Genomic DNA, 114,339 nt, shown 5'->3' on the forward strand with positions numbered 1-114,339 from the left:
TGGTGGCGCGCCCGTCGGTACGACAGTCGGTATCGTCGCCAATACTGCGTCTAGCGAGATCTTCAAGCGAGTGGGTGATTACGCTGAGGCGCAATCCCTGAACCCGAAATCGGACGCGGCCACCCGAGCCGCATGGGCAGAAGGTGGAGCAGCACGCGTCATGTTGCACGCGTTGGCAGGTGCCGCCATGGGGTTGTCCAGCGGCAGCGTGGAAAGTGGCGCGTTGGGGGCCGGTGCTTCCGCCGCCTTGATGCCCTCGATTGCAAAGGCGCTGGAAAACAGCAAATTATCTAAGGTCAGCCAGGAAAACATCACTGCGTTGGTTGCGACCGGGATCGGCGCTGGAGCAGGCGCCGGGAATGGCACCGGCGGCGCTGTTGTCGGGGCCGGGACCGGTTACGGCGTCGAAGTATTCAATCGACAACTTCACCTGACCCAAGAGGTGCCATTACTCAAGAAGAAAGCAGAAGAGTTAGAGAAAATTTGGCGCAAGCCGAAATCGGATGCCTCGTGGGAAGACTTGCTGCGTATGGCAGCAGGATCAAAGGTCGATGTCGTCGAAAACGCCCGTTTAGATGCGCTTGAAAAGAACTGGGGCAATGACCCGACGCGAGATTGGCTGGATCCTGATTTGGCGATTGCCAGAGGTGCGATTCAAGAATTGGCTGAACAGAAGATTCCATTAACGTGGAAAGACGGCACCGCAATTATTGCCAATGGTTCTGCAGTTTATGCGTTCAACTCCACCAAAGAGCAGTTTGTAGACACGAGCCTTTTTAATGGCTTGGGCGACGGCCTTTATGGCGAATTGAGCTCATTTGACAAATGGGTTCAATACGGTCGGGAGCAGGCAGATGCTCATGCGACAGAAATCATTAACGTCTCGACCAACGAAATGGCTTCAAAAGACGCGATGTCGAGGCTGTTGTTATTAGCTAGGAAATCGGCTGAACCGGTCACGGCGGTGGATGAGGCGGCCCTTTCGCTCACAGGTGTAGGCCTGGGAGCGAGGATTTCGGCGGCGATTGCCGCTGCCTTTGCGAAAAGGAAATTGGCGACGGAGGCGTCAGGTGAGCTTTTCGTCCTAGGGGCAAACGGCACAAAAACGACTGGGACGATTGCAGAGGGGGAACGCCTAGTCTACCTATCTAACTCCACCGCGCCGAGAATCAGGGATAGGCTTTCGGCGGCGGTTAGTGATGTTCGGACAGGGTTACCTCGAGAAGGAAACGTCGCATTTGCTGAAGTGGATGTTGGTGCGCTGTCATCAGAGACTATGGTGATGAAAGCTTATAGTCAGTTTGATAATAGGGTCGAGGAGTTTTTGCCGAAGCCTGGTGGTGATCTGAATTCGTGGATATTAAAACCTCAAGTTTCTACGTCTAAATATGTTGGAACGACTGAGGGGTATCTGCGAGACATGGATACAGAATTTAAAATTTTGGAAACTTTAGCTCAGCGTCTAGGTCCGAACTCACAAACTTCTGGGCGTATAAATTTGATTTCAGAGAAAATGGTTTGCCCAAGTTGTACTAATATTGTCAATCAGTTTTGCGAGCGGTATCCTAACATCCAGTTAAATATATTTACTGTGGAGAAGTAATTATGGCGATCGATTTGGCTGTGGAAGAAATTTATCCGATAGTATCTAGGCTTTATGAAAAGGCTATATCACAGATTCGTCTTCGGCCAGAACAAGCCTTTGCTTATGTTCAAGATGAAGCGGGCTCTCTTTGCACGTCTGCTGATGTAGGTTTATTTGCAGTGTTGCAAACTGCAATATTTAGCGAGGGTATGAAGTATGGGTTAGAGTTATCTAGAGAAAGTCCTTATGCGGAGGATATGTTAGAGGGTTTGGCTAGGGCTTATGAAAAATGCTGCGCCGATGATTTAGCAGACGTGGGGCTAAAAGGGGAGAAACTGGCAGAAATGATCGATTGTATGGCACAGGTTAGGGAGAAATATCTTCTTCCTAGATAAGTTGGTGCAAAAGAACCTGCGAGCGGCTTGCCGTCTGGTGAAGCAAAGTTAGTCGGTAACGGTACACCAGCGGCTAATGATGCGAATTTACAGCAACATCCACATCAGAGGAAATCGGGGGCAGATCACATTTTTATAAAGTCCCCAAATAAGCGGGGCAAATTTCTCTTGGTGGTGTGGCGCACGTAATGGTTTCGGTTGGCAATGAAAAGAAATGAGTCTTGGTGGATCGCCATCTATCTTCCTTGTGCCTGTGCGTTTGGCCTGTTGTCTATGTGTGTGTTCTTTCAGGTTGCCGGGTATTGATTGAGTGGTGGTGAAGACGTTGCCGGGCTTATAAAAGAGTATATGGCGCTCTATCTAGAAATAGCTGGGGCTGGCTTTATTCTAGGTCTCGTTCTTTGGTTTTTTAGTGTTCGTTGATCCGCTAAAAATTGGTGTCATACCGCGATTAGTGCACCAATGTATATTGGTGGTCTGACCCCTATTTCTCGAATTCCCGACTCTGATCCTGCTTTACGCGATGCTTTGCAAGCGGCGTTGGATTCAGGAAAAGCCAAGGTTCAAGGTGTAACAGTCAAAGTCGGTGTTCCCGCCCCCAGTAAAACTGGTGTAGCAGAATTTAAGGTGGAAATATGGACCAAGAAGTAATTCAGTGCGAGCGCTCGGGCGTAAACCCGAAATGGCCCTCCTACAAAAGTGTGCTGGGTCGCATAGCCAAGGGGCCACACGTCTCAGATGAATACGAGTTGAATGGCATCCGTGAATATGTTGAGCGCGGCGATGCATTTGCGAAGCCATCAATGCCTGTACCGAATAGTGACAACGTTACGCGTAGTAGCTCCGAATGGATAGCCGTCACACGAGCCCACAAGGTATTGGCGACCGCACCAGATAATCCGCGATGGCTTCTGGAGTTGGCCCATTGGCTGCGCTATTACCAAGTAGGAATTTGGCAGTTGTTCTTCTGGGCGGGTCAGTTCGACATTATTGCCAAAGCGGCAGGCAATGATCGACGCCGCCAAAACTACAGCATCCAAACCGCCACCAATATGATGGCCGCCATGGCGATCCTAGGCTGGAAGGATGCCGTCATCCATCAGGGCTATCTCACCCATGCGGCTCTCAATCGTGGGCATCAATTAGTGATTGAGTACGAAGAGCAACACCGCCGCGCCCAAGCCTTTATGCTGCGTGTGTTTGCCGATTGGGTGGGCGATGTCTCGCATCAATGGCCTGCTTATGCTTACGACGAACCCATCTACGAAGCCTTGTTGGCCAAGTGGCGCACTCCCAGCCCCGACGACCTGATGCCCTGTCTGTTGGCCGCGTGTGACCGCCACACTTGGCAAACCGGCAAAGAGAGCCAGAAGAATTCTTACGACTTCAATCAGGACTGGCACTTGGAGCGCGTGCCGGTGGAAATTCTCTATATCCTGCGCCTGCGCCAGTGGGAAGGTTTAGCCAATCCGCAGAAGATTGATCATCCGCTGCTGGCCGCGCCCTTTGACCAATTGCCGCCCGAGCAACCAGTGCCTGAGTTGGACGAGTTGATGCAAGGTGTGCTCAAACGCGCAAGGGAAGACTGGCCACAGTACGATGAAGTGCTGTCTTTGCCAGCATTGAAGGGTTGAACAGGTGCAAAAGGACCTCCGAGCGATTTGCCCTCTGGGACAACGAAAGCCGTGGGTGACGGTGCTCCAGCGGCGAATGGCGCGAGCTTCCAGGATGAAAAGCCGGCAGCGGAAGCACCTAAGCCGACGAGACTTACCACGGTTACGGACGAGATGAAGGCCAATCCTTACCATCCGGATTGGCGGCGGTATGCAGGTAGTGAGCCCCGAGCGGTTGGGGCGGATGTTGTTAGCGGCGTTCCACAGGTGGTAGATCCGAAGTCCTTAATTGGAAGGCAGGGCCGAGATGAAATATCCGAGTCACAGGTGAGGCGAATGACAAAGGACATGAATTGTTTCTGCTGGGCTTGATTGCATTGTTGATCCTGAATTCAATCGGGCTTGATAAATGGCCACTTTACTGTCGTTTTGAATAGTAGATGCAAAAGAAGTAGCCGGAACCAGTAAGAATAATTTGCCTGTTCTTTTTGATGGGAAGTTCGCTACTAAGCAGTTGCTTGGTGCGGCTAAGACACCCAGGGAAATAGGGGGCAGACCACGATTAGTGCACCAATGTATATTGGTGGTCTGACCCCTATTTCTCTTGAGGTAAAAAGCGGGTCGGCTAGTAAGACCAGCTATCAAGAATTTACCGATTACTTTGTTAATGAGTTTGGGGCGCAAGGGAAAGGACGGCTAAATGGACAAGTCATCGAAAGCGCTACAACAGTCTATGTGCCATAAAGGTGGGAAATATGAAGCTCGAAGCCGAAAATAGTCCTGTAGTAGTAGGTGTAAATCAAGCGCAGATTATAAAAACGCTAAAAAAATTAAAAAGCTACGGCCCTAGCTCATTCGCATGTATAACTGATGATGAGGGTAACTATGTGCAAGTGGCTGGAGGCAGATTCACTTGTTTTATTGAAAGATATGACGCTAAAAGTAAAAAACTGTTCAGAGGTTATCATTCAAATTCTAGTACAAACTTTGAAGATGGAAGCTTACTGTCGTTTGGTGCGGGCCGTGTACCATTAAAAAAGGATGAGTGGTTTAATATTGATGATGTAATCGAGGTTTTTTCCTTGTTTAATCAGAATCAGTCTCTACCAGCGACTGTCTACTGGCGTGAGATAAATATTTTGAGTCAAAGCGACGGCTGAATAAGTGAAAAAAAGGGGGCAGACCCTGAGGAGTCCCCACAAATCTACTCTAGCCTCTGAGCTTGCCGGTGTACTTCATCGCGCACCAATAGCTCCATATCCGCCAATCTCGAGCGGGACAATCCGGTGGGGATTCCTCAGGGTCAGGCCCCTCTTTCCTCTGAGTGTCGGAGGATACTAAGCGGTATGACAAATCGTCGCATGTATGTTCCCATCGAGATAATTGGAAATCGCAACAGGAGTGTTTGGTGATGACTGAATGGGCACTGTTACGCGAGCTTAAAAAGGGTGATGCGCTTGCTGTGCCCGAAGCAGGACTTTTACTCATCGATGAGGGAGTGTACAAGATGTCGGTCACTCAGTACTGCTTGGCAGATGCGATTAAAGAGGATGGGCAGGATAAGCTGAAAGTATTGTCATTTTACTGGGCGGCCAGTGACGCAGCATTTCAGCGAGCCTATTACAGAGACGTCGAAAGTGATGATGGGGCTGTTTGCCCTCCGCCCTTTGAGTTGATGCCAGAGGAGGCTGGGGCGGCCTATATTGAAATAAAGCGAGCGTTGGAGACTGCCGGTAATATTCGAGAGTATGCCTCTTATCGTGTGATGTCTGATGGCGCTTTTGTTCATAAGAGTTTGGAAGGTCCGTCAGCGGTCTATTATTTTCGCTCATTGGGGTCATTGAATGATGAGGTGCCTTACGCAATTTTGTGGAAGTGTCAGGGAGTTTGATAGAAGTGAGCTTAATTGTTTTCTGTGTTTGAGCTAAAAAGGATCGGGTTCTATGAGTTACTCGGAAAGTCTGTCTGTTTTAGAGGGGCAAGTGTGGGTTAAAAGAGCGGCTATTTTTCTTTTGATTCTCGATCAAACTTTAGATAATCTATCGTCAGCTCCCGCTACCTATACTAAATGTAGTGAGGCTATTGAGTTGTGCTGGTCATGGTTAACCGATAGAAGTTTAAGCCCTGAGCAGTTGGCCTACTATTTAGACTCGGATGAAATGCAAAATGGTCCTTTGGGAGAGCATAATTTCATTACGGAAAGCTTAGAGCAAGACAGCTTGATTCTGATACTTCTGGTCATTGGCTTTTTTGCACATCAGGCTTATAAGGTTTCAGGTCGGCAAGAAAGAATGTCCGCCTCAGTCAACGAGGCAGGTGAGCAGGCTGTTGAATACATAGTCGAATATATCTATAAGGTCGGGGCGGGTGGCGTGTTAGACGTTTATCTACCTAAAAAGTGTTAATGTTCAGATGCAAGGAGTGGCGATGAAAGGCGCGTCGGAAGTTGGTGTTCTTATAAGAGAAATAGTGTCCAGTGCGTTGTATGAAGGTGATTATGGAAGCTGCTTAAGTAACCGTGAATTAGTCTTGAGAGGTGTTGAGGTTCTCGACCGCGTAGGTGTGCCGCTCGACTATCTTGAATTCCTTGAACAGTTTGGATTTGGTGAGCTGGATAGCGCTCTTTACATCGAGGATGGTCCAACGAAGTATTCAGTTGTCACCGGATGTGATGTAGTTGCTTATCGTAATATGTATGTGTTTGCCAGTACCGGGAGCGGTGTCTTTTATGCATTCGATGCTGCGAATGATTGGTCAATTGTCGAAATTGATCCTGAATTGAGTGATGCGGAAGTCTTATATGAGGATTTTTCCAGCTTCATCCTTAGCCAGTTAACAGCGATTAAAGGTTATGTGGATTGGCGAGCCCAGCAGTAATATGCGCGGCGCCAGCATTTGCATTATTAAGGATGATCAATGAAACCTGCAAAATTCTCCCTCCAGGCCTTCCTGATGGCCTGCCTCATACCCGGCTGGGGCCTGGTGTATGTAGGCCGTACACAGTGGGGTATCCGGGTCGCAGCGTTGTTGCTCGGCGGGGTCGCGCTGATGGGTGCCTTGGGGTTGGTCACTACACCCCTTGGGTTGTATGCATTCTTCGCTTTCGTCATCACGGTCAAACTGACCTCTGCCATCGTGTCCGCCGTGTTGGCCCGTCGCTACAGCGGTCCGCCCAATGTGCCGCGTAAACGCTTCCATGCTCTTTACGTCGGCGTGGTGGTGGTCCTGGTGCTGACGCTGGACGTCTTTCGGGTGCCGTTGTTGGGCTTCAAAAACTATTACATTCCGTCGGGGTCGATGGTCCCGACGTTGTCGATTGGCGACTACATCATGTCGGACCTGCGGGCTGGCGTGCCCAACGTGGGGGATATCGTGGTGTATCGCTGGAATGGCACCGAGGCGGTCAAACGGGTAGCGGGAATCGGTGGTGACACTCTGGCCATCGTCCATGGCGAGGTGATCCGCAACGGTGAGAACCTGGGTTTGTTTCACGCACCGGCTGAGCGCGTCAAAAAGGACTACTCCCTTGAGTTGGCGCCGCTCCAGGTAGCGCCGGGGCATGTGTACCTGTTGGGTGACAACCGTGATGTCAGCAACGACAGCCGCTTCATGGGCCAGGTCGCGCTTGAGGATGTGGTGGGCAAGGTCACCGGCATCTGGTTCTCGAATGAACGAGCGCGTATCGGGACGACGTTTCCATGAGCCTTTCGAGCATCGCTGGCGCAGGTACTCCCGGCCGGCGGGCAGCACAGCAATACCATTGAAAGGCTGGGAGCCGATTTGCGCCCAGTCAAAACACACCAACGCCATGAATCTGGAGTAATACCGCATGGACGCAAACCACACCGCCAAACGCCCGACGATCCTGGCCAGCATCGGCCGGCGCCTGGCCGCGCGCCTTATCGACTGCGCCATCGCAGTCCTGATCTTTTTCATCGTCAAATTCTGCGCCGGTGCATTGTCTGCCTACGTGCCGGCCGTGACGCCCAAGGCTGGTTTTCTCTCGGCGTTTTTTGCAGCCTTCGCCTACTTCCTGCTGGCCGACGCGTTGCCCAACGGCCAGAGCCTGGGCAAGCGTTTGTTGAGCATCGCCGTCGTCGACCGTAAAACTCGCAAAAGCTGCACGGTTTCCCAGGCGTTAACCCGCAATTCCGGAGCGCTGGTGGTGATCGATTGGGTGTGGATATTCATGGAGTCCAGAACGCGCCTGGGCGATATGTTCGCCAAGACCATCGTGGTTCAGACCGGCAACCTGACGAGCGTTCGCAGCCTTGCGGATATTTATGACAACGGTAGGGGATAAATACGTCATGAACGATTCGGTATCGGCCACGCAAACCTGGGACATCGCCAGCCCGTTCAGACGGTTGCTCGGCTATCTGATCGATATGGCCGTGGTGTTTTTCCTGCTGTTTTTGAACCGGAACCTGGACTATGCCTATTTCTATCTGAGCTCTGCAGGAGGCCCGGCATTGTTTGATGGCCTCCACTATGTGCTGCTGTTTTCAGCCTTCGGGTACTACCTGTTTTGCGATGCCTTGCCCAATGGCCAGAGCCTGGGCAAGCGGGTGTGCCGCACGGCCGTGGTGGGTTACCCGTACCCCACGAACTGCACGCTGTTCCAGTCGTTCCTGCGCAATGTTCCGAAGATGGTGTTCAGTGTGCTGGACGGTCTTTTTGTACTGTTCGGCCTGCGTCGTCGCTTGGGCGATATGTTGGCCAAGACGATTGTCATCAATACCTGAGCAGGGCGGCCTGGCCGGGCCGCCCGGTATAACTCAGGACGGGTTGGCGTTCAGCCTGCGACTGATCGCATCCAACAAATCACAGCCGTCACGCAGCGGAATCGCCAGCAGATGGGCAAAGTCCTGCAGCACCACGGCATCGCTGCTGAGCTGATCGCGGAAGGCCAGGTTTTCCAGGAGTTGGGTGACGGCTTGGATGCGGTGCACGGCGGCGTCGTGGAGGACGTCGAGGGGGGCTTGGGTGTCGATGAGCAGGGCGGGGACGGTGCAGTCGTGGCCGGTCAGGGGCATGTAACGGTTCATAATTGGCACTCTGTTAAGTGGTTGAGACCACCACTCAATCGTCGCCAAACGAATGGGTGGCAGCTGTACGCAGGTTGGCGAACCGGCAACAGAGTAAACCGGCAGACCCGAAGGTCTCCCGCGCACAGCCGCCATAAAAGGCACGGCTTTGCGGGTGCAAAAACACCTGCATGAAAGCGGATTGCTTTTGCACTCTGTTGTCAGGTCGCCAAACCTGATCGCCATTTGGACGACGGCCGGACTATAAGCCCCTCACCCAAAACCGCGCAAGGCGTCAGAGTAGTGGCACAATGCCTCATGCAATGCCACCCACTGCCGACACACTGGCGATGCCCAGACGCATCAAAGATCTGAACCGGCCTTCGCCAGCGTTTTCGAAACCGCCCCACCGCTACCCACAAGGAAGAAATACATGATCAAGTTGTTCTGCAAAGCCGCTGTCCTTCTGTCCCTGGCCACGCTGTTTGGCTGTTCTTCGACGCCGTCGGTAGAGAAGATGCAGGCTGACGTGGCGAGCTATGCGCTGCCCAAGGCTGCCGTGGCCGATAAAGGCCTGGTGTATGTCGTACGCCCTAGCAACGTCGGGATGCTGGTACGGTTCAACGTGTTCCTGGATGACAAGGAAGCCGACTCGGAGATGGGTTACAACCGCGGTAACCAATACATCTATTTTTTCGTGACGCCGGGCAAGCACGTGATCAGCTCCAAGGCTGAAAACTGGGCGGACATGCCAATCGACGTCAAGGCGGGTGAGGTGGTTTACCTCAAGCAGGAAGTCGAAATGGGCTTCGCCGTGGCGCGCAACAGTCTCAAAGTGCTGAGCGATCTGGAAGGCCGTTATCTGGTCAAGGATGCGTCCTTGGGCACCGTGGCAAAAGAAAGCAAGTAACTAAAAACGCTTAAGACGGCCGGGCCCGAGCTCGGCCGTTGTCGCTGTTCATCCGCCCTGCACACTTAGCTTGGCAAGGGGCTGACACGCGATTCTTCAACTCTCGTTGATTGACCACGACATAAGCCGGAGTGGCACCGTATGGACGCAAATCCCCCGCTATGCGCCTGACCTTTCCGGCCCGCAATTATTTAGACCCAAGGAAGCTGTCAATGAAACTGCATCGTCTGTTTATCTCACTCACTGCACTGGCGACCTGCACCAGCAGCTTCGCCGCGGCGCCTGCCCTGCAAAGTTTTCTCGCCTGCGACCAGAATTCCCTGGCGGTGGTAAGCCAGGCAGGGCTCAAGGAGCGTGTTGCCCATAAGCTGGAGAACGGCAAGATCACGCTCAGCGGCGGCACAAAGTCCGATATGGGCCAGCGCTGGATGTTCGACACGCCACTGACGCTTGACGGTATGACCTTGACCGGCTTTTTCGCCGAAGACCAGGACCTGATGGGCTCGCGCATCATCAACTGGGGTTTCTACACCGAACAGGCACCCGACGCGCTTTACGCTCAGCTGAGTAAAGTACCGGGTACGGCGTTGGAGAAAGCCAACGGTATCTACGCGCGTGCGCAGATCTGGTCGCACAAGCAATCAGCCTGGGTGCCGGAAGGCGGCGATGACAACGCGGGCAAGCTGGTCACCGATACGGCCGAACGCATCTTGATGGTCGAGCCCGCACCCGGTGACCTGGCCAAGACCAGCAATGGCATGATCACCTGCTCGGTTCAGGGCGCGGTGAGCGCAGCGATGCTCAAGACCACTCGACCTGACCTGATCAAGTGAGCTGAGGCTGGCAGCGATACCGCAGGCATGCTGAATGCCTGCGGTGTTCTCCGGTTTTTCGCGAGCAAGCTCGCTCCTACAGAGGGCGGGGTTACAGCAACTTGCGCTGCACCGCTTCATCCAGCGTACTGCGCGTCAACGCCTCGACCACTTCCCGCGTGTCTGCCTGGAACGGGATGCCCACGATCAGTACCAAGTGCATCCAGGTGCGTCAGCGTCGGTAGCGCGCGATGGCCCTTGAGGGCGGTCATGTTGAATTTGAGCGTGACGTCCTGCTCGCCCATAACTTGAGGGAATGTGCGCCACCGCACGGCAACCGACGAAACACCTTGAGAACCGCTCTCAACCCCGTAAAATGCCGCGATTGTTTAAAGCACGATACTTTTCAGGGACGAATCCAGACATGCGCATGTTTGCCGTATTCCTCGTCGCCTGCCTGATGGCGGGCTGCGCCTCCAAGCCGGAGTACTACATCTCGCCGGCACCGGTCACGATTTCGAAGACTGCTACTTACTGGCTCGACACCTTCAACGTTGAGGTGAAGGGCAAGAGTAAGCACTTCATGTCGGATGACAAAGTTCGCCAGGAACTCGGCGTCGATCTGGTAAACCGCTTGCTCAAAGCCAAGCGTTACGCAACCAGTAAAGACAGCGCCGATTATTTGCTGGATGTCGACGTCGTCTATGTGCGCCATATCATCGACTCCAATGGTGGGTTTTCGAACCTGTTGATTGACGACGGTACCATCCTGCAAAGCATCGATTTTGGCTACAAGGTCAAGGTCAAGAAAGCCGGTGCCGAGGTGCTGCACTTCGCCCAGAACCGCCCCAGCCTGGAGCCCAGCAACTGGCGAGGCCAGCCGCAACAATGGAGGACCCTTGCCGGCGTTGTAACCAACAGCGGTAACTCCAGTGTCGAGCGGTATTTCACTAGTGGGCTAAGCGACTACATCGTCGACGACCTGCGCGATATTCCGTCTCGCTAGCGTCAGCTGCCATACCCGATTCCCCCCATTTAGGAGCACCCCGTGAACACACTGTCCAAAATCCTGCTGTCCGGCCTCACCGCCGCAGCGCTGTTGACCGTGGCCGGTTGCGCCACGGAGAGCAACCGCGCCATGCCGGTGGAACAGGTCGCCAGTGCCAACGTCGCCTATTCCGGCGTACGCGTGCCCATCGCCGTGGGCAAATTCGACAACCGCTCCAGCTACATGCGCGGCATTTTCTCCGATGGCGTCGACCGCCTCGGTGGCCAGGCCAAGACCATCCTGATTACCCACCTGCAGCAGACCAACCGCTTCAGCGTGCTGGACCGCGACAACATGGGCGAAATCTCCCAGGAAGCCGCGATCAAGGGCACCGCGCAGAAGCTCAAGGGCGCTGACTACGTCGTGACCGGCGACGTGACCGAGTTCGGCCGCAAAGAGACCGGCGACCGCCAGCTGTTCGGCATCCTCGGCCGTGGCAAGACCCAAGTGGCCTACGCCAAGGTCGCACTGAACATCGTCAACATCAGCACCTCCGAAGTGGTCTATTCCACCCAGGGCGCCGGTGAGTATGCGCTGTCCAACCGTGAAGTGGTCGGCTTCGGCGGCACCGCCAGCTACGACTCCACCCTCAATGGCAAGGTCCTCGACCTGGCCATGCGCGAAGCCATCAACCGCCTGGTCGACGGCATCAACGCCGGCGCCTGGAACCCGCGCAACTGATCAGCAACCCCTCAAGGAGCAGTACACGGATGAGCAAGGCAGTGAAGTTGGCGCTGATGCTGACAGCAATCGCGGCGGTCGCCGGGTGCCACACGGCGCCCCAGCCCCTGTATCAATGGGAAAGCTACCAGCCGCAGGTTTACGAGTACTTCAAGGGCGAGCCCAAGGAAGCGCAGGTCGAGGCGTTGGAGCGTGATCTGCAAAAGATCAACGCCAGCGGCCGCAAGGCGCCGCCGGGTTACCACGCGCACCTGGGCATGCTGTACCTGAGCATGGGCAAGGATGACCAGATGGTGCAGGAGTTCCGCACTGAGAAGGCGCTGTTCCCCGAGTCTGCCTCGTACATGGACTTCCTGTTGAAAAACGCCAAGACCGGAGTGGCCACTAAATGAGCCTGTTAAAACTCACCGGTGCCTTGCTGGCCCTGGCCTTGCTCGGCGGTTGCGCAGCCCCCAAGACCATTGACTACACCGCGTACAAACAGGCGCGGCCCAAGTCGATCCTGGTACTGCCGCCGATCAACGAGTCGCCGGAAGTGCAGGCCTCGTACAGCCTGGTCTCGCAAGTGACCTACCCGCTGGCCGAAGCCGGCTACTACGTACTGCCGATTGCCCTGGTGGACGAAACCTTCCGCCAGAACGGCCTGACCACCGCCAACGATATCCAGGGCGTGCCACCGGCCAAGCTGCATGACATCTTCGGCGCGGACGCGGCGCTGTACATCACCGTCAGCGAGTACGGCACCAAGTACATGCTGATCTCCAGCGACACCGCCGTGACGGCCTCGGCCAAACTGGTGGACCTGCGCACCGGCACCACCCTGTGGACCGGTTCGGCGCGGGCGTCCAGTGAAGAAGGCAACAACAACGGCGGCGGACTGGTGGGCATGCTGATCACCGCGGCGGTCAAGCAAGTGATCAACAGCTCCACCGATGCGGCGCACCCGATTGCCGGCATCACCAGTGCACGCCTGCTGTCGCCGGGCCAACGCGCGGGGATCCTGTACGGCCCGCGCAACCCGAAGTACGGCACGGACTGATATCCGGATTCTGAGAACACCACAGACCAACTGTGGTGTTATTTGAATCAGGGTTAACCCGAACATCCCGCACCTTGCGTCTGACCTTGTGAACGGATCATTCATTCACGAGGTTCAGCCCATGTCCCGTCCTCTGCTCTTCCTGCGTCCTGCTGCCCAAGGCTTTGCCGTCACCCTGGTGGTGGCGCTGGCCGGGTGTGGGCTGTCTTCATCCCCTGAGTTGGCCAAACCGGCCGAGCCCGTAGCCGAGCTGCAACGCGCGTCGCCCCAGGGCGCCTTGGTCAAGCGCATGGCAATGCCCGCTCCAATGCGCATGCAGGAATCAGCGGCGATGGACTACCGCAGCGAACCCCGCGAGCAATACGCCAACCTGCCGGACAACCCGGTGCATCGCGTGGCCGAAACGCCGGTGTCCACCTTCAGCGTGGATGTCGACACAGGCAGCTACGCCAACGTCAGACGCTTCCTCAACCAAGGCAGCCTGCCGCCCGAAGGCGCTGTGCGACTGGAGGAAATGGTCAACTACTTCCCCTACAACTACGCCTTGCCCACCGACGGCTCACCGTTTGGCGTGACCACCGAAGTCGCCGCCACACCCTGGAACCCGCGCACGAAACTGCTGCGCATCGGCATCAAGGCGTCCGACCGCGCCGTGGCGGACCTGGCGCCGGCCAACCTGGTGTTCCTGGTGGATGTGTCCGGCTCCATGGACCGCCGCGAAGGCTTGCCGCTGGTGCAAAGCACCCTGAAATTGCTGGTGGATCAGTTGCGTGATCAGGACCGGGTTGCGTTGGTGGTCTACGCCGGTGAGTCCCGCGTAGTGCTCAAGCCCACATCGGGGCGCGACAAGGCCAGGATCCGCAATGCCATCGATCAACTCACCGCCGGCGGTTCCACGGCAGGCGCATCCGGCATCGAACTGGCCTACCAGATGGCCCGCGAAGGCTTTATCGACAAGGGCATCAACCGCATCCTGCTGGCCACCGACGGTGACTTCAATGTGGGCGTCAGCGACTTCGACAGCCTCAAGCAAATGGCCGCCCGCCAGCGTAAAAGCGGCGTGTCCCTCACCACCCTCGGCTTCGGTGTGGATAACTACAACGAACACCTGATGGAACAACTGGCCGATGCCGGCGATGGCAATTACGCCTATATCGACAACCTGCGCGAAGCCCGCAAGGTGCTGGTGGACCAGCTCAGTTCAACCCTGGCGGTGGTCGCGCGGGATGTGAAAGTGCAGGTGGAATTCAACCCGGCACAGGTCAGCGAGTATCGACTGCTGGGCTATGAAAATCGCGCGCTCAAGCGTGAGGATTTCAACAACGACAAAGTCGATGCCGGTGAGATCGGCGCAGGGCATACCGTGACCGCGCTGTATGAAATTGTGCCGAAGGGCCAGAGGGGCTGGTTGGAGCCCTTGCGCTACGCCACTGCGCCTGCGGCCGAAGGTAAATCCGATGAACTGGCGATGCTGCGCGTGCGCTACAAGCCCGCCACGGGCGGTGACAGCCGCTTGATCGAACGGCCCATCCGCCACGAAACCACCCAGGCCAGCGACGACCTGCGCTTCTCGGCGGCGGTGGCCGCCTTCGCCCAACAGCTCAAGGGCGATGGCCGCTACACTGGCAGCATGAGTTTGAAGGACACCGCCGCATTGGCCCGCTCGGCCCGGGGCGATGACCCCTTTGGTCTGCGCAACGAGTTCGTGCAAATGGTGGAACTGGCCCAAAGCCTGAAACCCTGATCTTGAACGCAACAGCGTTAACTTTACAAAAGGAGTTCGCCCCCTGCATGGCTGTTCCAGATGATCCATCCAGCGACGAATCGCTGCTGGCCCGCTACCGAACCGGTGACGCCGCCGCGTTCGAAGCCTTGTACGCGCGGCATCGCCAAGGCCTCTACCGCTTCCTCGTGTCCCTGAGCAACAAGGCCGAACTGGCCGAGGAAATCTACCAGGAGACCTGGCTCAGCCTGATCCGCAGCAACACCCAGCCACAAGGCCGCGCGAGTTTTCGTACATGGCTGTTCCAGATCGCCCGCAACCGCCTGATCGACCACTGGCGCAAGCACGGCATCCACAACCCGCTGCACGACAGCTACGATGAGCAACTGCACGCCCAGGCCGACGACAGCGCCGGCCCTGAGCAACAGCTGAGCCTGAGCCGCGACCAGGCGCGCCTGGACGCCGCCCTGCAAGCCTTGCCCGAAGACCAGCGCGAAGTCTTCCTGCTACGCCTGCACGGCGACCTCGAAGTGCCGCAAATCGCCGCCCTCACCGGCGCCCCGCTGGAAACCGTAAAAAGCCGCCTGCGTTACGCCCAGCAGAAACTGCGCCGCCTGCTGGCCGAGGAGATACTCGCATGACCGACTCCCGACACACTCCCGACACCGACGACGTGCTGACCCAGCATTACCGTCAACACAGCACCGGCGAGCCGCCCGCGTCCCTTGACGCCCTCATCCTCAACGCCGCCCGCCGCGAGGCCCCGGCGCCGCAACCGAGCCTGTGGCAACGCTGGCTGCACGCCTGCCAACGCCCGCGCTGGCAAATGGCATTCGCCACCGTGGCCGGCTTGGCGCTGATGATCGGCGTGGTCACGCGCTCGCCAGTGCCACAACCCGAAATCTCCACGGCGACCTTCTCCGCCCTGCACGAGGAAGCCGCCCGCCCGGCGCCGCAAGCGTTGTCCGCACCGGCGCCGATGGCGCGCATCGCCGCCGCGCCCAAGGCTGAACGTGCGCCGGTTCAGGCTGAGATGGCAGGTGCGCTGGCAGATGAATCGAGCGCCAGACTCAGCAAGCGCGCACCGTCAGCGTTGCCGTCGCTGGAGCAAGAGTTACAGGCGATCGTGCGCTTGCGGGAAGCGGGTGAAAGCAAAGCCGCGGATGAAAAATTGCTGGCGTTGCACGCGCGCTTCCCCGAGGAAGACCTGCCCGCACGGCTGGAGGCGCTGCGCACGCATTGACTACAAAAAAAGAACAGGCCACCGGTAACCTGTGGCTTGCGGGGCAAGCCCGCTCGCCACAGTGCCCTCAAGCCCCGTCTTCAACGCCGCGCATCAAAAACCATGCGCACCGCCAGGCCAGCCAGCACCGTCCCCATCAACCAGCGCTGCACCAACTGCCAAACCGGCTTGGCCGCCAGGAAGGTCGCGATGGAACCGGCCATGATGGCGATCACCGCATTCACGCTCACACTGATCATGATCTGGGTAAACCCCAGCACGATGGATTGTGTCAGCACGCTGCCGTGGCCAGTGGGGGAGATGAACTGGGGCAGCAATGACAGATACATCACCGCGACTTTCGGATTCAACAGGTTGGTCACAAAGCCCATCATGAACAGCTTGCGTGGGCCGTCCCTGGGCAAGTCGCGCACATGAAACGCCGAGCGCCCGCCGGGCTTGACCGCTTGCCAGGCCAGGTACAACAGGTAAAGCGCACCGCCGAGCCGGAGTGCGTCATACGCATACGGCACCGCCATCAGCAGCGCGGTAATCCCCAGCGCCGCGCAAAGCATATACACGACGAAACCCAGCGCCACGCCGCCCAGTGAAATCAACCCGGCCAGCGGCCCCTGGCAGATCGAGCGCGAAATCAGGTAGATCATGTTCGGGCCGGGCGTCAGCACCATGCCAAGGGAAATCAGACCATACGCCAGCAGGCTCGACAGTTCGGGCATGGGTTCACTCCTGTAGGTTGAGCGCGTCGTTGCGCAGGTTGGATGCGCCTGATGGTAGGGCGGGAGCAGGGCGCGCGTTAGATACAGATCGGCTGACAAAACGTCATACAGGGGGCTTGGGCCGCTTGAGCACCCTTGGTTGGCGCCGGTCCGTCAGTTAAGGGCGAACACCCTACTTGTGGTGAGCGGGCTTGCTGTGGTGAGCGGGCTTGCCCCGCGCTGGGCTGCGAAGCAGCCCCAATCAGGATCCCTGTGTTCTGTCAGGTAAACCGCAGCGCCTGGTTTTGGGTCTGCTCCGCAGCCCAGCGCGGGCGGTGCGACGATTCGACAAGCCCGCTCACCACAAGTTACGAATAGTCCTCGATCACGTGGGGCGTGGAGGTGCAATCTCGAATGCGTTATCGGGTGAGCCTGCGCAAGCTTATTGTGGTGAGCGGGCTTGCTGTGGTGAGCGGGCTTGCTGTGGTGAGCGGGCTTGCCCCGCGCTGGGGTGCGAAGCGCCCCTATTGAAGACGACTGAGGTGGATCAGGCACGCCCCTGGCATCAACGCTTGCAGTGAGACGCAACGTCTCACGGTCTCGTCGCTACCGTGCGCGATCTGGCATGGCGCGTCTCGTTTGACCTCGATGCCGGCCACCCTTGGGTGTTCATTCGGCGGCTCTAGGAGAGGGGCGTCCAGGCGTTTTTGCACAGCTGGCACCGGCCTTGCTCTGGCCACTGGCAACCCACCCGGCGCGCCAGTGCCAACCGTTTCAAGGAGACTTCGCTATGAGCCTTTCGAGCAACTCGCAACGCAGCATGCGTGCCGCTGTCTGGCACGGTCGTAACGACATCCGCGTCGAAGACGTGCCGCTGCCCGTTTCGCCGCCTGCCGGTTGGGTGCAGATCCGCGTGCAATGGTGCGGCATTTGCGGCTCCGATCTGCATGAGTACGTGGCCGGCCCGGTGTTCATTCCGGTCGACGCCCCGCACCCGCTGACCGGGATCAAGGGCCAGTGCATTCTCGGTCATGAGTTTTGTGGCGAGATCGTCGAACTCGGTGCCGGCGTACAGGGCTTCAGCGTCGGCGAGCCGGTGGCGGCCGATGCCTGTCAGCATTGCGGCACCTGCTACTACTGCACCCACGGGCTGTACAACATTTGCGAGAACCTGGCCTTTACCGGCTTGATGAACAACGGTGCGTTCGCCGAACTGGTCAACGTGCCCGCCAACCTGCTGTACAAGCTACCGGCGAACTTCCCCGCTGAAGCCGGGGCGCTGATCGAGCCTCTGGCCGTCGGCATGCACGCGGTGAAAAAAGCCGGAAGCCTGCTCGGGCAAAACGTCGTGGTGGTCGGCGCCGGCACCATCGGTCTGTGCACCATCATGTGCGCCAAGGCGGCGGGCGCGGCCCAGGTGATCGCGCTGGAAATGTCCGGCGCGCGCAAGGCCAAGGCCCGGGAAGTGGGGGCGACCCATGTGCTCGATCCGAATGAATGCGACGCCCTGGCCGAGGTCCGCCGCCTGACCGGCGGGCTCGGCGCGGACGTCAGTTTCGAATGCATCGGCAACAAACACACGGCCAAACTCGCCATCGACCTGATCCGCAAGGCCGGCAAGTGCGTACTGGTGGGCATCTTCGAAGAACCCAGTGAATTCAACTTTTTCGAGTTGGTGGCCACTGAGAAACAGGTACTCGGCGCGCTGGCCTATAACGGTGAGTTCGCCGACGTGATCGCGTTTATCGCGGATGGGCGGCTGGACATCTCGCCACTGGTGACGGGGCGCATTCAGTTGGAGCAGATCGTGGGCCAGGGCTTCGAGGAACTGGTTAAAAACAAGGAACACAATGTGAAGATCATTGTGTCGCCTGCCAGGGTCTGACGCGCACGCTGACCGCCGCAGTCTTTGCCCCGCTCCTGATTCCCCAAGCAAAACAGGGGAGAGGAGCGGAGGCAACACGGCGCTAAAAATCTTCGCAGCCAGCGTCCTTCACTCACGCATCCACAGGCCAGGTACCGCGACGCACCATCTCCCGGACACGATCAGCCCCGTTGGCCCGAACCAGCAACTCCATGCGTGCTTTCTCGATGTCCTCGGCACTCCATTGGTCGGTCGCCATCGTGGCTTTTTCATGGGACCAACCGTTGTCGTAGTGACGTACCACATACTGCTGCTGGTATTCCCACATCGACGTCCCGGGAATCGGCGTGACGATAAACGGGTTGGCGTACGCCATGCCGGCACCCATGAGGTTGACCGCGTAATCGATGGTGCGGTCGATCAGCTCCAGGCTCTCTACAAAAGGCTTTTGCCCAGGTCCGCCGGGGGGGTTGACGAACCCCAGCATGAACCCGCCGGTAACCTGAATGCCGTGCTCGGTAAAAATCTCGATGAGCTCGAACGTCGAGTGCTGAATTGCGTTAAGTCGGGATTTGTTGGAATTGACCAGGCTGTCTTCGTTCGCGCTCTCCACCGCGAGGTAGATGTTGTAGCAGCCATTTTCGGCAATCGACCGAATGAACTTCCTGGCCGTGAGCCCGCCTTTTACCGCCTCGATCACATTGCGATATTGCGGGTTCTTGCGCTCCTTCTCATCCATCTGGTCGATGAAGCGTTCGCCCAAATGCAGCAGGATCAGGTTGAAAAGGCTCAACCCGCCTTCTTCGACCCAGGGCAAGTCATGTTTTTTCAGGAGCTTGCCAACCTCCATCGCATACAACGGGTCATGCATCAGGTGATCGTCCTCGATCAGCACTTCAGTGACTCCCTGTTTCACCAGATCGGCCAGGTGCAGGTCAAACCAGTCCAGGCCAAGTGCACGCCAAGGACCGTTGATTTTCGGGATGTAGCAGAAGTTACAGTTCACGTTGCAGCCAATCGTGGAGAATATCTGCGCCCAGGCGCCATGCTTGCGTACGCGTGCTCCTGAGGAGTGATAAGGCTGCAGGTAATGCTTCATGTCCAGAAAGCTGAAGTCCGGCAAGGGCATGACGCCGAGCCGCTCCTCGAGGTCCTGCCGCTTGGGGATGATGCTCAGGTAGCTGGACTTCTGGGTGGGCCGGATCAGTTGCGCCCGGCTGTCGCGGTACGCCACCCCAGGTACGGCATTGATGTCTGTGCCTTCGTGAGTCAAGGCATCGAGCAGCAGGGTAAAGGCGCGGTCAGCTTCATTGATCAGCGCGAAGTCGAAGGCCGAATCCAGCAGTGCGTTCTTCCAGTCACCACTGGAGTGAGCGCCGCCAGTGACCAGCACCAGGTTGGGATCGAGGGTTTTCACCAGCTCGGCCAACGCCCGTGCATTGCCCCATTGCACGGTGTAGTTGCACTGGATCCCGACAATATCGGGCTGCGCGGTTTCGATGATCTCGCGTATCTGCGTATCGGTCAGGCCGTAGCGGATCAGATGCCCTTGGTCGACCTTGACCAGGCTGTGCTCCTGGGACCAGCCGGCAAAGGGCGAATCGACAATCTGCACGTCATAACCGGCCCGCCGGGCCACCGTGGCGATGCGCAACAGGCCGATAGGCGTACCGGCACGCTTCATCACTTCGAACGTATCAATGCCGATGCGGGCAAATGCGCTGTCGTGCGACGTGGGCTCGATCAGACGTGTGTAGGGCGGCACAAACAGCAGCACACGAGGTGCCTCGCCATGGGCGCGACGACGGATGCCGGTTCGGCTGTTCAGCAACGATGGCTTTCCCAGATGACTGAGTAAGGGCCGCGTGGGCGCGACTGAAAAACTCGGCCCGTCGCTCTCGATCCTCAGGGTTCCCTGCGAAGCTATCAAGTTCATTTCCCTGTCTCCTTACCCGTCGAGATCAACGCGAGGTCGTGCGTGAGCGTGAAGTGGCGATGACCGCCCCCGTAATGATCAACACCGCGGGAATCATCAAGATCGGCTTGGCATCGCTTTGCCCCACGGCAATCAGCAGCAGTGTGGAGAACAGCGGCGCCAGGTAAGACAGGGCGCCCAGCATCGATAGGTTTCCGTGCTTGGTCGCGTGGTCCCAGGCGAAAAAAGCCAGTCCTACCGGGCCCAAACCCAGGGCAATGATCGCCGCCCACTGGCCCGGCTCAGGCCGCACCGTGGTTTCGAACGCCAGGTGGCAGAGCCCCCCGGCCACAGCCACCAGCCCGCAAATACCCCCGACTATGCTGCTCGGAACATGGCTGAACCGCCGGTTGAACACCGAATAAATCGCCCAGACCCAGGCACACGCAAAGGCGGCGGCGTAACCGATAACCGGCATCGACGCACTGTCACTCCGGGCCCGCAGTTGCATGATGAAGGCCGTCCCCGCCAGGCCGAGCAAGGCGCCCAACAGCTGGCGCTTGCGCAGCGACTCGCCGGTGGCAAAGCTCGACAGCAGCACGATCAGCAGCGGCCACAGATAGGCAATCAGGCTGGCTTCAGCCGCAGGCGCGGCCTTCAGGGCAAAGAAATACAACGCGTGATAGACGAAGATCCCGGTAAACCCCGTCGCCCACACAGACCAGGGCTGGCGCCAACTGCTGAACCCTGCTGCGCCACGCAGCCCCAGCACGCACAGGCTGGCCACGAAGGCGACCGCGAAGCTCAAAGCCAGCAACTGAAAGGCCGGGATCCCGGCGGTCAAGGTGGTCAGAAGCGCCAGGCACGCCCACAAAAACACGGCAATCACCCCGATCAGCGTCGCACTGGCGGTGCCCTTGGCAAGGGTGATGGATGGGTTGGAAGTGCTCATGCAAGCCCCGTCTGCGGATAATCCTCAAGCGGGAACAATAGAAAGGTCGAGAGAGCGAGTATTGATCAGGCCCGCCGAAGAATTGTTCGGGACTGCTGTTTTTTCAGTGATCTCGCCCTTGTTTACGCACCACAGCCGGCGTCAGATGGCGGGCTTTCTTCAGGGCATGGGTTAACGCACTCTGGTCGGCGTACCCGGCGCGATGCGCAATATCAATGATCGACATAGACGTTTGGCGCAGCAGGTCAATGGCCAGATTCAGGCGCAAGTTCGCGATATGCGAGAACGGCGTTGTATTCAGGTGCTGCCCAAACAGCACATACAAACGCCGCTCACTGGTGCCCGCATAACGCGCAATATCATGCGCCGTCAGGGCCGTGCCCAAGTGCTGCTCGATGTAGGCCAGCGCGCGAGCAAGAATGAACTGACCGGGATCGCTCCGCGCAACCTCGGGCTGCAATAACGAACACAACAGCAACCGACTCCAGGACTCGGCCATCGCGAGCGAGCCGACCAACTGTGGCCCGTTGCAACTGGCGTAATCGAGCAAATGCCGTATATCGGGCCTGACCGCAAAAAAGCGCTTGTCGTTGAGTGGGTCAAATGACGCAACCGTACCCTTCTGCGCCTCGCCACGCCCGGTCGAGACGTCCAGCACCAGGAAACGGTTATGGGTGTTGGCCAGGAAGGTATGCCGGGCCCCAGCAGAAATCACCACCCCCTGACTCGCATCGACCTTGCCACCTCGACCGTCGACCTCAATCTCCATCGACCCGGATTGAGGGAGCACGATTTGATGAAAGTCGTGCTGGTGAAGCTCGACCTGACCGGAGTAGGAGCGCAATGAGAGAGAGAACGATTGGGGGGTGGGGGTGCTCATCCGTGAGTCTCCGGGGGTGAGGGGCTTAGCGTACGTTACTGTTGTGTTTGGATGCCAGATTGTATTTAGGGGGGAGTTTGACTGGGGGGGTGTTGCTGGGCTTGGGGGTTGTGTTTATGAGGACGTTAAGGCGTGTGATTAAAAGGCGCGACAGGGGGGGCACGGACCGTCAGAAACAAGAAAGCCCGCACAGGGCGGGCTTCTTGGGGTGTTTCGCAGACTGTCTGAGACAGCCTGAGACTGCTATATGGTGCCCCGGCGTCGTTTGAACTGGAAGCTTTTAGTGCCGGTTTATAAGGGTCTGGCTGGTAGTGTTTCGGTTAGGCATACACGTGGGCATACATGGTGCAGCGTACTGCTTCCTCTCACACTCGTTTAGGGCGCTCGATTTAGCCACTATGACGAACGACTGCGGGCGCACCTTGGTAATTCCCCGCACTACCCATCCAACGCTGTTCGTCACAAAAGAAATGGGCTGTGAAGATCGCTTCACCGGGGCTCGCAGGATTAAGTGTGCGAGCCTCAACGACCCTCGACCCACTTCCCGTAAGCGCTCGTCCCCATCTTCTCAAAATCTGGAAAAACGCCTGTCTCGACAGCTTGGAAAAAGGCGAGGCAATGACTCCAATCAGAGTTGCTGGGCTCATCCACTACCCAGCAGTCATAACCCAATGACTTCCAGTAAAGGGAAGGGTCCGAGTTGGATGCCCGCAGGAGTTCCTCAGCAATGCGTTCTGTCCACGCTATTGCCTCCCCCAACGTAGGGGCCGTGACGTAAACGCCGGTGGATGACTCGCAGTCTTCAATGATGCCTTTTTGAAACAACTCCCACCGTTCGGGCTCGTGGTAAGTGAAGCCTATTAGGAATTTATTCATGTTGAATCCTTGTGGTTCCATCGCCACTAGCATCGCTACCGTGCTTTCGCGGACCTTAGTAATTGGGTGAACCTGGAAATCGCAAGATGTATGTCATCTTGGGTATCTCCGTCCCACTCCTCAACCGTTTCCAACTCGGCTCGTAACCTGGCAATACGCTGTTCGATCTCTGCAATTTCAGGGGCTCCGCATTGCTTAGCGATTGCTTGCCAATCCTCAGCAGAGATTTTTTCCTGAACAGACAAGCCCGACTTGGCATTTTCTATCAGCTTCTGAAGGTTACTCATCTGTGGTCTCGGGCAGGTTGTGAAAAAAGTCGCTGGGGACCCTGAGGATATCTTGAGGACACGGGGCATGAAACCCGCGGGATCGAGTTAGTGGGAGGCATTGGAAGTTACTGAAATTTCAATCGTTGAAATTGAAAGGATCTTGAAGAAAAAAGGCCATCGTTACAGCTTCTGTAAAGGTGGCTGTATCTGTTGCTGATAGTGAACACATGCATAGCGTCAACCACGGTAATGGGTGTCAACCACGTCAACCGGTCAACCAACTAAAAAAATCCAGCCGCTAACGCGAACGCGCGGGTTTTATGCCCCGTACCTAGAAGAACTCTCCAGGGGCCCCACCATCGAACCAAAGCCAAGACCATGACCCACCTCGCTCGCTGAAGGTGCAATACCATAGGGGCTAGGGGGCTACCCTAATAAAACCGTGTTACTGGTGTTACGCGTGTTACATAAGTGTATAACTATATGATTTTAATGGATTTATATCGCGTTACACAGCTGGGGCTGGTTTGCCGATATGCGTGTTACATGGCGAAGAGGTGTTACATCAATTAATGCCTTGGCAGGAGCTGTTTGTGATTGCAGCGGATGCCGTCGACCTAAGGGCTTCGTTTAGAAGGGCCGCTACCGGTCAAATGCATTCATTCAGCCATATAGTGAGTAGCGGATCTGAGATTGTGCGAAACCTCTGCCCCCCGAAGGCGCCCGCGCAGAAATGCCGTTACGAGCTAGGTTCACAGGCAATCGTGAGCTGGTATAACTGTTTGGTATACAGGCTGCGAAGGTAGGGAAGCCATGGCTCTCATTGATGACGTTGAAGGCTTGCAATCGATCTACATCAATCGTGCAACGGGGAATGGAAACGACGATGATGAGCGGGATTACCCTCTTTACCGTCAGAGCGTGCTTGATGACCCTCGTGTGGCCTCGCTGGTACCCGCGTGGGTGCGTCGTTACAGGAACTTGGATCAGTTTTGGGGGTTCATCCAGCCGAAATTCCCAAGCTACGCAGAGCGCAGGAAGTTCATCTGGGATGATTTTAGGGCGCTCGTCGATTTCGCTGAATCGGGTGCGGAGCACCCTTCGGATATCGCTGTCTCGGAGGCGCTGGACCGCATTGACGCTGAGCACGTTCGGATCGCTTGGACAAAAGCGCTTGAAAGGCGCTCAACTGACCCCGAGGGAGCTATCACCATGGCTCGTACGCTCCTAGAATCGGTATGCAAACACATTCTTGACGAAGCCGGAACGAGCGACCATGAGTCGACTCCTGATCTGAACAAGCTCTACAAACAAACAGCCACGCTTTTAAATCTGACGAAGGCACAGCATGAAGAGGTCGTGTTCAAGCAAATCCTTGGAGGGTGTACAGCAGTTATAGAAGGCTTAGGAGCGCTTCGGAATCGTCTAAGCGATGCTCACGGAAAAGGAAAAGGCGGGGTGAAGGCTGCTCCACGGCATGCAGAACTAGCAGTGAATCTGGCGGGCTCAACTGCGCTTTTCCTGCTTGCCACATGGGAGGCGAAGAACGGGGATTGAGTGTGGTACCGCTCAATAAGTAGTGAATCGAATTCAGTACCGATGCATGGTCAACTCAATCTAGTACCGACAACTCAAAGCGTCCGCTCCTGGCCGGTAGCGGCCCTTCGTGGCCGGGAGTTCCCGATCGACTGCTGCCGTCGGCGACCGGCGGCTTTCGGCCAAAAGCGGCCTTCGGGTGTCTACGGAACTAGGTGCGCAAGCCAATAAAAACCCAGTAAGCTTTAATCTATGGGGTTAACAAGCCCTCCTACTTGATGCAAGCCTTCAACTTTTTTGATCGAGAGCGTGCGTACTCAGCGATATCTCAAGATCGTCTGCTACTATTTTGCCATCCATCGAACACCCGTAAACTCACCTCTAACAAATGGACTTGTCTGAATGAGCGAATTGAGTTTTAGAAACGATCTCAGCAACCTCATGCGTGATTGTGACCTGCAGCAGCTTCTGGATTTCATTGGGCATGACTATGACTTTGAAGCTGATCCCCACAGCGTGCTCGACAAAGCCGCCTATTACGGCAGGGAGGAAATACTCCTGCATGCGCTCGACCATGGAGGAAACCCCAATGGTACGGGTGAACTCTCAACGCCGTTGGCGTCGGTCTGCGGAAGGGGCGACTTAAAGCTTGCGAAGTTGCTGCTCAAACGCGGAGCAGAGGTCGACCTGAAAGATAAGTTCGGCCGTACAGCAATGATATCGGCGGTGTACAACGGGACGATTGCTGCAGCCAAGTTGCTAGCGGATGCAGGCGCAAGTCTGGACGGCGCTATGGAGGCGGCAGTGGACAAGCTTCGTATTGCCTTCGTGAAATTTCTTATCGAGGTCGGCGCACCCATTGACCAGGTCGATCGCTACGGGCTGACGCCCTTGCTCCACGCGTGCAGTGCCGGAAAGAAAAAGGGAAGTGAGATCGCTATGTTGCTTCTGCAAGCAGGAGCGGACGCTACCTACGTTCGGGAGGAAGATGGTATGTCTGCTATCAAACTCGGCTATTCGGGTTACGGTGAGTGTTCTGCGCAAGTCTTCGCTGAATTGAGGGCACGAGGGGCTCCAGAGCCTGAGTGGGGTTCTCAAATTGTGCAGTTGAGGTGACTTTCTAGCGTCATGGGAGACGAAAGCTGAGTGGTAGTCGGGCAAAAGCTAAATTGCTAGTCAGCACCGTCGGTCTGCAGTGCGGTGAGATCACTCACTCTTAAGCGGGGCGGATAACAGCCTCACGCGAGCGCCCGCTTTCGGCCAAAAGCTGTCGTTCATTTGGCGCACGAGGAAGAAAGGATAAAAGCTGAGCTTTAATTAGACTGCGATGCTCCATTAAATTATTTACCTAGCATGTAGAATTATATTTTGAAATGTAATAAATTCGATAATTAACGATTATAAATGTGCTTCTTGGCTTACTAATAATTAAAGGTAATATATTTTATGATAGCAACAAGCTCGATCCTAAATGGCATAAGGGATTCCATAAGCAAAGGCGAGCTTGTAGTCGTCGTGGGTACAGGCTGTAGCATATCCCTAACTAATAATGGGTACAGGTCTTTATCATGGACCGGATTAGTCGAAAGTGGATTTTCATTTGCTGGCCAAAAAGGGAAAGTTACTTCAGAGCAGATAGGCTTTTGGAGCAATCAACTGAGCTCATCAGATCTAGATGATATTTTATGCGCTGCAGAGTTTGTAGGGAGAAAGTTGGGCGCTCCAAACGGAGATCTTTATGCGCGCTGGCTTAATGAGTCATTTGAAGGAGTGAAGCCTGAAAATAAGGAAATGCTAGAAGCTCTTAAACATATCACGAGTTTGGGGATTCCAATTTGCACATTAAACTACGATTCATTATTAGAGGCTGCAACTGGGCTTCCCTCGATTGTTTTAAATGATGCGCGCAAGGCGTCGGCATGGATTCGTGGAGAAGAGAAGGGGATACTGCACTTGCATGGTCATTGGCAAAAGCCCGATACATGTGTATTAGGTGTTCGGGATTATGCAAAAACAATTGATGATAGTACTCGTGATTTGTTTCAACGGCATTTGAGCGCGTTCAAACGTTTGTTGTTCATAGGTTGCGGAGACACATTTGCTGATCCAAATTTTTCTACTCTCATAGGTTGGCTAAGAGGTACTATGGGTGGGGCAACCCTACAGCATTATGCATTGGTTGGAGAGGGGCAAGTATCTGCTCGACACTCAGACCCCACTTGGCAAGGTTTTGTCGATCCTTTGAGTTATGGTACATCTTATACAGACCTTCCCAAGTTTATCCAGGGCAATTTATATCTGGATCCCGCTTTAAAAGCTCCAAGGGGAGCTGCGCTGTCGAAAGCAACTCGCAAAGATAAAAACTCGAAGCTCCTAGATAATTACAGAGAGTTTTTAATTAGAGATTGCGGGCAAATGACCATTGAAGGAGTTCGCGCCGACATGGACACTGCGCAGCGCCGGTTCGATTTGGAGCGTTTGTTTGTACCTTTAGATTTGCTGCCTTGTCCCCCCGACATATCAGTCGACGATCCAGATCGACTTAAAAAGTTGACCATTTGGAAGCGAAAAAATAAAGATGCTCAAGCATTCGGGAAAATTTTTGCTAAAACGAAAGGACTAGCTCTTTTAGCCCTGCCAGGTGGTGGCAAGAGCTTGTTGCTAAAAAGGTTAGCAGTTGCGTATTGTAGTCCGGAACGCCGTTTAAATAGCGATGATAGTTTGCCAGACCTCGATCTGATGCCTGTATTGATTCGCTGTCGCGAGTGGCGTGAACATATAACTCTACCAATTGCAACGCTTCTCAAGAGTTTGCCGGATATTACCGGCCAGCCTAATTTGGAGGGGGTTAATGTCGCATTGTCTTCGCTCTTCAAACAAGGAAAGGTTTTACTACTTGTCGATGGTCTTGATGAAATTCATGATGACGCAGATCGCACGGTTTTTGTAGAAAATCTAAGAAACTTCCTCGACCAGTTCCCGAAGACAAAACTTGTGGTAACAAGTCGCGAAGCAGGCTTCAACCTCGTAGCACCTTATCTCGCAAATTTTTGTGAACAATGGAGGGTCGCATCCCTAAGTACGTCTGCGATTCATTTGCTTTGCAGTCATTGGCATAAGCTGATGGTCGGCAGTGCTCCTGAAGCAGTACAAGAGGCAGACGCTCTTGGTAAGTTGCTGACAACAAATGTTGCTTTAAAACGCCTTGCTGAAAACCCTCTTTTGCTCACTATGCTACTTGTCGTGAAACATGGCGCAGGCCGTTTGCCGCCTGATAGAGTTAGTCTCTACAGTAGAGCGGTTGAGGTCCTGCTTGATACGTGGAATATAAAAGGACATGATGCGCTCAATACCAAAGAAGCGATTCCTCAGCTGTCTTACATAGCATATGAACTAATGCAGGCGGGGCAACAAACGGCTACTGAAAGAGAACTGCTGAATCTTCTTGAGAAAGCTCGGAAAGATGTTCCTCAGATATCGCGCTACGCGAAAGACACCCCGTATGAGTTTCTGAAGCGAGTTGAGCTAAGGTCAAGTCTGCTTCTTGAGGCAGGACATCAAGTAGAGGGAGGAAGAGCAGTTCCGTTTTATCAGTTTCGGCATTTGACATTTCAAGAATATCTTGCCGCCCTTGCAATTATTGAAGGGAACTATTCGGCTTATGATATTAAAGCCTCCATTGTTAAGCCGCTGAACAATAAGCTCGGCTCTGATGAATGGAAAGAAGTCGTTCCAATGGCTGCCGTTTTAGCTGGAAAGCAAGGTGAACTAATTATAAAAGCTTTAGTAAAAAAAGGATTGGCATTAAAGAAGAAGAATGATGAGGGAAAAGCCTTCGAGGGACAACAGGAATGGCTATCCCATCCATTCGTTTTGCCTGGTGTAATTGCGCGACTAGTACAAAGTCTCATTGAGGAGGCTCAGGCGGAGCCAAGAACTCTTTCTGAAGCTCTCAAGCTGGTAGCATATTTCGCCCGAGGCGGGCAATCAAATATTGACTGGAAGACGCTATGTCGAGGCCCCTATGCAAGTGAGCTTATTAGTCAAGCATGGATGCTTTATGAGCCTATGAGCTTGCCGGAGAATACGTGGATAAGAAACAGTTATGCCTGCTTTTCCGCTTACAGAAAAACAACAAGCTATTGGATTAGCGATACGGGTCAAGAGGAAATATTGGGTTTGCTCGAGGATGTTGCACACGAAAATATCTGTCTAGGTTTGATGACTTGCGTCGGTATTTTATGGAATGGAAAATCTAACGAAGGTGATTTTTCCATAGTTAATACAATTTTATTCCGAAAAATAGAGTCCTTATTGTTTTCGGAATGTCGCGCAATCGCTCATGTCGCCCTCTGGGTATGGAGTTTGGATCGCCATAAAAATGGAGCGGTTCAAGTACCGTCGATTGATATTTTAAATCTCCTTCTAGCTGGATTTTTATGTCGAAAAAATGAAGATGAAAGTGATCTTTCTGCATTTGCCCTAGATACTTGCTTTGGTCTGCGGAGAGATTATTGGCAACCGCTGCTCTCTGATGATCAAATAGCAACGTTCAATACGGTTCCAAAAATCAAGTCAAACGAGCGACTTGTAAAAATTTCCAGTGCAGTAGTTGTTATAGCGTTTCACGTCAAGGGTATTATGCCAGATAGTGAAATTTCTGCTCAGATTGCACTTCTCCGCGAGCGGCATAAGCGGCTCGGCGTGGATAGAAATCTTGATGCACTAGATAGATCGTTATCTCAAATCCAGCCATATGGAGTTGATTATCTTGCGAAAATAGCTGCAGGGAACGAATCAGATGATGAGGAAAACGAAGGGTTGTCGGCTGAATTGTACATAGATGAGTCAGATAGCTCAGAGCATGTTGTTGATGTCGATTAATCGCACCAGGATCGGATTATCATTTGATAAGCGTTTTCCTTGATGGTTGTTGTACCTTTAAACTACAGTGAAACGGCGTATTTCCAAGGCATTGACTTCGACTTAAAAAGTTACTGTCGCTCGATTTTTAAAAAATCAATGTTGATTTGGCCGAAACTGTAGGTAGTGATGGGCTGTAAATGGTCGGAAGCGGCACTGGTTGTACCCCCGTTTCTGGCCGTTCTCTGTCCGTCGCGAGAGTCAGAAATGACTATAGCCGCCGGTGATGAGCGGCAGTTGCTTGGTGACGTCCGCTTTTGGCCGTTAGCTGCCCCCAGCCGAGGGCCGCTATGGGTCGATAGCAGCGCTTCATTACAGGCTACTACCGACCCAAAGCGGACGTTTTCACTGGACCCCGCGTCTAGTAAAAAGGTCATCTCCAGTTCTAGGCACTGAAACGAATTTATGACTACTGACTATGGTCAACGTGTTTGTAATCGATGCGGCGAATCAATTACTGCTTACTGTCCATCAATTGAGACGCTAGCGATCATCGGGGTTTTCCACGAGAAGGGTGATCAGGCAGTAGTAGATGAGATAGTCCGCCGAGAAAATATTGATCCTGATGTTGTCTGGGAATATTTCCGCCATCGAATGAGGCCTCTATGCGAGCAAAAAATTGCCCGCTGCTCATTCTGCGGAGGGCAGTTGAGGACTTGGCGTGCGCGTCAATGCATGCACTGTTTTAGGGAGTGGCACTGACGCACAGTGATTATCGAGCTGAATTTTTAGATTCTGAACTGCATTCTTACGACTTCTGACTTACCGCTATTGGTCGATAACAGCCTGTCAGGACAATCAACTTTCCTCCCAATGCAGTCATTGATACCCCGTTGATTGACGTGCACGAGCACTTAGACATTGAAAGCAAGTGCCAGGATCGGGCTGCCGCCCGAAACGATGACTCGCCAGTTCACAAAAGCAGCGCATTCCACCAGAGCTTCAAATTGTTCAGGACAGCGATGCTTAAAACTCTGGGCATTGTCGATGACCAATGAGAGTGTTTGTCCGCTCTGAACGTGGACAGACGACATTTCTGCGCTGGGGTCATCGAGGTATGAAAGGCAGTCAACCCAAGCGTCCATATTGCGGCCGTAGAAACCAGGGAAACCGAATTTTTCTGCGAATACGCTGTGGAATGTGTGCCAGTCAGTTATCAGGTTTGCATCCACTCGCACCATTGTCAGATCAACCTCTGTCGAATTGGAAAAAACATGTATGGCGGTCTCGCGAGGTGAAGTCAATTGCTGACAGCGTATTCGCGCAACCTTGGGCTCGATCCGCGACAAACGACGCTCCAGCGGCCGTTGCTGGACATAACAGCCTCTCACGAAGGTCTGTTTTCGACCCAACGCGGACCTTGACCATCGGCAAGTAGGTCTTACAATTTTCGACCCGAGTAAAACGGCACTTGACCGATACCGGTAGACCATTAAATCAGGTGATGTCGTATGCGTGATCTACCATGCCCTTGCTGCGGTTTCGTAACCTTGGAATGCGAGTACGGCTCGTACGATATCTGCCCCCTTTGTGGCTGGGAAGATGACGCCGTCCAGTTAGCCAATCCAACGTCAGAGGGAGGCGCAAATTCCATTTCCCTCGCTGACGCTCAGATGAGCCTCTTAAACGAATACCCAATAACTGTTCGGCTTGCGGGGGGATTTCGACGAGGGCTCGGATGGCGACCGTTAGACGCCAATGATCTTGAGGCTGCTAACGTACTTAAGACCGTCAAGCACTGGCACACCATCGCCGTTCGCTTTGAGTCAGAAGCCTATTGGTTAGTGAATGGAACGAACGACGTTAAGGTCTGAATTTACGAGACCCAACAGAATTTTCCGCTTGTGGCCGGAAGCGGGTCTAATCCGAAGGTCCGCTTTTGGCCGATTCTGTTGAAAAAGTCGATCATGGTTTCCACGGCAGAGAAGTACGCGTCCGAGATTGAAATCTTTACTTTTGGCAGAGGTTTCCAGACGCAGATTTCACGCAGCAGCGTGCAAAAATTGCGTTCTCACTAGGCAATGGCCAGGCAGTTTTGGATAACCGACTTTTTCAACAGAATCGGCCGGAAGCGGTCATAAGCTCGCAGCCGCCACAGACTGAAAGCCGAAAAATCTGGGTATGTTTGTAATGCAAGGATATAGCGAGGCGGAAGCTTCTTAGTCTTCCGCTTCTTCATCACCCTCCCTTTCTTTTGAGTTGGACGTCAATGAAATCAAGCTCTGCCTTGATTGCATCAATCGTGAGCGTCTCAACCTTGGTGATTTTGTTTGCTCTTGCGTTGAGCTTTTTCATGCCAGCGATGCCGACAATTATCCCGTTCAAATGCAGCTTTCGGGCCTTTAGGGAATCCGGCATCTGAGCACTATTCTGTGGTGGTTTATTCATGGTTAGACCGATGGTAGGCCCGAAGCAACATGCCCTCGCCGGTTGCTTCGGGGGAAGGTTTGGGTTAGGCGGCTAATAGGTCAAGCAGGCTGTGTTGGCGCGAGCGATCTGCGAGTTCGTGCCAGGTCCAGCTTCCAAAGCGCTCGCCCTGTTCAGGGATATCCAGCTTCATCAATGCAACCGGGTCTCGATTGATCAGGTCGCGTGCGGCCCACAACTTACCGCCTGTTTCCAGCAGCGCTTTCGCGGCCTCATTCCACTTTTCTTCTAGTACCGTGTTTGCCAGATGTGCTGCTCCTTTTTCAATCTTGGCATGTTCTTTTTGTGCCTCCGTAATGTGCTGATCAATCGTCACCAGTTCCTGCTCCAGGGCGGTGATGAGCAGTTGTTGACGGCGATGATGCTCAACCGCAGCCATGAGGTTTTTTGCTGCCTTTTGAGCTTCTGCATTAGCGGCTTTCTCGCCCTCCACATCACCCCAGGCCACGGCCTGGGCATAAGCGGTAGCTGCGTCCGTTTCTGCTTGTCGAGCCTTTGCCATGTCTTCATGAGCGCTCTGGCGGACCTGCTGTAACCGGGTCTCGATGCTGGTGCGCTTCTCGTTGAGTTCCATCTCGTCGGCTTTCCAGTTCGCCATATCGCTGAGATAGCCTGCAGCCAAGCTCTCACGGTTTGCCAATGTCTCAAGGCGATCAATCTTCTGGTTCAGTGTGCTGATCTCCAGATTTCGCGAGTCGATGCGTCTTTTGTGATCGTTGATTTCATCCTGCACGGCTCGTTGACGGCCCTGCTGGATGACCTCCGGGCTTTCCAGCGCCTCTTCGAAGGGAGCCAGGTCACCCTGAATGCTCTCCACTTCGAGGGTCAGTTGGTCGCGGCGGTCTTTCAGTTCTTGGATAGTGTTCATATGTATTTTCTCTGGGGTAATGCGGTTGATAGGGATGGTTGTCGAACGGCTGGCGAGGCCGGGAATGAGCCGGCGCTACCTCGATCAGCAGGCATGCCGTCAGGCGACCTTGGCCTCGCCTTCATCCGTTCCTGAAACCGTCTTCACCACGTAGCAGCGCTGAGGCCCTAACCCGGGCAGGCGAATCAAGCTGTAGGCCTTGCCGTCACTACCCGGCTCAAGCACGCCGCGTTGCAGCAGCTCTTTGTTCACCGCACTGATGTTCATGCCCTTGAAGATTTCAGCCCTCCAGGCTTCAGGCAGCACGTAGTAGGTGTTGGTGGTGTGCAGGGCATCGCCCATGCCGTGTTCCATCGTCTTGCGAAAACCCAGCCGATCAATCGTGCGTGGGCCGTGTTCATCGATCTTGGCGGCGGCAGATTCCCAGCGGGTAAAGCGGCTTTCTCCAAAGCGCTCGATGACCTGGCGCAGCCGCGCCAAAATCGCATCACCCTCGAAGTTACCGGCGCCGCCACGTTCGGCCAGCCACGCATGCAGACACACCCGAGCGGCGGTCGTGGCTGTGCCATCCGGCCAGCCGGTAACACCAAAGGCGGTAGCCAACTCTCCGGCGGCGGCGGCGAGGCCGAAGCGAAGGGCGGCACGCTGCGCCTGACCACTGGCCGAGGCGGGTAGGTTTTGGGTGATGAACTGCTCCACCGTGCGGCGAATGATCACCGACCACCTCAGCATTTCTCCTGGCGCGCACAGTGCGTTCAGGAAGGCGGTGAGGGGTGTACCGTAGTATTTCGCTACACGGGCCTTGAGCGCGTCGGAAAGGGCGGCTGCGTCCTCAAAACCGTTCAGCACATCAAACATGCCGAGCCCTTTGCTGGCATCCGCAGGCACGGCCAGCATGCGCACCTCCATACCGGCTTTTAGCTCCTTGTTGGCATCCGCCATGTGCTGCGCCAACGTCTTCTCGCCGGTCGAGAGAAAAAGCAAGCGCCACTCCTGCACCTGTCGGCCCGCTTGTCCTCGATCATTCGCCCGAGCCTTACCGGTACCGTTGCCGAGCATGTACACCGTCTCGCCAATAATGCGCGGGTCACACATGCCAATTTCATCCAGTACCAGGAGGCCGTCTGAGTGTGCGGCGGCGATGGACTCGAGGGCGTTATCCGTGGAGCGCCATGAACGTACCAGGCGCGGCCCGCCATAGACTGAGGCGGCGACTTGCAAGTGTGTGGTCTTGCCTCCAGAGCTGTCGCCGTAGAGGTGGAAGCCGCCCGACTCATGTCCCAGCAGGTTCAACAGAGGCCCTGCGAAGGCCACAGAGACGACAAACGCCAAGCGGTGATTGCCGACGCACAGCGCGCCGATTTGCTGCTGCCACTGCTCCAGAGAGCCCGCATCGCTGATCGGTGGCAGCTGGGCACCGGCCTCATAAAAATGCAAATGCTCGGCGTGCGAGCCGATCTGTTGTTCGGGCAGAAGGAATGCCTTGTCGTGCCAACCCAAGCGCGTCACCAAACGTGCGCGCTGGGCGCTATCGAAGCCGCCGAGGTAACTCTGCAGGTCATTGCGTGCGTTGCGCCCTGATCGACTTCCTGCAAGGCGCAGACCCATGTCTACCAAGGGGCCGAGTACGTCTTTGCCGAAGTCGCCGGTCATGGTTCGTGCCGGAATGTTCCAGCGTTTTTTGGCGCCATCTGGGTCGTCAAATTCGACCAGCAAGCCCCAGTTGTGACCCTTGTCGTCGCGAGTGCGAGCGATGATTTCCAGAGGCGAACACACTGGGCGCGCCTCACCATCATCGGCGGAATAAAAAACTCCGTCAGGCGTCAGGCGAAAGCCGCCCGGCAAAAGGTCATTCTTCGATTTCGCAGGGCGTTTGGCGGGCGCCTTAGCCTTCTGTTCTTGAGGTTCAGTTGGATCAGCGGCACTGCCGAAAAACTCACCGCGGCGCACCAGCTCGGCGACGTGGTCTGCGGTCCAGCCTTTGGCTAATGCATCCGCTGCATCATCGCCTTCCGCCCATTTTCCACCCTTGATGAGCGTCGGTTTGCCGCCTTTGCTGCTTGGCTTGAGCTTGAACACGTCGAGCGAGATTCGTTGCACTGAAGCGGCGCCTAGCTCAATCAGCTTGAGCTCTATGGAGTCCATGCACGCTTTGCCGCTGGCATCGTTATCCGGCCACAGCACCACCGTGCGACCTTTGAGCGGCGTTAAGTCGGCCTTGTGCCAAGAGTTGGAGCCGTTCGGCCAGCAGGTAGCGACGTAGTCGGGCATCAATTTAGCGGCAGCGTCGGCGGCCTTTTCGCCTTCACACAACACCAAAGGCGCATCGGCACGCTGTGCCATCTCATCCAGGCGCAGCAGTGGCCGAGGCTCCGGCAACCCTTGCCAGCGCCATTGCGTGGTTTGCCCATTGGAACGCTTGCACCAGGTCAACGGCGCAAAGACCTTTCGCGGCTTGCCGTCTTCATCGGGGCACAGGTCGAAGCGATATAGCGCCATGACCGGCTGGCCCTGAGCATTCCGATAGATCCACACCTTGGACGGGACACCATGCTGTCGGTGTTTGGTTGGGCACTTGTTCATGGCCTCGGCCGGGATCGGCTGAATTGCGATCCACTCCGGCGTTGCGCTCTTGGCCGGTGCGCTTTTGGCGGTCGCGGAACCAGCGGAAACACTGAGCAGATCCGCTAGTTTTTTGCAGGCCTCAACGTCCGTGCCGCCGTCGATGTAGCGCACCAGGTCGATCAGGTCGCCGCCCTTATCGCCGGTGGCAAAATCCGCCCAGGTGCCTTTGCTCAAATTGACCTTGAGTGAGCCTGCGCGTTTGTCTGTGCGTGTAGGGTTCGGTGCGGTGTATTCCTTTCCGGCGTCGACGCGTTTGCCGTTCGGCAGCCAGTGAGTAAGGACGCGGTCGATGTTCTTCAGGGCGGCATTTTTTACGTCGGCAAAGGTGGGACGTTTTGAAGTGTTGCCAGTGCGCTGAGTCATGGTGTGGTCCTCGACTCAAGCAACGCCTCGTTCACGTCGTCGATCAGCGCCTTAGCCATCTCTCCGAGGTAGAACGCGGGCCAACTAAAACGCTCGCCCGCATCGCTGATGGCGGCGTCGAGGATCAGTTGATTGGCGTGGTGCAGAATTTGGGAGACAGCTTCAAGTGCGTCTTCCAGCGGGATACCGGCATTCACCCGAAACAGGTTTTGGCCGTTACCGTTGGCAGAGGAGAACTCGGAGCGTCCACGCGTGCTGGAGTGGGTCACTGCGCACCGCCTTTCTGGCCCATCGGCACAGAGGAGGCATCACCGTACATGGTGAGTGTTTTGATCAAGCCCAATGTGCCGCGCACGTCCCAAATAACAGACGACAGCACGCGGTTGGAAAGCAGGGGTTTATCGCCGTCTAAGTGATCTTCCAACAGCATGAGAACTGAATCGGCACGGTCGAGCGCACAGGTGATGGCGTCGATAGGCAGACCGGCTTCGGCGTCTTGGCTGACGCAGAGTAGATCCTCGGGCAGTGCAAAGCCTGGGAGCATGCTCATTTGGCACCCCCTGCGGTTTCCAACGCTCGCGCTTTGGACATATGGGCGTTGTAACGGGAAAGGCGTGTAGCGAGGCTGGAGTTGGCATGTAAAGCGGCGAGAGCCATTGCTCGATGAGCAGCGGCGCGAATTTTGGACGGATTGAGGGCGTGCATGGGGCGAAACTCCTATTGTTGAGGAGCTGCCACACTTCGTCGCCAAACGAATTAGGGTGGCAGCTGTGCGCAGGTTGGCGAACCGGGACAATAGGAACCCGGCAGACCCGAAGGTCTCCCACGCACAGCCGCCATAACACGTGAATGCGGGCACAAAAAAAGCGCCTGCAATCGTAATGGGGGCGCCTGTGCGCCTATTGTAGATCGGGTCGCCAAACCCGGTCGCTGAATTTGCAGCGACAGCCAGAGAGTAACGTCCGTTTTTTGAAAGTGCAACTGTCCGGAACGCTTGCGGATTTTTTCGATGCGGCATAAATTGATCAGGCATATAGATTTACCTCAACGCCTCCGGTTGCCGCCGGGGGCGTTTTCGTTTCAGGCATGGACTTCCCAGCGCAGGGAGACAAAGGGCAACCGGTCGCCTTCGAGGCAGGCGCGCGCATCCTCGTAGGCGTCGATTTGTTGGCCTTCGTCGACGATGATTGCTTGAGGGGATTGGCAGGGAACTGACAATGCGCACCAGATGCCATCTCTCCATCGCATCACCATCACGTCCCGGTTCAGGCGTTTTTGCTCTGTGCGGTAACGTTCAAAACGCTGCATACCGCGTGATGAGAATCCGACTGTTCTGAGTACAGAAAAGGGCTGCAAGATGGCCCTGTTGGCGGCACGATTTCTCATGCCGCCACCTGATCGCGGGCAGCGATGCGTGCCCGCGTCCATGCCTGAACTTCCCCCAATACCCACGCAACCGGAGCGCTTCTGGCATTGCTGTTACTCAGCTTTACCGGCAACGGGAATCCGCTTTCAGGTTGGCGCATCAGCTTGTAGATAGTCGGGCGTGCGAGTCCTACGATTGAAATGACCTCGGGCATCCGGATGAGGGTCATGGAGGGGTCATGCGAGGGAATTGCTTTTAAAACGGTAGTCATAGCGAGCTAACCCTTTGTTAATTGAGACAACGGGTCATACGCTACGCAGGGGAGGGAGAGTGGACTGTGTCCGCTCCCTTTTTTATTTCAGAGGTCTAAGGCCCAGAGCGGTCAAATGCTCTCGAATGGTTTTTTTTGTGCCGTGGCCCTTCCGTTCGGAAAGAATATTGGTCAGTTCAGCATCGGACAGACTTCGCATTTCAATTTTCCGGCCGTTAATGATTTGCTCTGCAGCCGCTTTGATTTTTGCCCGCCTATCCATAGCCAAGGTCTGTATTGCAGAGCTGGGGTTTCGGTTCCCATTACCTGCTTCCTGGCCCCTTCTCGTCGCCTTTGTCGACAAGGCATCGTCGAGAATTCGATGCATCAGGCTTGATGTGTTGAAGCCTTTCTTAAACACATCCATCTGCTCCACCTGGCGATAAAGACTCGCCATCAGCAGTGCCTGATTCGCCTCGCCTAGCAACGTCGCGAATTCTTCTCGTGCCCTGATCTCGTTTCCGCTGCTGCGGTCCCGCTCTTTTTCGATCAGGACAAGGTACTGGCGGGGTGAGTCATGTTTCAGCTGCTCTATCAGGTCTGCATCAATGCCGTAAGTGGTGAGCTCAAGGTCGAACAGCCAATTTGCAAGCGTCTCCACAGCCTGCGTTCCCAGTACCAGGGCAAAGGTCGCGGCAAGCTGTGAGTCTGCTGCGGAATGACTCACCCCAAGAAACCGTCGAATGACACTGGGCAATGAGCCTGCCTCTGCATAACTGGCATGCTCGCTAACGGGATCGCGAAGTCGATAAAGGGTTCTTGTTACTGACTCTGCACACGGAGCGTAGGAGCCCTCCTCGAGCCAGAACGAGGTGGCTGTGTTGATCAAATCGAAGGCATCGTTGAAGTGGTTGTTGAATTGCGGAAACAGCGCAAGACTGCGAACGGCTGCCTCGACGTCGTCCTGATCCCACACCAAGCACGTTACATCGAAGCCTGCGATTTCGAGTTCAAGCTCTTCTGCATCGATGCCCCGCTCAAAGTCCATTTAGATCTCCCCGCCGCCCCGAAGCCGATAGGCTGTTACAGCGATTTGCGACTGGAAGCGCCAACGCCAGCAGGGTGGCGGGCGTGGCCTTTCCGTAACACGACTGCTCGATGTAACACGTCGTGCTTTGAAGTTTCTTCGTACGTGTAACGCGTAATATATTTAATAAAAACAGTGGGTTAAGTGGTTTCGTAACACGCGTAACACGCGTAACACCATTTTTGAAGGGGTATAGGGTTAACTGCTTCACACGGCCTTCCCAAATTGACCTTGCACTACATTTCCGGCCACTAGGGCATCAAGGTAATCGGCGTACCACTGCATCATCACTCTGCGCTGAGGTAGGTACACCGCTTTGTTATAGACTCCGGCAATACCCTCCTTTGCATGAGAGAGCTGGGCCTCAATGTGATTCTCATCGAAACCCTGCTCATTGAGTATGGTGCTGGCTATGTGACGAAAGCCGTGGCCTGTTTGCCGACCGGCATATCCCAGTCTGCGGAGCGCCATTAGAAAGACTGTGTTGCTACGGGGGATTGTCCTGTCTTTCCTACCTGGAAATAGGAGAGGGTACGCACCTGTCAGTGTCCGTAACTCAGTTAGCGCTTCGATTGCCTGTTGAGAGAGAGGCACAACATGTTCGCGTCGACGCTTCATTCGTTCGGCAGGGATCGTCCATAACTTTTTGGAGAGATCGATTTCTGACCAGCGTGCTTCTCGAATCTCGCTCGGGCGCGATGCTAATAAGGAAAGTAAGCGAAGCCCTATACGAACGTCCTTTGCGTGAGGGTAGGAGTTGATCGCTCGAAGTAGTGCAGGTAGTTCTTCAATCGAAACGTGTGCGTAGTTTTCAGCACTGCGCGACTGAAGGAATTTGCTGAGGCCTTCAAGGGGGTTATGGACGGCTCGCCCTGTTACGCGGGCCAGGTCATAAATCTCTTTGCAAAAGGCACGAACTCGGCCCATTTGTTCAATGATCCCCTTCTGCTCCATGCCGCGCAGAAACTCCATCCATTCCAGGGGCAATATTTCTGTGTACACGCGCTTGCCGAAGACAGGGAACACGTGAAGCTCCAATGCGCCCAGTACTCGTCGGGACGTACCTGCTTCCCAGCTTGTGCGTCTGGCTTCAAACCACTCACGGCCTAACGCCTCAAAAGTGTTGTTGGCAGCAACCTGGTTGGCAACCTTGCGAGCGTGCTTGCTCACCAGTGGATTTTTGCCGGTCGATGCGTCTTCCCGCAGTTGAGCTGCTTTCTGTCTCGCCAATGAGCCACTGATATCGGGGTATCCGCCGAGGCCCAGCCACGACCATTTCCCGTCTGGCTTTTTGTAGCGCAGCTCCCAGGATTTTTGCCCGTTAGGTTTCACCCGGAAGTACAGGCCATTCCCGTCCTGCTCACGATACGTAGCTTTCTCCGGCTCCAGACCTGCAAGGGTGGTGTCTGCTAAGGGGCGGCGTTTGATTTCACTGCGCTTCACTTCCTGTATGCCTCCAGTTATAGGAATCCCAAAGCATACACGTGGGCATACACGGCGGGAAGTTATAGGGGTAGACAGGGATGGATAGCCAGAAACAAGAAAGCCCGCACGGGGCGGGCTTCTTGGGGCGTTTCGTAGACTGTCTGAGACAGCCCGAGACTGCTATATGGTGCACCCGGCGGGATTCGAACCCACGACCCCTGCCTTCGGAGGGCAGTACTCTATCCAGCTGAGCTACGGATGCTTGTGCGGGCGACATCATACCCATGTCGACCTTGGGCGTCCATGCCGGTCTTTGGCCGTTCAAACGTAGGCATTTGCCGCGCGGAGGCCCTGCGCCGGGCGCCGTTGGTCAACACGGCGGAACGCGCTCGAATCACGCTGATCAGAAAAGTCCGGCAAATGCGCCGTTTTCGTTCTTTTTTTCGAACAGACTATTGCCCTGTACCCCCATTGATCCTAGGATTCGTTTGAGATTTCAAACGCTCTGTCTCTCGTGCGCCATTCACTGATCGCGCGCGCGGGGGCTGATTTCCCTGACGGCAGCCCACAAGGCGCCTTTCAACAACTCTAATTCGCTCCGCGTGCGCGCGGTGCTGTTAAGGAAAGCCGACATGCAGCTCAAAGATTCCCAGTTGTTCCGCCAGCAGGCCTTTATCGATGGCGCTTGGGTGGATGCGGACAACGGATCGACCATCAAGGTCAACAACCCGGCCACGGGCGAGATTATCGGCACCGTGCCAAAGATGGGCGCCGCGGAAACCCGCCGTGCTATCGAAGCCGCCGACAAGGCGCTGCCGGCCTGGCGTGCGCTGACCGCCAAGGAGCGCGCCAACAAGCTGCGCCGTTGGTTCGAGCTGTTGATCGAAAACCAGGACGACCTCGGTCGCCTGATGACCCTGGAACAAGGCAAGCCATTGGCCGAAGCCAAGGGCGAAATCGTCTACGCCGCGTCCTTTATCGAGTGGTTCGCCGAAGAAGCCAAGCGCATCTATGGCGACGTGATCCCCGGCCACCAGCCCGACAAGCGCCTGATCGTGATCAAGCAGCCTATCGGCGTGACCGCCGCCATCACCCCGTGGAACTTCCCGGCCGCGATGATCACCCGTAAAGCTGGCCCGGCCCTGGCCGCCGGTTGCACCATGGTGATCAAGCCGGCTTCGCAAACGCCGTTCTCGGCCCTGGCCCTGGTTGAGCTGGCGCACCGTGCCGGTATCCCGAAAGGCGTGCTGAGCGTGGTCACCGGCAGCGCTGGCGACATCGGCGGCGAGCTGACCAGCAACCCGATCGTGCGCAAATTGTCCTTCACCGGCTCGACCGAAATCGGTCGCCAGTTGATGGCCGAATGCGCCAAGGACATCAAGAAAGTTTCCCTGGAGCTGGGCGGCAACGCGCCGTTTATCGTGTTCGACGACGCGGACCTGGATAAGGCCGTCGAAGGCGCGATCATCTCCAAGTACCGCAACAACGGCCAGACCTGCGTCTGCGCCAACCGCCTGTACATCCAGGATTCGGTGTACGACGCGTTCGCCGAAAAACTCAAAGTCGCGGTGGCCAAATTGAAGATCGGCAACGGTCTGGAAGAAGGCACCACCACCGGCCCGCTGATCGACGAAAAAGCCGTGGCCAAGGTCCAGGAACACATCGCCGATGCCCTGAGCAAAGGCGCCAAGCTGTTGGCCGGTGGCAAGGTCATGGAAGGCAACTTCTTTGAACCGACCATCCTGGTCGACGTGCCGAAAAACGCCGCCGTCGCCAAGGAAGAAACCTTCGGCCCGCTGGCGCCGCTGTTCCGCTTCAAGGACGAAGCCGAAGTGATCGCGATGTCCAACGACACCGAGTTCGGCCTGGCGTCCTACTTCTACGCCCGCGACCTGGGCCGTGTGTTCCGTGTGGCCGAGGCCCTGGAATACGGCATGGTCGGGGTCAACACCGGGTTGATCTCCAACGAAGTGGCGCCGTTCGGCGGCATCAAGGCTTCGGGCCTGGGCCGTGAAGGCTCCAAGTATGGGATCGAGGACTACCTGGAAATCAAATACCTCTGCCTGGGCATCTAAGCCCCGTAAGAGATTGCAGCAAACGCAAAGGGCACGAGAGCGCTGACCCTTTGCGTGTTTCACATCGTTATTCGTAGTGGCCGGGAAAGCTGTGGCAGTCGATCATCGCATGCTGCCGTAGTTGCCTCCCCGCCACGTATTCCTTGAGCAACGCCACCCGATGAGTGGCGAATGAGGACTTTATGAGCAAGACCAACGCTTCCCTGATGAAACGCCGCGAAGCCGCTGTACCGCGCGGTGTTGGCCAGATTCACCCGATCTTCGCCGAATCCGCGAAGAACGCCACCGTGACCGACGTTGAAGGTCGCGAGTTCATCGACTTCGCCGGCGGTATCGCCGTGCTGAACACCGGCCACGTGCACCCGAAAATCATCGCCGCCGTGACCGAACAGTTGAACAAGCTGACCCACACGTGCTTCCAGGTACTGGCCTACGAGCCGTACGTCGAAGTGTGCGAAAAAGTGAACGCCAAGGTCCCCGGCGATTTCGCCAAGAAAACCCTGTTGGTCACCACCGGTTCCGAAGCCGTTGAAAACGCCGTGAAAATCGCCCGTGCCGCGACTGGCCGTGCCGGCGTGATCGCTTTCACCGGCGCCTACCACGGCCGTACCATGATGACCCTGGGTCTCACCGGTAAAGTCGTGCCTTACTCGGCCGGCATGGGCCTGATGCCAGGCGGCGTGTTCCGCGCGCTGTACCCGAACGAACTGCACGGTGTCAGCGACGACGACTCCATCGCCAGCATCGAACGCATCTTCAAGAACGATGCCGAGCCGCGTGATATTGCCGCCATCATCATCGAGCCGGTCCAAGGCGAAGGCGGTTTCTACGTCGCGCCGAAGCCGTTCATGAAGCGCCTGCGCGAACTGTGCGACAAGCACGGCATCCTGCTGATCGCCGACGAAGTGCAAACCGGTGCCGGCCGTACCGGTACCTTCTTCGCCATGGAACAGATGGGCGTTGCCGCCGACCTGACCACCTTCGCCAAATCCATCGCTGGCGGTTTCCCGCTGGCCGGTGTGTGCGGCAAGGCCGAATACATGGACGCCATTGCCCCAGGTGGCCTGGGCGGCACCTACGCCGGTAGCCCGATCGCTTGCGCCGCTGCGCTGGCGGTGATGGACGTGTTTGAGGAAGAGCACCTGCTGGACCGCTGCAAGGCTGTCGGCGAGCGCCTGGTGACTGGCCTCAAGGCGATTCAAGCCAAGTACCCGGTGATCGGTGACGTGCGTGCCCTGGGCGCGATGATCGCGGTCGAGTTGTTCGAAGACGGCGACAGCCACAAGCCAAACGCCGCAGCCGTTGCCGCCGTGGTGGCCAAGGCGCGTGACAAGGGCCTGATCCTGCTGTCCTGCGGCACCTACGGCAACGTGTTGCGCGTACTGGTGCCGCTGACCTCGCCGGACGAGCAGTTGGACAAAGGCTTGGCGATCATCGAAGAGTGCTTCTCCGAGCTGTAAGCGGCAGTTGGCCTGATCGATAAGAAAAACCCGCTTCGGCGGGTTTTTTTGTGTCGATCAGAAGCAAGCCAGTTCTTATCAAATTTAAAATAACTTACTGATTTTAAAGGGTAAAAAATTTCACTCTAAAATCTTGAGTCTTGCATAAACAATTTCAGGCAACCGCATTCTTGTGGTGAGCGGGCTTGTCCCGCGCTGGGGTGCGAAGCGCCCCTAATAAAGACAAAATGCGGTGTATCAGGCACTCCTCTGCGCTTGGTTTTGGGGCTGCTGCGCAGCCCAACGCGGGCGGAGCGACGATTCGACAAGCCCGCTCGCCACAGGTGACGGGTTGTCCGTTCTGTCCCTTAACTGACCGGCATTGGGGCAAGCCCCCTCCCACAGTGATCTGCATTCAGCCAGCGATGACGCGATTCTTGCCCAGGCGCTTGGCCTCATACATGGCGGCATCGGCGCGGGCGAACAGGCTGTCCAGGGTGGAGTCTTCCTCGGTCAGGCTGGCCAGGCCCTGGCTGATGGTCACGCTGAACGCCTGGCCTTCATAGCTGAAACTCAGTTCCTGGATCTCCCTGCCCAGGCGCTCAGCCACTTGCAGCGCCATCTCCGGCGCGCAACCCGGCAGAACGGCCGCGAACTCTTCGCCGCCAATGCGCCCGAACAGGTCGCCACGGCGCAGGACCCCGCGACCGCTCTCGGCGATACGCCGCAGCACCTGGTCGCCCTCCAGGTGGCCGTAGGTGTCGTTGACGTCCTTGAAGTCATCGATGTCCAGCAGCAGGAAGGCCAGCGGCGCGCCTTGGGCGCAGGCGCTGTCGAAGGCCTGGTTGGCGCATTCGAAGAAGTGTCGGCGGTTGCTGCTCTGGGTCAGCACATCGGTGGTGGCGAGACGGTGCAGCTCCAGTTCCAGCTGTTTTTTTTCCGTGATGTCTTCGGCCATGCCGACGACGATCACCGGCTCGCCGGGTTCGACCTGCTGGTTGATGTAGCACTTGTCGCTCAGCCAGCGGATCTGCCCGTCGGCGGTGATGATGCGGTACTCGCGGTCTTCCACGGCTCCCTGCTCCAGCACGCGCGCCAGGCTGTGTTCGGCGTAGTCGAGGTCTTCGGGGTGAATGCTGTTGCGCCATTCGCGGTGGTCGGCCAGCAGCAGGCCGGCGGAACGTCCAAAAATCCGCTCGTATGCCGGGCTCACGTAGAGCACGCGGCGGGTTTGCCAATCTATGGCCCACAGCACGGCGTTTACGCTGACCAGCAGAGAACTGAGCAATTGTTCGCGCTCACTCAGTCGCTCGACTTCGCCCTGGGCATGTACCAGTGCCAGCAGGGTTGCTGCCGCGGCCGGACGCGGAGGGTCAGCGGTAGGGCTGTCGGCGGTGAAGGGCTTTTCGAGAACCATCGGCACAACTCTCTCTGGGCGCGCCGCAAGATCGAGCAGCGGTCACTACAAGGGGCCACCATGATGGCGAAGTGTTCATTGAGAGAGGCGAATTGCAGTGAAGTTCCGTCAACAGGCTCGATTGACGGTGTCCGAGAAATGGCGCCAAAAAGCTGATGGGTGGGAGGGCAAGCCCTCCCACGCTATTGTCAGACCGCCGCAGGACGCAGCGAATAGGTCTTCAATTGGTGGGCAAAATCCCGCAGGGACTGGATGCCGCTGGCCTCGGCCTCGTGCACCCATTCCTTGATGGCGGCGAGCATGTCGTGGCCGTTGGAGCTGGTCTTGAGCCAGATCTGCTGCAGCGCCAGGCGTTTTTCGTAGATCACTTTCAGCGCCTGGCTGTGTTCCAGCATGCTCTGGATACGCAGGTGGTGGCGGTCATCCAGCAGGCTGGTTTCCCGCGACAACAGGCGTTTGGCGCGGTGGAACTGGTGGCGCACCGAGTGATCGACTTTTTCCAGCTCCTGCTTGACCAACGGGCCGATCACCAACTTGCGGTACTGGGCCATGATCTGGAAGCGGTTGTTGAGGATCGCCATGGCGGTGTCCATGTCCAGGTGACCCTTGCCTTCCACGCGGTGGGCAATCGGTGCCACGCGCTGCACCTTGGCCAGGCGCAGGAAGCTGAACACCTTGATCCATGCCCAGCCCAGGTCGAATTCCCACTTCTTCACCGACAGCTTGGCCGAGTTGGGGTAGGTGTGGTGATTGTTGTGCAGCTCTTCGCCCCCGACGATGATGCCCCACGGCACCAGGTTGGTGGCGGCGTCACGGCATTCGAAGTTGCGATAGCCCACGGCATGGCCCAGGCCGTTGATCACGCCGGCGGCCCAGAACGGAATCCACATCATCTGGATTGCCCAGATGGTGATGCCGATGGCGCCGAACAGCAGCAGGTCGATCACGCCCATGATCGCCACACCCAGCAGCGGATAAGGAGTGTAGATCTTGCGCTCGATCCAGTCGTCCGGGCAGTTCTTGCCGTAGATGCGCAGGGTCTCGGGGTTTTCGGCCTCGGCACGGTACAGCTCGGCGCCTTTGCGCAATACGGTGGACAGGCCCTTGATCACCGGGCTGTGCGGGTCGTCGACGGTCTCGCACTTGGCGTGGTGCTTGCGGTGGATGGCGGTCCACTCGCGGGTGTTCTGCGCCGTGGTCAGCCACAGCCAGAAGCGGAAGAAGTGTTTCAGGCCGGCATTGAGCTCCAGGGAGCGATGGGCTGAATAGCGGTGCAGATAGACCGTGACCCCAACGATGGTCACGTGGGTCATCAACAGGGTGACTGCCACCAGTTGCCAGGCCGACAAGTCAAGAAAACCGTTGTACCACATAGGCTGTATGGCCCTCAGATAAAGAAAAGAACAGCACACGCATTATCACTAAGCCTACAGAGAAAACCAGCGGCCCTTTCAGATAAGACTTACGAGATGTTACATATCCTATAATCCCCATTCTTTGTAGGACGATTCTGGGCTTTTAGTAAGGATTACTGGGCATATGCTGTTTTCATACCGAGGAGCCCTGCGTGCTGGGCTGGTATACCTGCTGGCTTCGAGCGTCTGGATAGGCCTCACTCATCGGGTATTGATCGAGTTTCTCGATAATCCGACCGACCTGCACCGGTGGTTGCAGGTGCGCGGTTATGTGTGGGTCGCGCTCAGTGCCTGGTTGATCTACCTGATCTGTGCCCGATCTGCCCGGGCCGACCAGCAGCAACCCTTGAAAGAGAACCGCGAGCGCCTGCGCCAGGCTGCTGCCGTGTTCGATTGCACCCGCGAAGGGGTGTTGGTCACCGACGCCAAGGGCCTGATCGTGCATGTGAACCGGGCCTTCATGGAAATCACCGGCTACCAGTGCGAAGACGTCATGGGCCGGCAGCCGAGCCTGTTCAAGTCCGGTCGCCATTCGTCGAATTTCTATCAACAGATGTTCCAGACCCTGGAACACACCGGTGAATGGAGCGGTGAAATCTGGAATCGGCGCAAAAGCGGTGAGATTTATCCACAGTGGCAAACCATTCGCGTGATTCACGATGACCTGGGCCATATCAGCCATTACGTCGCGGTGTTTTCCGACATCAGCGCCATCAAGGATTCCGAGCACGAACTGGCCCACCTGGCCCACCACGACCCGCTGACCGACCTGCCCAACCGCCTGCTGTTCACCGACCGTGCCGAGCAGGCGCTGGCCTCGGCGCAACTCCACAAGCGCGGCTGCGCCCTACTGTTGCTGGACCTGGATCACTTCAAGATCATCAACGACAGCCTTGGCCATAATGTGGGCGACCAGTTGCTCAAGCTGGTGGGCGAGCGGCTCAAGGCGCTGTTCGGCCCCGGCGTGACCCTGGCGCGCCTAGGCGGGGATGAGTTCGCGGTGCTCGCGGAAAACTGCTCACAGGTGGTGCAGGCGGCGGCTTTGGCACAGCGCATGCTGGATGTGATGAAGCAGCCGTTCATCTTTGACGGCCATCAGCTGTTTATCAGCGCCAGCATTGGCATCAGCCTGTTCCCCAATGATGCCCTGAGCGCCGAGCAATTGTTGCGCAACGCCGATTCCGCGCTCTTCAAGGCTAAAAGCGTGGGCCGCGAAGGCTACGCGTTGTACACCGAAGAACTCACCGCCCACGCGCAGAACCGGGTGGAAATCGCCAGCGAACTGCGCCGCGCCCTCGAACAACAGGAGCTGCGCGTCTACTACCAGCCGGTGCACGACTTGCACACCAGCCGCCTGATCGGCGTCGAAGCACTGGTGCGCTGGCAACACCCCGAGCGTGGCCTGGTGCCGCCGGGTGATTTCATCCCCATCGCCGAACGCACCGGGTTGATTGCCGAGATCGATGGATGGGTGATGGACCAGGCCTGCCGACAGATGTGCCGATGGCTGGCCGACGGCGCGCCGCTGAGCTTTATTGCAATCAATGTATCCAGCCGCCTGTTTGCCCGGCGCGAACTCTACGATCAAGTCGCCCAGGTGCTGCACGATACCGGTCTGGATCCGGCCTTCCTGGAGTTGGAAGTCACCGAAAGCGCGGTGATGGACGACCCCGAAGTGGCCCTGGAACAACTGCACCGCCTGCGCGAACTGGGCTTGCGCCTGGCCATCGATGACTTCGGCACCGGCTATTCCTCCCTGCTGCGCCTCAAGCGCCTGCCGGTGCAGAAACTCAAGATCGACCAGGGCTTTGTCGCCGGGCTGCCGTGGGACGAAGACGATGCCGCCATTGTGCGGGTGGTGATCGCCCTGGCGAAAAGCATGGGCATGCAGGTGCATGCCGAGGGGATCGAACAGGTGGAGCAGGCGCGGTTCTTGTTGGAGCAGCACTGCGATATGGGCCAGGGGTACTGGTTTGGGCGGCCGATGCCGGCGGACGAGATTGATTGGAACTGCGCACCCACTCTCCAGCCTTGAAATGCATTCAAATGTGGGAGGGGGCAAGCCCCCTCCCACATTTGGATATTCACAAGGCGTTATTTCAGCGCTTGGGCGCAAAACAAGCGCGCAACCCCACGTCCTGCCAGAAAATTCTTTCTGGTTATATAAACATTCTTAAATAGTATTTTTAAGAATATCCGCGCTTATCTACTATCGCCCTACGCCGCAAGCAGTGCCGCCACTGCGAGGCACTATTCATTTCAGGAGCGAGACCATGAGCGCATCTCTACGTAGCGTCGACGGCCAGGACGAAGCAGCCATTTTGCGCGAGATCCAGAGCGCCTTGCGCGATCTGCGGTTTGGCGCGGTGGAAATCACTGTGCACAACGCTCAAGTGGTACAGATCGAACGCAAGGAAAAATTCCGTTTGCAGAACCCGGGTAACAAACCGAGCTAAGCAATAACGGCGATAGACCCCGTCACTATAAGAAAAAGCCAACACCCAGAATTTTCAGGAGCTTCTATGTCGTCGATTCGCCGTTATGCCCTGGCCGCCCTGGCCAGCGCCGTGTTTGCCGGTTCCGCGGTTGCCAAGGACTACGAGTTGCTCAACGTCTCGTACGATCCTACCCGTGAGCTGTACCAGGACTACAACGCTGAGTTCACCAACTTCTGGAAACAGTCCCACCCCGGCGATAACGTCAAGATCCAGCAATCCCACGGTGGTTCGGGCAAGCAAGGCCGGGCAGTGATCGACGGCCTGCGCGCCGACGTGGTGACCCTGGCCCTGGCCGGTGACATCGACGAAATCGCCAAGCTGGGCAAGACCCTGCCGGAAAACTGGCAGACCCGCCTGCCGGACGCCAGCACCCCATACACCTCGACCATCGTGTTCCTGGTGCGCAAGGGCAACCCTAAAGGCATCAAGGATTGGGGCGACCTGATCAAGAAAGACGTTTCCGTGATCACGCCTAACCCGAAAACCTCCGGCGGTGCGCGCTGGAACTTCCTTGCCGCCTGGGCCTACGGCCTGAAATCCGGTGGCAGCGAAGCCAAGGCCCAGGAATACGTCAAGGAGCTGTTCAAGCACGTGCCGATCCTCGACACCGGCGCGCGCGGTTCGACCATTACCTTCGTCAACAACGGTCAGGGCGACGTGTTGCTGGCCTGGGAAAACGAGGCGTTCCTGGCCCTGAAAGAAGACGGCGGCGCCGACAAGTTCGACATCGTGGTGCCGTCCCTGTCGATCCTTGCGGAGCCGCCGGTGGCCGTGGTCGACAAGAACGCCGAGAAAAAGGGCAACACCGAGATCGCCACTGAATACCTCAAGCACCTGTACAGCCCGGCTGGCCAGGAGATTGCGGCGAAGAACTTCTACCGCCCACGGGATGCAAAAGTGGCCGCCAAATACGCGCAGCAGTTCCCGAAACTGGACCTGGTGACTATCGACAAAGACTTCGGCGGCTGGAAAACTGCCCAGCCGAAATTCTTTAACGACGGTGGCGTGTTCGACCAGATCTACACGGCGCAGTAAGCCAAAGTACCGGTAGGAGCGAGCTTGCTCGCGAAGATCGTCAACGATGACGCGGGCATTCTGAATGAGCGCGGTGCCCTTGAGGTCTTCGCGAGCAAGCTCGCTCCTACAGTGGTTTCTACCTTTAACCAAGGACTCTTATGTCGCGTCGTATTTCCCCCGTCATACCCGGCTTCGGGCTGACGCTGGGCTACACCGTGGTGTACCTCAGCCTGATCGTACTCATCCCCCTCGCGGCGATGTTCGTACACGCCGCTCAACTCACCTGGGATCAGTTCTGGAACATCATCTCCGCACCCCGTGTGCTGGCGGCGTTGAAGCTGAGCTTCAGCACCGCGCTGTACGCCGCCCTGATCAACGGCGTGATCGGCACGCTGCTGGCCTGGGTGCTGGTGCGCTACACCTTCCCCGGCCGCAAGATCATCGATGCGATGATCGACCTGCCGTTCGCCCTGCCCACCGCCGTGGCCGGTATTGCCCTGACTGCGCTGTACACGCCGACCGGCCTGGTGGGCCAGTTCGCCGCCGACCTGGGCTTCAAGATCGCCTACAGCCCCTTGGGCATCACCCTGGCGCTGACCTTCGTGACCCTGCCGTTCGTGGTGCGCACGGTGCAGCCGGTACTCGCGGATATCCCCCGGGAAATCGAAGAAGCCGCCGCCTGCCTGGGCGCCAAGCCGTTGCAGGTGTTCCGCTACATCCTCGTCCCCGCGCTGCTGCCCGCCTGGCTGACCGGTTTCGCCCTGGCGTTTGCCCGTGGCGTCGGTGAGTACGGTTCGGTGATTTTCATCGCCGGCAACATGCCGATGAAAACCGAGATCCTGCCGCTGCTGATCATGGTCAAGCTCGACCAGTACGACTACCGCGGCGCCACCTCCATTGGCGTACTGATGCTGGTGGTTTCCTTTGTCCTGCTGCTGCTGATCAACTTGTTGCAGCGGCGCATCGAACGTCCATAAGGAGGCGCGGAACATGTCCCAATCGTCTATTTCCGCGGCATCCTCGGCCAACGCAGCCCGCCGTGGCAGCGCTGTTTCCCGGCGCATCCTGATCAGCCTGGGCTGGCTGGTGTTCTTCCTGTTCCTGCTGCTGCCGCTGTTTATCGTGGTGTCCCAGGGCTTGAAGAACGGCCTCGGGGCGTTTTTCACCGCAATCCTTGAACCGGACGCGTTGTCCGCGCTGAAACTCACGGTGATCGCCGTGCTGATTTCGGTGCCGCTCAACCTGGTATTCGGCGTCAGTGCGGCCTGGTGCGTGAGCAAGTACTCGTTCCGTGGCAAGAGCATCCTGGTGACGCTGATCGACCTGCCGTTCTCGGTCTCCCCGGTGATCGCCGGCCTGGTCTACGTGCTGATGTTCGGCGCCCAGGGCCTGTTTGGCCCTTGGTTGCAGGAGCATGACATCCAGATCGTGTTCGCCTTGCCCGGCATCGTGCTGGCGACCATCTTCGTCACCGTGCCGTTCGTCGCCCGCGAACTGATCCCGCTGATGCAGGAGCAGGGCACCCAGGAAGAAGAGGCCGCGCGCCTGCTGGGCGCCAATGGCTGGCAGATGTTCTGGCATGTCACCGTGCCGAATATCAAATGGGGCCTGATCTACGGCGTGGTGCTGTGCACCGCGCGGGCCATGGGGGAGTTCGGCGCGGTGTCGGTGGTGTCCGGCCATATTCGCGGCGTGACCAACACCTTGCCGCTGCACGTCGAGATTCTCTACAACGAATACAACCACGTTGCCGCGTTTGCGGTGGCGAGTCTGCTGCTGATCCTGGCGCTCTTCATCCTGCTGCTCAAGCAGTGGAGCGAGAACCGTATTAATCGCCTGCGCGCCAGTGCGGCTGAGGAATAAGTCATGTCGATCGAAGTCCGTAACGTCAGCAAGAACTTCAACGCCTTCAAGGCCCTGGACAGCATCAACCTGGATATCCAGAGTGGCGAGCTGGTGGCCTTGCTTGGGCCTTCCGGCTGCGGCAAGACCACCTTGCTGCGCATCATCGCCGGCCTGGAAACCCCGGATGACGGCAGCATCGTGTTCCACGGTGAAGACGTCTCCGGCCACGACGTGCGTGATCGCAACGTCGGTTTTGTGTTCCAGCACTACGCGCTGTTCCGCCACATGACCGTGTTCGACAACGTCGCCTTCGGCCTGCGCATGAAGCCGAAGAACCAGCGCCCGAACGAAAGCCAGATTGCGGCCAAGGTTCACGAACTGCTGAACATGGTGCAGCTGGACTGGCTGGCCGACCGTTACCCGGAACAACTCTCCGGCGGCCAGCGCCAGCGTATCGCCCTGGCCCGCGCGTTGGCGGTCGAGCCGAAGGTGCTGCTGCTGGATGAACCCTTCGGCGCCCTCGACGCCAAGGTGCGTAAGGAACTGCGCCGCTGGCTGGCGCGCCTGCACGAAGACATCAACCTGACCTCGGTGTTCGTGACCCACGACCAGGAAGAGGCCATGGAAGTCGCCGACCGCATCGTGGTGATGAACAAAGGCGTGATCGAGCAGATCGGCTCACCGGGCGACGTCTACGAAAACCCGGCCAGCGATTTCGTCTACCACTTCCTTGGCGACTCCAACCGCCTGCACCTGGGCGAGGACAAGCACGTGCTGTTCCGCCCCCACGAAGTGTCGCTGTCGCGCCACGAACTGGAAGATCATCACGCGGCCGAAGTGCGTGATATTCGTCCGTTGGGCGCGACCACGCGGGTGACCTTGAAGGTCGAAGGCCAGAGCGAGCTGATCGAAGCCGAAGTGGTGAAGGACCACGACAGCCTGACTGGTTTGGTACGAGGCGAGACCTTGTTCTTCAAGCCCAAGGTCTGGCAAAAAGCCTGAGCCCCAAACAAAAATCCCGATGTGAAACAGGTTCAATGTGGGAGGGGGCTTGCTCCCGATAGCGGTGTTTCAGCCAGCTTATCTGCTGCTGACCCACTGCAATCGGGAGCAAGCCCCCTCCCACATTCAGATCTGTCTCGGCTTCAGATCGCGGCGAACCACCGGTCCCGAGCGCTCTTCGATCTGCTGCTTCAAACCCTGGCGCAGCCCCAGCAAAAACGCCACCTCCGCCACCACAAACAGCGGCCCCACAATCAGCCCCGACACGTCATCCACAAACGCCGGCTTCCTGCCTTCGTAGTAATGCCCGACAAACTGAATCACCCAGCCCACCACGAACATTCCCACCCCGCTGCTGAGCCACACCATCGTGCTCTGCGCCGCCAACACGTGCCCGGCCCACACCGACAAGCCCATCAACACCGTCATCAGCGCGCCCAGGGCCAGTTCAAGCCGCAGGTAAAACCACGCGGAAAACAGCGCCACTATCACTGCCGGGGAAAGCCACAGCCCACCCACAGCCCATTCGGGGCGTGACAGCAGCACAGCCACGGCGACCACAATCAGCGGGATGCCGATGAAGTGGCTGGCGATATTGCGTGGGTCGCGGTGGTACGCGGCGTATTGACTGAGGTGATCGACGAGGCTTTTCATTGTTGTTCCTCCTGTAGGATGTTTGATCATGCCCTGTCAGCCTGGGACTAACTGTCAGTTGGGCGACAATCTTCGGAGTTCTCATGGATGCGACGCAATGGCACTCCCGGTTGGCCGTCGGCCACTGGTTCAGTCACCTGCCCGTACCTTTCCAGCATAGTCTGCTGGCCCATGCGCGGCTGCGGCAGCTGACGGCGGGTCAATACCTGTTCAAGCGCGGCGACCCGCCCTGTGGCCTGTATGCGGTGCTCGACGGCACTCTGCGTGTCAGTGCGGTGAATGAGCACGGCAAGGAAGCGTTGTTGAGCCTGGTGGGGGCGCCCTACTGGTTCGGCGAGATCTGCCTGTTCGACGGCTTGCCGCGCACCCACGACGCCTGCGCCACGGGGCCGTGCACGCTGGTGCAGGTGCCGCAGCAGGCGCTGCTGAAGATCCTCGATCAATCCCCTTGCTACTGGCGCGACCTGGCGTTGCTGATGAGCCAGAAGCTGCGCCTGAGTTTTATCGGCCTCGAACAGCTCAGCCTGATGCCCGCTTCGGTGCGCCTGGCCCACCGGCTGTTGATGATTGTTGAGGGCTACGGCGACATGGCGCCTTCAAAACGCGTGCTGCAACTGCCCCAGGAAGACCTGGCGGCGATGTTGAGCCTGTCGCGCCAGACCACCAATGCCTTGCTCAAGGACCTGCAAGCCCAGGGCATCGTGCGCCTGGGCTACGGCGAGATCGAAATCCTCGATGCGCAGCGGCTACGAGAGGCGGCGCACACCTGAGGGTGTTAGCCTGCAAACCTGATCAATCGAGGTGTGTTATGCGTGTGCTGTTAGTGGAACATGAATCCGAAGAGGCACAGCGGATGGCCCGGGGCTTGAACGAGGCCGGCTACACCGTGGAAGTCGCGGCCAACGGCATGGCGGCGCAGCGCTTTGTCGAAAGCGCCGAATACGACCTGGTGATCCTGGATGTGATGTTGCCTGGCCTGAATGCCTGGAAGCTGCAGCAGGCCATCCGGCAGAAGGGTGAGACGCCGGTGTTGTTCCTGACCACGCCGGGCGGGATTGAAGATCGCCTGCGCGGCTTGGAGCTGCATGAGGATGATTACCTGCTCAAGCCGTTTGAGGCCAAGGGGTTGGTGATGCGGGTCAGGAAACTGTTGCGGCGGGATCGGGGTCGCTGATTGATCCCGTCACTGTAGTGCCTGAAAGATTGCCATCGGGAGCAAGCCCCCTCCCACAGGAGAACGCATTTCAAATGTGGGGGCTTGCCCCCGATGAGCATAGGTATCTACACAACTTGGGCTCAACACTGAGCGCCCGGCAGATAGGGCTGTTGTGGTGAGCGGGCTTGTCCCGCGCCGGGCTGCGTAGCAGCCCCAGTAAAGAAGAACGCGGTGTATCAGACACTCTGTAGAGGCTGGTTTTGGGGCTGCTACGCAGCCCAGCGCGGGACAAGCCCGCTCGCCACAGTGAGATTTGTCAGGGGCTGAAAAGTTGTGTAGATACCCATGCCCCGATGAGACCTTCAGCCTCCCCACATATCCCCTTACCGCAACCCATCCCGAAACTGCCCCGGCGTCATCCCCGTCCAGCGCTTGAACGCCCGGTTAAAGCTGCTGGTATCAGCAAACCCCAACAGATGACTGATCTCCGCCAATGAGCACTGCGGATCCCGCAGGTGCAACAACGCCAGATTCTCCCGGCATTCATTGAGCAACGCATCAAACCGACACCCCTCATCCGCCAGATGCCGCTGCAAACTGCGCAAACTCAAGTACAGCGCCTGGGCAATCCGCTCGGCACTCGGCTCGCCATCGGGCAGTTGCGCCTCGATGGCCGCGCGCACCTTGCGCTCCCAGGTCAGCGGTTGCAGTTGCGCCAGGGTGCGTTTGAGCACGGTTTCGTTGTGTTCGGCCAGTTCCGGGTTGGCGTCGTCCAGGTGGCTGTCGAAATCGCTGGCGGCGAATTCGAGGCGGTCTTCCTCGGCGCCGAAAAACACCGGTGCGCGGAACACCGTGTGCCAGGGCTTGGGGTCGGCGGGTTGCGGGCGCCGCAGGTAAACCGCCAGCGGCGCATAGTCGCGGCCCAGGCGATTGCGGCACGTGCGCACATAGATCGCGGCAAACGCATCGATAGCTTCCAGCGCCGGCGCCGGGCTGCCTGGCGGTTGCAGCAGGCGAAAGCGGTAGCGCTCGCCATCGCCGCTGAGTTCCAGGCTCGGGGCATCGCTGACCACCTGGTGATACCGCACGATGCGCTCGAACACCTCGCGCAGGCTGCCGCTCGCCACCAATGCATAACCCAGCGCATGAAAGGTGGTCGGGCTGACAAACCGCGACACCCGCAACCCGATGGCCGGATCGCCGCTGGCCTGCACCGCCAGTTCCCACAGGCGCGTGGTGGCCGACAGCGGGTAACGCGCGTTGGGGTCGTCCATCTGCTGCGGATCAAGCCCGGCCTGGGCGCACAGCGCGGCGCTGTCGAGGCCCAGGGCATCGAGCTGCTTGCGCAGGGCGCGGGTCCAGCTGGCGAGGGAAGTCGGTTCGGTCATGGCGATTGGCGCTTGCGGTCAACAGGTTGGCGTGTGGGGCTAGCGTCCTGCAAGAAGCCCTGGTGCAGGATGTAACCCTCAATGAATAAGAGGATGGGAGCATGGACGGTACTTCTGCAAGTCCCCAGCAGATGAACGCGCAACAGCGTTCGGCGCATATCCGTGAAGTGGTGCTCGCCGAAGGCGTGCGCTTGCGTCGCCGGCACCCGTGGTTGCAGCATCAGGACGCCCTGGGCGCGGGCATCCTGGCCTTTGCCCTGCTCGGCATGATCGGCTCGGCGGCGCTCTATATCAGCGGTCATATGGCCTGGTGGACCTGCCTGCTGCTCAATGCGTTCCTGGCCTCACTGACCCACGAGCTGGAACACGACCTGATCCACAGCATGTACTTTCGTAAACAGCGCGTGGCCCACAACCTGATGATGGGCCTGGTGTGGCTGGCGCGGCCGAGTACCATCAACCCGTGGATCCGTCGGCACCTGCACCTCAATCACCACAAGGTCTCCGGCACCGAGACCGATATGGAGGAACGTGCGATCACCAACGGCGAGCCCTGGGGCCTGGCGCGGTTGCTGATGGTGGGCGATAACGTGATGTCGGCGTTTATCCGCATGCTGCGCGCCAAGACCTGGGGCCACAAACTCAAGATCCTCAAGCGCTCGCTGCTGGTCTACGCACCTTTGGCGCTGCTGCATTGGGGCGCGTGGTATATCTTCCTCGGCTTCCATGCCGCCAACGGCATCGCCAGCCTGCTGGGCACGCCGATCGACTGGTCCACCGGCACCTTGCAGATGATGCAGGTGATCGACATCGCCGCCGTGGTGATCATCGGCCCCAATGTGCTGCGCACCTTTTGCCTGCACTTTGTCAGCTCCAACATGCACTACTACGGCGATGTGGAACCGGGCAATGTGATCCAGCAAACCCAAGTGCTGAACCCGTGGTGGCTGTGGCCGTTGCAGGCGTTCTGCTTCAACTTCGGCAGCACCCACGGGATTCACCATTTTGTGGTGAAGGAGCCGTTCTACATCCGCCAGATGACGGCCAAGGTGGCACATAAGGTCATGGCCGAGATGGGCGTGCGCTTCAATGATTTCGGCACGTTTGCGCGGGCCAATCGGCTTGAGCCCATGGCGTCGCCCCAGGCCCGGCTCAATCCGGCTGAAACGGCGACGCGCTGAGCACCACGCCGGTTTCGTCGACGTACTGCTGCCAGTGGCCGATCAACGTGGCGAGCTTGTCCGGATGACTCAAGGCCAGGTCGTGGATTTCGCCGGGATCCTGGCCCAGGTCATACAGTTGCCAGGTCGCCGGGCCCACCGGGCCGGGGATGTACAGGGCTTTCCACTGGCCCTGGCGAATCGCGCGGCGGCCGAACAGTTCCCAGCCGGTTACGGTGTTGTCGTCGTGCACCTGGGCGGTCTCGCCAGAGAGGAAGCCCAGCCACGACTTGCCCCGCAGCGGCGCCACCGGCTTGCCACGCCATTGTTTGCCCGGATGGCGCACGCCGGCCAGGTCGAGGATGGTCGGCGTGATGTCCATCACCGTGCCGAAACCATGGCTGATACGACCTTTGAGCGACAACTGCGGATAGTGCACCAGCGCCGGCACGCGAATCCCGCCCTCGGTGGTGAACGCCTTGAACAACCGCGACGGCGCCGTCGCCACCTGCGCCCATGACGGGCCATACCAGACATAGGAATTGGCGCGGCCGATATTGTCCAGGCTGTTGTCGTAATGCTGGTTGAGGTAGGTGAGCAACTGCGGCCCGAACTTGGGGAACGCCTCCAACAGCGCACCTTCGGCGCCGTTGTCGGACATGAACACAATGAAGGTATTGTCCAACTGCCCCTGCTGGCGCAGGTAATCCACCACTCGGCCGATGTTCCAGTCCATGCGCTCGACCATCGCCGCATACACCTCCATGGCCCGCGCCGAGACCTGGCGCTGTTCGTCGCTCAAGGCGGCCCACTGGGTGTTCAGTTCGATCAACGGATGGGGTTCGACATTGGCGTCGATCAGCCCCAATGCCTTGAGTTTTTCCAGGCGTTCCAGGCGCAGCACTTCGGGGCCGGCGTCGTAGCGGCCACGGTACTTCTCGACGATGTCCGCAGGCGCCTGCAACGGCCAGTGCGGCGCGGAAAACGGCAGGTAGGCGAAGAACGGCCGGGCCTGGTCGCGCTCCTTGAGATAGTGCAGCAGCTTGTCGCCGAAGGCATCGGAGGAATAGAAATCCTTGGGCAATTGCTCCACGAACCGGTCGTCTTCGATGTACAGCGCCGGGGTGGATTTGAGCAGGCCCGGGGTGTCGTCGTTATAGGTCGGTTCGAAGCCGTAGTGGTTGGCCGCCCCCGGCAGCAGCGAGAACGAACGCTCGAAACCGCGGGCGTGGGGCGCCAGTTCGGCGGTCAGGCCCAGGTGCCACTTGCCGCTCATCAGTGTCTGATAACCGGCCTCGCGCAGCAGCTCCGGCAGTGCCACCACCTTGTCATTCAAGTAGCCCTCGTAGCCGGGCTTGCCGATCAGCTCCGGGGTCAGTGCCTCGGCCATGGTGCCGATACCGGCGATATGGTGGTCGGTGCCGGTGAGCAGCATCGAGCGGGTAGGCGAGCACGTCGGGGCAGTATGGAAGTCGGTCAGGCGCAGGCCGTTCAGGGCGAGTGCGTCCAGGTGCGGCGTGGAAATTTCCCCGCCAAACGCACCGAGGTCGGAGAAGCCCATGTCATCGGCCAGGATCACGAGAAAATTGGGACGTTGCGGCATCAAGGCACTCCTCATCAGCAGGCGGTTTTTCAGCAGGCGATAAACGCCAGTGGCAGGTCGCGGATCTGTTCGCGCGCGGGCGGCTGGTAATGGCCGTCGCTGGTCAGTTCATGCAGCAACTCCTCACGCAGCTGGTGGAATTCGAAACTGCTGCGCTGGCGCGGGTGGGGCAGGGCAATCTCGACGACCTGCTTGATCCGCCCCGGCCGGGGCTCCATCACCACCACGCGGTCGGCGAGGAAAATCGCTTCCTCCACATCGTGGGTCACCAATACCGTGGTGATTTTGGCGCGGGCGCGGATCGCCAGGAGTTCGTCCTGCATCTGCTGGCGGGTCAGGGCGTCGAGGGCACCGAAGGGTTCGTCCAGCAGCAGAATGCGCGGGCTGGCCACCAGGCCGCGGGCAATCGCCACCCGTTGCGCCATGCCGCCGGACAGTTGGTGCGGATAGGCGCGGGTGAAGTCGGTGAGGCCGACCAGCTCGATAAAATCGCTGATGCGCCGATTGCGCTCTGCTTCGCTCAGTGGCTCGTTGACCAGGCCCAGGCCGATATTTTCCGCCACGGTGAGCCAGGGGAACAGACGATGTTCCTGGAACACGATGCCGCGCTCGCCGCCGATGCCGCTGACCGCTTTGCCGTCGACGCGGATCTCGCCGCGAAACTGCGTATCGAGCCCCACCAGCAAACGCAGCAGGGTGGATTTGCCGCAGCCGCTGGAGCCGACAATCGCGACGAATTCGCCTTCGGCAATCTCCAGGTTGAATTCGCGGATGGCTTCCAGCTCGAAGCCGTCGACGTCGAAGGTCTTGCCCACATGGTTGAAGCTGACGATAGGTGCGTTCATGCGTGTCTCCAGCGGGTGGCGCGGGTTTCGATGCGCTGGCCGATCAGGTTGAGGGCCGCGCCGGTGAGGCCGACCAGGAGCATGCCGCTCATGATCAGGTCCATGCGCAGCAGTTGTTGGGCGCCGATCATCAGGCTGCCGATACCGCCGTTGGACGGCATGAAATATTCCGCACCGATGGTGCCCAGCCAGGCGTAGATCAGGCTCAGGCGCAGGCCGGCGAAAATGCCGGCTGCGGCGCCTGGCAGTACCAGGCGTCGCAGCCGTTGGAACAGGTTCAGGCGCAACACCTGCACCGCTTCGTTGAGCTGTGGCGACAGATTCAGCACGCTGCGTTGGGTGGCGATAAACAACGGGAAGAAGGCGGCGAGGGCGATAAACACCCATTTGGCCAACTCACCCAGGCCAAACCAGGCAGTGAGCAGCGGCACCCAGGCGAAAATCGCGATCTGGCGCAAGGCGGCCAGGGTCGGCCCGAGTACCCGCTCACTGCGCCGTGACAGTCCCAGCCACAGGCCCATGGCAAAGCCAAGGCCGCCACCGAGCAGCAACCCGCCCAGGCTTCGCCCCAGGCTGGTGCCCAGTGCACCGCTGAGGTTGCCATCCACCACCCCGGCGACGGTGGTGTGCAGCACCACCCATGGGCTGACCAGAATGTTCGTGTCGACCCAGCCTTGTTGCGTCGCGACCTGCCACAGCGCCAGCAACAGCAGGGGCAGCAACCACGGTTGCAGGCGCTGCCAGCCTTGATAGCGCGGGCCGCGACGAATCTGCGCCGTGGCCGGGTGGGGCCAGTGCACCCATTTGCGGTCCAGCCAGCCAATGCCACGGTCCATCACCACGCCGAATACGCCGATGACCACGATGCACACGAAGACGATATCGAGCATGAACAGCTGGCGCGCCCACACCATCAGGTAGCCGATGCCTTCGCTGGAGGCCAGCAACTCCACCGCCAGCAGCGAGGTCCAGCCGGCCGCCAGGGCCAGGCGCACGCCGGCCATAAAGGCGGGCAGCGCGGCAGGCAGGATCAGGCGCCGGATCAACAGGTGCGTGGGCAGGCGCAACACGCGGGCGGCTTCGCGTAACTGGGGTTGGGCGTCGCGCACGCCCACCAGGGTATGCAGGGTGACGGGCACCACGATCGCTTTCACCAGCACCACCAGTTTCAGGGTTTCGCCAATGCCGAAGAACACCATGAACAGTGGAATCCAGGCCAGGGTCGGTACCTGCGACAACGCGCTGAACGTCGGAAACACCAGGCGCTCGGCGCGCGCGCTGAAACCCAACACCGCCCCCAGCAGCGCCCCGGCGCCAATGCCCGCCAGCAACCCCCAGGACAGGCGTTGCAGGCTGATCGCCAGGTGGCTCCACAGCTCGCCGCCGGCCAGTTCCACGGCGCTGCTCCACACCAGCGACGGTGGCGGCAGGATCTGCTCGCTCATCCAGTGATTGCGGCTGGCCAGCCACCACAGCGCAAACAGCGTCACCGGCAGCAACCATGGCAACAGCCGTTCACTGTGCAGCGGCCAACGTGGCGTGGCGCCGGGAGCCGCGAGCGGTAGGCTCAAAAGTGAGATTCGGGCCATGGAGGACCTCCGTTGTCGCCAAGGGCGTTATGTGATTTCGATCTTATAAAAACGTAATCAAGATGATTGAGGGATAAGAAAAGCCATTTAAAGCCTCGCTCCGGCACGCATCCAATGCATTCGAAGAATATTTTCGATGCTATTCATGCATAGCCCTCTGGAGCCTGCGTTTCCTTTCGCATAGTCCTAAAAGCTATTAAATTGTGAATTTATAGTATTTAAAGTTTTGACCAGGTTGTGCCTACTTTCTGCTCCCCAGGCGACCCTCGCCCACTAGGAGCTGCGCTTATGAAACTGCCGTTCAAACGTCTGATCACCCTGGTCGCAGGCACCGCACTGGCGGGCCTGGTACAGGCTGCCGACCTCAAGGAAATCCGCATCGCCGTGCCCGACCTCAGCGCAGGCAGCCAGCACAGCGGCGGGGGCATAACGGACGTGCTGCGCGAGCAGCAGATCTTCGAAAAAGCCTTTGCCGACCAAGGCATCAAGATCCAGTGGAATTACTTCAAGGGCGCCGGCCCTGTGATCAACGAAGCCTTCGCCAACGGGCAGGTGGATCTGGCGTACCTGGGCGACCTGGCGGCGATCATCGGCCGCTCCAATGGCCTGGAGACGCGCTTGCTCAGTGCTACCGCGCGGGACATCAAGCAGTACCTCGGCGTGGTACCGGGTTCTGGCATCAAGACCTTGCAGGACCTCAAGGGCAAGCGCGTCGCGGTGTTCCGTGGCACGGCCAGCCAGTTGTCGTTCGACAGTGCATTGGCCAGCCAGGGCTTGAGTGAGAAGGACCTCAAAGTCATCAGCCTGGACTACAACGCCGCCAATGCCGCGTTGGCCGCCAAGCAGATCGACGCCACCTGGGGCGGTTCGAACCTGACGGCATTGCAAGCCAAGGGGCTGGCTGAAATACCGCTGACCACCAAGGACCTCGGTGGCGCCGGCAGCGTCCAGGCGGTGCTGGTGGGCAGCAAGCAGTTTGTCGACGAGCACCCCGACGCCGTCGCCAAGCTGCTCAAGGCCCAGCAGCAGGCGGTGCAATGGTTGACCGATGACAACAACAAGCAAGCCTACATAGCGCTGGTGTCCGGGCTGGCCAGTTACCCGCCGGTGATCCTCACCAATGACTTGAAAGACCAGACCCTCAGCGAGATTTTCCCGTCGACCCTGGACCCGGTGTTCCTGGCTAAATTGCAGGGTTCGGTGGACCTGGCTTCCAAGGAGAAGCTGATTCGCAAGTCGTTCCAGGTGAGTGACTGGGTGGCGCCGAATCTGTCGGCGGCGGGGCTTTGAGTCGGGTGGTGCTGGGCTATCGCCATCGGGGCATGGGTATCTACACAACTTGAGCGAGCCTTCTGCGTAGATACCGTCTTATCCAACCCCATCAAGGCCTCCCGTAGCAGCTGCCGAGCGCAAGCGAGGCTGCGTGAGGCGCGCTGCCGATCCAAGATCGAGTCGCGGCCAACGCAGCCTCGCCGGGGCTCGACAGCTGCTACGCACTATTCTATTGAAGTTGTGTAGATACTCATGGCCATCGGGGCTTGCCCCCGATGAGGCCCTTCAAACCGCCACACTCACCTCCTGCCTGTCCACCTCCACCAGCGTCTCGATCATCGCCTTCGCCGCCGGCGACAACCGCGAACCGGTGCGGCTGACAATCCCGCAGCGGGCGCTCATGGTCTCCATGTTCTGCGGCAGGTTGCGCCAGTGCAGCAGCTTCAGCGTGCCCTGGGCGATGTCTTCGGCGAATGCCTCCTCGGTGCCCACGCCGATGGCATTGGACTGCAGTACGATCTTCACCAGCGCCGGGAAATGTTCGGTCTGGATGCTCGGGGAAAAATCCATGCGCCCGCTCAGGTTCGCCAACAGTTTGCGAATGCCCTGTGAGATCAGCGGCGACGCCAGCGGGTAGTCGAACATGTCGTTGGTCGACAGGCTGTCCTTGGCCAGCAACGGGTGCCCCGGTCGGCAAAAAAATACCCCGCGCTTGGGGGTCAGCGCGCGGGTCTGGAAATTCGGGTCGGCTTCGAATTGGCGGATGTCGGCGATAAAGAATTCGATCTCTTCACGGCTCAGGGCACGGCTGAGTTTTTCCCAGTTATCCACCTGGAAACTGGTGCGGATTTTCGGGTGGGCGCTGATAAAGCGCGCCACCGCATCCGGCACCAGTTTCACTGCCGGGGCCGGGCCGCAGCCGAAGCGCAGGTCGCCGGCGTCGAGCTTGGTCATGCGCGTCACTTCACTGCTCAGCAAGGCGGCGCCGTGCACCAGGGACAAGGCATGTTGCAGCACCACTTGGCCCTCCGGCGTGGGGCGCAGGTCCTTGTGGCCACGGTCGACCAGCACGCAGCCGAACTCCTGTTCCAGCCCCTGGATGCTGCGGCTGAACGCCGGTTGGGTGATGCCCATGGCGTCTGCCGCACGCACGAAACTGCGGTGTTCGTTGAGGGCGATGAAGTAGCGCAGTTGGCGAAGATCCATATGCTTTCCCTGCATCTTAAAAATAGGTCGAAGGCATTTGCGACCACGGGAGCAGAGGTTTTAAATGCAAGCTCTTATTCCGTCAATGAAGCATTCGTTCATCTGCTAGACCTAAATTGCATATGGATAGAGCGTTGTCGGAAAGCGTCCCCATCAGCAGGCACAAGAGGGTCATCACCATGAGCAACGCCGCATTAGCTGTTCAACCCGTCGCCCAGGCGCTGGATATTCACCCGGTCGCCGGCCGCATCGGCGCCGAGATTCGCGGTATCACACTGTCCGGCGATCTGGATGCCGCCACGGTCGAAGCCATCCAGCAGGCGCTGGTGCAGTACAAGGTGATCTTCTTTCGCGAGCAGACTCACCTCGATGACCAGAGCCAGGAAGCCTTTGCCCATCTGCTCGGCGAGCCGATTGCCCACCCGACGGTGCCGGTGCGCGACGGCACGCGCTTCCTGATGGAACTGGACGGTACCCGTGGGCAGCGCGCCAATTCCTGGCACACCGATGTGACCTTCGTCGATGCCTACCCGAAAGCCTCGGTGCTGCGTTCGGTGCTGGCGCCCAAGTCCGGTGGCGACACGGTCTGGGCCAACACCTCGAGCGCCTACAACGACCTCAGCGTCGAACTGCGCGCCCTGGCGGATAACTTGTGGGCAGTGCACAGCAACGAATACGACTACGCCGCGCTCAAGCCGGATGTGTCGGCCGAGCGGCTTGAGGCATACCGCAAGGTGTTCACCTCGACGGTGTACGAGACCGAGCACCCGGTGGTGCGCGTGCATCCGGTCAGTGGCGAGAAAACCCTGTTGCTGGGGCACTTCGTCAAGCGCCTGAAAGGTTATTCCCAGGCTGACTCGACCCAGCTGTTCAACCTGCTGCAAAGCCACGTCACCCGCCTGGAAAACACCGTGCGCTGGCGCTGGAACACTGGCGACGTGGCGATCTGGGACAATCGCGCCACCCAGCATTACGCCGTGGACGACTACGGCACCCAGGAACGCATCGTGCGCCGGGTGACGCTCAAGGGCGATGTGCCGGTGGGCGTGCAAGGGCAGCGCAGCCAGACCACCAAAGGTCTCTAATGTGGGAGGGGGCAAGCCCGCTCACCACAGAGGTACCCGTTTGCTGCGCGACAACGCTACTTCGAAGAGGTAGTGGGACCCCCCACATTCGATGTGTGGTTTACCACACGCCGATCTGCACCACTTTCTCCGCTTGCGGCTCACCGTAACGAAACCGTTGGCCACGCAGATCGATCTCTGCGTGGCTGATGGTGGTGCGTCGCTTCAGCCCGCGCAGCCATTCGAACAGATACCCCAAATGGGTTTCGCGCACTTCGGCATAGGCCGGGTGGTTGCCCAGGTCGTGCAGTTCCTGCGGGTCGTTTTCCAGGTCGAACAGCTGTGGGCGGAAGCCGTCGTACGCCAGGTATTTCCAGCGCTCGCTGCGCACCATGGTCATGCGGCAACGGTCGATGGGTTGCGCCAGGCGTTCGCGGGCCGGGGCCTGGAAGGCGTAGTCGTACTCGGCGATGGCGTAGCGGCGCCAGCGCGTTGCCTGGCCGTGCAGCAGCGGGATCAGTGAGCGCCCTTCCAGGCGGTGCTCGGCTGCGGGCAGGCCCAAGGCGTCGAGGAAGGTCGGCAGTGCATCAATGGTTTCCACCAGGCGCGCGTCCACCGTGCCACGGCGGGTATCGGCAGCGGCGCGTGGGTCGCGCACGATCAGCGGAATGCCCACCGCAGGTTCCAGCAAAAACTCTTTTTCGCCGAGGAAGTGATCGCCGAGGAAGTCGCCGTGGTCGCTGGTGAACACGATCAGGGTGTCGTCCCAACGGCCATTGCCTTGCAGGAAATCGAACAGGCGCCCGAGTTGGTCGTCGACCTGTTTGATCAAGCCCATGTAGGTGGGAATCACCGTGAGCCGTACCTCGTCACGGGAAAAGTTCAGGCTCTCCTGGTGCTGGCGGAACGCCTGGTACACCGGGTGATCGCTGGTTTCCCCTGGCTGGATCGGTGCCTGGATATGCTCGGCGCCATACAGCGCGTGATAGGGCGCCGGTGCGATGTAGGGCCAGTGTGGCTTGATATAGGACAGGTGCAGGCACCACGGTTGTTCGGCCTGCTCACGGATAAAGTCGATGGCGCGGTCGGTGGTGTAGACGGTTTCCGAGTGTTCCTCGGCCACGCGCGCAGGCAGGCCTGCATTGCGCATGTGCCAACCGCTGAGGACTTCGCCGTTTTCACCTGCTGCCGCATTCGCCCATTCGTGCCACGGATTGGTGCCGCTGTAGCCCTGCTCGCGCAGGTAATGGGTGTAGGGCGCGGACTCGCGTTTTTCATCGAACAGCGGGCTGTCGGGGTAGATGCCGTCGTGACGCAGGTACGCCTCGAAGCCAACCTCGTTCAATGGCTCGGCCTGCTCGCTGTCAGGGTCGATATTCAGGCGTTGCAAGGCGTCAACATTGGGTGTGGCGTGGGTCTTGCCGACCAGTGCCGTGCGGATGCCGTGGGGACGCAGGTAGTCGCCGAGGGTCAGTTCTTCCAGGGGCAACGGCACCGCGTTCCACGCCACCTGGTGGCTGCTGACGTAGCGCCCGGTATAGGCCGACATGCGCGAGGGCCCGCAGATGGTGCCTTGGGTATAGGCGCGGCTGAAGCGCACACCGGCGGCGGCCAGGCGATCGATGTTCGGCGTGTGCAAGTGGGCGTGGCCGTAGCACGACAGGTAATCGCGGCGCAGTTGGTCGCACATGATGTACAGCACGTTGCGCACGGGTTGGGGGTGGGACATGGGACTTCACCAGACGGAGGACAGGTGAGGTTTTTCGCCGTTCGGGTGGGGGGCTGGCAAGTGCATTTGGGGACTGGCTTTGATGCAGTGGATGCATGGCCTAGACGGCGACGTTCTCCAGCGCGCACACCTCTTCATCCAACTCATCGATCTGCTTGATCTGCTCGATCATCGCTTCGGCCAGCGGCGACAAGCGATACCCTGCACGGCTGACGACGCCGTAGCGGGTGTAACGCTCCTCCAGATCCTCCGCCAGGCCCTCGATCGTCAAGCACACCAGTTCGCCCCGGGCCATGTGCAGCACATCGCTGTTGGCGCTGACGATGCCGATGGCGTCGGAGCGCAGCACTACGCCCATCAGGCTATAGCCGTTCTCGCATTCGACATTGGGCAGGTAATCGGGCCGGCCGCTGAGGTCGACGATGACCTTGCGCAGGTTGGGCGGGCGGATGGTCACGGCCAGTGGGTAACTCATCAGCTCGGCGGCGCTTACGCTGCCACGTCCGGCCAGTGGGTGGCCGGCGCGGCAGCAGAAATACCAGCGGCGCGGGCGCAGGCGGTGGGTGTGATAGTCGGGGTTGGCTTCGAAGTGGCGGGTGTCGGCGACGAAAAACTCGAACTCTTCACTGAGCAGGCGTTTGCTCAGGCTCTGCCAGTCGTCCACCTGGTACTGCACCCGTGCCTTGGGGTAGCGCCCGATAAAACTGCCGATGGCGCGGGGGATCAAGCCGCTGGCCGGTGCCGGGCCGCAGCCGAAACGCAATTCCCCCGCCTCCAGGCCATTGAACTGGCTGATCTCGTTGGCCAGTTGCTGTGCTCCGCTGACCAGGCGCCGAGCGTGCTCCAGCAATACCTGGCCTTGTTTGGTCGGCGCCAGGTCTTTGCGGCCACGGTCAATCAGCTGGCAACCGGCGCTGTGTTCCAGGGCCTGGATACTGCGACTGAACGCCGATTGCGACAGGTTCACCGTCAACGCGGCGGCGACAAAACTGCGTTGTTCGGCAAGGGCGATGAAGTGACGAAGCTGGCGCAAATCGATATGCATTTTTCACATCAAAAATATCCGGGAAATGCATTGGCTATGCATTAGGTCGACTCCTTATAAAGGCTATCTCTTATGCAGTAAATGTTCGTAAAAACATAAATAAATAACCTAAAGGAATATCTGTCGATGGATATTTCCGGGTTCCGGAGCCGCTTATGAGTCTGTTGAAGTCCTTGCCCCTGGCCATTCTGGTGGCCGGCAGTTCCAGTTGGTCGCCGGCCCAGGCCGCCGAAACGCCCGCGCCGGTAAGCAAGGGCGAGAGCGCCGGCGGCGAGTTGGAGACGGTCACCGTCACCGCCCGGCGGCGCACCGAAAGCGCCCAGGCAGTGCCGACGCCCATGAGCGTGATCGGCGGCCAGGCCCTGGAGAGCCAACGGGTGTATCGGATTCAGGATTTGCAGCAACTGGTGCCCAGCGTCAACGTCGCTTATATGCATGCGCGCCAGTCCAGCGTGTCGATTCGTGGCCTGGGCAACAACCCGGCGAGTGATGGCCTTGAGGGCAGCGTAGGGCTGTATATCGACAACGTGTACCTGGGGCGGCCGGGCATGGCGGTGTTCGACCTGATGGACATCGAACAGCTTGAAGTCTTGCGTGGCCCGCAAGGCACCTTGTTCGGCAAAAACACCACCGCCGGGGTGATCAACATCAGCACGCGCGCGCCGAGTTTTACCCCGGAGCGCAGCATTGAAACCTCGCTGGGCGAGGACGGCTACTTCCAGACCAAGGGCACGATTTCCGGCCCGCTCACCGATGACCTGGCGGGGCGTTTCTCGGTCTATCGCACCCGCAGCGACGGCGACATCAAGAACGAATACAACGGCCATGACCTTAACGGCGGCTCGCGCCAGGGCTTTCGCGGGCAACTGCTGTACAAGCCCAGCGAGACCTTCAACCTGCGCTGGATCGGTGATTACAACGAAGAGGATTCCAGCGCCGGCACCCGGGTGCTGTACAGCACCGGGCCGACCATCAACGGCACCAACCTCTACCAGTCGCGGGCCAACGCCGCAGGCGCGACCCTGGTCGATGGCACCCACCGCAAGGTCAACCTGGACAGCGACCAGCACGTCACCGTGTTCCAGGGCGGCACGTCGCTGGAGGCCAACTGGACGTTGCCGAGCGATTTCACCCTGACCTCGGTCAGTTCCTATCGCTTCTGGAGTTTCACCCCGCGTAACGACGACGGCCTTAACGTGCCGGCGTCGTATAACGCCGGGGTGTCGGTGGAAGATAAGCAGTGGTCCCAGGAATTCCGGCTGGCTTCGCCTACCGGCGGTTTCTTCGATTACGTGCTGGGCGCCTACTACTTCGGCAATTCTCTGGATAACAAGTCCTTCAGCTACTACGGGCCCCAGGCCGACATCTGGAACGGCACGCCAGCCGGCGCACTGGCCAATGTCAGCAGCGTCGGCAACGGGCACATTCGCACCGACAGTTTTGCACTGTTTGCCCAGGGCACCTGGCACCTCACCGAGCGCCTGGATTTCACCGCCGGCCTGCGCGGCACCTACGAAGAAAAAAGTGCCTGGGTCACGCGCAACGCTCCCCTTGGCGGTGCGGCGGTCAGCGGTGCTGCCGCGACGGCTCGACGTGGCCGCGCGGGGGCGTACGACTCCGGCGACCTCACGCAATACAGCACCAGCCCCTCGGGTTTGCTCAACCTGAGCTACCGCTTTAACGAAAACCTGCTGGGCTACGCGACGCTGTCCCATGGCGAGAAGTCCGGCGGGGTCAACCTGGCGGTAGGCTCAGCACCGACGGCCGGGGCCGACTCGCTGTTGATCGGCACCGAGCGCGCCAACAACGCCGAACTGGGTTTCAAAAGCACGCTGTGGGACCGGCGGCTGCAGCTCAATGCCAACCTGTTCTGGACCCAGGTCAACGGCTACCAGACCAATGCCTATGACCAGGACAACCGTGTGCAGTACCTGACCAACGCCGGTTCGGTGCGCTCGCGGGGTGTCGAGGTGGAAAGCACCCTGGTGCCGATCAAGGGCCTGACGCTGAACCTCAACGGCTCGTTCAACGATGTGAGCTACCTGTCTTACAAGGATGCGCCGTGCCCGCCGGAAGTCAGTCTGCGCCCCGGTGCGCCGGCCTCCTGCGACCTGAGTGGGCACCAAGTGGTGGGGGCCTCGAAATGGATCGCCAACGCCAACGGCGAATACAAGTGGAACCTGGATAACGGCTTCGAACCCTATGTCACCGCCAGCTATGCCTTCCGCTCCAAGGCCGTGGGCACGGTGGAGGACTCCGACTATGGACAGATTCCTGCCTACGCCGTGGTCAACCTGTCCACCGGCCTGCGCGGCAACTATGAGCAGGGGCAGTGGGACGTGTCGTTATGGCTGAAAAACGCCTTCGACAAGACCTACTACACCACGCTGTGGACGGGGGGGAACGGCGGCTACGAAGGCCTGCTCGGTACGCCGCGCACGCTAGGGGTGACCGGGCGCTATGACTTCTAGCCCCGTGCGATAGGTGGCCGGGCTGAACACGCGCGTCACCGCCAGCATCGCCACCGCCGTGACCGTCAGCACCACCCAGGCGCTGACAAAGTTGCCGGTCAGCTCGCGCAGCCAACCGGTCAGCCACGGCGACACCGCATTGATCAAGAAGCCCACGCCTTGCACAAAGGCCGCCAGTTGCCCGGCCTGGCGTGGGTCGCGATGGTGGTCGAGGGTCAGCAGCAGGCTCAGGGCGAAACACGCGCCCAGGCCGAAGCCGCACAACGCCACCCAGAGGTGCGGATATTCCTGCGGCGCGACGATCAGGCCGAGGTAACCCACGGTCTGGGCCAGCAGGGCGATGCCCAGCAGCGGCCGACGGTCGATACCGCGCTGCGCCAGCACCGGCATCAACAGCGCGGCGATCACCTGGAAGATGGTCATGAACGCCAGCAGCGAACCGCTGGGCAGCACGCCCCAACCCAGTTGCTGATAGTAGGCCGGCAGCCACGCCACCAGGCTCATGTAGCCGCAATTGACCAGGCCGAAATACAGTGCCAGCAACCAGGCGCGGCGATTGCGCAGGTCCTTGAAGGCCGGCACCACCTGTGGATTTCTGGCCGCGCCCAGTGGCAGCCAGGCCCATAGCAGCAAGGCACCCAACGCCGGCAGCAGCCACACCCCCAACCCCGCCTGCCATTCCTGGAAATGCGTGGCCACCAGCGGGCTGAGCAGCGCAGCGAGCCCGCCGCCGGCCATCAGTGAGGCCGAGTACACACCCATCGCCACCGGCACGCGATGACGGAATTCGCGCTTGATCATCGCCGGCACCAAGGCCTGGATCAGCGCCACACCCGCGCCGCCGAGCAGCGCCGTGACCAGCAGCGCCGACGCCTGGCCCATCAGCCAGCGTGCCAGGCACGCCAGCAGGATCATCATCAGGCCCAGGGCGATGCCACGCCGCTCACCCAGGCGGGCTTCCACGCGCACGCCCACCAGCGCCACCAGCCCCATGCACACCACTGGCAGGCTGGTCAGCAAGGCGCTGCTCTGGAAGCTCAGGCCGGTGGCCTGGCGGATCTCGCCGAGCAACGGGCTGATGGAACTGAGGATCGGCCGCAGGTTCAGGCCGAGCACCACCAGCAGGCCCCAGCCGGCGAGGGATTTATTCAGGGTCATGCAACGCTCTTGCAGTCGGTAAATGAGGCGTGAGTATGGTCAGTACCCAAGGTATTCTGAAATTAAATATAACCATGCCAACCAGTGGCAAAGAGAATGGTGACGCTGATGTTCGATCCCGTGTTGTTGCGCAGCTTTGTCGCCGTGGTGGACTGCGGCAACTTCACCCGCGCCGCCGAGCGCCTGCACCTGACCCAATCCACCGTGAGCCAGCAGATCCGCCGCCTGGAAGAGGCGGTGGCGTGCCAGTTGCTGGACCGCGACCAGCGCCGCGTGGTCGCCACCGCTGAGGGCGAACGCTTGCTGGCCTATGCGCGACGCATCCTCGCGCTGCATGAAGAAGCCACCGATGTGTTGATCAACCAACAGAGCGACGGCGTGCTGCGCCTGGGGGTACCGGAAGACTTTGCCGCCGAGCGCCTGATGCCGTTGCTGTCGGCATTTGTGCTCGCCTATCCACGGGTGCGCCTGGAGGTCACCAGCGGCCTGGGGCCCGAGTTGCAGCGTCAATACCGCAGCGGCGAGTTCGATGTGTTGCTGGTCAAGCAGATGGGCAGCAGCGATGACTGCCTGGCCTCGTGGCCCGAGCCGCTGTGTTGGGTAGACAGCCGCAGCACGCCGTGCCTGGGGCGCGACCCTCTGCCGTTGGTGGCATTCCCGGTGGGCGGCCTGTACCGCAATGAAATGTTGCACCACCTGGAAGTGGGCGGCTGGCGCTGGCGCATCGGTTATTCCAGCGCAAGCCTGGCCAGCGTGTGTTCGGCGGTGGCGGCGGGGTTGGGTGTGAGTCTGTTGCCGCGACGGGTCGTGCAGCCAGGGCATGTTGAACTGGGGCCGGACAGCGGTTTGCCCGTGGTGCAAGGCGTGCGCCTGGCGTTGTATGCCCGTCATGGCCTGAGTGCCGCGGGGCAGTGCTTGCAGGCTGAGCTGTTCGATTTGTGTGCAAACAGCCCCGTTGAGCCATGCCTTAACTGAATATTTTGTATGCCTGAAAAGCATCAAAAAAAACCACCTCGGCGCCAGGCCACGTGGGCCGGGGCTTTAGTGTTTGCAGAGCATTCATTTATTCAAATTTGATCTATCTATAACTTCAAAGATTACTTTAAGAGATAAGCGTCTGGCCCCGATGATTCAGCCCTCGACGGCCTTCCACGCAGGCCCGTCGGTTTTTTTGTTTCGAAACCGTAGGGAGTCAATCAATGGGCAATGTCCAGACCGCCGCCAGTGCACCCGAGGCGCAATGGCGCCAGGCACCGAGTGGTGAGTTGGTCGACCTTGGCCGGCCGCACCGCGCGCCGTTGGGGCAATTGCGAACGCAGCAAACCCCGAAGCGCTTCTCCAGCCGCCGCGAAGGGATCCTGCTCGGTTTGTTGGTGTTGGCCCTGCACGGTGCAGTGATTTATTGGGTCAGCCAGAAACCCACGCCGGTGCTGCCGATTGTGCCGCCGGAAATTCCGCCGATGACCATCGAATTTTCCCAGCCGGCACCGCCCGTGGTGGAACCGCCACCGCCTGTGCCGCCACCACCGCCACCGCCTGTTGTCGAGCCGCCGCCGCCGGTGGTGGATGAGTTGGCCGCCAAGCCGGCGCCGCCCAAGCCGATTCCAAAACCTAAGCCCAAGCCGGTGCCAAAGCCTGAGCCCAAGCCCGCACCGAAACCGGTCGAGCAGGCGCCCACGCCACCGCAATCGGCGCCACCGGCACCCGCGCCCGCTCCGCCCGCGCCAGCCCCGGTGACACCGGCTTCGGCCAACGCCGCGTACCTCAAGAACCCGGCGCCGGAGTACCCGTCACTGGCGCAGCGTCGCGGTTGGGAAGGCACGGTGTTGTTGCGGGTGCATGTACTGGCCAGCGGTAAGCCGGGCGAGATCCAGGTCCAGAAAAGCAGCGGTCGCCAGCAACTCGACGACGCCGCACTGACCGCCGTGAAGCGGTGGAGCTTCGTGCCGGCCAAGCAGGGCGATGTGGCCCAGGACGGCTGGGTCAGCGTACCGATCGACTTCAAGATTCACTAACTATTGCGCTGCGGTGTGCAGCACACGCCGCGACTTGTACAGAGGGAAAACATCATGGCATTAGCATCTCCACTTGAATCCATCGAAAGCGCGGTGATCTGGCTGCTGGTGGTCTTTTCGGTCGCCACCTGGGGCCTGGCCCTGCTCAAGGGCGTGCAGTTCGGTCGCCTCAAAGCGCAGGATCGCAAGTTCCACAAACAGTTCTGGGCGGCGTCGAGCCTCGACTCGGCTGCCGAGTTGGCCGAAACCCAGCCCGGCGCCGCTGCCCGTGTGGCCCAGGCCGGTTACGCCGCGATCCAGGTCGGGGAAGCGCCGCACGCGGCCGACCTGAGCCAGGCGATCAACCACCAGGACCGCCTCGAGCGTGCCCTGCGCCAGCAGATCGTACGTGAGCGCCGGTCCCTGGAAACCGGCCTGGCCGTGGTCGCCAGTATCGGCAGCACCTCGCCGTTTATCGGCCTGTTCGGCACCGTGTGGGGGATCATGGAAGCGCTCAAGGGCATCAGCGCCGCCGGCTCCGCCAGCCTTGAAACCGTGGCCGGCCCCATCGGTGCCGCCCTGGTTGCCACTGGCGTGGGGATCGCCGTCGCGGTGCCGGCGGTGCTGGTCTACAACTACTTCCTGCGTCGCCTGAAGCTCACGGCGGCGGACCTGGATGACTTTGCCCACGACTTCTACAGCCTGGCGCAGAAAAACTCCTTCCGTGTGCTGCTGCATCCTGCCCTGACTAAACATGCGCCGGGTAACCCGCAAAAAGTGAAGGAGGCGTCCTGATATGGCCTTCTCCACGCAAGACAGTGATGAGGTACTGAGCGAGATCAACGTCACGCCCCTGGTGGACGTGATGCTGGTGCTGCTGGTGGTGTTTATCGTCACCGCGCCGCTGTTGACCAACGCGATCCCGATCAACCTGCCCAAGACCGAGGCCGTAGCCCCGGTGGAGCAGAAGGACCCGCTGGTGGTGAGCATCGACGGCGCCGGCAAACTGTTCATCAACAAGGACGAAATCCAGCCGGACCTGCTGGAATTCAACCTGCAGGCGGCCAAGGCCAAGGACCCCGATGTGCGGGTGCAACTGCAGGCTGACGATGGTGTGAACTACGGCGAAGTGGCGCGAGCCATGGCGTCTATCGAGCGCGCGGGGATTACCAAGCTGTCGGTGATTACCGCACGTTAGTTGCAAAAGCCTCGACAATTTTTTGGCCGTTTCCTTGGCAGGGTGCGGCCTTTTTTTTGGTTCATCACGGAATCCCGGGAAACACAGAAACAAGAACGCCGATTTGATTGATGATGTTCGTGCGAGCAAACACATCTAAAAAACCGGCGTTCTTATGCGTGATATTAATACTTTCCTTCCTTTTTGGGAGGGCTTTTCTGTCGTCACGATCAAGCCCGATGGTGACGCTCTAAAGATCGATCTGATTCCCCACGCCACCCGATTCCCTTCCTGCGGCGGCTGCCAAAAACCTTGTTCAACCACTCATGAGTATTGCGAGCGAACCGTTCGTGATCTGCCCATTCTCGGTCGCGCGGTGTGCCTCAGCATTTTGCTCAGGCGTGTTGGCTGCCGCGACTGTGGAAAACGCATGGAGGCCGTCAGTTGGCTGGATCGCTATGCCCGCATGACGCGCCGCTTGGCCGAGGCGGTCATTCAGGCCTGCGAGCGCCTTCCCACCCTGCACGTGGCCCAGATGTTTGGACTGCATTGGGACACTGTTCGGTTGCTGGAGCGTCGAGCCTTGCAGGCGGTGTTGAGTGAGTTGCCGAAGGCGCAACCACGACGCCTGATCATGGACGAGTTCGCGTTATTCAAAGGTCATCGTTACGCCAGCGTTGTGCTGGATGCCGATACACGACGAGTGCTGTGGATCGGTGAAGGCCGTAGCCGAGCGGCAGTCAGGCCGTTCTTCGAGGAACTGGGGCCGGAGGGCTGCGCTCGAATCGAAGCGGTGGCGATGGACATGAATACTGCTTTTGATCTGGAGGTTCGCCAGCATTGCCCGAAAGCGCGAGTGGTCTACGACCTTTTCCATGTGGTGGCCAAATATGGCCGAGAGGTGATTGATCGGGTCCGCGTCGACGAAGCTAATCGGCTGCGTCATAACAAGCCGGCTCGCAAGGTCATCAAGCAGGCACGATGGCTGTTGCTGCGTAACCCACAGAACCTGAAAACGCCGGAACAACAGGTCCATTTGCAGGATTTATTGGAGGCCAACCAATCGCTGATGACAGTTTATTTGATGAAGGCTGAACTCAAAACGCTCTGGACACCGAGCACTGCCTGGACCTGGAGATCGGCCTGGAAGCAATGGCTGCGCCATGCATATGAAAGCGAAATACCGGCTCTGATCCAGTTTGCCAAACGGCTAAAGGGTTATTGGCGGGGCATCGTCAGTCGGGTTCGCTGGCCGATGCACACCGGTCAGTTGGAAGGAATAAACAATCGAATAAAGGTCATCAAACGGATGGCGTACGGTTACCGGGATAGCGAATTCTTCTTCATGAAGATCAAGAGCGTCTTTCCCGGTAATCCGTGATGAACCTTTTTTTTTGCCTGGAATTCAAGCCACACCGCCAAATCCCAATGTGGAATGTGGAATGTGGAATGTGGAATGTGGAATGTGGGAGGGGGCTTGCTCCCGATGGCGGAGTGTCAGTTGGCCTATTTGTCAGCTGACCCACCGCCATCGGGAGCAAGCCCCTCCCACATTTGAACCTCATGCAGGTTTGAGTTTTTGGTTATTAATAAATAGCTTCTTATTCCTTAACGAATATAACCCTCGTCCCTATACTGTCCTACAACGTTAAACGCTGCAGGAGGGCACACCCATGCACAGCGAGTCGATTCGTTATCTGATCGTGCCGGGCTGGCAAGGATCGCCAGAAGATCATTGGCAAAGTCACTGGCAGAACAGCCTGCCCAACAGCGCACGGGTGGAGCAGGCCGATTGGCTGACGCCGCGCCGCGAGGACTGGGTGGCTGCGCTGGCCGAGGCGATTGCCGCCGACAGCACCCCGGTAATTCTGATCGCCCATAGCCTGGGCTGCATCACCGTGGCCCATTGGGCTGCCACCGCACCCGTGCAGTTCCTGCGGCAGGTGCGCGGGGCCTTGCTGGTGGCTCCGGCGGATGTTGAACGGCCAGCCTGCTCGCCGGCCTTGCGCAACTTTGCGCCGATCCCGACCGACCTGCTGCCGTTTTCCAGCCAGGTGGTCAGTTCCGATAACGACAGCGCCGTCAGCGCCCCCCGGGCCCTGGAGCTGGCGCGTAATTGGGGCGCCGAAGCCGGCATCCTGTCGGGGGCCGGACATATCAATGTGAAGTCCGGTCACCAGCGCTGGGAGCAGGGGTTCGCCTACCTGTATCGCCTGCAAAGCCGCCTCGAGCATCACGCCCGGCGCACAGCCTGATATTTTTTCAACGCCCCGTCCCTGAGTGGATTTGGGGCGGGAGCCTGCCATGAGTCTGCATGAAACCTTCGGTCAGCCGCTGCTGACCTTCCCCGACGCCGAAAAAAGCCCGCTGAGCATCCGCGCCAAGGCGCTGGTGTTTGTCGACCCACGCTCGCGCAAGCTGCGCGAAGACCTGGAAAACCTGGCCCCGCGCGCCTTGCCTGTATTGATTCGAGGCGAGACCGGCAGCGGTAAAGAATTGCTGGCGCGGCATATTCACCGGGGCAGCGACCGCTCCGGTTTGTTTGTATCGGTCAATTGCGGCGCCATCAGCCCAACCTACGCCGACGCCGAACTGTTCGGCTACGCCGCAGGCGCCCACAGTGGCGCGGCCAGCAGCCGGGCCGGGTGGTTTGGCTCGGCGAATGGCGGCACTTTGTATCTGGATGAGATCGGCGACTTGCCGCTGCCGATCCAGGTGAAACTGCTGGCGGCCCTGGAAAACCATGAAGTCACCCGCGTGGGCGCTCACCAGCCGAGCCCGGTGGACGTGCGCCTGGTGGCCGCCACCAGCATCGACCTGGCCCAGGCCGTGGCCGCCGGCAAGTTTCATGAGCGGCTGTTCCATTACCTGAGCGAAGGCCAGCTGGATCTGCCGGCATTGCGTGAGCGGGTGGGCGATATCCTGTCGTTGGCCGAGTACTTCCTCGGTATCTACAGCCAGCGCCTGGACCTGCCGGTGCCGTTGATCAGCGACGCCGCCCAGCGCGTACTGGAACACCACAGCTGGCCGGGTAATACCCGCGAGCTGGAGAACGTCATCCACTTCGCCTTGCTGGTGAGCAGCGGCGACGAAATTCTGCCCGAACACCTGAACCTGCCGGTGGCGGGGTCGCCCTTGGAGCAAGTGCAGCGCATCTTCGCCAATGCCAGCCTGGCTGAGCGGGAAACCTTGCGCAGCTTTTTACAGGAACAAGCCGCTACATGAGTAAAATGGAATATCAACGTGAATAAAAGATATTGTTCGGGAATAAAAAATCTAGGTATTGTCCATTCCACGCCGCGATAGCACTTCGCTGGCACACCACATAAAAAACGGTCGTCAGAGACGCCCCGGAATTTCGATAAGGACACTGCATGAAAAAGGTTCTGTTGTTTACCGCATTGGCGGCTGCCCTGACTGCAAGCTTCGCCCAGGCCAACGAGAAACTGGTGGTGGCCGCCACCCCGATCCCGCACGCCGAGATCCTTGAACTGGTCAAGCCAACCCTCGCCAAAGAAGGCGTGGATCTGGAAATCAAAGTCTTCACCGACTACGTACAGCCAAACGTACAGGTTGCCGAGAAGCGCCTGGACGCCAACTACTTCCAGACCCTGCCGTACCTGGAAAACTTCAACAAGGGCAAGGGCACCAACCTGGTCACCGTGGTTGGCGTGCACGTTGAACCCTTCGGCGGTTACTCGAAAAAGATCAAGAATATTTCCGAGCTCAAGGATGGCGCCACCGTGGCCATCCCGAACGAAGGCTCCAACAGCGGCCGCGCCCTGTTGCTGCTGCAGAAAGCCGGTGTGATCACCCTGAAAGACCCGACCAACGCCCTGGCCACGCCGAAAGACATTGCCAGCAACCCGAAGAACCTGAAGTTCAAGGAGCTGGAATCGGCCCTGCTGCCACGGGTGCTGGACCAGGTTGACCTGGACTTGATCAACACCAACTACGCCCTGGAAGCTGGCTTGAACCCGGCCAAGGACGCGCTGATCATCGAAGATGCCAAGTCGCCGTACGTGAACTTCCTGGTGGCGCGCCCGGACAACAAGGACAGCGACGCTATCCAGAAACTGTCCAAGGCCCTGACCAGCCCGGAAGTCAAAGCCTTCATCGAGAAGAAGTACAACGGCGCAGTCGTGCCCGCGTTCTGATGTAAGCCAAAACCCCCTTCAAGGTTTCAACGCCGGCGGCTACTACAGCGTCGGCGTTTTTTATGCCTGGAATTTGGAATGCAATAAAAATGTGGGAAGGGGCTTGCCAGTCAGAAGGCTTTTTGTAGGAGCGAGCTTGCTCGCGAAAAACTCACAGGCGCCGCGTTCATTCAGGAAGCACGCGTTATCGTTGACGTTTTTCGCGAGCAAGCTCGCTCCTACAGGAGGCGATGTACGCTTAACTGACTGGCATTAGGGCAACCCCCCTCCCACATTGGGTCTACGGTGTTTTAGAGATCCCGGCTATTGATCGCCCTGCGCAACGCCACCAACCATTTCACCAGCTCCTGCGGATCAATCGGTTTCGCTTTGTTCATTGTTCATTCCCTCGAAACACAGACCCCCCAACCATAGCCGTCACCTGGAAAACCCGCGAATCCGTCGGTTATCTTTTTGGGTGATATCAATATGCTATTTCGGTATTTAAATTTTACTTTTTATACCTTTAAAGTTCGCGCTACCCGGCGTTACCCACGCCGGATCGGACGACGCTCGCCGCATTACCCCTGCGGTGTCATGGACTCACAATGACCTTCGATTTCGCTTTTATCCTCAGCACCCTGCCGGCGTTTCTGAAAGCCGTGGGCGTCACGCTGCAAGTGGGCCTGATCGCCATTGCCACCTCGTTGCTGGTGGCGCTGATCAACGCCGCACTGCTGGTGTTTCGCACGCCGTACCTGTCGCGCCTGGTGGCGCTCTATGTGGAACTGGCGCGCAATACACCGCTGCTGATCCAGCTGTTCTTCGTGTACTTCGCCTTGCCGGCGCTGGGTTTGAATATCTCCGGGTTCTGGGCGGCGATCATCACCATGACGTTCCTCGGCGGTGCCTACCTCACCGAAGTACTGCGCGCCGGTGTGGAAGCGGTGCCGCTGGCGCAGATCGAGTCGGGCAAGTCCATCGGCCTGTCGGACTGGCAACTGCTGCGTCATGTGATCCTGCCCCAGGCCGGCATCCTCAGCCTGCCGGCGTTGTTCGCCAACTTCATCTTCCTGCTCAAGGAGACCACCGTGGTCTCTGCCGTGGCGGTGCCGGAGATTCTCTACACCACCAAGAGCTACATCGCCCTCTACTACAAAACCTACGAAATGCTCGCCGTGCTGACGCTGATTTGCGTGCTGCTGTTCTTGCCGCTGTCGTTGCTGCTCAGCCGCCTGGAAAGGAGGCTCCAGCATGGCCAGTTCGGGTCTTGAGTTGTTGTGGGTGTCGTTGCCGCAACTGGGCAAGGGCGCAGCGCAGACCCTGTCGATTTCGTTGTTGAGCATCGCCTTCAGTACGGTCGGCGGCGTGTTGTATGGCGTGCTGCGCACCTTGAACAACAGGCTGGTCAACGCGGTGCTGCGGGTTTACCTGGAGCTGTTCCGGGCGATTCCGGTGCTGGTGTGGTTGTACCTGCTGTTCTTTGGCCTGCCGATCTTCTTTGGCCTGAGCATCCCCAGCTTCTGGTGCGCGGTGCTGGTGTTGTCGCTGTGGGGCGCCAGCGAAGTGGGCGAAGTGGTACGCGGCGCGTTGCATTCGCTGCCCCGCGGCCAGCGCGAAGCCGGCCTGTCGATTGGCTTGTCCGACCCGCAGTTGTACGGCTACGTGTTGCTGCCCCAGGCCCTCAAGCGCATGACGCCGCCGACCATCAACGTCTACACGCGCATCATCAAGACCAGTTCCCTGGCGGTGCTGATCGGTGTGGTGGACGTGATCAAGGTCGGCCAGCAAATCATCGAGCGCACCTATGAGTCGGTGTTGATCTACGGCGCGCTGTTCCTGTTTTTCTTCTTTATCTGCTACCCGTTGTCGGCCGCCTCCAAGGTGCTGGAACGGCGCTGGGCCCAAGCATGAGCGCATTGATCGAGTTCCAGGGTTTCAACAAATTCTTCGGCGACCAGCAGGTGCTCAAGGGCATCGACCTGAGTGTGCAAAGCGGCGAAGTGGTGGTGATCCTCGGCCCCAGCGGCTGCGGCAAAAGCACCTTGCTGCGCTGCCTCAACGGCCTGGAAGTGGCCCATAGCGGCAGCCTGCGGTTTGCCGGCAAGGAGTTGTTGGATAAAACCACCGACTGGCGCCAGGTGCGCCAGGACGTAGGCATGGTGTTCCAGAGCTACCACCTGTTCCCGCACATGAGTGTGCTCGACAACATCCTGCTCGGCCCGCTGAAAGTGCAAAAGCGCGAGCCGCGCGAAGCCCGCGAGCAGGCCGAGAAACTGCTGGCGCGCGTCGGCCTGGCGGACAAGCGCGACGCCTTCCCGCGCCAGCTCTCCGGCGGCCAGCAGCAACGCATCGCCATCGTCCGCTCGCTGTGCATGAACCCTCAGGTCATGCTGTTTGACGAAGTCACCGCCGCCCTCGACCCGGAGATGGTCAAGGAAGTGCTGGAGGTGATCCAGGGCCTGGCCCGCGATGGCATGACCCTGCTGATCGTCACCCACGAAATGGCCTTCGCCCGCGCCGTCGCCGACCGCGTGGTGTTTATGGAGGCCGGTCGCATCCTCGAACACAACACCCCCGAAGAATTCTTTACGAACCCGCAAACCGCACGCGCGCAGCAGTTCCTGGAGAAATTCTCCTTTGTCTCAACACTGCCCAAGAAAACCCAGGAACTGGAGCTGCTATGAAAAAGTTACTGCTGCCACTGTTGGCTGTCGCCCTACTGGCCGGCTGCGATAAAAAGGCCGAAGAGCCTGCTAAACCTGCTGCCGCCGTGAGCTACCTCGACAAGATCAAGGCGCGGGACAAGCTGATCGTCGGCGTATTCACCGACAAGCCACCGTTTGGCTTTGTCAACGAAGCCGGGCGCTACGTCGGCTTCGATACCGACATCGGTCGTCAATTCGCCAAGGACCTGTTGGGCGATGAGAACAAGGTCGAATTCGTCGCCGTCGAGCCGGCCAGCCGTATTCCGTTCCTGCAAAGCGACAAGGTCGACCTGATCCTCGCCAACATGACCGTGACCCCCGAGCGCAAGGAGGCGGTGGACTTCACCAACCCCAACCTGAAAGTCGCGGTGCAGGCGTTGGTGCCCCAGGACAGCGCGGTGAAAAGCCTGGATGACCTGGCCACCCGCACCACCATCGTTACCACCGGCACCACTGCCGATATCTGGCTGACCAAGAACCACCCGGACTGGAAACTGCTGAAGTTCGAGAAAAACTCCGAGTCGCTGCAAGCGCTGTCGGCCGGGCGTGGCGATGCCTATGCGCAAGACAACCTGGTGCTGTTCAGCTGGGCCAAGCAGAACCCGGGCTACCGCGTACTGGAGGAGAAACTCGGTGACGAAGCGCCGATTGCCCCGGCGGTGAAGAAGGGCAATATCGAACTGCGCGACTGGGTGAATGCCGAGTTGGCGAAGCTGGGTGAGGAGAAATTCCTGCTCAAGCTGTATGACCAATATGTGCGCAAGGAGCTGAGCGATGACACCAAGCCTGAGAGTGTGATTGTCGAAGGCGGGAAGTGGCAGGGCTGATTCCTAGCTGATCGTTCCCACTCCGTGGGAACGATCGTCAATAATCCAGGCCCCTGTTCAATGGGTGATGTGGAATTTTTCGGAGTCGCCCATCTCGCCATTTCCCTGGCCGATTCGGATCATGTAGTGGATTTGCCGCTGGCCTATGTTCTTCAGCAATGCATCCCTGGGAATGAATGCCTGAATCTCCCGCGGCGGCTGATTGTTGAACTCTTTGTCCACCACGACTTCGCCATCGATGTAAATCTGCAGGCGATCATTGCTTGTGCCTATGTCGGTAGGCTGAATGACGGCGGTTGCTCCCTCGGGGGGCACATCCCTCAAGGACAGTAACCAGTAGTCTGAGGGGGGAGTCGGTGGTTTGGCCTCATTGATTTGCAGGGACGGAAGTTTTTTTGTCTTTTGGCTGCTCATTGGGTCTACCTCAGTACGGGTAAGTGAGGTGCTTGCACGGCAGCGCGTGGGAATGTCCGCGCAGCAAGACGGGAGCCAATATTTACGAGGGTTGGCGGCGGCCGTCTACTGTTAGAACTCACAGGTCTGGCCGGCCTGCGAAGCCTCGGGGTGCGGGAGCCCCATGCAGATAAGGAACCCTGAACTAAGCTCACAGTCGCATACACACTGGCACATCGCATCGCGCACAAGGAGTCTGCATGGGCGGTCGTATTTCCATCTGTATCGTCGGTCTGGGTTTAGTGGTGTTGCTGAGCGCGTGTGGCCAGGAAAAAGCTGAGCCCAAGGCCCATTCGCGGGTCTTTGTTCAAACCGTACAACCCGCCGATTTCGCCGCGGCCGTCACGCTGACCGGAGATATCCAGGCCCGCGTGCAAACCGATTTGTCCTTCCGCGTCGGCGGCAAGATCATCCAGCGCATGGTGGATGTAGGCGATCGCGTCAAAGCCAGACAGGTGCTGGCCAGGCTCGATCCCAAGGATTTGCAGACCAACGTCGATTCCGCCCAGGCCCAGGTCGTGGCCGAGCAGGCGCGGGTCAAGCAAACCGCCGCTGCGTTTGTGCGCCAGGAAAAGCTCCTGCCCAAGGGCTATACCAGCCGCAGCGAATACGATTCCGCCCAGGCCGCGCTGCGCAGCAGCCAAAGTGCCCTGGCCGCCGCGCAGGCGCAGTTGGCCAACGCCCGTGAACAACTCGGCTATACCGCGCTGATCGCGGATGCGCCGGGGGTGATCACCGCGCGCCAGGCCGAAGTCGGTCAGGTGGTGCAGGCCACCGTGCCGATTTTCAGCCTGGCCAGCGATGGCGAGCGCGACGCGGTGTTCAACGTCTATGAGTCACTGCTGGTTGAGCCGCCGCCGGATGCGCCGATCACCGTCAGCCTGCTGGATAACCCGAGCATCAAGGCCGTGGGTAAAGTGCGTGAAGTCACGCCTGCCGTGGCCGCCAATACCGGCACGGTGCAAGTGAAGATCGCCCTGCAATCGTTACCCGAAGGCATGCGGCTTGGTTCGGTGGTCAGCGCCACCGCCAATGGCCCGGCCAAGGCGAGTATCGAGCTGCCGTGGTCGGCGTTGACCAAAGACCTCAGCGAGCCCGCCGTATGGCTGGTGGACGGCGAGGGCAAGGCGCAACTGCACAAGGTCACGGTGGCGCGTTACCTCACAGGCAAAGTGATTGTTGGCGACGGCCTCAAGGGCGGCGAAAAAGTCGTGGTGGCCGGTGGGCAATTGCTGCACCCCGGCATGCTGGTCGAGATCGCCCAGCCAGGAGCCCAGCCATGAAGCGCCTGACGGTTGTACTTGCCGCCAGCCTGTTGCTGATGGCCTGTTCAAAGGAAGAACCGGCGCCCGAGCCCTTGCGCCCGGTGCTGTCCATGGAAGTGAAGTCCGAGGACCAGGAAACCCTCGGCCGTTTCGCCGGCGCCATCCAGGCGCGCTATGAAAGCAATCTGGGCTTCCGCGTCCCCGGTCGCATCGCCCGGCGTGCCGTGGATGTGGGCGCCGAAGTGGACAAGGGCGCCTTGCTCGCGGTGCTCGACCCTACCGACCAACAGAACCAGTTGCGCGCCGCCCAAGGCGATTTGGCGCGGGTGCAGGCGCAGTTCATCAACGCCCAGGCCAATGCCCGCCGCCAGCAGGAGCTGTTCAACCGTGGCGTCGGCGCCCAGGCCCAACTGGACGTGGCCCAGACCGACCTGAAAACCACCCAGGCCTCCCTCGACCAGGCCCAGGCTTCGGTCAACCAGGCCAGGGACCAGCTCAACTACGCCGAGCTGCGCACCGACCACGCCGGCATCGTCACCGCCTGGAATGCCGAGGCCGGCCAGGTGGTCAGCGCCGGTCAGCAAGTGGTGACCCTGGCGCGCCCGGACATCAAGGAGGCGGTGATCGACCTGCCCGCCGGCCTCGCCGAGCGCCTGCCAGCGGATGTGGTATTCCTCGTCGCCGGCCAACTCGACCCCAGCGTCCACACCACCGCCACCGTGCGCGAGATCGAACCCCAGGCCCAAAGCGCCACGCGCACCCGTCGCGCGCGCCTGACCCTGGCCGAAACGCCGCCCGCGTTCCGCCTTGGCACGGCGATCAGCGTGACCTTGAGTTCGGCCGTCGCCCCACGCATCGAGTTGCCCCTGAGCGCCTTGCAGGAAGTCGACGGCAAGACCCGCATCTGGATCCTCGATACCCAAAGCCAGACCGTGCAACCGCGCGACATCACGGTGCTGAGTCGTGATGCTGACAGCGCCTTGCTCAACGGCGGCGTCAAACCCGGCGAGCGTATCGTTACCGCCGGCGTGAACAGCCTGAAGCCCGGGCAGAAAGTCAAAATCGACGAGGACAGCCCGCGATGAAAGGCAGCTTCAACTTATCCGACTGGGCCCTCAAGCATCAGTCCTTTGTCTGGTACCTGATGTTCGTCGCGCTGCTGATGGGCGTGTTCTCGTACATGAACCTGGGCCGTGAAGAGGACCCCTCGTTCACCATCAAGACCATGGTCATCCAGACCCGCTGGCCGGGCGCGACCCAGGAAGAAACCCTCAAGCAGGTCACCGACCGCATCGAGAAGAAGCTCGAGGAACTCGACGCCCTCGACTACGTGAAAAGCTACACCAGGCCGGGTGAATCCACGGTGTTCGTGTTCCTCAAGGACACCACCAGCGCCAAGGCCATCCCGGAGATCTGGTACCAGGTCCGCAAGAAGATCGACGACATTCGCGGCACCTTCCCCCAGGGCTTGCAGGGGCCGTCGTTCAACGACGAATTCGGTGATGTGTTCGGCTCGGTGTATGCCTTTACCGGCGACGGCCTGTCGATGCGCCAGTTGCGCGACTACGTGGAGCAGGTGCGCGCCGAGATCCGTTCGGTACCGGGGCTGGGCAAGGTCGAGATGATCGGCCAGCAGGACGAAGTGATTTACCTGAACTTCTCCACGCGCAAACTGGCGGCCCTGGGCATCGACCAGCGCCAGGTGGTGCAAAGCCTGCAATCGCAGAACGCGGTGACCCCCGCCGGCGTGATCGAGGCCGGTCCGGAGCGCATCTCGGTGCGTACCTCGGGGCAGTTCGCCTCGGAGAAAGACCTGGCCAACGTCAACCTGCGCCTCAATGACCGCTTCTATCGCCTGGCGGATATCGCCGAGATCAGCCGTGGCTACGTCGACCCGGCGCGGCCGATGTTCCGCTTCAACGGCAAGCCGGCGATTGGCCTGGCCATCGCCATGCAGAAGGGCGGCAATATCCAGTCGTTCGGTAAGGCGCTGCACACGCGGATGGACGAGCTGACCGCCGACCTGCCGGTGGGCGTCGGTGTGCATAAGGTCTCCGACCAGGCCGAAGTGGTGGAAGAGGCCGTCGGCGGCTTTACCAGCGCGCTGTTCGAAGCGGTGATTATCGTGCTGGTGGTGAGCTTTATCAGCCTGGGCATGCGCGCCGGGCTGGTGGTGGCGTGCTCGATTCCATTGGTGCTGGCGCTGGTATTCGTGTTCATGGAATACAGCGGCATCACCATGCAGCGTGTGTCGCTGGGGGCGTTGATCATCGCCCTCGGCCTGTTGGTGGACGATGCGATGATCACCGTGGAGATGATGATCACGCGCCTGGAAAAAGGCGAAACCAAGGAGCAGGCGGCGACCTACGCCTACAGTTCCACGGCATTTCCGATGCTCACCGGTACGTTGGTGACCGTCGCCGGCTTCGTGCCGATTGGCCTCAACGCCAGTTCGGCAGGCGAGTACACCTTTACCCTGTTCGCGGTGATTGCCGTAGCGATGCTGGTGTCGTGGGTGGTGGCGGTGCTGTTTGCGCCGGTGATCGGCGTGCATATCCTCAGTGCCAAGGTGAAACCCCACGACGCCGAGCCGGGGCGCATCGGCCGCGCGTTCAATGGCGGCATGCTGTGGGCCATGCGCAACCGTTGGTGGGCGATCGGCATCACCGTGGGCCTGTTCGTGGCGTCGGTGTTCTCCATGCAGTTTGTGCAGAACCAGTTCTTCCCGTCGTCGGACCGCCCGGAAATCCTCGTCGACCTCAACCTGCCGCAAAACGCCTCGATCAACGAGACACGCAAGGCCGTCGACCGCCTCGAAGCGATCATCAAGGACGACCCGGACATTGCACGCTGGAGCACTTATATCGGCCAGGGCGCGATCCGTTTCTACCTGCCCCTCGACCAGCAACTGGAAAACCCCTACTACGCGCAACTGGTGATCGTCAGCAAAGGCCTGGAAGAGCGCGGTGCCCTGATTGCGCGCCTGCAAAAGCGCCTGCGCGACGACTTCGTAGGCATCGGCAGTTTCGTGCAGCCGCTGGAAATGGGCCCGCCGGTGGGGCGTCCGATCCAGTACCGCGTGTCTGGCAAAGACACCGACCAGGTGCGCAAACACGCCATCGAACTGGCGACCCTGCTGGATAAAAACACCCACCTGGGCGAGATCATCTACGACTGGAACGAGCCGGGCAAAGTGCTGCGCATCGACATTGCCCAGGACAAGGCGCGCCAGCTCGGGCTGTCCTCCGAAGACGTGGCGCAACTGATGAACAGCGTGGTCAGTGGTGCTTCGGTAACCCAGGTGCACGACGATATCTACCTGATCAGCGTGGTCGGCCGTGCCGAAGACGCCGAACGTGGCACGCCGGAAACCTTGCAGAACCTGCAGATCGTCACCCCCAACGGCACCTCGATTCCGCTGCTGGCCTTCGCCACTGTGCGGTATGAGCTGGAGCAGCCGCTGGTGTGGCGTCGCGACCGCAAGCCGACCATCACCATCAAGGCCTCGGTGCGCGATGAGATGCAGCCGACCGATTTGGTCAAGCAGCTGAAACCCGATATCGACAAATTCAGCGCCGGCCTGCCGGTGGGCTACAAGGTTGCGACGGGCGGCACCGTGGAAGAAAGCGGCAAGGCCCAGGGCCCGATTGCCAGCGTGGTGCCGTTGATGCTGTTCCTGATGGCGACGTTCCTGATGATCCAGCTGCACAGCGTGCAGAAGATGTTCCTGGTGGCCAGTGTCGCGCCGCTGGGGCTGATCGGCGTGGTGCTGGCGCTGATCCCCACGGGCACGCCCATGGGCTTTGTGGCGATCCTCGGCATCCTGGCGCTGATCGGCATCATCATCCGCAACTCGGTGATCCTGGTGACGCAGATCCACGAATATGAAGTGGCCGGCTACACGCCGTGGGACGCGGTAGTGGAAGCCACCGAGCATCGGCGCCGGCCGATCCTGCTCACGGCGGCTGCGGCGAGCCTGGGCATGATCCCGATTGCCCGCGAAGTGTTCTGGGGGCCGATGGCCTACGCGATGATTGGCGGGATCATCATCGCTACCTTGCTGACGCTGCTGTTTTTGCCGGCGCTGTATGTGGCCTGGTACAAGATCCGCGAACCAAAGCAGGAACAACACGGTTAAAAATGTGGGAGGGAGCTAGTCGAATCGTCGCACCGCCCCTCCCACAATTGATCTCAGCTGGGCATTTGAGACGTGGGAAATTTCCGGAAGTGACGCCTGTTGCCCTGGCCAACCGTTGAGTGCTTTACCCTTCGACCTCCACCTCTCAACGGTCGCCTGCCATGAACCGTCTGCGTCTTACCTCGCTGATCTGCTGCTTGTTCCTATCGCCCCTGGCCTTTGCCGGCACCGTATTGGAAAACCCGTTGTGGCGAGTCGAACTCGATCCGGCCACCCTCGCCATCCGTGTGACACCCAGTGGCCAGCCGCAGGTGCAGGCCTCCAACGGTGTAGCGGCGCGTGCTGTCAGTCAACTTGCACAAAACGCGCAACAGGCCAGTTGGCAATGGGATGACGGTGCCTATCGCGTGACTGCCAGCCTTGAGCAGCGCGACCTGGTGCTGTCGATCACGGCGCGGGAAGCCGGTGAGCTGCCGATTCTTCTGCAACCGCCGAGCGCCATGGGCCGAGGGTTGATGTGGCCGTTGGCCGAAGGGCATTACGTGCCGGCCGGCAATGCCATGTGGAACGCTTTCCTGGTGGCGCAGGGTGACATCAACACCACCCAGGACCTCAGCCTGCCGCTGTGGGGCGTCGATCACGGCGCCTTCACCCTCAACTGGCTGCTGACCAATCCCTATAACAACCGCCTGCGCTGGCGGGGCCAGGCGTTGTCGCTGGCCCATGAGTTCACCTCGCTCGGGCCTGCCGCCCCCATGACCCTGCTGTTGCACCTGGGCGAAAGCGATCCGCTGGCCGGGGCCAAGCGCTATCGCCGATGGCTGGTCGAGCAGGGGCGCTATGAACCCCTGGCAGACAAGCTGCGGCAAACCCCTGGGGCTGAAAAGCTGCTGGGCGCCAGCCATGTCTACCTGTGGGGCAATGACCTGCTGGCGCCGGAGGATGTGCGTGATTGGCCGTTGTTGCTCCAGCGCTTGCGCGCTCATGAACTCAGAGGCCTGTTGGACAAGGACTCCGCAGCGCTGCTGGCGCAGCCCCGCGCCTTGAATCGCTACGAGCAAAGCGTGCTGTTACGCGGCCTCAATGCCGCGATCAATAGGAAGGCCCGGCAGAGTTGGCAGGTGGACGAGCCCGATATGAGCCGTCTTGCCGTGCGCTACGGCGAGTTGCGTCGCGAATTGGCCGTGGACTTTGCCGGTGCCCTGCGCGATAGCCCCGGCACCTGGGGCAGCCAGGTGGTACAGACGCTGCGCGACGCCGGGCTGCCACGCTTGATGCTGACCCTGGGCGAAGGCTGGGAAGGCGGCCTCTGGCACCCCGAGACCATCCGCGCCGGTGTCGACGCCGGCTACCTGATGGCGCCCTACGACTCCTACCAAACCGCGTTGTCCGCCACCGAAAACCCCGACTGGACCACCGCCCACCTGGGCAGCCAGGCTTACCGCGACTGCGCCATCGTGTTGAAGGACGGCACACCCAAGACCGGCTTCCAGCAGTCCGGCCACTACACCGACCCGCGCTGTGTGCGACCTCTGTTGGAGGCGCGGGTGAAAGCCGTGCAGGCCGTTGCCGGCTTCAACGCCTGGTTTCTTGATGCGTACGCCACCAGCATGCTGTTCGACAGTTACCGCGACAGTGCACCGATGACCCAGGCGCAAAACGCCGAAGGCAATATCGAGGCAGCCCGTTGGCTGAACACCACGCTGCAATTGCCGACCGGCTCCGAAGACGGTAACGCCATCACCGCCCAGGGCATCCTGTTCGCCCATGGCATGCAAACCCCGGTGCTGGGCTGGGGGGATCGCGACATGACCCAGGACAAACAGTCGCCCTACTACGTGGGCAACTGGTACCCGCCGGAGCAACCAGCGGTGTTCTTCAAGTCGGTGCCGCTGAACGAGCCGTTTCGCACCCTCTACTTCGACCCGACGCTGCGCCTGCCGCTGTATCAGGCGGTGTTCCATGGCTCGGTGATCACCACCCATCACTGGCTGTTCGACAGCCTCAAGCTGAGCAATGTACGGGCTGAAAATGAGCTGACCCAACTGCTCTACAACGTGCCGCCGCTGTATCACCTGAGTGCTGCGACGCTCAAGGCGCGGCTGCCGCTGATCCAGCGCCAGGATCGATTTTTCCGACCGTTGCATGAGCGCCTGGCCACCCAGGCGATGACCGGGTTTCGCTGGCTGACGGCGGATCGGCAGGTGCAGGAAACCACGTTTGCCGATGGCACGCGGTTGGTGGCGAATTTTTCCACTGGGTCGAGAGAGGGGTTTGCGGCGAGGAGTGTGACAGCGGTGGTGGATGGGACATCGGTGGTGTATCAGGTGCAGTAGTGGTGTGTATCAGTCCGTCATCGGGAGCAAGCCCCCTCCCACAGGGGAATGCATTCCAAATGTGGGAGTGGGCTTGCCCAGACTTAAACCTTGCGCCAAACGCTGGCCAACCAAGGCTGCTGATCCCGAGGCAATCCCGCCGGCCGGTAGTAGTGCTCCAACTCTTCAAACCCCGCCGTCGTCAGCAATGCCTGCCACGCCTTCAAGTCGTGATAAGAACCATACCGCGGCCCATTCCAGCCTTCCTGGTTCTCACCCCGTGGATTGGAGCTGAACAGCACACCGCCGGGCTTCAACGCCCCATGCAGTTGCTTGAGCACACGGGGCAGTTCCTGCTTGGGGATATGAAACAGCACTGCATTGGCAAAGATCCCGTCAAAGCGTTCGGCGGGTAAATCCAGCTTGAGGAAGTCCTGCTGCAACACCTCACAGCCGCTGTCTTCGCGCGCCATCTGCGCAAACCGCTCGGAACCATCCAGGCCGACGGCGATATGCCCCAGGCGCGTAAAGGTCTGCAAATCCCGCCCCGGCCCGCAGCCGAAATCCAGCACGGTAAAGGGCGCCGAGCCCTGGATATGGCGCAGCAGCGCGTCGATGTTCTGGCTCACATCGTGATCGCGGGTGCCTTCACGGAAATCCTCGGCCACCTTGTTGTAGTGGCCGAGGGTGGTGGACGTGATCTGGTCGAGGTCGTCGGGCTTGAGGGGCATGGTGATGAATACCGGGCGCTGAGATGGCCCGACTATACCTCACCTCTTGTTCAGCACTCGCGCCAGGCGATCGCCGCCGAGTTGAATCACCGCCACCAGGATCACCAGCAGCACAATCACCGTGAGCATGATCTGCGTATCAAAGCGCTGGTAGCCATAGCGATAGGCAATGTCGCCCAAGCCACCGGCCCCGATCGCCCCGGCCATGGCCGACGAGTTGATCATGGTCACCAGGGTGATGGTGAACCCGCCGACAATCCCTGGCAGCGCTTCGGGCAGCAGCACATGCCAGATGATGTGCCAGCGTCGGCAACCCATGGCCTGGGCAGCTTCGATCAGGCCGTGGTCGACCTCGCGCAGACTCACTTCGGCGATCCGCGCAAAAAAAGGCGTGGCGGCGATGGTCAGCGGGACGACCGCCGCCCACACCCCATAGGTGGTGCCGACGATCAGCCGCGTGAACGGGATCAGCGCCACCATCAGGATCAGGAACGGAATCGAGCGGAACAGATTGACGAACGCCCCCAGCACCCGATTCAGCGCCGGCGCCTGGTAGATGCCGCCTTTGTCGCTGGTCACCAGAAACACCGCCAGCGGAATGCCCACCAGCAAGGCGATCAACGATGACACGCCGACCATCAACAAGGTGTCGATGGCGCCTTGCACCAAACGATCAAACCACATAGCCCAGCACCTCCACCTGTTGTGCCCAGTTCGCAGCGCGGTTGCGCAGTTCTTCGGTGCCATGGGGCGAGCCATTCACCGCCAGCAGCAGTTGCCCCAAGGCATGCCCCTGAATCCGCTCGACACCGCCCTGCAGCAGACGCACCCGCCCGCCGAGGGCGCTGAACAGCGCGGCCAGGTCCGGTTCATCGCTGGCACTGCCGGTGAACTGCAAGCGCAGCACCACGGCGGCGTCCGGTGATTCAGGCTGGGTGTGCAAACGGCTTTGCAGTTCTTCCGGCAGCCCATGTTGCAGCGGCGCCAGCAGGGTCTGGCTGACCTCGTGCTGCGGGTTGCCGAACACTTGCCACACCGTGCCTTGCTCGACGATGCGCCCGTGTTCCAGCACCACCACGCGGTCGCAGATGTCGCGGATCACCGCCATCTCATGGGTGATCAAGACGATGGTCAGGCCCAGGCGTTGGTTGATCTCGCGCAACAGGCCGAGGATCGATTGGGTGGTCTCCGGGTCGAGGGCCGAGGTGGCTTCGTCGCACAGCAGGATCTGTGGGTCGTGCACCAGCGAACGGGCGATGCCCACGCGCTGTTTCTGCCCGCCGGACAGCTGCGCCGGGTAGGCCTTGTGCTTGTCCTGCAAGCCGACCAATTCCAGCAGCTCACGCACCTTTTGCTCACGCTGGGGCTTGGGCACGCCGGCGACTTTCAGCGGCAACTCGACGTTCTGCCACACGGTCTTGGCCGACATCAGGTTGAAGTGCTGGAAGATCATGCCGATACGCCGACGCAGCGCCACCAGGTGGTCTTCGTCGAAGTCGCCGATGTCCACCTGATCGATCAGCACGCGCCCGCTGCTGGGTTGTTCCAGGCGGTTGATGGTGCGGATCAGCGAGGATTTGCCGGCGCCGCTGCGGCCGATAATACCGAACACTTCACCGTGCTGGATCGCCAGGTCGATGCCTTGCAAGGCATGCACGCCGCCGTCGTAGGTCTTGCCCAGGTTGATAAAGCGCACGTGCGCGCGGTTCAGGTCCGGATGCAGTTCTGTCTGTTCGGCGTCCCTGGGCGGTGAGCCCAGGTCGCGCAGTCGAGCGTGGGCGGCGGTCATTTTTTATCTTCCCAACCGACTTGGTAGAGCTTGCCGAGGGATTTATCCAGGGCGGCACGCACCACCGGCGAGTGCTGGTAGATGTCGACGAACTTGATCACGCGCGGGTCGGTTTTGCTTTTTGGCTGGATCACGAACTGGATCACGTATTCCGGGTGGTCGAGGCCGTCGAACAGCAGCGCCGACTCGGCATCGAAGGTCTTGGACAGGCGGATGTAGGCCGGGTAGCCCTGCACCAGGTCGGCATCGTCATAGGCGCGCACCAGTTGCACGGCCTCGACTTGCAGGATCTTGATGTTTTTCGGGTTGGTGACGATGTCTTCTTCGGTAGCCTTGTAGCCCACGCCCGGCTTGAGGGTGATCAAGCCGGCCTTGGCCAGCAGTTGCAGGCCGCGACCGCTGTTGATCGGGTCGTTGGCAATCGCCACGCTGGCGCCCTGGGGCAGGTCGTTGATGCTTTTGTACTTTTTCGAGTACAGGCCGACGTTGTTGATGATGCCCGGCGCGTACGGCACCAGGTCAAAACCGGCGGCGGCCTTGGCGTTTTCCAGGAACGGGATGTGCTGGAAGTAGTTCACGTCAATATCGCCGGCGGCCAGGCTGACATTGGGGGCGATCCAGTCGGTGAACTCCACCAGCTCGACCTTCAAGCCTTGCTTGCCGGCTTCGGCGACGGCGGCTTCCAGGGGAATCGCGAAGGCGGCGGTAGTGCCGATTTTCAACGGTGCATCGGCGGCGAATACGGCCGAGCTGAACAACCCGAAGGCCAGGGCCAGTGCTTTGACTGGGTGGGAGAGCAGTGTTTTTTTCATGGTCGATTTCCAGTCATAAGGTATTTGTACAAACAGTGGAGATCCACTGTGGGAGGGGGCTTGCTCCCGATAGCGGAGTGTCAGCAAACCAATCCGGTGACTGATACACCGCTATCGGGAGCAAGCCCCCTCCCACATTTTTCAATCAGTGGCGGTAGGTCGAGCCGGTGTGTTGTTCGGGTAGACGGGCGCTGCCTTGGAAGACTTTTTCTCTTAACGTTCCTTGCTCATAGGCGGTCTTGTACGACCCCCGCCTCTGCAACTCCGGCACCACCAGGTCGATAAAATCCACATAGCTTTCCGGCGTGACAATGCGCGTGAGGTTGAAGCCATCCAGCCCGGTTTCGCTGATCCAGGATTCCAGCTCGTCAGCGACCTGTCCGGGGGAGCCGACCAGGGTGATATAGCGCCCGCCGAGGGCATGCTGTTCGAGCAGCTTGCGTCGGGTCCAGTCGTTGTTCTGCAGGTTCTTGGTGGCCGACTGGATCGCGTTGCTCTTTACGTACTGGATCGGCTCGTCCAGTTCGTATTGGGCAAAATCAATCGCGGTGGAGGCCGAGAAATGCGCGACGCCGGCCTCCGCGCTGGCATAGCTCAGGTACTCGGCATGCTTGGCCCAGGCCAGTTCTTCGGTGGCGCCGACGATCACGTTCAGCCCCATGAACACCTTGATGTCATCCGGATTGCGCCCGGCCTCGACCGCGCTGGCGCGCACCTTGTCCACCTGCACCTTGGTCGCGGCCTTGTTCTGCCCGCTGATGAATACGCACTCGGCATGGCGCCCGGCGAACAACAGGCCACGGTCTGAACTGCCGGCCTGGAACAGCACCGGCGTACGCTGCGGCGACGGTTCGCACAGGTGATAACCCTCGACCTGGTAGAACTCGCCATGGTGCTCGACCTTGTGCACCTTGCCTGGCTGCGCGTAGACCCGCGCCTGCGGATCGTTGAGCACCGCGTCGTCTTCCCAGCTGCCTTCCCAGAGTTTGTAGAGCACTTCCAGGTATTCATCGGCCTGGTCGTAGCGCCGGTCATGCTCGACCTGTTCGGTGAGGCCCATGGCCTTGGCGGCACTGTCGAGGTAGCCGGTGACGATGTTCCAGCCGACCCGGCCACGGCTCAGGTGGTCGAGCGTGGACATGCGCCGGGCGAACAGGTACGGCGGCTCATAGGTGAGGTTGGCGGTGAGGCCGAAGCCGAGGTTGCGGGTCACGGCGGCCATCGCCGAAACCAGCAGCAGCGGGTCATTGACCGGCAGCTGGATCGACTCCTTGAGCGGCACATCGATGGAGTTCTGGTACACGTCATACACGCCGACGATATCGGCGATGAACAAACCGTCGAACAGCCCGCGCTCCAGGGTTTGCGCGAGGTCGGTCCAGTACTCGATGCTTTTGTACTGGGTGGACGTGTCCCGTGGATGGGTCCACATACCGTGGTTGATATGCCCGATGCAGTTCATGTTGAAGGCATTGAGCAGGATCTTTTTCTTTGCCATCAAATGGTCCCCCGCAGTGGCGGGTTTTCAGCGTTGAGGTAGTAATTGCCCACAGCGTGGTACTTCCAGCGCACCGGGTCGTGCAGGGTGTGCACGCGGGCGTTGCGCCAGTGGCGGTCGAGGCCGTGCTCGGCCAGGGTGGCCTGGCTGCCGGCCAGCTCGAACAGGGTGCTGCCGGCGGCCAGGGAAATCTCGGTGCTCAAGGCGCGGACTTCAGCGACGGCGATGGACGCCGCCGCCACGGTCTCTGCATTGCTGTCGGCCTGGGCGCGGTCGAGGTATTCACCCGAACGCTCCAGCAAGGCTTCAGCGGCGTGCAGGCGAATGCTCAGGTGGCCGAAGCTCTTCAGGGTCAGTGGGTCTTCGGTGGCCTTGTCGTTGCCGGAGTCAATCCACGGGCGGGTCTTGGTGCGCACAAAGTGCAGCGCATCTTCAAAGGCGGCGTGGGCGATGCCGGTGTCGATGGCGGCGTGAAGAATCTGCGCCAGCGGGCCGACCGTGGTCGGGCGTTCGAAAGCGCTCTGGAACGGGATCACGTCGTGGGCGGCGACCCACACGTTATCGAACACCACCGAGCCGCTGCCGGTGGTGCGCTGGCCGAAGCCGCTCCAGTCGTCAATGACCGTCAAGCCTTCGCTGTCACGGGGCACGAAGGCCAGTTGCTGGATGCCGTGTTCATCCACCACCGAGGTAGGAATGCGCTGGGCATAGATCGCACCGGTGGCGTAGAACTTGCGGCCGGTGATACGGAAGCCGTCGCCGTCGCGGGTGATGGACGTAACACGGTCGTGGGCGGTCCTGGTGCCCAGTTCCGCCAGGGCGTTGCCGAAACGCTGGCCGGCGAGTACTTCGGCGTACAGGCGTTGTTGCTGTTCAGGGCTGCCATTCACGCGCAGCACTTCGAGGGCGTAGAAATGGTTTTGCGGAATCTGGCCCAGGGAGGCATCCGCCTGGGCGATCAGGGCAATGACCTTGGCCAGGGTGACGGTGGACACGCCGGCGCCGCCAAATGCCTTGGGCACACTGATGCCCCACAGGCCGGAGCGCGAGAACACGTCCAGTTCGGGCAGCGGCAGGCGGCGTTCGCGGTCGCGCTGGGCGCTGTCGCGGCGCAAGTCTTCGGCCAGGTCGCTGGCGACAATAAGGGCTTGTTCGTCGCTGGTGATAACCGCGACACGGTGAGAAAAGGTCATGAGTTTCTCCAGAGGTCTGGTCGGTTAAATCCAGGAATGGCGAGCCGGCAACGTGCCGTTCAAGCGATAGGCGCCGACGGCGTGATACTTCCAGCGCACCGGGTCGTGCAGGGTGTGCACCCGGGCGTTGCGCCAGTGACGGTCGAGGTTGAATTCGGCGAGGGTGGCGCGGCTGCCGGCCAGTTCGAAGAGTTTTTCGCTGACCAGCAACGACACTTCAGTGGTGAGCACCTTCGCTTCGGCCACGGCAATCGACGCACGCGCGGCGGACTGTGCGGTGATCGGCGCGGCGCTGACCTGGTCCAGCACTTGCCCGGCCTTGCGCAACAGCGCTTCGGCGGCGTGCAGTTCGATCTTCAGCTTGCCGATATCGGCGATCACGTAGAGGTCATCGCTGGCGCGCTGGACCTTGGCATCGATCCACGGGCGCGAACGCTCCCGCACAAAGGCGATGGTGTCATCCAGCGCGCCACGGGCGATGCCGGCGTCGATGGCGGCCTGGATCAGTTGGGAAACGGCGCCCTGGATAGTCGGGCTTTCGCCGATACGCCAGTTGTCTACGACCAGTTCGGCGTCCACGGGCACGCGGTCCAGCAGCACGGTGCCGCTGGCGGTGGTGCGTTGGCCGAAGCCCGACCAGTCATCCACGATGCGCAGCCCTGCGGTGCCACGGCGTACAAACGCCATGACCTGCCTGCCGTCGTCGTTCAGCGCCTTCACGGCCACCCAATGGGCAAACAGTGCGCCGGTTGAATAGAACTTCTGGCCGCTGATCACGTAACCGTCGCCTTGGGCGGTGATGCGCGCCTTGAGCTCCAGGGTGTTCCTGGTGCCGCGTTCCGGGCCGCCATTGCCGATGCGCCAGCCGTCGAGGACGCTCTGGAACAGTTGCTCTTTCTGGCGCTCGGTAGCGGCGCCCTGCAACACCTGCAGGATGCCGAAATGGTTCTGCGGGATCTGCCCGAGGGCCGGGTCTGCCGCGCTGATGATCGCGAACACCTCCGACAGGGTGGTGTACGACACCTGTGGGCCGCCGTATTCGCGGGGGATGGAAATACTGCCCAGCCCACTGCGGGTGAATTGTTCGATCTGCGCCCACGGCAGCTTGCGTTGCTGGTCACGCTGGGCGGCGTGCAGGCGCGCGGCCTGGGCCAGCTCATGGGCAGCCTGCAGCGCCTCTGCATCGTTGCGCAGCACAGCGGCCGGCAACAGCAGGGGAGCAACGTCCAGATCACGCTGGGGGGGTGTTAGAGCCAAGTTAGACATCAGCGCCGCTCCTTGGCTGCACGTAATGCCCTGGCGTTATGCACCGGGGTAATTCTGACCATACCGACCTCGCATTCAATGAAATAAAAACAGAAAAATCAGAGATGTCCGGTGGTCCGGTGCATATACCCTAAGCGTGTTAAATATTTAAATAAACTAACTTTTGGGAATATGCATAGAAGGTCTGTCACCCCGGTTCACAGGGCGAGCCGAGGGGCCGTGGTTGGTAGACCCGCGCGGTCCCGGCCGGCTGGCTCGGCGCGCAGGCGGCAATGCTTAACGTGCGCGTGGGCGCCCAGCGTGAATTGTTGCCGACACGATCGAGAATGCAGTACGTCACCTCCAGGCGGCTGTCATCACCGGCCTCGACAATCACCGTCGAAGGCACCCACACCTGCACGACCACCCCGACGGCCTTGGCCTGGATCCGTGGCAGGTCCATGCGTACATCTCCCCAGCGCAGGGTGATGGCATCGCCCGTGGCCATGTTCAGGTAAGGCGCGATGGTCAGCGGAATACCCCGTCGCACCTGGCGACCGTTGACGCCGTAGCGACGGATGGTCTCGGGCAAACCGACGGGGGCGAGGTTGTGGTTTTCGTCGCTGTACAGGGGGGAGGGCTGGCCACCGGGGTATCGGGTCTTTACACACACACCTTTCACGGCCGAGCGGGCAGGTGCACGACCGACTTGCATGACTTGGTAATGCACCTGGGCCAGGCCGTCCTGCACAAAACTTTCCGGCACCCGCAGATGGGTCGGTGAGCCGACCTTGCACGCGTTCACCCTGCGTGAGGCGGCAAAGCAGTTGTTCCAGAACAGTTCGATCAAGTCGCCCTCATCCATGCCGGGGTAAGGCGCGATGTCCACCTGCAGTTGACTGGCCGCCAGTGCGTTGATGCCGTGCCGGTTAGCCTGGGGCAAGGTGGGGGCTGTGAGCAGGGCCGGGGTTGCAGTGCGCGTCATAAGTAATCTCCTTGATGCAGCCAGCAGCAATCGTTCCAGCCCCGCGGCGCGGGTGCGCAGGTGGGCTGAAAGGAACGATTCAGTGAGTAGCCGGGATAGGATCCAATCCTCTGGACGCTAGATAAGAGGGTTGGCCAAGGAGCGTCAATGGCGGCAAAAGGCTAAACGGCGGGTTGGAGCAGATTCAGAAGGGTCTGACCGGGCAGGGGATTTTTGGAACGGGGAGACGGCGGGTTTACGCGTGGATGGCGAGGATTTCCTGTAGGAGCCGATTGTGTGATGAGGGAGCAAGCTCCCTCGGCACATCAGTGGGCGAGGAACTTGCTCAGGAACTGCCGGGTGCGTTCTTCCTTGGGGTTGGCGAACAACGCCTTGGCTTCGCCTTGCTCCACGATCACGCCCTTGTCGAAGAAGATCACCCGGTTGGCCACATCGCGGGCAAAGCTCATTTCGTGGGTGACGATGACCATGGTGCGGTTTTCTTCGGCGAGGCTGCGGATGGTCGCCAGCACTTCGCCCACCAGCTCCGGGTCCAGCGCCGAGGTGGGTTCGTCGAACAGGATCACCTCCGGCTCCATGGCCAGCGCGCGGGCAATCGCCACGCGCTGTTGCTGGCCGCCGGACAGGCGCCGTGGGTAGGCGTCTTCCTTGCCCGCCAGGCCAACCCTGGCCAGCAGCTTGCGCCCAAGGGCAACAGCGGCTTCACGGGGCATCTTCTTGACCACGGTCGGCCCTTCGATGACGTTTTCGAGCGCTGTGCGGTGGGGGAACAGGTTGAAGTTCTGGAACACAAAACCCACGTGCTGGCGCAGGCGCCGCACCAGGCCTTGTTGCTGGTTGAGCGGTTTGCTGCCGTCGATCTGGATGTCGCCCACCTTGATCCGGCCGCTGGTGGGTTCTTCGAGGAAATTCAGGCAGCGCAGGAAGGTGGTCTTGCCGGAACCGCTGGGGCCGATGATGGCGACGACTTCGCCTTCCTTGACCTCCAGGTCGATGCCGTTGAGCACAACCTGGCCGTTGAACTGTTTGGTCAGTTTTTCAACCACGATCATGCTTCAAGACTCCAGGTCATGCCGGTTGACCCGGTCTTCCAGGCGGTTTTGGAAATGCGCCAGGATACTGATGAGTACCCAATAGATCAGGGCGGCCGACAGGTACATGGCAAACATTTCGAAGGTCCGCGCAGACACCAGTTGTGCCTGGCGCAACAGCTCCGGCACTTGAATGGTTGCGGCCAGCGAGGTGTCCTTCACCAGTGAGGTAAAGCTGTTGCCCAGTGGTGGCAGTGCCGTACGCATCGCCTGCGGCAGGATCGCCCGGCGCAGGGTCTGCACACGGGTCATGCCGATACTGGCAGCGGCTTCCCACTGGCCGCGCTCGATGGAGCTGATGGCGGCACGCAGGGTTTCACAGATATATGCGGCCATGTTCAGCGAGAGGCCGATCAGGGCGGCGGGAATCGGGTCCAGCTCGATGCCCACTTGCGGCAGGCCGTAATACATCACGAACAGCTGTACCAGCAACGGCGTGCCGCGAAAGAACGACACGTAGACGCGGGCGATCCAGCTCACCAGCCTGATGCGCGAGAGGCGCATCAGTGCCAGGCCGAAGCCCAGCAGAAAGCCGAAAAACATTCCGCCCAGGCTCAGGATGACGGTGAAGTACACGCCCTGCAGCAAGAAGGGCGTGGAATCCAGGACGAGTTGGAGCTTTGCTTCCATTATTGGGTAACGTCAGCGTTGAAGTACTTATCCGACAGCTTCTTCAAGGTGCCGTCAGCGCGCAATTTGTCGAGGGCCTTGTTCACCGCCTCAAGCAGTTCAGGTTCGCCTTTGCGTAGGGCAATACCGGCTTCCTGACGGGAGAAGGCAGCACCGGCAGCGACGGTGTCCGGGGCTTTCTTGGCATATTCCAGGGCCGCCAGGCGGTCGATCAGGATGGCGTCGATGCGGCCGATGCGCAGGTCCTGGAACTTGGTAGGATCATCTTCGTAGGTACGGATATCAGCGGTAGGCACATTGGCTTTTACCCACTCCTCGTAGTTGGTGCCCAGGCCGACACCCACCTTTTTACCGGCCAGGTCGGCGGCTGATTTGATGTTGAGCTTGTCTTCGTTCTTTTTCAGGACCAGCGCTTGAATCCCGGAAACGGTGTAGGGCTCGGAGAAGTCGTATTTTTTCTTGCGCTCGTCGGAGATGGTCACCTGGTTGATCACTGCATCCAGACGCTTGGATTCCAATGCCGCCAGAATGCCGTCCCATTTGGTGGCCTGCAGCTTGACCTTCACACCCAGTTCTTTGGCCAGCGCTTCGGACAGCTCGACTTCGAAGCCCGCCAGTTTGCCTTTCTCATCCTGGAAGCTGAACGGCGGGTAGGTGCCTTCCAGGCCGATTTTGATCTCTCCGGCCTTTTTGATGTTGCCCAGTTGCTCGCCGGCAACCGCCTGGCCCAGCCAACCGGCGCCGAGAGCCAGACCCAAAGTGCCAACCAGCAACGTGCGACGCAATACAGAAATAGTCATGAAGAGCCCCTGTGTTTTTTATGTTGAGCGAAGCAGGTGACGCGGTAGTCGTATCCTGCCTTAAAGCGCGTAGCGCGTCTTCGCCTGCGGCGCGATGATAAAGCCGGGTTTTAAGACTTGAAAATAATATTAAACTCAATTGATATTCTATTTTTGAATATGTGTTGAGTCTAATGTGGGAGGGGGCAAGCCCTAATGCCAGTCAGTTAAGCGTACATCGCCTCCTGTAGGAGCGAGCTTGCTCGCGAAAAACGTCAACGATAACGCGTGCTTCCTGAATGAACGCGGCGCCTGTGAGTTTTTCGCGAGCAAGCTCGCTCCTACAAAAAGCCTTAACTGACTGGCATTAGGGCTTGCCCCCTCCCACATTTGGCCCGCATTTATTCAGTTGAAAACCGAGTCATAGGCAAACAACGCCGGTGCCCCGCCGGTATGCAGGAAAATAATCGGCCCGTCTTCAAAACGCTGACGCCCGATACCGTCCAGCAAGCCGGCCATGGCCTTGCCAGTGTAGACCGGGTCCAGCAGCAGGCCTTCCTGGCTTGCCAATAGCTTGACCGCCGAAAGGGTGCCGGCGTTGGGTTCGCCATAACGGGGGCCGAAATACTCGTCCCACAGGATCACCTTGAACGCGTCAGGGATGTCCACACCGAGCAACTCGGCCGTGCGTTCGGCCAGGCCCTGGACTTTCGGGAACTGCGCTTCTTCGGTGCGCGATACGGTGATGCCGATCACGGGCAACTGCGGCAGTACTTCGCTTAATGCCAAGGCCAGGCCGCTGTGGGTGCCGGCACTGCCGGAGGCCAGCACCACGGCGGCGAATTCGATACCGCTGTCTTCGATCTGTGCGGCCAGCTCCAGGCCGGCGCGCACGTAACCGAGGGCGCCGAGGGCATTGGAACCGCCGATAGGCACCAGGTACGGCTTCTTGCCGTTGCTGCGCAGGCGATCGGCAAGGGCGTTGAGTTGGTCGTCGACGTTGTCGAGGTTTTCCACCAACTCTACCTTGGCGTCGAACAACTCCAGCAGCAGGCGGTTGCCGTTGCCCAGGTAGTTGGGGTCTTCGGTGCCGGTGGGGTTTTCCAGCAGGGCGACGCAGCCCAGGCCGAGCCTGGCGGCGAGGGCGGCGGTCTGGCGTACGTGGTTGGACTGGATCGCGCCGGCGGTCACCAGGGTGTCGGCGCCCTGGGCGATGGCATCGGCTGCCAGGTATTCGAGTTTGCGCAGCTTGTTGCCACCCATGGCCAGCGGCGTGGTGTCGTCGCGCTTGACGTAGATGTCGCGTCCCAACCAGGTCGACAGCCGTTCGAGTTTTTCCAGGGCGGTGGCGCCGCCGAGCAGTTCCAGGCGGTTAAAACGGTCGAGCTGTTGCTTGATCATGGCTACGCACGGTGGCTAAAGGATGGAGCGACTATAGGCAGGCACTTTTCATCGGGCAACCGTCAATCGCTTATGCCTGATGGTTCTTAGCATCACACCATTGGTTCTTAAGGGCGGCCAGGGTGGATACCGTAAAGTGATGGCCATTACGTCAGGAGTGAATACCGTGAGTGAGCGTTCCAGCCATTGGCAGTTACAGACCATCGTCAGCCAACTGCGCAGCGCCCGTGACCAGTGGCGAACACGCAATGGCCGCTTGAGCGGCGAGCATGGCGGTCGCGAATTGCCGTCCCGTGAAGCCGTTGCCCAGATTCTCGAGTCCCTCTGCGGTGCGCTGTTTCCGATGCGCCTGGGGCCGGCGGACTTGCGTGAAGAAAGTGAAGATTTCTACGTCGGCCATACCCTCGACGTCGCCCTGAATGCCTTACTGGCCCAGGCGCGCCTGGAGTTGCGTTATGCCGCGCGCCAGGGCGGCGAGGATGACAGCCAGATCGACGCCCATGCCATCCGGCTGATCCAGGATTTCGCCCTGGCCTTGCCGTCCCTGCGCAGCCTGTTGGACACCGACGTACTCGCCGCCTACCACGGCGACCCGGCCGCGCGCAGCGTGGATGAAGTGCTGTTGTGCTACCCGGGGATCCTCGCGGTGATTCACCATCGCCTGGCCCACCACCTGTACCGCGCCGGCTTGCCGCTGCTGGCACGGATCAGCGCGGAAATCGCCCACTCGGCCACCGGCATCGATATCCACCCCGGCGCGCAGATCGGCCCGAGCTTCTTCATCGACCACGGCACGGGCGTGGTGATCGGTGAAACCGCGATCATCGGCGAGCGGGTGCGCATCTATCAGGCCGTCACCTTGGGGGCCAAGCGCTTCCCGGCGGATGAAGATGGGCAACTGCAGAAGGGCCATGCGCGCCACCCGATTGTCGAGGACGACGTGGTGATCTATGCCGGGGCGACGATCCTCGGACGCATCACCATCGGCAAGGGGTCGACCATTGGCGGCAATGTGTGGCTGACCCGCAGTGTGCCGGCGGGGGCGAATATTACGCAGGCGAATCTGCAGCATGACGACGGTGCGCAGAAGTAGAACCCTACGCAGATCCCCTGTGGGAGGGGGCTTGCTCCCGATAGCGGAGTGTCAGTTGGTACATCCATCGACTGACACACCGCCATCGGGAGCAAGCCCCCTCCCACATTGTTAGCCTCATTCCAGATTTACCCCGCAATCACTGAACGATTTACCTCTTCCACCCGTCATACCAATCCTTGAGCCAGTGTAGGAATTATCTACCACTCAGCCCTGCGATTAGTCCCAGACCGCCTACCTATGTTTAACTTGAACGTTCGTTCAAGTTAAACCCGGTGGTTCGCTGCCCGCTCACAACAGGAGGCTTACCTTTGCTGAGTCCGTTTTATACAGCCACATCCCTCACCCTCGGGGTGCATCGTTCATGAGTGCATCGTCCACCCCATCCAGCGGCCTGGTGCGCATGAATGCGCCGGTCTTCTACTTTGCCGCCACCTTCATCTTGCTGTTCGGCATCACTGTCATCGCTATCCCGCAACAGGCCGGGGCCTGGTTGCTGGCGGCGCAAAACTGGGCGGCCAACACGGTCGGCTGGTACTACATGCTGGCGATGACCCTGTATCTGGTCTTCGTGGTGGTCACCGCGCTATCGGGCTACGGCAAGATAAAACTCGGTGCCGACCACGACGAGCCCGAATTCAGTTACCTGTCCTGGGCCGGCATGCTGTTCGCCGCCGGGATCAGCATCACGTTGTTCTTCTTCTGCGTGTCCGAGCCGCTGACGCACCTGGTGCAACCGCCCCAGGGCGAGGCCATGAATGCCGACGCCGCGCGCCAGGCCATGCAGGTGCTGTTCCTGCACTGGGGCCTGCACGGCTGGGGCGTGTTTGCATTTGTCGGCATGGCGCTGGCGTATTTCGCCTACCGGCATAACCTGCCGCTGGCGTTGCGCTCGGCGCTGTACCCGCTGATCGGCAAGCGCATCAATGGCCCTATCGGCTATGCGGTGGATGGCTTCGGCATCATTGCCACGGTGTTCGGCCTGGGTGCCGACATGGGCTTTGGCGTGCTGCACCTCAATTCCGGCCTCGACTACCTGTTCGGCGTTGCCCACACCCAGTGGATCCAGGTCGGCTTGATCACCCTGATGATGGGCGCGGCGATCCTGGTCGCCGTGGCCGGCGTCGACAAGGGCGTGCGGGTGATGTCCGATATCAACATGCTGCTGGCCTGCGCGCTGCTGCTGTTCGTGTTGTTCGCCGGGCCGACCCAGCACTTGCTCAATACCCTGATCCAGAACATTGGTGACTACCTGGGCGCATTGCCGACCAAGAGTTTCGATGTGTACGCCTACGACAAACCGAGCGACTGGCTGGGCGGCTGGACGGTGTTCTACTGGGCCTGGTGGATTGCATGGTCGCCATTCGTAGGCCTGTTTATCGCGCGCATTTCCCGTGGCCGGACCATCCGCGAATTCGTGTTCGGTGTGCTGCTGATCCCGCTGGGTTTCACCCTGGCGTGGATGTCGATTTTCGGCAACAGCGCCATCGACCAGGTGCTCAACCACGGCATGACTGCACTCGGCCAGTCGGCCATCGATGATCCGTCGATGAGCCTCTACCTGCTGCTGGAAACCTACCCGTGGAGCAAGACGGTGATCGCGGTCACGGTGTTCATCAGCTTCGTATTCTTCGTAACTTCCGCTGACTCGGGCACCGTAGTGCTGTCCACCCTCTCGTCCAAAGGCGGCAACGCCGATGAAGATGGGCCGAAATGGCTGCGGGTGTTCTGGGGTGCGATGACCGCGCTGGTCACCAGTGCCTTGCTGTTTGCCGGCAGCATCGATTCGCTGAAATCGGCGGTGGTGCTGACCTCGCTGCCGTTCTCGCTGATCCTGTTGCTGATGATGTGGGGGCTGCACAAGGCCTTCTACCTCGAGTCGCAAAAGCAGATTGCGCAGTTGCATTCGCTGGCGCCGGTGTCGGGCTCCCGCAAGGGCACCGGCGGTTGGCGCCAACGTTTGAGCCAGGCCGTGCATTTCCCCTCGCGGGACGAGGTGTACCGGTTCCTTGAGACCACGGTGCGTCCGGCGATCGAAGAAGTGACGGCGGTGTTTGTCGAAAAAGGCCTCAACGTCGTCACCCAACCCGACCCGTCCAACGACAGCGTCAGCCTGGAAATCGGTCACGGCGAAGAGCATCCGTTCGTGTACCAGGTGCAGATGCGCGGCTATTTCACGCCCTCATTTGCACGCGGCGGCATGGGTTCCAAGCAGCTCAACAATCGCCGCTACTACCGCGCGGAAGTGCACCTGAGCGAGGGCAGTCAGGACTACGACCTGGTGGGCTACACCAAGGAGCAGATCATCAACGACATCCTCGACCAGTACGAGCGCCACCTGCAGTTCCTGCACTTGGTGCGCTGACGTTAAACTCCCCGCAAAGCCCCGTTCTACGGGGCTTTCTTAAACTTAATTTCATCCGTCAAGACGCTGTTTTGACGCGTAACTGTCATCTGGCCACTGCGTAATTGTGTGAAGCGTTTGACGCTTTCATTTCAGAACAGTGACGGAGACCGGTACCCATGAAGACGTTTTTAAGCCCTGTGGTGGGAGCCGCCATGGCGAGCTTTATGCTGTCCGCCCACGCCGATTTTATCGATGACAGCCACGCCGACGTGACCCTGCTCAACCGCTATCTCAACCAGCAGGGACGGGACGTGGTGGGCAGCAATGCCAAGGCCCATAGCATTCGGGATTGGGGCCAGGGTTTCGAGTTCAACTTCAAGTCCGGCTACACCGAGGGGCCTGTGGGCTTCGGCCTCGATCTACAGGCGTTCTACGGCCTGAAACTGGACTCCGGCGGCGACCTCAACGACAAGGATCACCAGGGCCGCTACCCCGGCAGCATGTTCCCACTGGACAATGGCAAGTCCGCCGACCAGTTCGGCGTGTTGAGCCCGACGTTCAAGATGCGTTTCGCCAAGGATGAATTGCGCGTCGGCACGCTCTACGGCAACAACCCGATACTCGCCAACACCGACGGGCGCCTGTACCAGCAGACCAATACCGGTGTGCAACTGGTGTCCAAGGACCTCAGCGACTTCACCTTCACCGGCGGCGATATCTTCAAGACCAAGATCCGCAACGAAACCGGCGACCAGGGCATGATCACCGCCGGCGGGACCAAAGAGAGCGACCGCTTCCTGTTCGGCGGTGCGGATTACACCGGGATACAGAACACCACTGTCAGCCTGTGGTACTCCAACCTTGAGGACTACTACCAGCAGTTTTTCCTCGGTGCCAAGCGCCATGACGCCTTGTCGGTCGGTGCGATCGATACCGACGTGCGCGTGTTCCGCAGCCTGGGTGTGGGCGGCAACGCCGACGGCGACAAGGACTTTGCCGCAGCGGGCCTGTATGGCGACGGCGTGAACAAGGGCCGCATCAACCAGTCCACCGTCAGCCTGCTGGAAAGCTACAGCCTGGACGGCCATACCGTCGGCCTGGGCATCCAGAAAAACAGCGGCGACAGCGACTTCCCGTACCTCGACTCCGGCCTTAACAGCGGTGACGCGCGCCAAGGCCCAGGCTCGGGTGCCGACACCCCGGCGCTGACCAACATGCAGTTGAACAAATTCCAGCATGCCGGCGAACGCACCTGGCTGGCGCAGTACAAATATGACTTCGGCAAACTCGGCCTCAACGGCCTGACCTTCTCCGCCGCCTACGCCCACGGCGATGACATCCGCACCGCCCAGGGCACCACCAGCGAATGGGAGCGAAACGTGGCGGTGGCGTATCAAGTGCCGACCGGTACCCTCAAAGGCCTTGGCGTCACGTGGAAAAACGCCCACGCCAGTCCGGACATTACCGGTGCCACCGTGCAGGATGAAAACCGCTTCTATGTCAGCTATGTCGTTCCACTCTGGTAGGAAATTGCTGTAAAACGGAAGGGCAGACTTAAGCGATTCAGCTGGTTAAAAGGCCTGGGAATATCGTTATTCCCAGGCCTTATTTGCCTACGTCCAAGAGAGGATTCGATGACTTACATTGCTGCCGAAAACCGCTATGAATCTATCCCGTATCGCCGCGTAGGCCGCAGTGGACTGGTGCTGCCGGCACTGTCCCTGGGGCTGTGGCACAACTTTGGCGACAGCACCCCGATCGACACCCAGCGCGCCCTGCTGCGCACCGCGTTCGACCTGGGCATCAACCACTTCGATCTGGCCAACAATTACGGCCCACCCTACGGCAGCGCCGAGATCAACTTCGGTCGTTTGCTGCGCGAAGACTTCAAGCACTACCGCGACGAATTGATCATCTCCAGCAAGGCTGGCTGGGACATGTGGCCGGGCCCTTACGGCCAGGGCGGCGGCTCACGCAAATACGTGCTGGCCAGCCTGGACCAGAGCCTGCAACGCCTGGGCGTCGACTACGTGGACATTTTCTACTCCCACCGTTTTGATGCCGATACGCCCCTGGAAGAAACCGCCAGCGCCCTCGCCACCGCCGTGCAACAGGGCAAGGCGTTGTACATCGGTATCTCGTCTTACTCCGGGGTGAAAACCCGCGAAATCGCCGCGCTGCTCAACGAGTGGAAGGTGCCGCTGCTGATCCACCAACCGGCCTACAACCTGCTCAACCGCTGGGTGGAAAAAGACCTGCTGGACACCACCGAAGAACTCGGCGCCGGAGTGATTGCCTTCACGCCGCTGGCCCAGGGCTTGCTCACCGACAAGTACCTCAACGGCGTGCCGGCCGACGCACGGGTCAACCGCCCGGGTGGTGGTTCGTTGCAGGCCAAGCACCTGTCCGAAGCCAACATCGCCCACGTGCGTGCGTTGAACGAAATCGCCCAGCGCCGTGGCCAGAGCCTGGCGCAATTGGCGCTGGCCTGGACGTTGCGCGACCCACGGGTGACCAGCGCGTTGATTGGCGCGAGCCGGCCGGAGCAGATCATCGAGAACGTCGGCGCGTTGAAGAACTTGAGCTTCAGTGCGGAGGAACTGGCGGAGATCGATCGGTTTGCGCAGGAAGGTGGGATTAACCTGTGGGAAAAGCCGTCCAGCGCGGAATAACCTGACAGCACCGGGTCAATGTGGGAGGGGGCTACACCCCGATGGCGGTGTGTCAGTCACTTGATTAGTTGACTGACCCAGAGCTATCGGGGTGTAGAACCCCTCCCACATTTGATTTGCAGTGTGGTTTAGAACGGCACATCCCCAAGAATCGTCGCCCGATGCATCACCCGCCGTTGCGGCCGGTAGTCATCCACCGCGTAATGTTGGGTCACGCGGTTATCCCAGAAGGCCACGTCGTTCTCCTGCCAGCGCCAGCGGAGGGTGAATTCCGGGCGTGTCGCGTGGGCGAACAGCAGCTTGAGAATCGCCTCGCTTTCCGCCGGTTCCAGTTCATTGATCCTGGTGGTAAACCCATCACTGACAAACAGCGACTTACGCCCGCTCACCGGATGCGTGCGCACGACCGGGTGTGACAGAGGTGGGTTTTTCCTGCGGGTTTCTTCCCAGCGCGCCAGGTCTTCGGTGGTGTTGCCAAAGCGTTCCAGCGGAAAGGATTTGGTGAAGTCGTGGGTAGCCGTCAGCCCATTGAGCAACCGCTTCAACGGCTCGGACAATGCCTCATACGCCGCGATGCCACTGGCCCACAGCGTATCGCCACCAAACGCTGGCAACAGCTTGGCGCTGAGTACCGCGCCGAGGGCCGGGGTGGGCAGGAAGGTCACATCGGTGTGCCATACGGCGTTATCGCGCACGTCGGTGACGGCGGTGTCGAGGATCAGCACTTCGGGCTGTTCCGGCACGTTGGGGTAGATCGGGTGGATGTGCAGGTCGCCGAAGTTCGCCGCGAAACGCGCCTGTTGCGGCGGGGTGATCGGCTGGCCACGGAAGAACAGCACCGAATGGCTGAGCAACGCCTGTTCGATGGCATCGCGATGTTCGGTGCTCAGCGGCCGGGTAATATCGACGCCACTGATCTGGGCGCCCAGGGCGGTGCTCAAGGGGGTAACGGTCAGGCTGCTCATGCTGTTCTCACTCAATGTGCCTGGCCATGCCAAGGCACTAACTTACGCTGCAGGGCGCGCAGGCCCATTTCCATGGCGAAGGCGATCAGGGCGATCACCAGGATCCCCAGCACCACTACATCGGTCACCAGGAACTGCGCCGCCGATTGCACCATGAAACCCAGGCCGCTGGTGGCGGCGATCAGTTCGGCGGCGACCAGGGTCGACCAGCCCACACCCAGGCCGATACGCACCCCGGTGAGGATGTCGGGCAGGGCGCTCGGCAGGATCACATGGCGAATCAGCTGCGCACGGGTGGCGCCCAGCGACTGCGCCGCCCGCAGCTTGGCCGGGTCGACGGTGCGTACGCCGGTCGCGGTGGCGATGGCGATGGGCGCAAAGATCGCCAGGTAAATCAGCAGCACCTTGGACAGCTCGCCGATACCGCACCAGATCACGATCAATGGCAGGTAAGCCAGGGGCGGAATCGGCCGGTAAAACTCGATCAGCGGGTCGAGAATGCCGCGGGCGATGCGGTTGGCGCCGATGGCAATGCCTACCGGCACGGCGGTCAGCACCGCGAAGCCCAGGCCCAGGCCGATCCGGCTGAGGCTCGCGCCCAGGTGCTGCCACAAGGTGGAATCCATATAGCCCGTAGTCGCCAGCAGCCAGCTTTTTTGCAGCACGGCCGAGGGCGGTGGCAGGAACAACGGTTCGATCAGGCCGGTGGCGGTGACGGCCCACCAGAGGGCCAGCAAGGCGACCAGGGTCAACAGGCTGATCCAGCGTGTACTCAGGCTGCGACGCACAGGAATGACCGCGTGCGCCACCGGCTTGGCAGCGGTGGCGGGGAGTTCGTAGCTGCTCATGCGGACACCTGCCGTTGCGAGAACACTTTGCCCAGCACGTGTTCGCGGGTTTCGATAAAGCGCGGGTCGGACTTGATCGCCCGCGCCGACTCACCGGCCGCGTAGCGCTGGCCGAAGTCCAGGTGCAGGCGTTCGACGATCTGGCCCGGGTTGGGCGCCAGCAGGATCAGGTCGGTGGCGAGGAACACCGCTTCTTCGATGTCATGGGTAATCAGGAACACCGGCTTGGCCGTGCGCCGCCAGACTTGCAGCAACAGTTCCTGCATCTGCTCACGGGTGAAGGCATCGAGGGCGCCGAAGGGTTCGTCCATCAGCAGCACGCGCGGGTCGGCGGCCAGGGCGCGGGCCAGGCCGACGCGTTGCTTCTGGCCGCCGGAGAGTTGCCAGATGCGGCGATTGTCGAAGCCGGCGAGGTCCACCAGCGCGAGCATTTCCCGGGCGCGCACTTCGCGCTGCGCCTTGGGCACGCCGGCCAGTTCCAGGCCGAAACCGACGTTGGCCAGCACGTCCTGCCAGGGCAACAGCGCGTCGTCCTGGAACACCACGCCGCGTTCGGCGCTGGGGCCTTTGACCGGTACGCCATCGAGGGTGATGCGCCCGGCAGAAGGCTCGACAAAGCCGGCAATCAGGTTCAACAGCGAAGTCTTGCCACTGCCGGACGGGCCGAGGGCCACCAGCAATTGCTGGGGCCCCAGGTCGAGTGAAATGTCAGACAGTACCGGTTCTGTGGCGCCTGGGTACTGTGCGCTGATGCGCTCCAGTTGTAGCAAGGCCATCGCGATGAACTCCTTGAATCAGTTAGTGATGAACTTGGCGCTGACGTAAGGGGCGTAGTCCGGCAGCACGGCGTCGACCTTGCCTTGCTCCTTGAGGAACGCAGCGGTATCGGTCACGGCCTTGGTGGTTGGTGCGCCCAGCAGGGTCACCTGGTCAGCGGCCAGCGGGTAGACGTTGCCTTGCAGCAGCAGCGGGATGTCGCTGGCCTTGGCGCCGGAGAGTTTCACCAGTTTGTCGACGTTGCCTGTGTCGGCGAGCCAGGCTTGTGGGTCTTTGCGGTAGGCGGCGTAGGCATCCAGGGTGACTTTGGCGAAGGCGGTGACGATTTCCGGGTGCTTCTGCGCGAAGTCCTTGCGCACGATCCAGGCATCGAAGGTCGGCGCGCCGAACTTGGCCAGCTCGCCGGAGGTGATCAGCACCTTGCCGTTTTCCTTGGCCACGCCCAGGGCCGGGTCCCATACGTAGGTAGCGTCGATGTCACCGCGCTTCCAGGCCGCGATGATCGCCGGCGGTGCGAGGTTGAGGATGGTCACTTTCGACGGGTCGATGTTCCAGTGCTTCAGCGCGGCCAGCAGGCTGTAGTGGCCGGTGGACACGAAGGGCACGGCGATTTTCTTGCCGATCAGGTCCTGGGGGCCGTTGATCCCGGAACCGTTGCGCGCCACCAGGGCTTCGGCACCGCCGATCTGGGTGGCAACCAGGAAAGTTTCCACCGGCACCTTGCGGGTGATCGCAGCGGTCAGTGGGCTGGAACCGAGGTAGCCGATCTGCACGTCGCCGGAGGCGATGGCGGCGATGATGTCGGCACCATTGTCGAATTTGCGCCAGTCGATCTTGGCGTTAGTGGCTTTTTCGTACGCACCGTCGGCCTGGGCAACTTTGGCCGGGTCTACGGTGGTCTGGTAAGCGATGGTTACATCCGCCGCCTGGGCAAACAGGCTGGCACCGGCCAGGGACAACGCGGCCATGAGGCGCAGAGGGGTTAACAGTTTCAAGGGGAAGCTCCTCAATCAGGCGGCCGAGGGTCGGCGTGTGAGGAGACTAAATGATCTAAGAATCCGAAAATAAATAACATTTTCGAATTAGCTTATGGGCGAAAGGTTGAAGCGAATCTTGAGCTTGATGAGGGCAAATGTGGGAGGGGGCTTGCCCCGGTACAAACCGGGGACATCGTTTACATTTCTAACCGGGGACATGGTTTACAGGCTAATACGCATGATCAGGAGGTAACTGATCATGCCCTGGAACCAAGAGTCCCCCATGAATCAAAGAATCAAGCTGGTAGCTGATTGGCTTTCTGGCAACTTCACCAAAAGCCAGTTGGCACGCCGCTTTGACGTTAGCCGACCTACCGTCGATAAGTGGATTGCCCGGCACGACGGCGATTTGAGGTCTTTATCCGAACTGTCCCGGCGACCTCACAACAGCCCAAATAAAACCGACGACGAGATTTTGGCCCGTGTAGTCGCGATGAAGGAGGCTCACGATAAATGGGGGCCGAAAAAGCTTCTCGAGCTATTACGGCTGGAAGATCCCTCCGTCACCTGGCCCTCTCCAAGTACGGCCGGTCAATGGCTTGACCGACTTGGGCTCGTCAAAAAGCGGCGCTTCAAACGCCGACACAGCATTTCCCACGCACAAATGCGAAAGGCCGACGAACCTAACAAGACGTGGTGTGCTGACTACAAAGGGCAGTTCAAGATGCTTAATGCTCAGATGTGCTTCCCTTTGACCGTCACAGACCATGCGTCGCGGCTGATTTTAGCGTGCAGGGCCCATCCCAAGATCATGACCCAGCCTGTAAAACAGGCCTTTGAGAGGCTTTTTCAGGAGTACGGCATGCCGGAAGTTATCCGTTCGGACAACGGGGTACCGTTCGCCTCTCCTGGCCTGGCAAGAATATCCACACTGGCAGTTTGGTGGATTCGGCTGGGTATTTATCCCGAGCGAACCATGCCGGGAAGACCCGCCCAGAATGGTCGCCATGAACGAATGCACCGTAGCTTGAAACTTGAGTTGCCCTTAGGGAAAAACTTAGTCGAGCAGCAGCTTTTGCTGGAGCATTTCAGGCATGAGTTTAATTACGTACGCCCTCACGAAGCGCTCGGCATGAAACGTCCAGGAGACTTGTATGTGCCGTCCACCCGAATTTATCCAGGATGCTTGCCCGATGTGGAATATCCGGCAGAAATGAAAGTTCGAAGCGTCAGGCAGGACGGATCGATCAAGTGGAACGGCAAGTTGGTATTTATCAGCGAGGCGCTGTCCGGGGAAAGGATAGGGCTCAAAGAAGCTGAAGATGAAGCTTGGGATTTGTACCTGTGTGATTATCCCTTGGGGAGGCTTGGACGAGGTATGACCCGCGTCCAGGCCTCAAATGTGTAAACGATGTCCCCGGTTTCAGATGTAAACGATGTCTACGGTTCTACACCCTCCTACCATGGACCGAGTTCGGTCTTAGTTACTGATCGCCAGAATGCTCGCCTGGTACGAGCCGACAAACACATCAAAATCGCCCACTTCGTTCTGCTCCAGTTCCGCTTGCTGCGCCAGCGACGTGCGCGCCAGCTCTTCAAAGCGTGCCTGCTCTTCTGCGGGCAACGGCTCGCGGCGGAAGTACTCGGCGTGCACCTCGCTCTGATGCAGGGAGAACTGCGCGAAACTCTCTTTGCGCTCGGCCATCGCCGCCAGTACCTGCGCCGAAGGGGTCAGGGACGGGTCCTTGACCTTGGCCAGTTGGGCGTCCAGTGCCTGGCTGTGTTCGGTGATGCCGTGGCTTTCATCCAGCAGCGCAGCCAGCGGGGCAATCTTCTCCAGAAGCTCGGTGGCCCATTCCTTCATGTCCACGGCCTGGCCCTTGCGCTGCAATTGCAGGCCCGGGCGCCGGCCTTCCTTGACCACGCTGAGGAAGTTGGACGTGGCGTTGCCGCACTCGTTGTCGGCGAACAGCGGGCTGTCGTTCAGCGCGCAGTACAGCAGGAATGCATCGAGGAAACGCGACTCCGGCAGGTCGATGCCCATCGGC

Annotated in this window: 105 protein-coding genes and 1 tRNA gene (2 of these 106 running past the window's edge); 59 read left to right on the forward strand and 47 right to left on the reverse strand. The window is 59.5% G+C overall.

The annotated features are described in order from the left end of the window. The 10 genes from BLW22_RS30860 to BLW22_RS30915 all read left to right on the forward strand — a co-directional run. Positions 1-1,603, forward strand: partial view of a hemagglutinin repeat-containing protein gene (locus tag BLW22_RS30860; protein WP_235865636.1) — the end only. Its footprint begins 2,456 nt before the window's first position; 1,603 of the gene's 4,059 nt are visible here — the last part of the coding sequence; its start codon lies off the left edge, out of view; its stop codon occupies positions 1,601-1,603. A 2-nt stretch (positions 1,604-1,605) separates the two neighbouring features. Further along, entirely contained in the window at positions 1,606-1,980 is a 375-nt protein-coding gene (locus BLW22_RS30870; protein ID WP_065926295.1) for a hypothetical protein, read from the forward strand. Positions 1,981-2,939: 959 nt separating this feature from the next. Then, positions 2,940-3,614 carry a hypothetical protein gene (locus tag BLW22_RS30880; RefSeq protein WP_074848308.1) on the forward strand — a complete coding sequence of 225 codons (675 nt, stop codon included), beginning with the start codon at positions 2,940-2,942 and terminating at the stop codon, positions 3,612-3,614. Positions 3,615-4,348: 734 nt separating this feature from the next. Continuing rightward, positions 4,349-4,753, forward strand: coding sequence for a hypothetical protein (locus BLW22_RS30885; protein ID WP_074848310.1), 405 nt, complete (start codon positions 4,349-4,351; stop codon positions 4,751-4,753). Positions 4,754-5,004: 251 nt separating this feature from the next. Further along, positions 5,005-5,484 (forward strand): hypothetical protein, encoded by a 480-nt coding sequence (locus BLW22_RS30890; RefSeq protein ID WP_065948566.1) that lies wholly within the window; start codon positions 5,005-5,007, stop codon positions 5,482-5,484. Between the two features lie 52 nt (positions 5,485-5,536). After that, positions 5,537-5,998, forward strand: coding sequence for an Imm6 family immunity protein (locus BLW22_RS30895; protein ID WP_074848312.1), 462 nt, complete (start codon positions 5,537-5,539; stop codon positions 5,996-5,998). A gap of 22 nt (positions 5,999-6,020) precedes the next feature. After that, positions 6,021-6,470 (forward strand): SMI1/KNR4 family protein, encoded by a 450-nt coding sequence (locus tag BLW22_RS30900; RefSeq protein ID WP_065948564.1) that lies wholly within the window; start codon positions 6,021-6,023, stop codon positions 6,468-6,470. Positions 6,471-6,509: 39 nt separating this feature from the next. Next, positions 6,510-7,295, forward strand: coding sequence for a signal peptidase I (gene lepB / locus BLW22_RS30905; RefSeq protein WP_065926300.1), 786 nt, complete (start codon positions 6,510-6,512; stop codon positions 7,293-7,295). A 127-nt stretch (positions 7,296-7,422) separates the two neighbouring features. Further along, on the forward strand, positions 7,423-7,896 hold the full coding sequence (locus BLW22_RS30910) for an RDD family protein (protein WP_051429414.1): 474 nt from the start codon (positions 7,423-7,425) through the stop codon (positions 7,894-7,896). 7 nt (positions 7,897-7,903) lie between these two features. Continuing rightward, positions 7,904-8,338, forward strand: coding sequence for an RDD family protein (locus BLW22_RS30915; protein ID WP_074848314.1), 435 nt, complete (start codon positions 7,904-7,906; stop codon positions 8,336-8,338). Positions 8,339-8,371: 33 nt separating this feature from the next. Here BLW22_RS30915 and BLW22_RS30920 read toward each other — a convergent pair whose 3' ends face one another. Continuing rightward, positions 8,372-8,629 (reverse strand): hypothetical protein, encoded by a 258-nt coding sequence (locus BLW22_RS30920; RefSeq protein ID WP_065948568.1) that lies wholly within the window; start codon positions 8,627-8,629, stop codon positions 8,372-8,374. A gap of 508 nt (positions 8,630-9,137) precedes the next feature. On the opposite strand from BLW22_RS30920, the gene BLW22_RS30925 reads away from it, so the two are divergent. The 9 genes from BLW22_RS30925 (at position 9,138) to BLW22_RS30965 (ending at position 16,076) form a co-directional block, all read left to right on the forward strand. Further along, positions 9,138-9,530, forward strand: a complete 393-nt coding sequence (locus BLW22_RS30925; RefSeq protein ID WP_174562754.1) for a DUF2846 domain-containing protein — start codon at positions 9,138-9,140, stop codon at positions 9,528-9,530. 212 nt (positions 9,531-9,742) lie between these two features. After that, entirely contained in the window at positions 9,743-10,363 is a 621-nt protein-coding gene (locus tag BLW22_RS30930) for a hypothetical protein (protein WP_065926304.1), read from the forward strand. A gap of 403 nt (positions 10,364-10,766) precedes the next feature. After that, a complete protein-coding gene (locus BLW22_RS30935) occupies positions 10,767-11,348 on the forward strand; it encodes a hypothetical protein (protein ID WP_074848316.1) in 582 nt (193 codons plus the stop codon). Between the two features lie 42 nt (positions 11,349-11,390). After that, entirely contained in the window at positions 11,391-12,071 is a 681-nt protein-coding gene (locus BLW22_RS30940) for a CsgG/HfaB family protein (RefSeq protein WP_027608087.1), read from the forward strand. Positions 12,072-12,100: 29 nt separating this feature from the next. Then, positions 12,101-12,463, forward strand: a complete 363-nt coding sequence (locus BLW22_RS30945; protein WP_027608086.1) for a DUF4810 domain-containing protein — start codon at positions 12,101-12,103, stop codon at positions 12,461-12,463. Further along, entirely contained in the window at positions 12,460-13,110 is a 651-nt protein-coding gene (locus BLW22_RS30950; RefSeq protein WP_065926308.1) for a DUF799 domain-containing protein, read from the forward strand. The genes BLW22_RS30945 and BLW22_RS30950 overlap by 4 nt, the downstream gene beginning before the upstream one ends. Positions 13,111-13,231: 121 nt before the next feature. Beyond that, positions 13,232-14,854: a vWA domain-containing protein gene (locus tag BLW22_RS30955; RefSeq protein ID WP_074848318.1), complete on the forward strand. Its 1,623-nt coding sequence runs from the start codon at positions 13,232-13,234 to the stop codon at positions 14,852-14,854. A gap of 47 nt (positions 14,855-14,901) precedes the next feature. After that, positions 14,902-15,474, forward strand: coding sequence for an RNA polymerase sigma factor (locus tag BLW22_RS30960; RefSeq protein ID WP_074848320.1), 573 nt, complete (start codon positions 14,902-14,904; stop codon positions 15,472-15,474). Further along, positions 15,471-16,076 carry a hypothetical protein gene (locus BLW22_RS30965; RefSeq protein WP_074848322.1) on the forward strand — a complete coding sequence of 202 codons (606 nt, stop codon included), beginning with the start codon at positions 15,471-15,473 and terminating at the stop codon, positions 16,074-16,076. The genes BLW22_RS30960 and BLW22_RS30965 overlap by 4 nt, the downstream gene beginning before the upstream one ends. 80 nt (positions 16,077-16,156) lie before the next feature. Here BLW22_RS30965 and BLW22_RS30970 read toward each other — a convergent pair whose 3' ends face one another. After that, positions 16,157-16,792, reverse strand: a complete 636-nt coding sequence (locus BLW22_RS30970) for a LysE family translocator (protein ID WP_027607878.1) — start codon at positions 16,790-16,792, stop codon at positions 16,157-16,159. A gap of 799 nt (positions 16,793-17,591) precedes the next feature. Here BLW22_RS30970 and BLW22_RS30975 point away from each other — a divergent pair. Then, positions 17,592-18,656, forward strand: coding sequence for a 2,3-butanediol dehydrogenase (locus BLW22_RS30975; RefSeq protein WP_227432305.1), 1,065 nt, complete (start codon positions 17,592-17,594; stop codon positions 18,654-18,656). Positions 18,657-18,768: 112 nt separating this feature from the next. On the opposite strand, the gene BLW22_RS30980 is transcribed toward BLW22_RS30975, so the two are convergent. The 5 genes from BLW22_RS30980 to BLW22_RS31000 form a co-directional block, all read right to left on the reverse strand. Further along, positions 18,769-20,571, reverse strand: coding sequence for a B12-binding domain-containing radical SAM protein (locus BLW22_RS30980; protein WP_074848324.1), 1,803 nt, complete (start codon positions 20,569-20,571; stop codon positions 18,769-18,771). 25 nt (positions 20,572-20,596) lie between these two features. Then, positions 20,597-21,502: an aromatic amino acid exporter YddG gene (yddG, locus tag BLW22_RS30985; protein WP_065948555.1), complete on the reverse strand. Its 906-nt coding sequence runs from the start codon at positions 21,500-21,502 to the stop codon at positions 20,597-20,599. A 103-nt stretch (positions 21,503-21,605) separates the two neighbouring features. Then, on the reverse strand, positions 21,606-22,382 hold the full coding sequence (locus BLW22_RS30990; RefSeq protein WP_074848326.1) for a helix-turn-helix domain-containing protein: 777 nt from the start codon (positions 22,380-22,382) through the stop codon (positions 21,606-21,608). Positions 22,383-22,904: 522 nt separating this feature from the next. After that, positions 22,905-23,258 (reverse strand): hypothetical protein, encoded by a 354-nt coding sequence (locus BLW22_RS30995; protein WP_074848771.1) that lies wholly within the window; start codon positions 23,256-23,258, stop codon positions 22,905-22,907. A gap of 35 nt (positions 23,259-23,293) precedes the next feature. Continuing rightward, complete coding sequence (locus BLW22_RS31000; RefSeq protein ID WP_074848328.1) at positions 23,294-23,545, reverse strand: hypothetical protein; 252 nt, start codon at positions 23,543-23,545, stop codon at positions 23,294-23,296. A gap of 795 nt (positions 23,546-24,340) precedes the next feature. On the opposite strand from BLW22_RS31000, the gene BLW22_RS31005 reads away from it, so the two are divergent. The 3 genes from BLW22_RS31005 to BLW22_RS31015 all read left to right on the forward strand — a co-directional run bounded on the left by BLW22_RS31005 (position 24,341) and on the right by BLW22_RS31015 (position 29,947). Next, positions 24,341-25,084: an abortive infection family protein gene (locus tag BLW22_RS31005; protein ID WP_074848330.1), complete on the forward strand. Its 744-nt coding sequence runs from the start codon at positions 24,341-24,343 to the stop codon at positions 25,082-25,084. Positions 25,085-25,465: 381 nt separating this feature from the next. Further along, positions 25,466-26,179, forward strand: a complete 714-nt coding sequence (locus tag BLW22_RS31010) for an ankyrin repeat domain-containing protein (protein WP_012724085.1) — start codon at positions 25,466-25,468, stop codon at positions 26,177-26,179. A 330-nt stretch (positions 26,180-26,509) separates the two neighbouring features. Further along, positions 26,510-29,947, forward strand: coding sequence for an SIR2 family protein (locus BLW22_RS31015; RefSeq protein ID WP_083381412.1), 3,438 nt, complete (start codon positions 26,510-26,512; stop codon positions 29,945-29,947). An 893-nt stretch (positions 29,948-30,840) separates the two neighbouring features. On the opposite strand, the gene BLW22_RS31020 is transcribed toward BLW22_RS31015, so the two are convergent. Beyond that, positions 30,841-31,275 (reverse strand): barstar family protein, encoded by a 435-nt coding sequence (locus tag BLW22_RS31020; RefSeq protein WP_235865638.1) that lies wholly within the window; start codon positions 31,273-31,275, stop codon positions 30,841-30,843. A gap of 162 nt (positions 31,276-31,437) precedes the next feature. Between BLW22_RS31020 and BLW22_RS36120 the strand changes: the two genes are divergently transcribed. Continuing rightward, positions 31,438-31,800 (forward strand): CPCC family cysteine-rich protein, encoded by a 363-nt coding sequence (locus BLW22_RS36120; protein ID WP_074848336.1) that lies wholly within the window; start codon positions 31,438-31,440, stop codon positions 31,798-31,800. A 364-nt stretch (positions 31,801-32,164) separates the two neighbouring features. On the opposite strand, the gene BLW22_RS31035 is transcribed toward BLW22_RS36120, so the two are convergent. The 10 genes from BLW22_RS31035 to BLW22_RS31080 all read right to left on the reverse strand — a co-directional run bounded on the left by BLW22_RS31035 (position 32,165) and on the right by BLW22_RS31080 (position 40,659). Next, positions 32,165-32,344 (reverse strand): hypothetical protein, encoded by a 180-nt coding sequence (locus tag BLW22_RS31035; RefSeq protein WP_083381413.1) that lies wholly within the window; start codon positions 32,342-32,344, stop codon positions 32,165-32,167. Between the two features lie 94 nt (positions 32,345-32,438). Next, complete coding sequence (locus tag BLW22_RS31040) at positions 32,439-33,281, reverse strand: coiled-coil domain-containing protein (protein WP_074848341.1); 843 nt, start codon at positions 33,279-33,281, stop codon at positions 32,439-32,441. Between the two features lie 99 nt (positions 33,282-33,380). Then, positions 33,381-36,269 carry a DUF927 domain-containing protein gene (locus BLW22_RS31045; protein ID WP_074848344.1) on the reverse strand — a complete coding sequence of 963 codons (2,889 nt, stop codon included), beginning with the start codon at positions 36,267-36,269 and terminating at the stop codon, positions 33,381-33,383. Next, positions 36,266-36,538: a DUF3077 domain-containing protein gene (locus BLW22_RS31050; protein ID WP_074848346.1), complete on the reverse strand. Its 273-nt coding sequence runs from the start codon at positions 36,536-36,538 to the stop codon at positions 36,266-36,268. The genes BLW22_RS31045 and BLW22_RS31050 overlap by 4 nt, the downstream gene beginning before the upstream one ends. Beyond that, on the reverse strand, positions 36,535-36,819 hold the full coding sequence (locus BLW22_RS31055; RefSeq protein ID WP_074848348.1) for a hypothetical protein: 285 nt from the start codon (positions 36,817-36,819) through the stop codon (positions 36,535-36,537). Before BLW22_RS31055 ends, BLW22_RS31050 begins: the two co-directional genes overlap by 4 nt. 530 nt (positions 36,820-37,349) lie before the next feature. Next, positions 37,350-37,655 (reverse strand): hypothetical protein, encoded by a 306-nt coding sequence (locus BLW22_RS31060; protein WP_074848350.1) that lies wholly within the window; start codon positions 37,653-37,655, stop codon positions 37,350-37,352. Beyond that, positions 37,652-37,906: a helix-turn-helix transcriptional regulator gene (locus BLW22_RS31065; RefSeq protein WP_026078127.1), complete on the reverse strand. Its 255-nt coding sequence runs from the start codon at positions 37,904-37,906 to the stop codon at positions 37,652-37,654. Before BLW22_RS31065 ends, BLW22_RS31060 begins: the two co-directional genes overlap by 4 nt. An 82-nt stretch (positions 37,907-37,988) precedes the next feature. Then, positions 37,989-38,933, reverse strand: a complete 945-nt coding sequence (locus BLW22_RS31070) for a hypothetical protein (protein WP_074848352.1) — start codon at positions 38,931-38,933, stop codon at positions 37,989-37,991. A gap of 246 nt (positions 38,934-39,179) precedes the next feature. After that, positions 39,180-40,415: a tyrosine-type recombinase/integrase gene (locus BLW22_RS31075; RefSeq protein ID WP_074848354.1), complete on the reverse strand. Its 1,236-nt coding sequence runs from the start codon at positions 40,413-40,415 to the stop codon at positions 39,180-39,182. 167 nt (positions 40,416-40,582) lie between these two features. Then, positions 40,583-40,659 (reverse strand) — tRNA-Arg (locus BLW22_RS31080). A 370-nt stretch (positions 40,660-41,029) separates the two neighbouring features. Between BLW22_RS31080 and gabD the strand changes: the two genes are divergently transcribed. Continuing rightward, positions 41,030-42,472, forward strand: a complete 1,443-nt coding sequence (gene gabD / locus BLW22_RS31085) for an NADP-dependent succinate-semialdehyde dehydrogenase (protein ID WP_065948543.1) — start codon at positions 41,030-41,032, stop codon at positions 42,470-42,472. A gap of 182 nt (positions 42,473-42,654) precedes the next feature. Beyond that, positions 42,655-43,932 (forward strand): 4-aminobutyrate--2-oxoglutarate transaminase, encoded by a 1,278-nt coding sequence (gabT, locus tag BLW22_RS31090; protein ID WP_065926318.1) that lies wholly within the window; start codon positions 42,655-42,657, stop codon positions 43,930-43,932. 394 nt (positions 43,933-44,326) lie between these two features. Here the strand turns inward: gabT and BLW22_RS31095 are convergent, their stop codons facing one another. Next, on the reverse strand, positions 44,327-45,328 hold the full coding sequence (locus BLW22_RS31095; RefSeq protein WP_065926319.1) for a sensor domain-containing diguanylate cyclase: 1,002 nt from the start codon (positions 45,326-45,328) through the stop codon (positions 44,327-44,329). Positions 45,329-45,516: 188 nt separating this feature from the next. Beyond that, on the reverse strand, positions 45,517-46,701 hold the full coding sequence (gene desA / locus BLW22_RS31100; RefSeq protein WP_065926320.1) for a delta-9 fatty acid desaturase DesA: 1,185 nt from the start codon (positions 46,699-46,701) through the stop codon (positions 45,517-45,519). 166 nt (positions 46,702-46,867) lie between these two features. Between desA and dibA the strand changes: the two genes are divergently transcribed. From dibA to BLW22_RS31130, 6 genes are all read left to right on the forward strand, one after another. Continuing rightward, complete coding sequence (gene dibA, locus BLW22_RS31105; protein ID WP_065926321.1) at positions 46,868-48,778, forward strand: phosphodiesterase DibA; 1,911 nt, start codon at positions 46,868-46,870, stop codon at positions 48,776-48,778. 238 nt (positions 48,779-49,016) lie between these two features. Continuing rightward, positions 49,017-49,199, forward strand: coding sequence for a sulfur starvation response protein OscA (gene oscA, locus BLW22_RS31110; RefSeq protein WP_003170956.1), 183 nt, complete (start codon positions 49,017-49,019; stop codon positions 49,197-49,199). 66 nt (positions 49,200-49,265) lie between these two features. After that, positions 49,266-50,276 carry a sulfate ABC transporter substrate-binding protein gene (locus BLW22_RS31115; RefSeq protein WP_053137687.1) on the forward strand — a complete coding sequence of 337 codons (1,011 nt, stop codon included), beginning with the start codon at positions 49,266-49,268 and terminating at the stop codon, positions 50,274-50,276. Positions 50,277-50,416: 140 nt separating this feature from the next. Beyond that, the gene (cysT, locus tag BLW22_RS31120; RefSeq protein WP_027607868.1) at positions 50,417-51,235 is read left to right on the forward strand and encodes a sulfate ABC transporter permease subunit CysT; all 819 of its coding nucleotides are present in this window, start codon (positions 50,417-50,419) and stop codon (positions 51,233-51,235) included. A 13-nt stretch (positions 51,236-51,248) separates the two neighbouring features. Continuing rightward, positions 51,249-52,121 carry a sulfate ABC transporter permease subunit CysW gene (cysW, locus tag BLW22_RS31125; protein ID WP_065926322.1) on the forward strand — a complete coding sequence of 291 codons (873 nt, stop codon included), beginning with the start codon at positions 51,249-51,251 and terminating at the stop codon, positions 52,119-52,121. Positions 52,122-52,124: 3 nt separating this feature from the next. Beyond that, a complete protein-coding gene (locus tag BLW22_RS31130; protein WP_074848356.1) occupies positions 52,125-53,105 on the forward strand; it encodes a sulfate/molybdate ABC transporter ATP-binding protein in 981 nt (326 codons plus the stop codon). 126 nt (positions 53,106-53,231) lie between these two features. On the opposite strand, the gene BLW22_RS31135 is transcribed toward BLW22_RS31130, so the two are convergent. Beyond that, positions 53,232-53,759 (reverse strand): Mpo1 family 2-hydroxy fatty acid dioxygenase, encoded by a 528-nt coding sequence (locus tag BLW22_RS31135; protein ID WP_074848359.1) that lies wholly within the window; start codon positions 53,757-53,759, stop codon positions 53,232-53,234. Between the two features lie 83 nt (positions 53,760-53,842). Here BLW22_RS31135 and BLW22_RS31140 point away from each other — a divergent pair, with 83 nt between their 5' ends. Further along, positions 53,843-54,529: a Crp/Fnr family transcriptional regulator gene (locus tag BLW22_RS31140; RefSeq protein ID WP_065948537.1), complete on the forward strand. Its 687-nt coding sequence runs from the start codon at positions 53,843-53,845 to the stop codon at positions 54,527-54,529. 38 nt (positions 54,530-54,567) lie between these two features. Next, on the forward strand, positions 54,568-54,933 hold the full coding sequence (locus BLW22_RS31145) for a response regulator (protein WP_065926326.1): 366 nt from the start codon (positions 54,568-54,570) through the stop codon (positions 54,931-54,933). Positions 54,934-55,298: 365 nt separating this feature from the next. On the opposite strand, the gene BLW22_RS31150 is transcribed toward BLW22_RS31145, so the two are convergent. Further along, positions 55,299-56,303 (reverse strand): AraC family transcriptional regulator, encoded by a 1,005-nt coding sequence (locus BLW22_RS31150; RefSeq protein ID WP_074848361.1) that lies wholly within the window; start codon positions 56,301-56,303, stop codon positions 55,299-55,301. A gap of 101 nt (positions 56,304-56,404) precedes the next feature. On the opposite strand from BLW22_RS31150, the gene BLW22_RS31155 reads away from it, so the two are divergent. Beyond that, on the forward strand, positions 56,405-57,484 hold the full coding sequence (locus tag BLW22_RS31155; RefSeq protein WP_065926328.1) for a fatty acid desaturase: 1,080 nt from the start codon (positions 56,405-56,407) through the stop codon (positions 57,482-57,484). Here the strand turns inward: BLW22_RS31155 and BLW22_RS31160 are convergent. From BLW22_RS31160 to BLW22_RS31170, 3 genes are read right to left on the reverse strand one after another with little or no spacing between them, the layout of a single operon-like run. Continuing rightward, a complete protein-coding gene (locus tag BLW22_RS31160) occupies positions 57,456-59,066 on the reverse strand; it encodes an arylsulfatase (RefSeq protein ID WP_074848362.1) in 1,611 nt (536 codons plus the stop codon). The genes BLW22_RS31155 and BLW22_RS31160 overlap by 29 nt on opposite strands. Before the next feature lie 29 nt (positions 59,067-59,095). Beyond that, the gene (locus BLW22_RS31165) at positions 59,096-59,911 is read right to left on the reverse strand and encodes an ABC transporter ATP-binding protein (RefSeq protein ID WP_065926330.1); all 816 of its coding nucleotides are present in this window, start codon (positions 59,909-59,911) and stop codon (positions 59,096-59,098) included. Next, positions 59,908-61,500, reverse strand: coding sequence for an ABC transporter permease (locus BLW22_RS31170; RefSeq protein ID WP_065926331.1), 1,593 nt, complete (start codon positions 61,498-61,500; stop codon positions 59,908-59,910). The genes BLW22_RS31165 and BLW22_RS31170 overlap by 4 nt, the downstream gene beginning before the upstream one ends. Before the next feature lie 288 nt (positions 61,501-61,788). On the opposite strand from BLW22_RS31170, the gene BLW22_RS31175 reads away from it, so the two are divergent. Continuing rightward, positions 61,789-62,790, forward strand: coding sequence for an ABC transporter substrate-binding protein (locus BLW22_RS31175; protein WP_065926332.1), 1,002 nt, complete (start codon positions 61,789-61,791; stop codon positions 62,788-62,790). 267 nt (positions 62,791-63,057) lie between these two features. Here BLW22_RS31175 and BLW22_RS31180 read toward each other — a convergent pair whose 3' ends face one another. Then, positions 63,058-63,978: a LysR family transcriptional regulator gene (locus tag BLW22_RS31180; RefSeq protein WP_065926333.1), complete on the reverse strand. Its 921-nt coding sequence runs from the start codon at positions 63,976-63,978 to the stop codon at positions 63,058-63,060. A gap of 179 nt (positions 63,979-64,157) precedes the next feature. On the opposite strand from BLW22_RS31180, the gene BLW22_RS31185 reads away from it, so the two are divergent. Beyond that, positions 64,158-65,063, forward strand: coding sequence for a TauD/TfdA dioxygenase family protein (locus BLW22_RS31185; RefSeq protein ID WP_065948532.1), 906 nt, complete (start codon positions 64,158-64,160; stop codon positions 65,061-65,063). A 100-nt stretch (positions 65,064-65,163) separates the two neighbouring features. Here the strand turns inward: BLW22_RS31185 and BLW22_RS31190 are convergent, their stop codons facing one another. Then, positions 65,164-66,771, reverse strand: coding sequence for an alkaline phosphatase family protein (locus BLW22_RS31190; protein WP_074848364.1), 1,608 nt, complete (start codon positions 66,769-66,771; stop codon positions 65,164-65,166). 100 nt (positions 66,772-66,871) lie between these two features. Then, positions 66,872-67,816, reverse strand: coding sequence for a LysR family transcriptional regulator (locus tag BLW22_RS31195; protein WP_065926336.1), 945 nt, complete (start codon positions 67,814-67,816; stop codon positions 66,872-66,874). 155 nt (positions 67,817-67,971) lie between these two features. Here BLW22_RS31195 and BLW22_RS31200 point away from each other — a divergent pair, with 155 nt between their 5' ends. Next, positions 67,972-70,287, forward strand: coding sequence for a TonB-dependent receptor (locus BLW22_RS31200; RefSeq protein ID WP_074848366.1), 2,316 nt, complete (start codon positions 67,972-67,974; stop codon positions 70,285-70,287). Here BLW22_RS31200 and BLW22_RS31205 read toward each other — a convergent pair. After that, positions 70,258-71,445 (reverse strand): CynX/NimT family MFS transporter, encoded by a 1,188-nt coding sequence (locus tag BLW22_RS31205; RefSeq protein ID WP_074848368.1) that lies wholly within the window; start codon positions 71,443-71,445, stop codon positions 70,258-70,260. The two genes, BLW22_RS31200 and BLW22_RS31205, sit on opposite strands and share 30 nt — an antisense overlap. A 108-nt stretch (positions 71,446-71,553) precedes the next feature. Between BLW22_RS31205 and BLW22_RS31210 the strand changes: the two genes are divergently transcribed. The 12 genes from BLW22_RS31210 to BLW22_RS31265 all read left to right on the forward strand — a co-directional run bounded on the left by BLW22_RS31210 (position 71,554) and on the right by BLW22_RS31265 (position 82,287). Beyond that, positions 71,554-72,420, forward strand: a complete 867-nt coding sequence (locus tag BLW22_RS31210) for a LysR family transcriptional regulator (RefSeq protein ID WP_065941143.1) — start codon at positions 71,554-71,556, stop codon at positions 72,418-72,420. A 224-nt stretch (positions 72,421-72,644) separates the two neighbouring features. Next, complete coding sequence (locus BLW22_RS31215; RefSeq protein WP_074848370.1) at positions 72,645-73,460, forward strand: energy transducer TonB; 816 nt, start codon at positions 72,645-72,647, stop codon at positions 73,458-73,460. Positions 73,461-73,514: 54 nt separating this feature from the next. Further along, a complete protein-coding gene (locus tag BLW22_RS31220; protein WP_027607855.1) occupies positions 73,515-74,234 on the forward strand; it encodes a MotA/TolQ/ExbB proton channel family protein in 720 nt (239 codons plus the stop codon). A 1-nt stretch (position 74,235) separates the two neighbouring features. Then, the gene (locus BLW22_RS31225) at positions 74,236-74,637 is read left to right on the forward strand and encodes an ExbD/TolR family protein (protein WP_010565408.1); all 402 of its coding nucleotides are present in this window, start codon (positions 74,236-74,238) and stop codon (positions 74,635-74,637) included. Positions 74,638-74,791: 154 nt separating this feature from the next. Then, complete coding sequence (locus BLW22_RS31230; RefSeq protein WP_083381310.1) at positions 74,792-75,997, forward strand: ISL3 family transposase; 1,206 nt, start codon at positions 74,792-74,794, stop codon at positions 75,995-75,997. Positions 75,998-76,289: 292 nt separating this feature from the next. Next, a complete protein-coding gene (locus BLW22_RS31235) occupies positions 76,290-76,871 on the forward strand; it encodes an alpha/beta hydrolase (RefSeq protein ID WP_074848373.1) in 582 nt (193 codons plus the stop codon). Between the two features lie 49 nt (positions 76,872-76,920). Continuing rightward, positions 76,921-77,841, forward strand: a complete 921-nt coding sequence (locus BLW22_RS31240; RefSeq protein WP_065925842.1) for a sigma 54-interacting transcriptional regulator — start codon at positions 76,921-76,923, stop codon at positions 77,839-77,841. 149 nt (positions 77,842-77,990) lie between these two features. Continuing rightward, positions 77,991-78,773 (forward strand): MetQ/NlpA family ABC transporter substrate-binding protein, encoded by a 783-nt coding sequence (locus tag BLW22_RS31245; protein WP_027607851.1) that lies wholly within the window; start codon positions 77,991-77,993, stop codon positions 78,771-78,773. 587 nt (positions 78,774-79,360) lie between these two features. Beyond that, entirely contained in the window at positions 79,361-80,026 is a 666-nt protein-coding gene (locus BLW22_RS31250) for an amino acid ABC transporter permease (protein ID WP_057725386.1), read from the forward strand. Further along, complete coding sequence (locus tag BLW22_RS31255) at positions 80,007-80,666, forward strand: amino acid ABC transporter permease (protein ID WP_027607849.1); 660 nt, start codon at positions 80,007-80,009, stop codon at positions 80,664-80,666. The genes BLW22_RS31250 and BLW22_RS31255 overlap by 20 nt, the downstream gene beginning before the upstream one ends. Next, entirely contained in the window at positions 80,663-81,439 is a 777-nt protein-coding gene (locus tag BLW22_RS31260) for an amino acid ABC transporter ATP-binding protein (protein ID WP_065925840.1), read from the forward strand. The genes BLW22_RS31255 and BLW22_RS31260 overlap by 4 nt, the downstream gene beginning before the upstream one ends. Beyond that, entirely contained in the window at positions 81,436-82,287 is an 852-nt protein-coding gene (locus BLW22_RS31265) for a transporter substrate-binding domain-containing protein (RefSeq protein WP_065925839.1), read from the forward strand. The genes BLW22_RS31260 and BLW22_RS31265 overlap by 4 nt, the downstream gene beginning before the upstream one ends. A gap of 57 nt (positions 82,288-82,344) precedes the next feature. Here the strand turns inward: BLW22_RS31265 and BLW22_RS31270 are convergent, their stop codons facing one another. Beyond that, positions 82,345-82,701 (reverse strand): hypothetical protein, encoded by a 357-nt coding sequence (locus tag BLW22_RS31270; protein WP_065925838.1) that lies wholly within the window; start codon positions 82,699-82,701, stop codon positions 82,345-82,347. Positions 82,702-82,940: 239 nt separating this feature from the next. Between BLW22_RS31270 and BLW22_RS31275 the strand changes: the two genes are divergently transcribed. From BLW22_RS31275 to BLW22_RS31290, 4 genes are all read left to right on the forward strand, one after another. Further along, complete coding sequence (locus tag BLW22_RS31275) at positions 82,941-84,023, forward strand: efflux RND transporter periplasmic adaptor subunit (protein WP_065948527.1); 1,083 nt, start codon at positions 82,941-82,943, stop codon at positions 84,021-84,023. Then, entirely contained in the window at positions 84,020-85,090 is a 1,071-nt protein-coding gene (locus tag BLW22_RS31280; protein WP_074848375.1) for an efflux RND transporter periplasmic adaptor subunit, read from the forward strand. The genes BLW22_RS31275 and BLW22_RS31280 overlap by 4 nt, the downstream gene beginning before the upstream one ends. Further along, positions 85,087-88,143: an efflux RND transporter permease subunit gene (locus BLW22_RS31285; RefSeq protein ID WP_074848377.1), complete on the forward strand. Its 3,057-nt coding sequence runs from the start codon at positions 85,087-85,089 to the stop codon at positions 88,141-88,143. Before BLW22_RS31280 ends, BLW22_RS31285 begins: the two co-directional genes overlap by 4 nt. Positions 88,144-88,304: 161 nt before the next feature. Beyond that, positions 88,305-90,479 carry a glycoside hydrolase gene (locus BLW22_RS31290; RefSeq protein ID WP_074848379.1) on the forward strand — a complete coding sequence of 725 codons (2,175 nt, stop codon included), beginning with the start codon at positions 88,305-88,307 and terminating at the stop codon, positions 90,477-90,479. Between the two features lie 83 nt (positions 90,480-90,562). Here BLW22_RS31290 and BLW22_RS31295 read toward each other — a convergent pair whose 3' ends face one another. From BLW22_RS31295 to BLW22_RS31350, 12 genes are all read right to left on the reverse strand, one after another. After that, positions 90,563-91,189, reverse strand: a complete 627-nt coding sequence (locus BLW22_RS31295; protein WP_065925833.1) for a class I SAM-dependent methyltransferase — start codon at positions 91,187-91,189, stop codon at positions 90,563-90,565. A gap of 39 nt (positions 91,190-91,228) precedes the next feature. Continuing rightward, positions 91,229-91,873: a methionine ABC transporter permease gene (locus BLW22_RS31300; RefSeq protein ID WP_016974994.1), complete on the reverse strand. Its 645-nt coding sequence runs from the start codon at positions 91,871-91,873 to the stop codon at positions 91,229-91,231. Further along, positions 91,863-92,978, reverse strand: coding sequence for a methionine ABC transporter ATP-binding protein (locus BLW22_RS31305; protein ID WP_065925832.1), 1,116 nt, complete (start codon positions 92,976-92,978; stop codon positions 91,863-91,865). Before BLW22_RS31305 ends, BLW22_RS31300 begins: the two co-directional genes overlap by 11 nt. Continuing rightward, positions 92,975-93,790: a MetQ/NlpA family ABC transporter substrate-binding protein gene (locus BLW22_RS31310; RefSeq protein ID WP_065925831.1), complete on the reverse strand. Its 816-nt coding sequence runs from the start codon at positions 93,788-93,790 to the stop codon at positions 92,975-92,977. Before BLW22_RS31310 ends, BLW22_RS31305 begins: the two co-directional genes overlap by 4 nt. Positions 93,791-93,935: 145 nt before the next feature. Continuing rightward, a complete protein-coding gene (locus tag BLW22_RS31315) occupies positions 93,936-95,288 on the reverse strand; it encodes an LLM class flavin-dependent oxidoreductase (protein WP_065925830.1) in 1,353 nt (450 codons plus the stop codon). Further along, positions 95,288-96,481: an SfnB family sulfur acquisition oxidoreductase gene (locus BLW22_RS31320; RefSeq protein ID WP_074848381.1), complete on the reverse strand. Its 1,194-nt coding sequence runs from the start codon at positions 96,479-96,481 to the stop codon at positions 95,288-95,290. Before BLW22_RS31320 ends, BLW22_RS31315 begins: the two co-directional genes overlap by 1 nt. Positions 96,482-96,505: 24 nt before the next feature. Further along, entirely contained in the window at positions 96,506-97,747 is a 1,242-nt protein-coding gene (locus BLW22_RS31325) for an SfnB family sulfur acquisition oxidoreductase (protein ID WP_074848383.1), read from the reverse strand. 187 nt (positions 97,748-97,934) lie between these two features. Beyond that, on the reverse strand, positions 97,935-98,711 hold the full coding sequence (locus tag BLW22_RS31330; protein ID WP_074848385.1) for a hypothetical protein: 777 nt from the start codon (positions 98,709-98,711) through the stop codon (positions 97,935-97,937). Between the two features lie 305 nt (positions 98,712-99,016). Then, positions 99,017-99,763 carry an L-cystine ABC transporter ATP-binding protein TcyN gene (gene tcyN / locus BLW22_RS31335; protein WP_027607834.1) on the reverse strand — a complete coding sequence of 249 codons (747 nt, stop codon included), beginning with the start codon at positions 99,761-99,763 and terminating at the stop codon, positions 99,017-99,019. A gap of 3 nt (positions 99,764-99,766) precedes the next feature. Next, positions 99,767-100,432, reverse strand: a complete 666-nt coding sequence (tcyL, locus tag BLW22_RS31340; protein WP_065925825.1) for a cystine ABC transporter permease — start codon at positions 100,430-100,432, stop codon at positions 99,767-99,769. After that, positions 100,432-101,232: a cystine ABC transporter substrate-binding protein gene (gene tcyJ / locus BLW22_RS31345; RefSeq protein WP_065925824.1), complete on the reverse strand. Its 801-nt coding sequence runs from the start codon at positions 101,230-101,232 to the stop codon at positions 100,432-100,434. The genes tcyL and tcyJ overlap by 1 nt, the downstream gene beginning before the upstream one ends. Before the next feature lie 384 nt (positions 101,233-101,616). Further along, a complete protein-coding gene (locus tag BLW22_RS31350; RefSeq protein ID WP_065948523.1) occupies positions 101,617-102,612 on the reverse strand; it encodes a D-cysteine desulfhydrase in 996 nt (331 codons plus the stop codon). Positions 102,613-102,778: 166 nt separating this feature from the next. Here BLW22_RS31350 and epsC point away from each other — a divergent pair, with 166 nt between their 5' ends. The 4 genes from epsC (at position 102,779) to mgrA (ending at position 108,724) form a co-directional block, all read left to right on the forward strand. Then, positions 102,779-103,705, forward strand: a complete 927-nt coding sequence (epsC, locus tag BLW22_RS31355) for a serine O-acetyltransferase EpsC (protein ID WP_027607830.1) — start codon at positions 102,779-102,781, stop codon at positions 103,703-103,705. Between the two features lie 403 nt (positions 103,706-104,108). Beyond that, positions 104,109-106,070, forward strand: a complete 1,962-nt coding sequence (gene betT, locus BLW22_RS31360) for a choline transporter BetT (RefSeq protein WP_162844283.1) — start codon at positions 104,109-104,111, stop codon at positions 106,068-106,070. A gap of 158 nt (positions 106,071-106,228) precedes the next feature. Beyond that, on the forward strand, positions 106,229-107,578 hold the full coding sequence (locus tag BLW22_RS31365) for an OprD family outer membrane porin (RefSeq protein WP_065925822.1): 1,350 nt from the start codon (positions 106,229-106,231) through the stop codon (positions 107,576-107,578). A gap of 108 nt (positions 107,579-107,686) precedes the next feature. Further along, positions 107,687-108,724: an L-glyceraldehyde 3-phosphate reductase gene (gene mgrA / locus BLW22_RS31370; RefSeq protein ID WP_074848389.1), complete on the forward strand. Its 1,038-nt coding sequence runs from the start codon at positions 107,687-107,689 to the stop codon at positions 108,722-108,724. A gap of 128 nt (positions 108,725-108,852) precedes the next feature. Here the strand turns inward: mgrA and tauD are convergent, their stop codons facing one another. The 4 genes from tauD to tauA are packed head-to-tail and all read right to left on the reverse strand — an operon-like array spanning position 108,853 to position 112,309. Beyond that, on the reverse strand, positions 108,853-109,689 hold the full coding sequence (gene tauD, locus BLW22_RS31375; protein WP_074848391.1) for a taurine dioxygenase: 837 nt from the start codon (positions 109,687-109,689) through the stop codon (positions 108,853-108,855). Between the two features lie 11 nt (positions 109,690-109,700). Further along, complete coding sequence (gene tauC, locus BLW22_RS31380; RefSeq protein WP_074848393.1) at positions 109,701-110,537, reverse strand: taurine ABC transporter permease TauC; 837 nt, start codon at positions 110,535-110,537, stop codon at positions 109,701-109,703. Next, positions 110,534-111,313: a taurine ABC transporter ATP-binding subunit gene (tauB, locus tag BLW22_RS31385; RefSeq protein WP_065948520.1), complete on the reverse strand. Its 780-nt coding sequence runs from the start codon at positions 111,311-111,313 to the stop codon at positions 110,534-110,536. The genes tauC and tauB overlap by 4 nt, the downstream gene beginning before the upstream one ends. Before the next feature lie 18 nt (positions 111,314-111,331). Next, positions 111,332-112,309, reverse strand: a complete 978-nt coding sequence (gene tauA / locus BLW22_RS31390; RefSeq protein ID WP_065925819.1) for a taurine ABC transporter substrate-binding protein — start codon at positions 112,307-112,309, stop codon at positions 111,332-111,334. Positions 112,310-112,550: 241 nt separating this feature from the next. Here tauA and BLW22_RS31395 point away from each other — a divergent pair, with 241 nt between their 5' ends. After that, positions 112,551-113,699, forward strand: coding sequence for an integrase core domain-containing protein (locus BLW22_RS31395; protein ID WP_065924691.1), 1,149 nt, complete (start codon positions 112,551-112,553; stop codon positions 113,697-113,699). A 72-nt stretch (positions 113,700-113,771) separates the two neighbouring features. On the opposite strand, the gene gshA is transcribed toward BLW22_RS31395, so the two are convergent. Further along, positions 113,772-114,339, reverse strand: partial view of a glutamate--cysteine ligase gene (gshA, locus tag BLW22_RS31400; RefSeq protein WP_027605153.1) — the 3' end only. Its footprint extends 1,016 nt past the window's final position; only the last 568 of its 1,584 coding nucleotides appear in the window; the start codon falls outside the window, past its right edge; the stop codon is at positions 113,772-113,774.

Origin of the sequence: Pseudomonas marginalis (genome assembly GCF_900105325.1) — a bacterium.
Taxonomy (GTDB): Bacteria; Pseudomonadota; Gammaproteobacteria; order Pseudomonadales; family Pseudomonadaceae; genus Aquipseudomonas; species Aquipseudomonas marginalis.

Excerpts from the sequence above, each read along its gene's own strand:
- BLW22_RS30870 (WP_065926295.1), top strand. The coding sequence starts at position 1,606 with ATGGCGATCGATTTGGCTGTGGAAGAAATTTATCCGATAGTATCTAGG.
- BLW22_RS30885 (WP_074848310.1), top strand. The coding sequence starts at position 4,349 with ATGAAGCTCGAAGCCGAAAATAGTCCTGTAGTAGTAGGTGTAAATCAA.
- BLW22_RS30890 (WP_065948566.1), top strand. The coding sequence starts at position 5,005 with ATGACTGAATGGGCACTGTTACGCGAGCTTAAAAAGGGTGATGCGCTT.
- BLW22_RS30895 (WP_074848312.1), top strand. The coding sequence starts at position 5,537 with ATGAGTTACTCGGAAAGTCTGTCTGTTTTAGAGGGGCAAGTGTGGGTT.
- BLW22_RS30900 (WP_065948564.1), top strand. The coding sequence starts at position 6,021 with ATGAAAGGCGCGTCGGAAGTTGGTGTTCTTATAAGAGAAATAGTGTCC.
- lepB (WP_065926300.1), top strand. The coding sequence starts at position 6,510 with ATGAAACCTGCAAAATTCTCCCTCCAGGCCTTCCTGATGGCCTGCCTC.
- BLW22_RS30910 (WP_051429414.1), top strand. The coding sequence starts at position 7,423 with ATGGACGCAAACCACACCGCCAAACGCCCGACGATCCTGGCCAGCATC.
- BLW22_RS30915 (WP_074848314.1), top strand. The coding sequence starts at position 7,904 with ATGAACGATTCGGTATCGGCCACGCAAACCTGGGACATCGCCAGCCCG.
- BLW22_RS30920 (WP_065948568.1), bottom strand. The coding sequence starts at position 8,629 with ATGCCCCTGACCGGCCACGACTGCACCGTCCCCGCCCTGCTCATCGAC.
- BLW22_RS30925 (WP_174562754.1), top strand. The coding sequence starts at position 9,138 with ATGCAGGCTGACGTGGCGAGCTATGCGCTGCCCAAGGCTGCCGTGGCC.
- BLW22_RS30930 (WP_065926304.1), top strand. The coding sequence starts at position 9,743 with ATGAAACTGCATCGTCTGTTTATCTCACTCACTGCACTGGCGACCTGC.
- BLW22_RS30935 (WP_074848316.1), top strand. The coding sequence starts at position 10,767 with ATGCGCATGTTTGCCGTATTCCTCGTCGCCTGCCTGATGGCGGGCTGC.
- BLW22_RS30945 (WP_027608086.1), top strand. The coding sequence starts at position 12,101 with ATGAGCAAGGCAGTGAAGTTGGCGCTGATGCTGACAGCAATCGCGGCG.
- BLW22_RS30950 (WP_065926308.1), top strand. The coding sequence starts at position 12,460 with ATGAGCCTGTTAAAACTCACCGGTGCCTTGCTGGCCCTGGCCTTGCTC.
- BLW22_RS30955 (WP_074848318.1), top strand. The coding sequence starts at position 13,232 with ATGTCCCGTCCTCTGCTCTTCCTGCGTCCTGCTGCCCAAGGCTTTGCC.
- BLW22_RS30960 (WP_074848320.1), top strand. The coding sequence starts at position 14,902 with ATGGCTGTTCCAGATGATCCATCCAGCGACGAATCGCTGCTGGCCCGC.
- BLW22_RS30965 (WP_074848322.1), top strand. The coding sequence starts at position 15,471 with ATGACCGACTCCCGACACACTCCCGACACCGACGACGTGCTGACCCAG.
- BLW22_RS30970 (WP_027607878.1), bottom strand. The coding sequence starts at position 16,792 with ATGCCCGAACTGTCGAGCCTGCTGGCGTATGGTCTGATTTCCCTTGGC.
- BLW22_RS30975 (WP_227432305.1), top strand. The coding sequence starts at position 17,592 with ATGCGTGCCGCTGTCTGGCACGGTCGTAACGACATCCGCGTCGAAGAC.
- BLW22_RS30980 (WP_074848324.1), bottom strand. The coding sequence starts at position 20,571 with ATGAACTTGATAGCTTCGCAGGGAACCCTGAGGATCGAGAGCGACGGG.
- yddG (WP_065948555.1), bottom strand. The coding sequence starts at position 21,502 with ATGAGCACTTCCAACCCATCCATCACCCTTGCCAAGGGCACCGCCAGT.
- BLW22_RS30990 (WP_074848326.1), bottom strand. The coding sequence starts at position 22,382 with ATGAGCACCCCCACCCCCCAATCGTTCTCTCTCTCATTGCGCTCCTAC.
- BLW22_RS30995 (WP_074848771.1), bottom strand. The coding sequence starts at position 23,258 with ATGAATAAATTCCTAATAGGCTTCACTTACCACGAGCCCGAACGGTGG.
- BLW22_RS31000 (WP_074848328.1), bottom strand. The coding sequence starts at position 23,545 with ATGAGTAACCTTCAGAAGCTGATAGAAAATGCCAAGTCGGGCTTGTCT.
- BLW22_RS31005 (WP_074848330.1), top strand. The coding sequence starts at position 24,341 with ATGGCTCTCATTGATGACGTTGAAGGCTTGCAATCGATCTACATCAAT.
- BLW22_RS31010 (WP_012724085.1), top strand. The coding sequence starts at position 25,466 with ATGAGCGAATTGAGTTTTAGAAACGATCTCAGCAACCTCATGCGTGAT.
- BLW22_RS31015 (WP_083381412.1), top strand. The coding sequence starts at position 26,510 with ATGATAGCAACAAGCTCGATCCTAAATGGCATAAGGGATTCCATAAGC.
- BLW22_RS36120 (WP_074848336.1), top strand. The coding sequence starts at position 31,438 with ATGCGTGATCTACCATGCCCTTGCTGCGGTTTCGTAACCTTGGAATGC.
- BLW22_RS31035 (WP_083381413.1), bottom strand. The coding sequence starts at position 32,344 with ATGCCGGATTCCCTAAAGGCCCGAAAGCTGCATTTGAACGGGATAATT.
- BLW22_RS31040 (WP_074848341.1), bottom strand. The coding sequence starts at position 33,281 with ATGAACACTATCCAAGAACTGAAAGACCGCCGCGACCAACTGACCCTC.
- BLW22_RS31045 (WP_074848344.1), bottom strand. The coding sequence starts at position 36,269 with ATGACTCAGCGCACTGGCAACACTTCAAAACGTCCCACCTTTGCCGAC.
- BLW22_RS31055 (WP_074848348.1), bottom strand. The coding sequence starts at position 36,819 with ATGAGCATGCTCCCAGGCTTTGCACTGCCCGAGGATCTACTCTGCGTC.
- BLW22_RS31060 (WP_074848350.1), bottom strand. The coding sequence starts at position 37,655 with ATGAGAAATCGTGCCGCCAACAGGGCCATCTTGCAGCCCTTTTCTGTA.
- BLW22_RS31065 (WP_026078127.1), bottom strand. The coding sequence starts at position 37,906 with ATGACTACCGTTTTAAAAGCAATTCCCTCGCATGACCCCTCCATGACC.
- BLW22_RS31070 (WP_074848352.1), bottom strand. The coding sequence starts at position 38,933 with ATGGACTTTGAGCGGGGCATCGATGCAGAAGAGCTTGAACTCGAAATC.
- gabD (WP_065948543.1), top strand. The coding sequence starts at position 41,030 with ATGCAGCTCAAAGATTCCCAGTTGTTCCGCCAGCAGGCCTTTATCGAT.
- gabT (WP_065926318.1), top strand. The coding sequence starts at position 42,655 with ATGAGCAAGACCAACGCTTCCCTGATGAAACGCCGCGAAGCCGCTGTA.
- BLW22_RS31095 (WP_065926319.1), bottom strand. The coding sequence starts at position 45,328 with ATGGTTCTCGAAAAGCCCTTCACCGCCGACAGCCCTACCGCTGACCCT.
- desA (WP_065926320.1), bottom strand. The coding sequence starts at position 46,701 with ATGTGGTACAACGGTTTTCTTGACTTGTCGGCCTGGCAACTGGTGGCA.
- dibA (WP_065926321.1), top strand. The coding sequence starts at position 46,868 with ATGCTGTTTTCATACCGAGGAGCCCTGCGTGCTGGGCTGGTATACCTG.
- oscA (WP_003170956.1), top strand. The coding sequence starts at position 49,017 with ATGAGCGCATCTCTACGTAGCGTCGACGGCCAGGACGAAGCAGCCATT.
- BLW22_RS31115 (WP_053137687.1), top strand. The coding sequence starts at position 49,266 with ATGTCGTCGATTCGCCGTTATGCCCTGGCCGCCCTGGCCAGCGCCGTG.
- cysT (WP_027607868.1), top strand. The coding sequence starts at position 50,417 with ATGTCGCGTCGTATTTCCCCCGTCATACCCGGCTTCGGGCTGACGCTG.
- cysW (WP_065926322.1), top strand. The coding sequence starts at position 51,249 with ATGTCCCAATCGTCTATTTCCGCGGCATCCTCGGCCAACGCAGCCCGC.
- BLW22_RS31130 (WP_074848356.1), top strand. The coding sequence starts at position 52,125 with ATGTCGATCGAAGTCCGTAACGTCAGCAAGAACTTCAACGCCTTCAAG.
- BLW22_RS31135 (WP_074848359.1), bottom strand. The coding sequence starts at position 53,759 with ATGAAAAGCCTCGTCGATCACCTCAGTCAATACGCCGCGTACCACCGC.
- BLW22_RS31140 (WP_065948537.1), top strand. The coding sequence starts at position 53,843 with ATGGATGCGACGCAATGGCACTCCCGGTTGGCCGTCGGCCACTGGTTC.
- BLW22_RS31145 (WP_065926326.1), top strand. The coding sequence starts at position 54,568 with ATGCGTGTGCTGTTAGTGGAACATGAATCCGAAGAGGCACAGCGGATG.
- BLW22_RS31150 (WP_074848361.1), bottom strand. The coding sequence starts at position 56,303 with ATGACCGAACCGACTTCCCTCGCCAGCTGGACCCGCGCCCTGCGCAAG.
- BLW22_RS31155 (WP_065926328.1), top strand. The coding sequence starts at position 56,405 with ATGGACGGTACTTCTGCAAGTCCCCAGCAGATGAACGCGCAACAGCGT.
- BLW22_RS31160 (WP_074848362.1), bottom strand. The coding sequence starts at position 59,066 with ATGCCGCAACGTCCCAATTTTCTCGTGATCCTGGCCGATGACATGGGC.
- BLW22_RS31165 (WP_065926330.1), bottom strand. The coding sequence starts at position 59,911 with ATGAACGCACCTATCGTCAGCTTCAACCATGTGGGCAAGACCTTCGAC.
- BLW22_RS31170 (WP_065926331.1), bottom strand. The coding sequence starts at position 61,500 with ATGGCCCGAATCTCACTTTTGAGCCTACCGCTCGCGGCTCCCGGCGCC.
- BLW22_RS31175 (WP_065926332.1), top strand. The coding sequence starts at position 61,789 with ATGAAACTGCCGTTCAAACGTCTGATCACCCTGGTCGCAGGCACCGCA.
- BLW22_RS31180 (WP_065926333.1), bottom strand. The coding sequence starts at position 63,978 with ATGGATCTTCGCCAACTGCGCTACTTCATCGCCCTCAACGAACACCGC.
- BLW22_RS31185 (WP_065948532.1), top strand. The coding sequence starts at position 64,158 with ATGAGCAACGCCGCATTAGCTGTTCAACCCGTCGCCCAGGCGCTGGAT.
- BLW22_RS31190 (WP_074848364.1), bottom strand. The coding sequence starts at position 66,771 with ATGTCCCACCCCCAACCCGTGCGCAACGTGCTGTACATCATGTGCGAC.
- BLW22_RS31195 (WP_065926336.1), bottom strand. The coding sequence starts at position 67,816 with ATGCATATCGATTTGCGCCAGCTTCGTCACTTCATCGCCCTTGCCGAA.
- BLW22_RS31200 (WP_074848366.1), top strand. The coding sequence starts at position 67,972 with ATGAGTCTGTTGAAGTCCTTGCCCCTGGCCATTCTGGTGGCCGGCAGT.
- BLW22_RS31205 (WP_074848368.1), bottom strand. The coding sequence starts at position 71,445 with ATGACCCTGAATAAATCCCTCGCCGGCTGGGGCCTGCTGGTGGTGCTC.
- BLW22_RS31210 (WP_065941143.1), top strand. The coding sequence starts at position 71,554 with ATGTTCGATCCCGTGTTGTTGCGCAGCTTTGTCGCCGTGGTGGACTGC.
- BLW22_RS31215 (WP_074848370.1), top strand. The coding sequence starts at position 72,645 with ATGGGCAATGTCCAGACCGCCGCCAGTGCACCCGAGGCGCAATGGCGC.
- BLW22_RS31220 (WP_027607855.1), top strand. The coding sequence starts at position 73,515 with ATGGCATTAGCATCTCCACTTGAATCCATCGAAAGCGCGGTGATCTGG.
- BLW22_RS31225 (WP_010565408.1), top strand. The coding sequence starts at position 74,236 with ATGGCCTTCTCCACGCAAGACAGTGATGAGGTACTGAGCGAGATCAAC.
- BLW22_RS31230 (WP_083381310.1), top strand. The coding sequence starts at position 74,792 with ATGCGTGATATTAATACTTTCCTTCCTTTTTGGGAGGGCTTTTCTGTC.
- BLW22_RS31235 (WP_074848373.1), top strand. The coding sequence starts at position 76,290 with ATGCACAGCGAGTCGATTCGTTATCTGATCGTGCCGGGCTGGCAAGGA.
- BLW22_RS31240 (WP_065925842.1), top strand. The coding sequence starts at position 76,921 with ATGAGTCTGCATGAAACCTTCGGTCAGCCGCTGCTGACCTTCCCCGAC.
- BLW22_RS31245 (WP_027607851.1), top strand. The coding sequence starts at position 77,991 with ATGAAAAAGGTTCTGTTGTTTACCGCATTGGCGGCTGCCCTGACTGCA.
- BLW22_RS31250 (WP_057725386.1), top strand. The coding sequence starts at position 79,361 with ATGACCTTCGATTTCGCTTTTATCCTCAGCACCCTGCCGGCGTTTCTG.
- BLW22_RS31255 (WP_027607849.1), top strand. The coding sequence starts at position 80,007 with ATGGCCAGTTCGGGTCTTGAGTTGTTGTGGGTGTCGTTGCCGCAACTG.
- BLW22_RS31260 (WP_065925840.1), top strand. The coding sequence starts at position 80,663 with ATGAGCGCATTGATCGAGTTCCAGGGTTTCAACAAATTCTTCGGCGAC.
- BLW22_RS31265 (WP_065925839.1), top strand. The coding sequence starts at position 81,436 with ATGAAAAAGTTACTGCTGCCACTGTTGGCTGTCGCCCTACTGGCCGGC.
- BLW22_RS31270 (WP_065925838.1), bottom strand. The coding sequence starts at position 82,701 with ATGAGCAGCCAAAAGACAAAAAAACTTCCGTCCCTGCAAATCAATGAG.
- BLW22_RS31275 (WP_065948527.1), top strand. The coding sequence starts at position 82,941 with ATGGGCGGTCGTATTTCCATCTGTATCGTCGGTCTGGGTTTAGTGGTG.
- BLW22_RS31280 (WP_074848375.1), top strand. The coding sequence starts at position 84,020 with ATGAAGCGCCTGACGGTTGTACTTGCCGCCAGCCTGTTGCTGATGGCC.
- BLW22_RS31285 (WP_074848377.1), top strand. The coding sequence starts at position 85,087 with ATGAAAGGCAGCTTCAACTTATCCGACTGGGCCCTCAAGCATCAGTCC.
- BLW22_RS31290 (WP_074848379.1), top strand. The coding sequence starts at position 88,305 with ATGAACCGTCTGCGTCTTACCTCGCTGATCTGCTGCTTGTTCCTATCG.
- BLW22_RS31295 (WP_065925833.1), bottom strand. The coding sequence starts at position 91,189 with ATGCCCCTCAAGCCCGACGACCTCGACCAGATCACGTCCACCACCCTC.
- BLW22_RS31300 (WP_016974994.1), bottom strand. The coding sequence starts at position 91,873 with ATGTGGTTTGATCGTTTGGTGCAAGGCGCCATCGACACCTTGTTGATG.
- BLW22_RS31305 (WP_065925832.1), bottom strand. The coding sequence starts at position 92,978 with ATGACCGCCGCCCACGCTCGACTGCGCGACCTGGGCTCACCGCCCAGG.
- BLW22_RS31310 (WP_065925831.1), bottom strand. The coding sequence starts at position 93,790 with ATGAAAAAAACACTGCTCTCCCACCCAGTCAAAGCACTGGCCCTGGCC.
- BLW22_RS31315 (WP_065925830.1), bottom strand. The coding sequence starts at position 95,288 with ATGGCAAAGAAAAAGATCCTGCTCAATGCCTTCAACATGAACTGCATC.
- BLW22_RS31320 (WP_074848381.1), bottom strand. The coding sequence starts at position 96,481 with ATGACCTTTTCTCACCGTGTCGCGGTTATCACCAGCGACGAACAAGCC.
- BLW22_RS31325 (WP_074848383.1), bottom strand. The coding sequence starts at position 97,747 with ATGTCTAACTTGGCTCTAACACCCCCCCAGCGTGATCTGGACGTTGCT.
- BLW22_RS31330 (WP_074848385.1), bottom strand. The coding sequence starts at position 98,711 with ATGACGCGCACTGCAACCCCGGCCCTGCTCACAGCCCCCACCTTGCCC.
- tcyN (WP_027607834.1), bottom strand. The coding sequence starts at position 99,763 with ATGATCGTGGTTGAAAAACTGACCAAACAGTTCAACGGCCAGGTTGTG.
- tcyL (WP_065925825.1), bottom strand. The coding sequence starts at position 100,432 with ATGGAAGCAAAGCTCCAACTCGTCCTGGATTCCACGCCCTTCTTGCTG.
- tcyJ (WP_065925824.1), bottom strand. The coding sequence starts at position 101,232 with ATGACTATTTCTGTATTGCGTCGCACGTTGCTGGTTGGCACTTTGGGT.
- BLW22_RS31350 (WP_065948523.1), bottom strand. The coding sequence starts at position 102,612 with ATGATCAAGCAACAGCTCGACCGTTTTAACCGCCTGGAACTGCTCGGC.
- betT (WP_162844283.1), top strand. The coding sequence starts at position 104,109 with ATGAATGCGCCGGTCTTCTACTTTGCCGCCACCTTCATCTTGCTGTTC.
- BLW22_RS31365 (WP_065925822.1), top strand. The coding sequence starts at position 106,229 with ATGAAGACGTTTTTAAGCCCTGTGGTGGGAGCCGCCATGGCGAGCTTT.
- mgrA (WP_074848389.1), top strand. The coding sequence starts at position 107,687 with ATGACTTACATTGCTGCCGAAAACCGCTATGAATCTATCCCGTATCGC.
- tauD (WP_074848391.1), bottom strand. The coding sequence starts at position 109,689 with ATGAGCAGCCTGACCGTTACCCCCTTGAGCACCGCCCTGGGCGCCCAG.
- tauC (WP_074848393.1), bottom strand. The coding sequence starts at position 110,537 with ATGAGCAGCTACGAACTCCCCGCCACCGCTGCCAAGCCGGTGGCGCAC.
- tauB (WP_065948520.1), bottom strand. The coding sequence starts at position 111,313 with ATGGCCTTGCTACAACTGGAGCGCATCAGCGCACAGTACCCAGGCGCC.
- BLW22_RS31395 (WP_065924691.1), top strand. The coding sequence starts at position 112,551 with ATGCCCTGGAACCAAGAGTCCCCCATGAATCAAAGAATCAAGCTGGTA.